98 protein-coding genes and 2 pseudogenes (1 of these 100 running past the window's edge) are annotated in these 110217 nt (G+C 67.6%); 42 read left to right on the top strand and 58 right to left on the bottom strand.

The genetic code is table 11. The annotated features are described in order from the left end of the window. Positions 1-253 precede the first annotated feature (253 nt). The 4 genes from AC4ELH_RS21035 to car all read left to right on the top strand — a co-directional run bounded on the left by AC4ELH_RS21035 (position 254) and on the right by car (position 6623). Positions 254-2323, top strand: coding sequence for a PatA/PatG family cyanobactin maturation protease (locus AC4ELH_RS21035; protein ID WP_498886386.1), 2070 nt, complete (start codon positions 254-256; stop codon positions 2321-2323). Positions 2324-2604: 281 nt separating this feature from the next. Beyond that, the gene (locus AC4ELH_RS21030) at positions 2605-2769 is read left to right on the top strand and encodes a hypothetical protein (protein ID WP_498886384.1); all 165 of its coding nucleotides are present in this window, start codon (positions 2605-2607) and stop codon (positions 2767-2769) included. A gap of 81 nt (positions 2770-2850) precedes the next feature. Then, positions 2851-3237 carry a hypothetical protein gene (locus AC4ELH_RS21025; RefSeq protein ID WP_498886382.1) on the top strand — a complete coding sequence of 129 codons (387 nt, stop codon included), beginning with the start codon at positions 2851-2853 and terminating at the stop codon, positions 3235-3237. Next, positions 3189-6623 carry a carboxylic acid reductase gene (gene car / locus AC4ELH_RS21020; protein WP_498886380.1) on the top strand — a complete coding sequence of 1145 codons (3435 nt, stop codon included), beginning with the start codon at positions 3189-3191 and terminating at the stop codon, positions 6621-6623. The genes AC4ELH_RS21025 and car overlap by 49 nt, the downstream gene beginning before the upstream one ends. Before the next feature lie 20 nt (positions 6624-6643). Here car and AC4ELH_RS21015 read toward each other — a convergent pair whose 3' ends face one another. Beyond that, a complete protein-coding gene (locus AC4ELH_RS21015) occupies positions 6644-8062 on the bottom strand; it encodes an aminotransferase class III-fold pyridoxal phosphate-dependent enzyme (protein WP_498886378.1) in 1419 nt (472 codons plus the stop codon). Between the two features lie 9 nt (positions 8063-8071). Continuing rightward, entirely contained in the window at positions 8072-9298 is a 1227-nt protein-coding gene (locus AC4ELH_RS21010; RefSeq protein ID WP_498886377.1) for a hemopexin repeat-containing protein, read from the bottom strand. A 263-nt stretch (positions 9299-9561) separates the two neighbouring features. Here AC4ELH_RS21010 and AC4ELH_RS21005 point away from each other — a divergent pair, with 263 nt between their 5' ends. From AC4ELH_RS21005 to AC4ELH_RS20995, 3 genes are all read left to right on the top strand, one after another. Continuing rightward, a complete protein-coding gene (locus AC4ELH_RS21005; protein WP_498886376.1) occupies positions 9562-11424 on the top strand; it encodes a peroxidase family protein in 1863 nt (620 codons plus the stop codon). Between the two features lie 20 nt (positions 11425-11444). After that, entirely contained in the window at positions 11445-12560 is a 1116-nt protein-coding gene (locus AC4ELH_RS21000; protein ID WP_064960026.1) for a catalase family protein, read from the top strand. Positions 12561-12682: 122 nt separating this feature from the next. Beyond that, on the top strand, positions 12683-15283 hold the full coding sequence (locus AC4ELH_RS20995; protein ID WP_448443151.1) for a LuxR C-terminal-related transcriptional regulator: 2601 nt from the start codon (positions 12683-12685) through the stop codon (positions 15281-15283). A gap of 20 nt (positions 15284-15303) precedes the next feature. Here AC4ELH_RS20995 and AC4ELH_RS20990 read toward each other — a convergent pair whose 3' ends face one another. The 5 genes and pseudogenes from AC4ELH_RS20990 to AC4ELH_RS20970 form a co-directional block, all read right to left on the bottom strand. Beyond that, the gene (locus AC4ELH_RS20990) at positions 15304-19365 is read right to left on the bottom strand and encodes a bifunctional nitrate reductase/sulfite reductase flavoprotein subunit alpha (protein WP_448443153.1); all 4062 of its coding nucleotides are present in this window, start codon (positions 19363-19365) and stop codon (positions 15304-15306) included. Positions 19366-19555: 190 nt separating this feature from the next. After that, positions 19556-19942: a universal stress protein gene (locus AC4ELH_RS20985; RefSeq protein ID WP_064960016.1), complete on the bottom strand. Its 387-nt coding sequence runs from the start codon at positions 19940-19942 to the stop codon at positions 19556-19558. Then, a complete protein-coding gene (locus tag AC4ELH_RS20980) occupies positions 19939-21480 on the bottom strand; it encodes a tripartite tricarboxylate transporter permease (protein WP_064883054.1) in 1542 nt (513 codons plus the stop codon). Before AC4ELH_RS20980 ends, AC4ELH_RS20985 begins: the two co-directional genes overlap by 4 nt. After that, positions 21481-21966, bottom strand: coding sequence for a tripartite tricarboxylate transporter TctB family protein (locus AC4ELH_RS20975; protein ID WP_418022145.1), 486 nt, complete (start codon positions 21964-21966; stop codon positions 21481-21483). Next, a pseudogene (locus AC4ELH_RS20970) lies at positions 21963-22946 on the bottom strand (Bug family tripartite tricarboxylate transporter substrate binding protein). The gene AC4ELH_RS20975 and the pseudogene AC4ELH_RS20970 overlap by 4 nt, the downstream one beginning before the upstream one ends. Before the next feature lie 67 nt (positions 22947-23013). On the opposite strand from AC4ELH_RS20970, the gene AC4ELH_RS20965 reads away from it, so the two are divergent. From AC4ELH_RS20965 to AC4ELH_RS20945, 5 genes are all read left to right on the top strand, one after another. Next, positions 23014-24636, top strand: coding sequence for a sensor histidine kinase (locus tag AC4ELH_RS20965; RefSeq protein WP_498886373.1), 1623 nt, complete (start codon positions 23014-23016; stop codon positions 24634-24636). Continuing rightward, positions 24629-25279, top strand: coding sequence for a response regulator (locus AC4ELH_RS20960; RefSeq protein ID WP_064883063.1), 651 nt, complete (start codon positions 24629-24631; stop codon positions 25277-25279). Before AC4ELH_RS20965 ends, AC4ELH_RS20960 begins: the two co-directional genes overlap by 8 nt. Before the next feature lie 84 nt (positions 25280-25363). Continuing rightward, on the top strand, positions 25364-26572 hold the full coding sequence (locus AC4ELH_RS20955) for a cytochrome P450 (RefSeq protein WP_448443162.1): 1209 nt from the start codon (positions 25364-25366) through the stop codon (positions 26570-26572). Positions 26573-26621: 49 nt separating this feature from the next. Then, positions 26622-27344: a type 1 glutamine amidotransferase gene (locus tag AC4ELH_RS20950; RefSeq protein WP_110777329.1), complete on the top strand. Its 723-nt coding sequence runs from the start codon at positions 26622-26624 to the stop codon at positions 27342-27344. A gap of 48 nt (positions 27345-27392) precedes the next feature. Then, positions 27393-28061 (top strand): phosphoribosyltransferase, encoded by a 669-nt coding sequence (locus AC4ELH_RS20945; protein ID WP_498886370.1) that lies wholly within the window; start codon positions 27393-27395, stop codon positions 28059-28061. Here AC4ELH_RS20945 and AC4ELH_RS20940 read toward each other — a convergent pair. The 20 genes from AC4ELH_RS20940 to AC4ELH_RS20845 form a co-directional block, all read right to left on the bottom strand. Then, positions 28058-28429 carry a hypothetical protein gene (locus AC4ELH_RS20940; RefSeq protein WP_064883070.1) on the bottom strand — a complete coding sequence of 124 codons (372 nt, stop codon included), beginning with the start codon at positions 28427-28429 and terminating at the stop codon, positions 28058-28060. The two genes, AC4ELH_RS20945 and AC4ELH_RS20940, sit on opposite strands and share 4 nt — an antisense overlap. Before the next feature lie 71 nt (positions 28430-28500). Then, complete coding sequence (gene wag31, locus AC4ELH_RS20935; RefSeq protein WP_055115009.1) at positions 28501-29325, bottom strand: DivIVA-like cell division protein Wag31; 825 nt, start codon at positions 29323-29325, stop codon at positions 28501-28503. A 207-nt stretch (positions 29326-29532) separates the two neighbouring features. After that, positions 29533-29823 (bottom strand): YggT family protein, encoded by a 291-nt coding sequence (locus AC4ELH_RS20930; RefSeq protein ID WP_055115011.1) that lies wholly within the window; start codon positions 29821-29823, stop codon positions 29533-29535. A gap of 178 nt (positions 29824-30001) precedes the next feature. Then, complete coding sequence (locus AC4ELH_RS20925) at positions 30002-30640, bottom strand: cell division protein SepF (RefSeq protein WP_064883072.1); 639 nt, start codon at positions 30638-30640, stop codon at positions 30002-30004. Beyond that, complete coding sequence (locus AC4ELH_RS20920) at positions 30637-31470, bottom strand: YggS family pyridoxal phosphate-dependent enzyme (RefSeq protein ID WP_448443167.1); 834 nt, start codon at positions 31468-31470, stop codon at positions 30637-30639. Before AC4ELH_RS20920 ends, AC4ELH_RS20925 begins: the two co-directional genes overlap by 4 nt. A 33-nt stretch (positions 31471-31503) precedes the next feature. Beyond that, positions 31504-32214, bottom strand: coding sequence for a peptidoglycan editing factor PgeF (gene pgeF, locus AC4ELH_RS20915; protein ID WP_064960009.1), 711 nt, complete (start codon positions 32212-32214; stop codon positions 31504-31506). Positions 32215-32248: 34 nt separating this feature from the next. Beyond that, positions 32249-33409, bottom strand: coding sequence for a cell division protein FtsZ (ftsZ, locus tag AC4ELH_RS20910; protein WP_055115017.1), 1161 nt, complete (start codon positions 33407-33409; stop codon positions 32249-32251). Positions 33410-33596: 187 nt separating this feature from the next. Further along, entirely contained in the window at positions 33597-34460 is an 864-nt protein-coding gene (locus tag AC4ELH_RS20905) for a cell division protein FtsQ/DivIB (RefSeq protein ID WP_448443520.1), read from the bottom strand. A 164-nt stretch (positions 34461-34624) separates the two neighbouring features. Next, a complete protein-coding gene (murC, locus tag AC4ELH_RS20900) occupies positions 34625-36043 on the bottom strand; it encodes a UDP-N-acetylmuramate--L-alanine ligase (protein ID WP_498886400.1) in 1419 nt (472 codons plus the stop codon). A gap of 38 nt (positions 36044-36081) precedes the next feature. Then, positions 36082-37245: an undecaprenyldiphospho-muramoylpentapeptide beta-N-acetylglucosaminyltransferase gene (gene murG, locus AC4ELH_RS20895; protein ID WP_498886399.1), complete on the bottom strand. Its 1164-nt coding sequence runs from the start codon at positions 37243-37245 to the stop codon at positions 36082-36084. A gap of 23 nt (positions 37246-37268) precedes the next feature. Then, entirely contained in the window at positions 37269-38936 is a 1668-nt protein-coding gene (ftsW, locus tag AC4ELH_RS20890; protein WP_448443173.1) for a putative lipid II flippase FtsW, read from the bottom strand. Between the two features lie 5 nt (positions 38937-38941). Next, positions 38942-40432, bottom strand: coding sequence for a UDP-N-acetylmuramoyl-L-alanine--D-glutamate ligase (gene murD, locus AC4ELH_RS20885; RefSeq protein ID WP_448443175.1), 1491 nt, complete (start codon positions 40430-40432; stop codon positions 38942-38944). Position 40433: 1 nt separating this feature from the next. Next, positions 40434-41513 (bottom strand): phospho-N-acetylmuramoyl-pentapeptide-transferase, encoded by a 1080-nt coding sequence (gene mraY / locus AC4ELH_RS20880; protein WP_448443177.1) that lies wholly within the window; start codon positions 41511-41513, stop codon positions 40434-40436. Next, entirely contained in the window at positions 41510-43051 is a 1542-nt protein-coding gene (locus AC4ELH_RS20875) for a UDP-N-acetylmuramoyl-tripeptide--D-alanyl-D-alanine ligase (RefSeq protein ID WP_448443179.1), read from the bottom strand. Before AC4ELH_RS20875 ends, mraY begins: the two co-directional genes overlap by 4 nt. Beyond that, a complete protein-coding gene (locus AC4ELH_RS20870) occupies positions 43048-44589 on the bottom strand; it encodes a UDP-N-acetylmuramoyl-L-alanyl-D-glutamate--2,6-diaminopimelate ligase (protein ID WP_064883090.1) in 1542 nt (513 codons plus the stop codon). The genes AC4ELH_RS20875 and AC4ELH_RS20870 overlap by 4 nt, the downstream gene beginning before the upstream one ends. A gap of 52 nt (positions 44590-44641) precedes the next feature. Further along, complete coding sequence (locus tag AC4ELH_RS20865) at positions 44642-46570, bottom strand: peptidoglycan D,D-transpeptidase FtsI family protein (protein WP_064883092.1); 1929 nt, start codon at positions 46568-46570, stop codon at positions 44642-44644. Beyond that, the gene (gene ftsL, locus AC4ELH_RS20860; protein WP_498886366.1) at positions 46567-47739 is read right to left on the bottom strand and encodes a cell division protein FtsL; all 1173 of its coding nucleotides are present in this window, start codon (positions 47737-47739) and stop codon (positions 46567-46569) included. Before ftsL ends, AC4ELH_RS20865 begins: the two co-directional genes overlap by 4 nt. Then, positions 47736-48737: a 16S rRNA (cytosine(1402)-N(4))-methyltransferase RsmH gene (gene rsmH / locus AC4ELH_RS20855; protein ID WP_448443183.1), complete on the bottom strand. Its 1002-nt coding sequence runs from the start codon at positions 48735-48737 to the stop codon at positions 47736-47738. The genes ftsL and rsmH overlap by 4 nt, the downstream gene beginning before the upstream one ends. A 163-nt stretch (positions 48738-48900) precedes the next feature. Beyond that, positions 48901-49329, bottom strand: a complete 429-nt coding sequence (mraZ, locus tag AC4ELH_RS20850; protein ID WP_055115035.1) for a division/cell wall cluster transcriptional repressor MraZ — start codon at positions 49327-49329, stop codon at positions 48901-48903. A 447-nt stretch (positions 49330-49776) separates the two neighbouring features. After that, a complete protein-coding gene (locus tag AC4ELH_RS20845; RefSeq protein ID WP_064883151.1) occupies positions 49777-50181 on the bottom strand; it encodes an SCO2097 family morphological protein in 405 nt (134 codons plus the stop codon). A 229-nt stretch (positions 50182-50410) separates the two neighbouring features. Here AC4ELH_RS20845 and AC4ELH_RS20840 point away from each other — a divergent pair, with 229 nt between their 5' ends. The 4 genes from AC4ELH_RS20840 to AC4ELH_RS20825 all read left to right on the top strand — a co-directional run bounded on the left by AC4ELH_RS20840 (position 50411) and on the right by AC4ELH_RS20825 (position 54512). Beyond that, positions 50411-51004, top strand: coding sequence for a GNAT family N-acetyltransferase (locus AC4ELH_RS20840; protein ID WP_448443185.1), 594 nt, complete (start codon positions 50411-50413; stop codon positions 51002-51004). Between the two features lie 11 nt (positions 51005-51015). After that, the gene (locus AC4ELH_RS20835) at positions 51016-51732 is read left to right on the top strand and encodes an LppM family (lipo)protein (RefSeq protein ID WP_064959999.1); all 717 of its coding nucleotides are present in this window, start codon (positions 51016-51018) and stop codon (positions 51730-51732) included. Positions 51733-51853: 121 nt separating this feature from the next. Then, positions 51854-52942: a bifunctional (2E,6E)-farnesyl/geranyl diphosphate synthase gene (gene idsA2 / locus AC4ELH_RS20830; RefSeq protein WP_064959998.1), complete on the top strand. Its 1089-nt coding sequence runs from the start codon at positions 51854-51856 to the stop codon at positions 52940-52942. Between the two features lie 31 nt (positions 52943-52973). Next, entirely contained in the window at positions 52974-54512 is a 1539-nt protein-coding gene (locus AC4ELH_RS20825) for an alpha-(1->6)-mannopyranosyltransferase A (RefSeq protein ID WP_448443188.1), read from the top strand. Here AC4ELH_RS20825 and AC4ELH_RS20820 read toward each other — a convergent pair. Then, entirely contained in the window at positions 54501-54905 is a 405-nt protein-coding gene (locus tag AC4ELH_RS20820) for an Rv2175c family DNA-binding protein (protein ID WP_448443190.1), read from the bottom strand. The genes AC4ELH_RS20825 and AC4ELH_RS20820 overlap by 12 nt on opposite strands. Positions 54906-54941: 36 nt before the next feature. Between AC4ELH_RS20820 and AC4ELH_RS20815 the strand changes: the two genes are divergently transcribed. After that, positions 54942-56219: a protein kinase domain-containing protein gene (locus AC4ELH_RS20815; protein ID WP_448443522.1), complete on the top strand. Its 1278-nt coding sequence runs from the start codon at positions 54942-54944 to the stop codon at positions 56217-56219. 21 nt (positions 56220-56240) lie between these two features. On the opposite strand, the gene AC4ELH_RS20810 is transcribed toward AC4ELH_RS20815, so the two are convergent. The 3 genes from AC4ELH_RS20810 to AC4ELH_RS20800 are packed head-to-tail and all read right to left on the bottom strand — an operon-like array spanning position 56241 to position 59076. Next, on the bottom strand, positions 56241-57638 hold the full coding sequence (locus tag AC4ELH_RS20810) for a class II 3-deoxy-7-phosphoheptulonate synthase (RefSeq protein ID WP_064883110.1): 1398 nt from the start codon (positions 57636-57638) through the stop codon (positions 56241-56243). Between the two features lie 44 nt (positions 57639-57682). Beyond that, positions 57683-58189 carry a polyadenylate-specific 3'-exoribonuclease AS gene (locus AC4ELH_RS20805; protein WP_055115050.1) on the bottom strand — a complete coding sequence of 169 codons (507 nt, stop codon included), beginning with the start codon at positions 58187-58189 and terminating at the stop codon, positions 57683-57685. Further along, positions 58189-59076, bottom strand: a complete 888-nt coding sequence (locus AC4ELH_RS20800) for a hypothetical protein (RefSeq protein WP_064883112.1) — start codon at positions 59074-59076, stop codon at positions 58189-58191. Before AC4ELH_RS20800 ends, AC4ELH_RS20805 begins: the two co-directional genes overlap by 1 nt. A gap of 83 nt (positions 59077-59159) precedes the next feature. On the opposite strand from AC4ELH_RS20800, the gene AC4ELH_RS20795 reads away from it, so the two are divergent. Continuing rightward, a complete protein-coding gene (locus AC4ELH_RS20795; RefSeq protein WP_448443192.1) occupies positions 59160-60473 on the top strand; it encodes a glycosyltransferase 87 family protein in 1314 nt (437 codons plus the stop codon). Here AC4ELH_RS20795 and AC4ELH_RS20790 read toward each other — a convergent pair. The 5 genes from AC4ELH_RS20790 to AC4ELH_RS20770 all read right to left on the bottom strand — a co-directional run bounded on the left by AC4ELH_RS20790 (position 60470) and on the right by AC4ELH_RS20770 (position 63959). After that, positions 60470-61213: a lysophospholipid acyltransferase family protein gene (locus AC4ELH_RS20790; protein WP_498886360.1), complete on the bottom strand. Its 744-nt coding sequence runs from the start codon at positions 61211-61213 to the stop codon at positions 60470-60472. The genes AC4ELH_RS20795 and AC4ELH_RS20790 overlap by 4 nt on opposite strands. A gap of 126 nt (positions 61214-61339) precedes the next feature. Beyond that, positions 61340-61744: a hypothetical protein gene (locus AC4ELH_RS20785; RefSeq protein ID WP_064960024.1), complete on the bottom strand. Its 405-nt coding sequence runs from the start codon at positions 61742-61744 to the stop codon at positions 61340-61342. Further along, entirely contained in the window at positions 61741-63015 is a 1275-nt protein-coding gene (locus tag AC4ELH_RS20780; RefSeq protein WP_498886358.1) for an ArsA family ATPase, read from the bottom strand. The genes AC4ELH_RS20785 and AC4ELH_RS20780 overlap by 4 nt, the downstream gene beginning before the upstream one ends. Next, the gene (locus AC4ELH_RS20775) at positions 63012-63449 is read right to left on the bottom strand and encodes an SRPBCC family protein (protein ID WP_064883117.1); all 438 of its coding nucleotides are present in this window, start codon (positions 63447-63449) and stop codon (positions 63012-63014) included. The genes AC4ELH_RS20780 and AC4ELH_RS20775 overlap by 4 nt, the downstream gene beginning before the upstream one ends. A gap of 120 nt (positions 63450-63569) precedes the next feature. Next, positions 63570-63959 carry a hypothetical protein gene (locus AC4ELH_RS20770; protein ID WP_064883120.1) on the bottom strand — a complete coding sequence of 130 codons (390 nt, stop codon included), beginning with the start codon at positions 63957-63959 and terminating at the stop codon, positions 63570-63572. A 107-nt stretch (positions 63960-64066) separates the two neighbouring features. Between AC4ELH_RS20770 and AC4ELH_RS20765 the strand changes: the two genes are divergently transcribed. Further along, positions 64067-65872, top strand: coding sequence for an AMP-dependent synthetase/ligase (locus AC4ELH_RS20765; RefSeq protein WP_498886396.1), 1806 nt, complete (start codon positions 64067-64069; stop codon positions 65870-65872). 23 nt (positions 65873-65895) lie between these two features. On the opposite strand, the gene pimB is transcribed toward AC4ELH_RS20765, so the two are convergent. The 4 genes from pimB to AC4ELH_RS20745 all read right to left on the bottom strand — a co-directional run bounded on the left by pimB (position 65896) and on the right by AC4ELH_RS20745 (position 69462). After that, positions 65896-67029: a GDP-mannose-dependent alpha-(1-6)-phosphatidylinositol monomannoside mannosyltransferase gene (gene pimB, locus AC4ELH_RS20760; RefSeq protein WP_448443201.1), complete on the bottom strand. Its 1134-nt coding sequence runs from the start codon at positions 67027-67029 to the stop codon at positions 65896-65898. Between the two features lie 39 nt (positions 67030-67068). Then, a complete protein-coding gene (locus tag AC4ELH_RS20755) occupies positions 67069-67938 on the bottom strand; it encodes a peptidase (protein ID WP_448443203.1) in 870 nt (289 codons plus the stop codon). Next, positions 67907-69043: a peptidoglycan hydrolase RipC gene (ripC, locus tag AC4ELH_RS20750; protein WP_064883128.1), complete on the bottom strand. Its 1137-nt coding sequence runs from the start codon at positions 69041-69043 to the stop codon at positions 67907-67909. Before ripC ends, AC4ELH_RS20755 begins: the two co-directional genes overlap by 32 nt. 152 nt (positions 69044-69195) lie before the next feature. After that, positions 69196-69462: a hypothetical protein gene (locus AC4ELH_RS20745; RefSeq protein ID WP_064883131.1), complete on the bottom strand. Its 267-nt coding sequence runs from the start codon at positions 69460-69462 to the stop codon at positions 69196-69198. Between the two features lie 131 nt (positions 69463-69593). Between AC4ELH_RS20745 and AC4ELH_RS20740 the strand changes: the two are divergent. Beyond that, positions 69594-71408, top strand: a pseudogene (locus AC4ELH_RS20740) (DEDD exonuclease domain-containing protein); the annotation flags it as partial. Here AC4ELH_RS20740 and trpD read toward each other — a convergent pair. Beyond that, positions 71346-72440, bottom strand: coding sequence for an anthranilate phosphoribosyltransferase (gene trpD, locus AC4ELH_RS20735; RefSeq protein WP_082941690.1), 1095 nt, complete (start codon positions 72438-72440; stop codon positions 71346-71348). The pseudogene AC4ELH_RS20740 and the gene trpD sit on opposite strands and share 63 nt — an antisense overlap. Positions 72441-72563: 123 nt before the next feature. Here trpD and ctaE point away from each other — a divergent pair, with 123 nt between their 5' ends. The 4 genes from ctaE to qcrB are packed head-to-tail and all read left to right on the top strand — an operon-like array spanning position 72564 to position 76817. Beyond that, positions 72564-73175: an aa3-type cytochrome oxidase subunit III gene (ctaE, locus tag AC4ELH_RS20730; protein ID WP_003885537.1), complete on the top strand. Its 612-nt coding sequence runs from the start codon at positions 72564-72566 to the stop codon at positions 73173-73175. An 11-nt stretch (positions 73176-73186) separates the two neighbouring features. Further along, on the top strand, positions 73187-74020 hold the full coding sequence (gene qcrC, locus AC4ELH_RS20725; protein ID WP_064883137.1) for a cytochrome bc1 complex diheme cytochrome c subunit: 834 nt from the start codon (positions 73187-73189) through the stop codon (positions 74018-74020). Then, the gene (gene qcrA, locus AC4ELH_RS20720) at positions 74017-75183 is read left to right on the top strand and encodes a cytochrome bc1 complex Rieske iron-sulfur subunit (RefSeq protein ID WP_064883139.1); all 1167 of its coding nucleotides are present in this window, start codon (positions 74017-74019) and stop codon (positions 75181-75183) included. Before qcrC ends, qcrA begins: the two co-directional genes overlap by 4 nt. Further along, the gene (qcrB, locus tag AC4ELH_RS20715; protein ID WP_044523629.1) at positions 75180-76817 is read left to right on the top strand and encodes a cytochrome bc1 complex cytochrome b subunit; all 1638 of its coding nucleotides are present in this window, start codon (positions 75180-75182) and stop codon (positions 76815-76817) included. Before qcrA ends, qcrB begins: the two co-directional genes overlap by 4 nt. Positions 76818-76935: 118 nt before the next feature. Here qcrB and AC4ELH_RS20710 read toward each other — a convergent pair whose 3' ends face one another. The 6 genes from AC4ELH_RS20710 to ctaC all read right to left on the bottom strand — a co-directional run bounded on the left by AC4ELH_RS20710 (position 76936) and on the right by ctaC (position 81179). Continuing rightward, on the bottom strand, positions 76936-77265 hold the full coding sequence (locus AC4ELH_RS20710; RefSeq protein ID WP_131812725.1) for a hypothetical protein: 330 nt from the start codon (positions 77263-77265) through the stop codon (positions 76936-76938). A 13-nt stretch (positions 77266-77278) separates the two neighbouring features. Next, positions 77279-77956, bottom strand: a complete 678-nt coding sequence (gene lpqN / locus AC4ELH_RS20705; RefSeq protein WP_064883141.1) for an envelope biogenesis lipoprotein LpqN — start codon at positions 77954-77956, stop codon at positions 77279-77281. Between the two features lie 113 nt (positions 77957-78069). Next, positions 78070-78648: a DUF2561 family protein gene (locus AC4ELH_RS20700; RefSeq protein WP_463791280.1), complete on the bottom strand. Its 579-nt coding sequence runs from the start codon at positions 78646-78648 to the stop codon at positions 78070-78072. Next, a complete protein-coding gene (locus AC4ELH_RS20695) occupies positions 78648-79526 on the bottom strand; it encodes an MmpS family transport accessory protein (protein WP_498886354.1) in 879 nt (292 codons plus the stop codon). The genes AC4ELH_RS20700 and AC4ELH_RS20695 overlap by 1 nt, the downstream gene beginning before the upstream one ends. 183 nt (positions 79527-79709) lie before the next feature. Further along, the gene (locus tag AC4ELH_RS20690; RefSeq protein WP_064884224.1) at positions 79710-80129 is read right to left on the bottom strand and encodes a cytochrome c oxidase subunit 4; all 420 of its coding nucleotides are present in this window, start codon (positions 80127-80129) and stop codon (positions 79710-79712) included. Between the two features lie 12 nt (positions 80130-80141). Further along, positions 80142-81179, bottom strand: coding sequence for an aa3-type cytochrome oxidase subunit II (ctaC, locus tag AC4ELH_RS20685; RefSeq protein WP_064884222.1), 1038 nt, complete (start codon positions 81177-81179; stop codon positions 80142-80144). Between the two features lie 190 nt (positions 81180-81369). Here ctaC and asnB point away from each other — a divergent pair, with 190 nt between their 5' ends. After that, positions 81370-83334, top strand: coding sequence for an asparagine synthase (glutamine-hydrolyzing) (gene asnB, locus AC4ELH_RS20680; RefSeq protein WP_064884219.1), 1965 nt, complete (start codon positions 81370-81372; stop codon positions 83332-83334). Between the two features lie 90 nt (positions 83335-83424). On the opposite strand, the gene AC4ELH_RS20675 is transcribed toward asnB, so the two are convergent. Next, positions 83425-84402, bottom strand: coding sequence for a carbohydrate kinase family protein (locus AC4ELH_RS20675; protein ID WP_055115086.1), 978 nt, complete (start codon positions 84400-84402; stop codon positions 83425-83427). Between the two features lie 173 nt (positions 84403-84575). On the opposite strand from AC4ELH_RS20675, the gene AC4ELH_RS20670 reads away from it, so the two are divergent. Further along, a complete protein-coding gene (locus AC4ELH_RS20670; protein WP_064959984.1) occupies positions 84576-85202 on the top strand; it encodes an Rv0361 family membrane protein in 627 nt (208 codons plus the stop codon). 20 nt (positions 85203-85222) lie between these two features. Here AC4ELH_RS20670 and AC4ELH_RS20665 read toward each other — a convergent pair whose 3' ends face one another. After that, complete coding sequence (locus AC4ELH_RS20665; protein WP_064884215.1) at positions 85223-85579, bottom strand: HesB/IscA family protein; 357 nt, start codon at positions 85577-85579, stop codon at positions 85223-85225. A gap of 154 nt (positions 85580-85733) precedes the next feature. Between AC4ELH_RS20665 and AC4ELH_RS20660 the strand changes: the two genes are divergently transcribed. Genes AC4ELH_RS20660 through AC4ELH_RS20645 form a run of 4 tightly spaced genes read left to right on the top strand, consistent with a single transcriptional unit; the run spans position 85734 to position 88781 of the window. Then, positions 85734-86426: a DUF3043 domain-containing protein gene (locus AC4ELH_RS20660; protein ID WP_498886350.1), complete on the top strand. Its 693-nt coding sequence runs from the start codon at positions 85734-85736 to the stop codon at positions 86424-86426. Between the two features lie 23 nt (positions 86427-86449). Continuing rightward, on the top strand, positions 86450-86992 hold the full coding sequence (locus AC4ELH_RS20655) for a bifunctional adenosylcobinamide kinase/adenosylcobinamide-phosphate guanylyltransferase (RefSeq protein WP_064959983.1): 543 nt from the start codon (positions 86450-86452) through the stop codon (positions 86990-86992). Beyond that, entirely contained in the window at positions 86989-88059 is a 1071-nt protein-coding gene (gene cobT, locus AC4ELH_RS20650; RefSeq protein WP_498886348.1) for a nicotinate-nucleotide--dimethylbenzimidazole phosphoribosyltransferase, read from the top strand. The genes AC4ELH_RS20655 and cobT overlap by 4 nt, the downstream gene beginning before the upstream one ends. Beyond that, the gene (locus tag AC4ELH_RS20645; RefSeq protein WP_064959981.1) at positions 88056-88781 is read left to right on the top strand and encodes an adenosylcobinamide-GDP ribazoletransferase; all 726 of its coding nucleotides are present in this window, start codon (positions 88056-88058) and stop codon (positions 88779-88781) included. The genes cobT and AC4ELH_RS20645 overlap by 4 nt, the downstream gene beginning before the upstream one ends. On the opposite strand, the gene AC4ELH_RS20640 is transcribed toward AC4ELH_RS20645, so the two are convergent. Together AC4ELH_RS20640 and gcvT are read right to left on the bottom strand one after the other, a co-directional pair. Continuing rightward, a complete protein-coding gene (locus AC4ELH_RS20640) occupies positions 88778-89884 on the bottom strand; it encodes a branched-chain amino acid aminotransferase (RefSeq protein WP_064959980.1) in 1107 nt (368 codons plus the stop codon). The genes AC4ELH_RS20645 and AC4ELH_RS20640 overlap by 4 nt on opposite strands. A gap of 52 nt (positions 89885-89936) precedes the next feature. Beyond that, entirely contained in the window at positions 89937-91034 is a 1098-nt protein-coding gene (gene gcvT, locus AC4ELH_RS20635) for a glycine cleavage system aminomethyltransferase GcvT (protein WP_498886346.1), read from the bottom strand. Between the two features lie 54 nt (positions 91035-91088). On the opposite strand from gcvT, the gene AC4ELH_RS20630 reads away from it, so the two are divergent. From AC4ELH_RS20630 to AC4ELH_RS20620, 3 genes are read left to right on the top strand one after another with little or no spacing between them, the layout of a single operon-like run. Then, positions 91089-92171 carry an adenylate/guanylate cyclase domain-containing protein gene (locus AC4ELH_RS20630; protein ID WP_498886345.1) on the top strand — a complete coding sequence of 361 codons (1083 nt, stop codon included), beginning with the start codon at positions 91089-91091 and terminating at the stop codon, positions 92169-92171. Positions 92172-92181: 10 nt separating this feature from the next. After that, positions 92182-93699: a leucyl aminopeptidase gene (locus AC4ELH_RS20625; protein ID WP_498886344.1), complete on the top strand. Its 1518-nt coding sequence runs from the start codon at positions 92182-92184 to the stop codon at positions 93697-93699. 26 nt (positions 93700-93725) lie between these two features. Next, positions 93726-94646 carry a lytic transglycosylase domain-containing protein gene (locus AC4ELH_RS20620; protein ID WP_448443228.1) on the top strand — a complete coding sequence of 307 codons (921 nt, stop codon included), beginning with the start codon at positions 93726-93728 and terminating at the stop codon, positions 94644-94646. A gap of 4 nt (positions 94647-94650) precedes the next feature. Here the strand turns inward: AC4ELH_RS20620 and AC4ELH_RS20615 are convergent, their stop codons facing one another. Then, complete coding sequence (locus AC4ELH_RS20615; protein WP_498886341.1) at positions 94651-96387, bottom strand: SDR family oxidoreductase; 1737 nt, start codon at positions 96385-96387, stop codon at positions 94651-94653. 67 nt (positions 96388-96454) lie between these two features. Continuing rightward, entirely contained in the window at positions 96455-96808 is a 354-nt protein-coding gene (locus AC4ELH_RS20610; RefSeq protein WP_064884200.1) for a hypothetical protein, read from the bottom strand. A 213-nt stretch (positions 96809-97021) separates the two neighbouring features. Between AC4ELH_RS20610 and sucB the strand changes: the two genes are divergently transcribed. Continuing rightward, the gene (sucB, locus tag AC4ELH_RS20605) at positions 97022-98791 is read left to right on the top strand and encodes a 2-oxoglutarate dehydrogenase, E2 component, dihydrolipoamide succinyltransferase (RefSeq protein WP_498886339.1); all 1770 of its coding nucleotides are present in this window, start codon (positions 97022-97024) and stop codon (positions 98789-98791) included. Between the two features lie 25 nt (positions 98792-98816). Beyond that, positions 98817-99725 (top strand): TIGR01777 family oxidoreductase, encoded by a 909-nt coding sequence (locus AC4ELH_RS20600; protein WP_498886338.1) that lies wholly within the window; start codon positions 98817-98819, stop codon positions 99723-99725. Here AC4ELH_RS20600 and AC4ELH_RS20595 read toward each other — a convergent pair. Further along, the gene (locus tag AC4ELH_RS20595) at positions 99722-100213 is read right to left on the bottom strand and encodes an STM3941 family protein (RefSeq protein ID WP_498886336.1); all 492 of its coding nucleotides are present in this window, start codon (positions 100211-100213) and stop codon (positions 99722-99724) included. The genes AC4ELH_RS20600 and AC4ELH_RS20595 overlap by 4 nt on opposite strands. A 69-nt stretch (positions 100214-100282) precedes the next feature. Between AC4ELH_RS20595 and lipB the strand changes: the two genes are divergently transcribed. From lipB to AC4ELH_RS20580, 3 genes are read left to right on the top strand one after another with little or no spacing between them, the layout of a single operon-like run. Next, entirely contained in the window at positions 100283-100960 is a 678-nt protein-coding gene (gene lipB / locus AC4ELH_RS20590) for a lipoyl(octanoyl) transferase LipB (RefSeq protein WP_498886334.1), read from the top strand. Between the two features lie 4 nt (positions 100961-100964). Then, positions 100965-101909, top strand: a complete 945-nt coding sequence (lipA, locus tag AC4ELH_RS20585) for a lipoyl synthase (protein ID WP_064884192.1) — start codon at positions 100965-100967, stop codon at positions 101907-101909. Between the two features lie 4 nt (positions 101910-101913). Beyond that, positions 101914-102666 carry a DUF4191 domain-containing protein gene (locus AC4ELH_RS20580; protein ID WP_064884190.1) on the top strand — a complete coding sequence of 251 codons (753 nt, stop codon included), beginning with the start codon at positions 101914-101916 and terminating at the stop codon, positions 102664-102666. A 3-nt stretch (positions 102667-102669) separates the two neighbouring features. On the opposite strand, the gene AC4ELH_RS20575 is transcribed toward AC4ELH_RS20580, so the two are convergent. Next, positions 102670-103146 (bottom strand): RDD family protein, encoded by a 477-nt coding sequence (locus AC4ELH_RS20575; protein WP_064884188.1) that lies wholly within the window; start codon positions 103144-103146, stop codon positions 102670-102672. Between the two features lie 156 nt (positions 103147-103302). On the opposite strand from AC4ELH_RS20575, the gene glnA reads away from it, so the two are divergent. The 4 genes from glnA (at position 103303) to AC4ELH_RS20555 (ending at position 106219) form a co-directional block, all read left to right on the top strand. Continuing rightward, positions 103303-104739 carry a type I glutamate--ammonia ligase gene (glnA, locus tag AC4ELH_RS20570; RefSeq protein WP_498886331.1) on the top strand — a complete coding sequence of 479 codons (1437 nt, stop codon included), beginning with the start codon at positions 103303-103305 and terminating at the stop codon, positions 104737-104739. Positions 104740-104964: 225 nt separating this feature from the next. Next, positions 104965-105291: a darcynin family protein gene (locus AC4ELH_RS20565; RefSeq protein WP_064884186.1), complete on the top strand. Its 327-nt coding sequence runs from the start codon at positions 104965-104967 to the stop codon at positions 105289-105291. A 45-nt stretch (positions 105292-105336) separates the two neighbouring features. Further along, the gene (gene dtd, locus AC4ELH_RS20560; protein ID WP_448443241.1) at positions 105337-105768 is read left to right on the top strand and encodes a D-aminoacyl-tRNA deacylase; all 432 of its coding nucleotides are present in this window, start codon (positions 105337-105339) and stop codon (positions 105766-105768) included. 31 nt (positions 105769-105799) lie between these two features. After that, positions 105800-106219 (top strand): DoxX family protein, encoded by a 420-nt coding sequence (locus AC4ELH_RS20555; RefSeq protein WP_064959830.1) that lies wholly within the window; start codon positions 105800-105802, stop codon positions 106217-106219. On the opposite strand, the gene AC4ELH_RS20550 is transcribed toward AC4ELH_RS20555, so the two are convergent. The 3 genes from AC4ELH_RS20550 to AC4ELH_RS20540 all read right to left on the bottom strand — a co-directional run. Continuing rightward, the gene (locus tag AC4ELH_RS20550; RefSeq protein ID WP_498886328.1) at positions 106216-107073 is read right to left on the bottom strand and encodes a TIGR03619 family F420-dependent LLM class oxidoreductase; all 858 of its coding nucleotides are present in this window, start codon (positions 107071-107073) and stop codon (positions 106216-106218) included. The two genes, AC4ELH_RS20555 and AC4ELH_RS20550, sit on opposite strands and share 4 nt — an antisense overlap. Next, entirely contained in the window at positions 107070-107699 is a 630-nt protein-coding gene (locus AC4ELH_RS20545) for a PaaI family thioesterase (protein ID WP_448443245.1), read from the bottom strand. Before AC4ELH_RS20545 ends, AC4ELH_RS20550 begins: the two co-directional genes overlap by 4 nt. An 84-nt stretch (positions 107700-107783) precedes the next feature. After that, positions 107784-110217, bottom strand: partial view of a bifunctional [glutamine synthetase] adenylyltransferase/[glutamine synthetase]-adenylyl-L-tyrosine phosphorylase gene (locus AC4ELH_RS20540; RefSeq protein ID WP_498886326.1) — the 3' portion only. Its footprint extends 572 nt past the window's final position; 2434 of the gene's 3006 nt are visible here — the last part of the coding sequence; the start codon falls outside the window, past its right edge; its stop codon occupies positions 107784-107786.

The raw sequence follows: 110217 nt of genomic DNA, 5'->3' as shown, positions 1-110217 counted from the left end.
CCTACAGTGGGCCACGACCCACCAACCCCAAGTCGCATAGCGACTGGACCACCAAACGGGTCCCCCTCATTGATGCCATGTCTTTCGTGTTACTGCCGCGCCGTCGGCAATGTCAATGCCGACGATGGGAAATCGACCGAAAGATATAGGCCGAGTTCGCCGCTCGGTACATCCGCCACCCCCACAGGGGGCACGGGCAAGATCCATCCGAAGGCCAATTGTGGGACGCCCTGCTGCCGCGCACGATTGCGCTATGAACCAGGTGCAGGCTACCGAGCCACCGCAGACCGTGCGGGCGGCCGACACCGACTACATCCTCGGTGAGCTGAAGTCACTGCGGGACAGCATAATTCCCGACCCCGAGGTGTGCATCGCGATTCTGGACGGGCCGGTCGATCTTGCCCACCCGTGCTTTGCCGACGCCCGGATCACCCGTACGGATTCGCTCGTCCTCGACGAGGCCGGCCCCGGCGCGATGTCGGGCCACGGCACCCACGTGGCCAGCATCATTTTCGGGCAACCGGCCACCGGAGCACTGGGCCTGGCCGCCGGATGTCGCGGCGTGGTGGTCCCGATCTTCACCGACACCAGTGGACACCTCTCACAACTCGACCTCGCCCGGGCCATCGAACGCGCCATGATGAGCGGGGCAGATGTGATCAATATCAGCGGTGGCGAACTCGTCGAGCTCGGAGAAGCGGATCCCCTGCTCGCCCGCACCGTCGAGGCGTGCGAGCGCAACGGCGTGCTCATCGTTGCCGCAGCCGGCAATGACGGGTGTGATTGCCTGCACGTTCCTGCCGCTCTGCCCAACGTGCTGGCCGTCGGCGCACTGGGACGAAACGGAGTTGCGTTGCCGTCGAGCAACTTTGGTGACCGGTATGCACGGGGCGGCGTGCTGGCGCCGGGCGAGGCGATTCCCGGCGCCATACCGGGCGGCACGATCGCCGAACTCACCGGTTCAAGTTTCGCCACCCCGATCGTGAGCGCCCTGGCCGCGCTGCTCCTCTCCGCTCAGCGGCGGCGAGACGGCAGCACCGACGTTGCCGAGGTGCGACGGGCAGTGATCGCCAGCGCGCTGGCCTGTGCCCGAGATTCAGACCCCCGCTGCCTGGCGGGAATTCTCAACGTTCACGGCGCACACGCGCTGATCACACAAGGAGACAAAGTGACCGACATGGCAACCACACCGATCCCCCACGTCGCGAGTTCAGGAATCGACGCGACACCAACCGATTCCGGGCTGATGAATCCCGGGCCGCCGCCGATACCACCCGATGCCGTTCCGGTCCCGACCGGAGTCGCGCCGTCGTGCGGTGGAGCCCCTTGCTCATGCGGATCCACGGCATCCCAGGAGGCCACGACCGCATCGGCCGCGCACGAGGCGCCCACCCCGCCGCAGTCAGCCCACCCGATACCGGTGTCAAACGTGTTCGCACTGGGCAATATCGGGTTCGACTTCGGTACCGAAGCCCGTCGCGACGGTTTCCGCCAACTCATGCCGATGGCAGAGAGCTCCGACGAGACACCGATCGTGACCGAACCAAACCCGTACGACGCGGTCCAGCTCGCCAACTACCTCGACAAGCACCCGTGGGAATCGACCAAGCTCATCTGGACGATGAACCTGAACCTCACCCCGATCTATGCGATCGAGGCCGAGGTCACCTACCACGAAGCCGTCTACGAGATGCTGCGCTATGCGTTGCGTTGTCAGGTGCTCCCGGCCGAGGACGACGACTTCGTCTCTCGGGTATCGCTTCCCGGTGTCCTCACCAACCGCACGGTGACAACGTTCGCCGGGCAACGCCTTCCGGTGATCGTCGTGCAGCGCCGAGGGCTGTACACCTGGAACGAGAACAACCTCGTCAAGGCGGTGCTGGGTGCGATCGACTTCGACAAGCTGACCAACCAGCTCGGCATCGACCGGTCCAAGGCCGAGTCCCGCACCGAACTCAAACTGCGGCAGATGCTCGACAAGGTGTACTACGAGCTTCGCAATCTCGGCTCGTCGTCGGCGGATCGCGCGATCAATTACACCGCCACCAACGCCTTCATCTTCTCGGACGTGATGGCCAAGGGACTGTTGGCCGGCGAGTTGGTCGACGGCGATGTCACCAGCCTGTACTCCCTAGAGAGCATCAGTGCGGTCAAGAGTCCGTTCGGTCGGCTCGACTGCGATTGCTGGGACGTCAAGATCACGTTCTTCTCGCCGGAGAACGAACGACGGGCCCGGGTGGTCTATCAGGCCACCGTCGACGTCAGCGACCCGTGGCCGGTGCAGCTGGCTCCCATCCATCAGTACCTGATATCAGGAGGTTAGCAAACATGAACAACACTACTCGTCGTACCGCTTCGGCCGCATTGCCCCCGCAGAGGCCCGGCATCGCGCGTCTGGACGACGATGCCCGCGGCGGCATCGGAACAGGCTCCGTAGGGGCCTCGGTCAGCTGCGGAGACCTTCCTGGACTGGCTCGTTCGATGTGCTACGCATCGAAAGGGATCAAGTACTGAACGCGTTCACCCCCGAAAGGAGCGAATCGAGAATCAATCAGCAGATCAGGTTTTCAGTCAGATCAACACACAACAAACAAGGAGAAATCCATGAGTACATCAAATGAAATGCTGCCGCCCCAGGCTTCGCCGATCGATCGCACGCCGGCAGGGGCCGCAGCGTTCACCAACCAGGCGGGCGTCGGAGCCTCATTCGACTTCCCGTGGGAGCAAGTCGCCACCACCGGAATCGGAATCCTGGGCGGCCTGCTCTGAACCTGTTGCGGCGCATCGGCTGACGCGATGTCACCGATGCGCCGCACTCCCGTTTACCACCTCTGACAGACGGAGTCACCCATGTCCGAATCCCCCAGCATCCGAGCGTTCTCGCTTCGCATGCAGCAGGCACCGATCGTCCGGGACAGACCCACCGCGTTGATCACACCGACCACCGAGCAGCTGCCGCCCCGGGTGATCCGGTACGTTCAGCGACCGCCGGGGCGGCCCTTCCTCCCGGTGCAGGGAGCGGTGGACCGGCGAAACCTGCACGAGTTGCGGATGACACCGGGCCCGGACCAGAAATTCGACGATGACGGTGTCACGAAGATCGCCCGGTTCTCACGGTTCGGGTTGTTCGGCCCCGATCCGGCCGACCCTGCGCCTTTCGTCCTGTCGGCGCCGTTCGGCGTTGCGATATGCCCGACCCTCGCACCGTACGCGGCCGCGCGCTGCGCACGGGCCTGACGGCGGAATTGGCCGGGCGCGCTGCGGAACTGTACGCCGCCGACCGGCAGTTCCGCAGTTGCGTTCCGCTTCCCGAGGTGTCCGCCGCAGTCCGTGAGGACGGTCTCGGACTGGCCGGCATCATCGCGGCGGTCATGACCGGCTATGCAGACCGGCCGGCACTCGGCCGGTGCGCGGGGTCCGCGCCGCACACGATCAGCTACCGGGAGCTCTGGCAGCGGATCAACGCGATCGCCACGGATTGGCTTGCCCACCAAACATTCCCGATCTCATCAGGCGAGTTCGTCTGCACATTGGGGTTCGCGAGCGCCGACTACATCACCGTGGACCTGGCCTGCGCCCTGACCGGTGCCGTGACGGTCCCGGTCCAGTACGGTGCGCAAACCGGGCAGCTGACCAGAGTGCTGGCGGAAACCCGGGCGTCGGCCCTCGCCGTCAGCTCGGATCAACTGCCTACTGCGGTCGAAGCCGCACTCAGCGCTCCGGGACTGCGCCGCCTCATCGTCTTCGACCATCGAGCCGACATCGACGATTTTGGTGACACTTTCGAGCAGGCCCAACTGCGGTTGACGAAGTCCCGGCACCCGATTCTGTTCGAAACACTCGACGAGGTCATCCGGCGCGGCCTCCGACGGCCACCCGCAGCATCGCCACGCCCACCACTACCGCCTGCCGACCCGGACCGGCTCGTCGGCCTGTCCTACACGTCGGGCAGCACCGGGACCCCCAAGGCCGCGATGTACACCGAACGCATGGTCGCCGGAACCTGGCGCAATTCCGTTGCCATACCGGTGATTTCCTACAACTACATGCCGATGAGTCACTACGGCGGGAAGGCGCTGGTGCTCACCACGCTGGTTAGTGGCGGCACGGCCTATTTCGCTGCCGCACCGGACATGTCGAGTTTGTTCGACGACATCGCCGCGGTGCGTCCCACGGTGCTTCCACTGATCCCCCGGGTGTGCGAGATGATCTACAGCAGGTACCAGAGCGAATGCAGCCAGCGTTCGGCGCCGACTTCGGACCCTGCAACCGTACGCGCGCAGGTGATGACCCACCTGCGCGAGAACGTGCTCGGCGGGCGCATACTCCTGGCGGCGTCCGGAAGCGCACCGCTGTCGGCGGAGCTCACCACGTTCATCGAAACGTGCCTGGGTATCCACCTCGCAATCGGTTACGGCACTACCGAAACCGGCAATGTGCTCAACGACGGCCGGGTGGTTCGTCCCCCGGTGATCGACTACAAGCTGGTCGACATTCCCGAGCTGGGGTACTTCGGCACCGACCGGCCGTATCCCCGCGGCGAACTACTCGTGAAATCCGAGGTCCTCACCCCCGGGTACTACCACCGTCCGGACGCCACGGACACGGCCTTCGACGACGAGGGCTACTACCGTACGGGTGACGTCATGGCCGAGATCGGGCCAGATCACCTGGCATTCGTGGATCGCCGCAGCAACGTGGTCAAGCTGTCCCAAGGCGAGTTCGTCGCGCTCTCCCACCTGGAGTCGGTGTTCGTCACCAGTCCGTACATCCGGCAGATCTTCGTGTACGGCAGCAGTCGTCGCGCGTTCGTCCTGGCAGTGGTCGTGCCTGAGACGCCACCGGGTCTCCCCGCCGCCACCAGGGCGACCATCCTCGAATCGCTGCGGACGATTGCCCGCGACAACGCTCTGCGCCCCTATGAGGTGCCCCGCGACATCCTGATCGATCCCCGGCCGTTCAGCGTCGACAACGGACTGCTCACCGCCACCGCCAAGCCGGCCCGACCGGCGCTGAACATTCACTACCGTGAGCAGCTCGAACAGACCTACGCCGACATCGCCGATCGCCAGGCGGTCGAACTCGCCACACTTCGGCAGGGCGCCGCCGACAGGCCGGTGCTGGAGACCGTGCGCCTGGCCGCCGCTGCCACCCTGGGGATCACCACCATCGGTGCCGACACGGTCCTGAGTGACATCGGCATCGATTCCCTGACCGCACTGACATTGGCAACGCTGCTGACCGAGATCTTCGGTGCCCGGGTGCCTGCCACCGCCGTCATCGATCCCACCCGCAACCTGAGCGGGATCGCCTCGCTGATCGAAGCACAGCGTCGCGCCATCCCCCGCCGGGCCTGCTCGGGTGTTCACGGCCAGTGCACCGACCGCGTGTACGCCCGCGATCTGACCCTGGACCGGTTCATCGAGGCGCGCACGATCGACCGGGACCGGCCCGTGGCCCCGAACCCCGGCCCGCCCCGGACGGTCCTGCTGACGGGCGCCAACGGCTTTCTCGGACAACTACTCTGCGCAGAGTGGCTACGCCGGCTGGCACCCATCTGTGGCACGGTGATCTGCCTGGTCCGGGGCGCCGACAACGCCGATGCCCACCGCCGGTTGAAAGCCGCGTTCGGCCCGCCCGCGGAATCCCGGCTGGAGGTCCTCGCGGGCGATCTCACCGACGAGCACCTCGGACTGGATGGTGCCACGTGGTCGCGGCTGGCAGCCACGGTCGACCTGATCGGGCATTCGGGCGCCCTGGTCAATCACCTGTTGCCCTACCCGGAACTGTTCGGTCCCAACGTCGTTGGTACCGCGGGCCTGATCCGCCTGGCGATCACCGGCAAATCGAAGCGATTCGCCTTCGTGTCCACCGCGGCGGCAGGCACCACCGATGACGGCCGGCCGCTTCCCGAGGACGCCGATGTCCGGGTCGGTTGCCCGGCCCGCACCCGCAACACAGCACCCGCGAACGGTTATGTGATCAGCAAGTGGGCCGCAGAGGTACTGCTGCGCCGGGCCCACGACGCCCACGGGCTGTCTGTGACGGTGTTTCGCCCGGGAATGATCCTGGCGCACAGCCGATTCACTGATCACCTCAATGTGGGCGACGTGTTCACCCGGCTGGTGTTGAGCCTTGCCGCGACCGGGATCGCGCCGCCCTCGTTCTACCGGCAGCCGGCCAACCGCCCGCATTACGACGGCCTGCCGGTCGACTTCGTCGCCGCAGCCATCGTGGAAATGGCAGCCGGGCCAGGACCCTTCGGCGGATTCGCGACCTACAACGTGGTCAACGACCACGACGATGCCATCTCGCTCGACGAGATCGTGGACTGGCTGGTCGAGGCCGGGCATCCGATCACTCGGCTCCAATCCCACCGGGAGTGGGCAGCCCGGTTCGAGACGGCCATGCGCGCGCTACCGGTGCGGCAACGTCGGCACTGCCTGCTCCCGCTCATGGCTGCGTTCGCCGAGCCCGCCGAAGCCGTTGCGGGATCGGCCTTTCCCACACAGCGATTCCGCGAGAGCCTCCGGTCGAGTGGCGCGCCGCGCCCGGTCCCCCATCTGACACCGGATCTCATCCACGGCTATCTCACCGCACTGCGTCACCGCGGCCTGCTGTGAGCAACAGGGGGCTCGCCGGTTCAAAACAGCCCGTCGCGCCGTAGACCCTCGACGGATTGCGTGATCGCCCCGCAAACCGCATCCATCACCTCGGTGTCGTGCGCGGCGGTGAACAGCGGGTACAGGAACTCGGGAAGGTGCACCCCGGCCGCGCGCAGATAGTACGTCCACATGTATTCGGCGACCGCATGGCGCTGTGGGTGCACCAGGTCGACGAACTCCTCGGTCCCCATGGTGCCGAACAGTGGACGGACGAGCGTCTCGTAACGCCGGATCACAATCGGAAGGCCTGTTTCATCGCGGAGGCGCTGCAGGTGCCCGGCGAATCGATCGGCCGCTGCCCGGGTGGTCGCGTACACGGCATCGCCGTGGTCTCGCAGATAGGCGAGCTGGGCCAGGCCTGCCGTGCAGGACAGGACGTTGCCGCAGAAGGTTCCGAGAACCCGGGTCCGGGTCTGCATGTCGCGAAGGTGTTCCCCTGTGGTGACACCCATCTCGATGATGTCGGCGCGCCCCACGGTGGCTCCGATGGGCAGGCCGCCGCCGATGATCTTGCCAAAACTCGCCAGGTCGGGTGTGGGGCCGACGTCGAGCGCGCTTCCGAACCGGAACCGGAAGCCGCTCAGCACCTCATCGAACACGAGCAGGACACCGTTTCGTGATGTCACCTCACGCAACCCGGACAGGAATTCGCGGTCCAACTGCGGCCAGCCGGAGCGGATCGGCTCGACGATCACACAGGCGAGTTCGGCGGCGCGCGCCTCGATCACCGCGAATGCACTGCGGTCATAGGGCAGCACGATCGTCGACGATGCCACCGACGGTGGGACGCCGGGCATCGACGGCGTCACCGTCCCGTCGGGCAACCGTGCGGCCAGAACGTCGGTGTGGTGGCCGTGATAGCACTGGTCGAACATCGCGATCAGCGGGCGCCGGGTGTAGGCACGGGCCAGCCTGAGCGCGTGCATCGTCGCTTCGGTGCCGGAACTGCTGAAGAATCCGCCGTCGGCCCATCCGACGGCGGCCAGCAGCAGACTCATCAGGGCGGTCTCCGTCTCGTGTCCCGCCGCAAACGACAGGCCGTCGCCGAGGGCGCACCGCAGCGCGTCGGTCACGACCGGGGCCGCATGGCCGAGGATGTTGGCCCCACGCCCGTTGTCGAGGTCGATGAACTCGTTGCCGTCGAGGTCGGCCACGTGCGCGCCGCGCGCCCATGCCACGATCATCGGCAGGACCCGGGGGATACCGTCGACGTAGTGGTTGTGAACACCGGTGCGCGCGCGGCGGGCCACGGCACCAATGGTTTTCGGTTGCCGACGGGTGAGTTCGCCGATACATTCGAGTTCGCTCAATCGCCGGTTCAGCCCGGCCGGATCGAGCATGAGCGTCCGGGTGGTGAAGGGCACCTGCGGGTTCACGGTGCCCGTCGTCGGGTTCATCCGGCACCGCTAGTCCGGTCGGCCGACCCCGTCGGCCCACAACCCCGGCCAGTTGCCGGCCACTTGCTTCGGATAGCCGTTGTCCACCCGCGAGGTTGCGATGTCGTAGCGGATGTACTGCGATCCCTTGAAGAAATAGGCCTTGCTGTTGGGCCACACCACTACCGCGTCGAAGCCATCCGGCCACACCCCCGGCCAACTCGCCGAGATGTCCATCGGATAGCCGGGATCCACCTTGTCGGTCGGCAGATCGAAGCGGATGTATCGACTGCCCTTGAAGAAATAGGTCTTGCCGTTCGTCCACAGGACGTCCGCGTCGATGCCATCGGCGAAGTCGGCCGGGAACCCGGTCCAGAATCCGGCGATCGGCAGCGGATAGCCGGGGTCGGTCTTGCCTTTCGCGTCGTCGAACCGCGCGTACTGCGACCCGTTGAAGAAGTACAACTTGCCGTTGGGCCACACCGAGCTCGGGGAAACCGGGCCCGGGTACAGGCTGGCCGCGAACTGGGCGTCCAGGTTGTCGATGTCGGTTCCGCCCGGCACGGCGATCCCATCGGTCATGATCGACCGGGGCAGGTCGTAGCACATGATCGAGTTCTCGTCGGTCTCGTTGGTCGCGGTCAACGCCGAGACGTCGAACGGAGTCAGTACCTGCTCGATCACCTCCTCACGCGACCACCCCTGGGTCGCCATGAACAGGGTGATGGCCTTCTCGCGGTCGATGCGGTCGACGATCGCCTTGCGCCGGTGCTCATGTGGGAAGCCGAGGGTGTGGCCCGTCTCGTGCCGCACCACCCGGTGGAACTCCGACTCGGGCGTGTTCATCGTGAAGCCCTCGAGGTTCATGGTCTGCTCGTTCGCCGCGGCAAGCAGGATGTCGGTACCGAGGTACGACCAGTAGCCGTCGTCGGCAACGCGCGCGATCCGCACCTGAGGGTCCACGGCGGACGCCACGAACCTGACGTTGGCCCAGGCTCCCCACGCATTCATATGGGCCAGAATTCGGCGCTGCAAGTCGGCCGGCGGGGAGTCGAGAAAACCGACCGTGAGGCGGACACCACCGGCGCTCCAGCGCTTGTTGGTCATGACCGCCAGATGCTCCCGCGACGGTAGGTCGTCCGCGGACAGCCCGGTGATGTTGGGCGCGTTCGCCGGATTGACCTCGACGGCCGCCTCCGCGGAGGCGACCACTTTCTCGGCCGGCAACCCCTTGATCGTGCACGGTATGAATGTCATCGTCGTCCCTCCTTCGGTTCCGGACGTGATCGGTGTGCCAACGCCGAACCTAGGACGGACCAGCGCGCGACCACACGAGTGGAGCGCTACCTGTGTTCGGGGCCTCTCGAACCGGGACGCACCCCGTGACCTGCCGGTGACTGCGCGCGGGCCGCCTCGTGCGCCGCACGGGTTCGAGTAGCCGACTACTCATGTCATTTCTGCTTCCGTGAACAACAATCGAGGCCGACAGGCTCGATATTTCAGCCGGAGGGAAACGACGGATGGTGACCACGGCGAGACAGACATCAGCGTTCGTCGCCGCTGTCTGGTCCCGGTCGCGATCGCTGACGGCCACCCTCGCGGCCCGGGTCGCCCAGTACATCGATCAGACGGTGGGCTGGCCCCGCCTACCCAAGGCGATCGGGCTGGCCGTCCTGATCGGACTGCGCCATCAGCTGCGAACGTCGAATCTGTATGCCGCCGAACCGGGCCCGATCCCGCCGGGCAGTCCCGCCGAGGCCGGCAACTATCTGGGCGCCCGCACTCGCGACGGGTCCTACAACGACCTCAAAGACCCGGGCATGGGCTCCGTAGGTTGCCGGTTCGGCCGCAACGTCCCGCCCGAACACTCCTATCCGGAATCCGACCAGCGGCTGCTCGACCCCAATCCCCGGCTGATCAGCCGCACCCTGCTGACCCGCGACAGTTTTCAGCCCGCGACCACGCTGAACCTGCTGGCCGCCGCGTGGATTCAGTTCGAGGTGCACGACTGGTTCGCCCACGGCTCGGTCGCCACTCGACCCTGGGTGGTGCCGCTACGCGACGACGACCCATGGCCACAGCGGCCGATGCGCGTCGAACGCACACCGCCGGACCCTCATCCCGGTCCGGCCGGCCCGCCCGCCTTCGTCACCCAGGAGTCGCACTGGTGGGACGCCTCCCAGATCTACGGGACCACACCGGCATTCGCCGGCGCCCTGCGTGCACCCGACGGCGGCAAACTTCGCATCGACGAGTCCGGCCTGCCGCCCGTCGAGGTCGAGGCCACCGCCGATCTCACCGGCACCGCGGGGAACTTCTGGGTGGGCCTGGCCCTGCTCCACTCGCTGTTCATGCGTGAGCACAACGCCATCTGCGACCACCTGGCGCAGAAGTACCCGTACCTCACCGGCCAACAGCTCTACGACAAGGCGCGGCTCGTCAATTCCGCATTGATGGCGAAGATCCACACCGTGGACTGGACGCCTGCCATCATCGCGCACCCGACAACGGTGACGGCCATGCGGGTCAACTGGTTCGGACTGCTGGGCGAGAAGCTGGGCCCCCGGTTCAGGCGAAGCTTCGGGCGCGTCAGCAGCAGTCCCCTGCTGCACGGCATCCCCGGCTCGCCCACCACCCATCACGGGGTGCCGTACTCGTTGACCGAGGAATTCGTGGCGGTGTATCGGATGCACCCGTTGATCCCCGACGAGTTCACGTTCCGCGCGCTGGCCGACGACCATGTCACCGGCCGGCACGAGCTACCCGAGCTGTCGGTGCTCAATGTGCGTGCCCGACTGACCGAAACCCCGATGTCCGACCTCTTCTATTCCTTCGGCCGAGCACATCCGGGCGCACTGTCGCTGCACAACTTCCCCAGGCATCTGCAGCACATGCACCGGGTGGACGGCACCCTGATCGACCTTGCCACGATCGATCTGATCCGCTGCCGGGAACGAGGCGTGCCGCGGTACAACGAGTTCCGGAAGCTGTTCCGACTCAAGCCGGTGACCACGTTCGAGGAGCTGACCGGTGACACCGCGCTGGCGGCCGAACTACGCGAGATCTACGACGACGACGTGGACCTCGTGGACCTGGTGATCGGCCTGTACGCCGAGCCCAAGCCACCCGGATTCGGCTTCAGCGACACCGCATTTCGGGTCTTCATCCTGATGGCCACCCGCCGGCTGGAAAGCGACCGCTTCTTCACCACCGACTTCCGTGACGAGACCTACACCGTCGCCGGCATGAAGTGGGTGCGGGACAACAACATGCGCTCGGTGTTGTTGCGCCACTTTCCCGAACTTGCCCCCGCCCTGGCCGGTGTGGCCAACCCGTTCGCTCCCTGGACCTGTGTCTCACCCATCAGAAAGGCGTCCGCATGACCTCATCGACGACCCCAGCCATGACCGCCGCCGACGTACGTCGGATCGTCGAAAGCCTGAGCCCGGTTCCCTACCGCGAGAATCTCGAGCAGCCCAGGGCGGACGAGGCCGAGGACATCGAGAAGATCATCGGGTCTTTGCACAAGAACAACGAGCGGGCCTACAAGAAGTTCAAGCACGGGCTTCGTGACGCACATGCCAAGAGCCACGCCATCCTGCGCGGCGAACTCATCGTCAACCCGGATCTGCCGGACATGCTCGCCCAGGGCATGTTCGCCGAAGCACGCAGCTACCCGGTGATCGCCCGTATCTCGACCACCTCCGGGGTGCTGCGCAGCGACCGCAACCGCGGGGTGCGCGGACTCGGTATCAAGGCCATCGGGGTGCAAGGCGAGCGCGCCATGAAAGACCCGCAGGACGAATCGAATGTCACGCAGGACTTCGTGCTCGTCACCCACGAAGAATTCCTGTTCGCCGATGCGCACGCCTACCGCAAACTGGGGATGCTGAGCGCGACCCTGCTCGCCCGGTTGTCCGACGGCGCGCTGTGGGCAGGCAGCGAACTGCTCAGCGCGCTCAAGAAGATCGGCCTGCCGATACCGCCGAATCTGGCGGTGTTCATCGCCCCGAACCGTCCCATCCTGGGCGAGACGTTCTACTCCTCCGCCCCGATCCGGTACGGCGACTACGTGGCACGTTTCAAGTACGAGCCGACCTCACCGGAGGTGAAAGCGCTTGCCGACCAGACCCTTCCGCGCAATCCAGGACAGGACGAGCACCGCGATCTGATCATGGCGTTCTTCGAAAAGCACCCCGCCGAGTACACGTTCAGCGTGCAACTGTGTCTGGACGAGAAACAGATGCCGATCGAGGACGCCACGAAACCCTGGAAATCCCCATATCTTCCGGTGGCCAAGGTGGTGTTTCCCCAGCAGAACCCGTACAGCGCGCTGCGCCGCGCCTACGGCGACGACGTGCTCTCGTTCAACTCGTGGCGCGGCCTTGAGGCACATCGCCCACTGGGATCCATCAATCGGCTGAAGCGCAAGGTATATGAGGCATCGAGCGACTTCCGGCACAAGATGAATCGCATCGACCGGCACGAGCCCTTCGACATCGCCGAACTGCCGGACTGACCCCCAGCGAACGGGAAATACTTGCAATGGGAAGAACATTCGCCCCTACGACCGACATCCGAAGCCCCGTCGACCCTCTGTTCGGCAGCGATCCGGGCCCGGTGGCCCTAGACTCAGGATTCATGCCTGGTCAGTGGCAGCTTTTGGACCGGCCCGCCGAGCACGAGGCCATTCGGGCCGCCCTCAGCGGGACGGACAGCTGCGGAGTCGTGCTTGTCGGAGCCGCAGGAGTCGGCAAGACCACCTTGGCGCGCACCGTCACCGCATCGTTGAGCCGGAAGGTGCACTGGACCGCGTGCACCGAATCGTCGCGCAGCATCCCCCTCGGCGCGTTCGCCCACTGGGTGTCGTCGTCGGGGTCACGCGACCCCATCGCCCTCATCGGGTCGGCACGCGAATCGCTTGTGGCCGACGGCGACACCATCGTGGGAATCGACGACGCGCATCTGCTGGACCAGTTGTCGGCGACACTGTTGCATCAGATCGCCGTGGAGCGGTCGGGCCACGTCGTGGCCACCGTGCGCAGCGGTGAGCCGGTACCCGATGCGGTCACCTCACTGTGGAAGGACGGCTACCTCCAGCGCTTCGAACTCAACCCGTTCACCAAGCAGCAGAGCATCGCCCTCATCGAAACCGTCCTCGGCGGCACGCTGGAGGGGCTCAGCGCCGACGTGATGTGGGAGACCTCGGGTGGCAACCCACTGTTCCTGCGCAACATGGTCGAGGGTGCGGTCGACGCCGGCACCCTGACCAAGGTCAACGGGGTGTGGCAGTTCCGCGGCCCCACCGTCATTCCCTCCGGGCTCGTCGAACTGCTCGACGAACGCCTGGCGCACGCCGGCGAGGATGTGCTGCACGCGCTGAAGTTGCTGTCGCTGTGCGAGCCACTGGATATCGATGCGCTGGCAGAACTGGCCGGCGAGGACGCGGTGGACACGGCCGAGATGCGCGGCCTGATCCGGATCGTCGCCGACGACGGCCAGATCAACGTTCGCTTCAGCCACCCGCTGTTCGGTGAGGCGGTGCGCCGCCGGGTCGGCACTGCGTCGGCCCGGAAGTTGCGGGGTCGCATCGCCAAGATCCTGCACGAACGCAACCTCGACTCCCCTGCGAGCCGAATCAAGTTGGCAGAGTTGGCCATCGAGAGCGACCAGGGCACCGACATCGAACTGCTCATCACCGCCGCCAAGGACGCGGTCTTCCTGTCCAACCTCCCGCTCGGGGAGAAACTGGCCCGAGCCGCCTTCGACCACGGCGGCGGACTCGGCGCGGCCGCACTGCTGTCCCGCGCGTTGTTGTGGCAGGGTCAGCCGGCACAGGCCGACAGCATCCTCGAGCAGTTCTCGCCCGCAGACCTCAACGAGATGGAACTTGTGCAGTGGGGCATTCCACGGGTGTCCAACCTGTTCTGGTCCCAGGGCGACGTGACGCGGGCCGCTCAGGTGCAGGCCCTCCTGCAGGACCGGGTCACCCATCCGACCCTGCGACTGATCGTCGACGCCACCGGCGCCGGTATGGCCGTACACCAGAACAAGATTCCCGAAGGCCTCGAGATCGCCGAACGGGTCCTGGCGAACCCCGAGGCACCCCGGCAGGCCGTGGATTTCGCGGCGTTCGCCGCAGGCCTGTCGATGCCGCTGGTGGGCCGGGGCAACGATTTCCTGCCCATCGCGTCGCGGTGCCGCGCTCAGCGCAAGACCACCGATGGCATGGTCCGGATCATGGTGTTCTACGGCGAGGTGCTGGCCCTGGCCTACACCGGTCAGCTCGAACTGGCCCAGCAACGCGCCACGGAATACACCGAGTTCTCCTCGGCCGGCCAGTTCGCCGGCTGGGCGATCGCCAAGATCATGGACGGCGTGGCCGCGACCCACAGCGGCCGATTCCGCGATGCGATCCGGGCCATCGAGCAGGCCCTGGCCGCGCTCAACGCCGAGAGCTCCCTGCCCTGGCAACTGCCCGGCCGGCTACTGCTGGCCCGCGCCTACGCCGGGGTGGGCAACCCCGCCGACGCGGAACGGGTACTCGAGGACGCCGAGGAACACTCGGGCGAGTTCATGGCGCTGCACGAGCCGCTCCGGATGGTCGCCAAGGCCTGGCTGGCCGCCGCCAAGGGCGGGCACCGCTCGGCGATCGACCTCGCGCGGACAGCCGCCGATGCGGCGCATTCCTCCGGCCAGTTCGCGGTCGAGGCCGAGGCATTGCACAGCGCGGCACGCTTCGGTGACCGCAGTGTGACCCGTCGCCTGCAGGACCTGGTGGACCGGGTCGACGGCCCGCTGCCGGCCCTCTACGCGCGGCATGCCGCCGCGGTGGCCGCCGCCGACGCCGCCGAGCTGGACAAGGTGGCCGCCGCGTTCGAGGAGGCCGGCCTGCTGCTGTCGGCGGCCGACGCCGCGGCCCAGGCGGTACCGCTGCACGACAAGGCCGGTCACCGCCGAAACAGCACCGAATCTGCCGCGCACGCACTGCAATTGGCGTCCAAGTGCGGCGGTGCGGCCACCCCGGCGATTCGATCGGCCGCCCGGCCCCTACCGGTGACCGGACGCGAACGCGAGGTGGCCGGTCTGGTCGCCCAGGGAATGTCGAATCGCGACATCGCCGAACGACTGACCGTCTCGGTCCGCACCGTGGAGGGCCATATCTACCGCGCCTGCATCAAGCTCGGGGTTGCCGACCGCGACGAACTCGCCAAGATCGTGTGGAACGACCTGGCTCAATGAAGCGAGCCCGATAGCCCGCCTCAATAGACGTCGCGGACATACCGCTTCTGGGCAACCAGTTCCCGCTTGTAGTCGCGCGCGGCATCTTCGGTCATCCCGCCGTGAGTGCGCAGGATCGTCGTCAGCGTGGCGTCGACATCCTTGGCCATCCGGGCGGCGTCACCGCAGACGTAGAAGTGGGCGCCGTCGTCCAGCCACCGCCACACCTCGGCCCCGCGGTCCAGCATCTTGTGCTGCACATACACCCGGTCGGCCTGATCGCGGGAGAACGCCAGGTCCAGCCGGCTCAAGAAGCCGTCATCGACCATGTCCTCCAGGTCATCCCGATAGTAGAAGTTCTCCCGGCGGTGCTGATCGCCGAAGAACAACCAGTTGCGACCACCGTGACCCAGCGCCCGGCGCTCCTGCAAGAAGCCCCGGAACGGCGCCACACCGGTACCCGGGCCGACCATGATCATGGGCGTGTCCGCGTCCTCGGGCGGACGGAAATGCGGCGAGCGCTGGAGGAACACCGGCGCCGCGGCTGCCCGGTCGGCGAGAAAAGTGGAACACACCCCGCCCCGAGCAGCGCCGCCCGGCCCGCGGTAGCGCACCATCGACACGGTCAATTGCACCTCGTGCGGGCTCACCAGCGGACTCGACGAGATCGAGTAGCTGCGTGGGGTCAGCCGGACCAGAACCTCCTGCCACTGCTCGGGTTCGGCGTGCACCGCGAACTCGGTCACGAGGTCGAGACCGTTGCGGTTACGCAACCAGTTACTGCGCCGCTCACCGGAATTGCGCAGAATCTTGGCCGCGGAGCGGTCCGGGCTGGAATCGGCGACGAACCGCAACAAGTCCGGGGTCACGCGGCAGATGTCATACGACGAGATGAGGGCATCCCGCAGTGACTGCTCGACACCGTCGACCTCGATCTCCGAGTGCGGATTCAGCGCGGTGGCCGCCAGCCAGGAGTCGACCACGGCCGGATCGTTACTGGCGTAGACGCCCAGGGAGTCACCGACTGAATAGCTCACGTCGTACTCGGAGATGTCGAAGCCGAACTGGCGCACCTCTTTCGCCGCGCTCGGCGTCGTCAGCAGCTGGTTGCGCGCCAGGGCAGCCAGAATCGGTTTGGCCCTGGTGAATTCGTCGGGCTCGGTGGGGATGACAGTTCGGATACCGCCGCCGACGACCGCCGGGGCGGGCGTCGCGCCGGTGAGCGCTGTCGTGACCGAATCGGCCCAGCGCCGCATCGGCTCGTCATCGTAGGACTCGCAGTCGGCGCGCTCGAGCAGCTTGGTGGCACCCAGATCGGCGAGCCGCCGGTCGAGCGATTTGGCGTGTCCGCAGAAGTTGTCGTACGCCTTGTCGCCGAGGCCGAGCACCGCATAGCGAACCCCGTGCAACTGAGGCGCATCCGGGGCCTGTAGCCGGCTCCAGAAGTCGGCACCGTTGTCCGGTGGGCCACCGTCACCGAACGTACTGGTGACCACCAGGATGTCGCGAGCGGCGGCCAGGTCGGCCAGTGCGAGGTCGTCCATGTTGACCAACGACGCCCCGTCGATGCGGCCCGCCAACCCGGCTGCGAATTCCTCGGCGGTGCCCGTCTGCGAGGCCCACAACACCAGCGGCCCACCGGGTGCCGGCCGGTCGCTCGGCACACCGTCTCCGGCCCGTGAGTAGCGACCGGCCAGCACTCCGTCCACCCACAGCCGCACCCTGGCGCTCAGCGGCGCCGCCGCCGGAAGCACCGGAACGCCCATGGGAGCGTCCGGCAGCCCGGTGAAAAACCCTGCCAGGTAGATCTTTTCATCCTGGCTCAAGGCCGGCTTGTGCACCGCACCCAGACCCATCTCCGCGGCGAGCGGATGCACCGCCGGGGTGCCGTCGACCGACCGGACCGGACGCAGGCTGACCGCGCACACCTTGAACTCCGGCTGCAGCGAGTCCGGGTCGACGGCGTCGTTGGTCACGGCGTTCACCGTCAGGTACTCGCCGTGTTCGTCGTTCCAGTGAAACGGTGCGAAGCAGTTGCCCGGCCGCACCCGGTCCGACAGCACTGCGGGGAGCACCGCGCGGCCACGCCGGGACGTCAATTCGACCGGCTGCCCCTCCACGATGTCGAGTTCCAAGGCGTCCAGCGGGTGGATTTCGACGAACGGCGCGGGATTGAGCTTGTTGAGCTTGTCCACCTTGCCGGTCTTGGTCATGGTGTGCCATTGGTGTTGCAGCCGGCCGGTGTTGAGCACCATCGGATAGTCGTCATCGGGTAGTTCCGCGGCATCCATGTGCGGACGGGGGTGAAAGACGGCCCGCCGCGACGGCGTCGCGAAGGCCAGCCGAGGGCGGTGACCGTCGGCGTCGACGAACAGGTCCTGGCTCACGCCGTCGTTGAGGTAGCGGATCGGGTGCCGGTCCTCCGCACCGCCGGGCCCGTCGACCGGAGGAACCGGCCACTGCAGCGGGGTCTCGCGCAACCTCTCGTAGCCCGCGCCACGCAGGTCGTATCCGGTCTTTGGGTTCGCGAACCCGCGGATCTCGGCGAAGATCTCTTCGGCCGACTGGTAATCGAAGTGTTCGGCGAAGCCAAGGTGCGCAGCCACCTGGCAGATCAGCTGCCAGTCCGGCCGGGCCTGCCCCAGCGGGGCGACCGACGGGGACAGCAGGGTGAGGTTGCGTTCCGAGTTGACCATGACGCCTTCAGATTCCGCCCACAACGCCGCGGGCAGCAGGATGTCGGCGTAGTGATTGGTGGCGGTGGACCGGTAGGCGTCCTGGACGACGACCAGCTCGGCGGCCTCCAAGCCGTTGATCACGGTCTTCCGGTTGGCCACGCTGGCAACGGGATTGGTACAGATGATCCAGCAGGCCTTGATCTCGCCCTGCTCCATCTGCTCGAACATGCCGATGGTGCCCGGGCCCACCTCGGAACGGATGGTGCCAGGGTCGACGCCCCACTGCGTCTCGACAAACGTCCGGTCATCGACCGCGAGTACCGAGCGCTGCCCGGGCAGACCCGGTCCCATATAGCCCATCTCCCGGCCGCCCATGGCATTGGGCTGACCGGTCAGTGACATCGGGCCACTGCCCGGGCGGCAGATCGCGCCGGTAGCCAGGTGCAGGTTGCAGATGGCGTTGGTGTTCCACGTTCCGTGCGTGCTCTGGTTGAGGCCCATGGTCCAGCAGCTCATCCACTCCCCGGCCTCGGCGATCATCGCTGCAGCGGTGCGGATGTCGGCTTCGGGGATACCGGTGATCTCGGCGACCCGGGCCGGTGGGTAGTCGGCCAGAAATTCCGGCATCGCCTCCCACCCCGTGGTGTGTTCGGCGATGAAGTCGTGGTCGATGGCACCGTCTGCTACCAGCAGGTGCAACAGGCCGTTCAGCAGGGCCAGATCGGTTCCCGGCTTGATCTGCAAGAACAGATCGGCGCGTTCGGCGGTCGCGGTCCGCCGTGGGTCCACGACGATGAGCTTGGCGCCGGCCTTGAGCCGATCAGACATGCGCAGGAACAGAATCGGATGGCAATCGGCCATGTTCGCGCCGGTGACGAAGAACAGGTCGGCCCGGTCGAAGTCGGTGTAGGAACCCGGCGGCCCATCTGCGCCCAGCGATTGCTTGAACCCGGTGCCCGCGCTGGCCATGCACAACCGGGAATTCGATTCGATGTGCACGGTACGCAGGAAGCCCTTGGCGAGCTTGGTGGCCAGGTACTGCGCCTCCAGCGTCATCTGGCCGGACACATAGAGGGCGACGGCGTCGGGACCGTGCTCGGCGACGATGGCCCGCAGTCGGCGTCCCGCCTCGGCTACCGCGTCGTCCACCGGCGTCGGCAGCAGTTCATCCGAACGGGAGGGCCGCAGCAAAGCAGACGTGAGCCGGTCTTCGTCGGCGGCCATCAGCTCGGCGTGCATCGCCCCCTTGGTGCACAGCCGGCCGAAATTCGTGGGATGCAGCTTGTCGCCACTGACTCGGGCGATCACAGTCCGGCCGTCATCGACCCTGGTGGTGACCTCGATACCGCAGCCGACGCCACAGTACGAACACGCAGTCCGCTGTTGCTTGCCCGGGATCGAACCCGGTCCCGCGTCGTCCGCCATGCCCCCATCGTGCGGTGAAGGTGTTGTCGGATCTTTCCGGCGACGTTATCCCCACGAAAACTGATCCTCACCACGCACAGATGCCCGCGGTGAGGACCATTCCCCCAGTTCAAACCCCTCGCGAGCAGACGCGGAGGTACCCAATTCCGCGCCGATCGGGGTGCGTTCGCGTCTGCTCGGCCGGGATTGATTACTCAGGTTTGACCGCGAGAACCGGTTTGGGGCATTCCAGCAGCAGTTGTTGCGACACGCTGCCCAGCAACAACTTGCCCACCGGACTGCGGTGCCGGATACCGATCACCAGCAACTCGGCGTCGTCAGCGTCCATCGCATCGAGCAGTTCAGTGGCCGCGTCGACCCCCACCGGCTGGCGTAACTCGAACCGCACGCCGCTCTCCCGCAGGCGTTCCTCGACGTCGTGGACCTGACCCGAACGGGCGAACCGGGAATCCACATAGGCCTCACCCGAGGTCGCGTTGATCACCAGCACGCTGGTGCCGCGTAACTGGGCTTCGGCGATGCCGTGCTCGACAGCGGCAATGCCGAAGGCGTCCGCGGTGTAGCCGATGACAATCATTGTTGAGCCGCCTTCTGCTGCTGATCCGCGTCGTCCTCGACGATCAACAACGTCTCCTCACTGCGGTGCATCAGCTTGAGCACCAACGGCATCAACAGCAGGACCGCCATGAGTACGTAGGTGACGATCGCGACCGGCTCGGTGAACAGACTGGTCCAGTCCCCGCCGCCGAGTTGCAGGCTCTGGCGCAGTTGTCGTTCGATGCGTGGACCCAGGATCACCCCGATGATCAACGGCAGCACCGGCAATCCGAACCTGCGCATCATCAACCCCAGCAGCCCGAAGACGAGCAGCAGCGCCAGGTCCAGCGGTTGCACGTTGACCGCGAGCGCTCCCAGCGTGGCGAAGAACAGGATGCCGGCGTACAGGTAGGGCCGCGGGGTGCGCAGCAGCTTGGCCCACAGCGGCGCCAGCGGCAGGTTGAGCACGAGTAGTAGGAAGTTGCCGATGAACAGGCTGGCGATCAGTGTCCAGATCAGCAGCGGTTCCTTCTCGAAAAGCGTTGGCCCGGGCTGAATCCCGTAGGACACGAACGCGGTCAGCATCACCGCGGCGGTGGCATTGGTAGGCAGGCCCAACGACAGCATCGGCACCAGGGTGCCCGCGGCCGAGGCGTTGTTGGCCGCCTCCGGACCGGCGACGCCCTCGATGGCACCCTTGCCGAACTCCTCGGGGTGCCTGGAGAGGCGCTTTTCGGTGATGTAGGACAGGAACGTCGGCAACTCGGCGCCGCCGGCGGGCAGCGCGCCGAACGGGAATCCGTAGGCGGTACCGCGCAGCCACGGTTTCCACGACCGCGCGAAGTCCTGGCGGCTCATCCACGGCCGCCCCACCGGAATCACGTCCGCCGGCCGGCGGCGCAGGTGCGCCGCCACCCAGAGTGCCTCGCCGAGAGCGAAGATCGCCACCGCGATCACCACGATGTCGATGCCGTCGGACAGCTGCGGCAGGCCGAAGGTCGCACGGGGCTGGCCGGTCAGGAAGTCGATGCCGACGACGCCGATCGCCAGGCCGAGGAACAGCGAGATCGCACCGCGCAGCTTGGACGAACCCAGCACCGCGGTGACCGCGACCAGTGCGAACAGCATGATCGCCAGGTACGAGGGGGCGCCGAGGGTCACCGCGAACCGCGAGATGGGCGGCGCGAACGCGGCCAACAGCGCGGTGCCGATGGCGCCGGCGACGAACGAGCCGATGGCGGCGGTGGCCAGGGCCTGGGCGGCCCGGCCGGCCTTGGCCATCTTGTTGCCCTCGATCGCCGTGATCACCGACGAGGATTCACCGGGGGTGTTCAGCAGGATCGAGGTGGTCGATCCGCCGTACATCCCGCCGTAGAAGATTCCGGCGAACATGATGAACGCCGCGCTCGGGCTGACGTTGTAGGTCACCGGCAGCAGGAGGGCCACCGTCATGGCCGGGCCGATGCCCGGGAGCACCCCCACGGCGGTGCCCAGCAGCACCCCGATCACGGCGTACAGCAGGTTCATCGGGGTCGCCGCCTCGGCGAATCCCTGAAGCAACCATTCGAAGTTGTTCATCTACAGAATCCCGTCCAGAATGCCTGCGGGCAGCGGGATTCCGAGCCCGGAGTAGAACGCGTAGAAGCTCGCCACCGACAGCACCGTGCCGATCGCAAGATTGCGGACGTAATGACGATTGCCGAGAATCGTTGCCGCCCCGGCGAACAACAGGGCACCGGTGATGGCCCAGCCCAGCGGTTTGACCAGGAGGATCACCAACACGAACAGTCCGACCAGCAGCCCCACCGTGCGCCAGTCCCCCGGCATGTTCGGGTCGACGTCCTCGCCCGCGTCGGCCTCACCGACCGAGCCACGCGGGATCGCAACCGCCAGAACCAGGGCGAGCGCGATCAGGATGATCCCGATCCCCAGCGGAAAGGCACGCGGCCCAACGGGATCGACCTTGGCGAATCCCCCGGTCAGCGTCAGCGCGTCGTAGATCAGGAATGCGCCCACCGCCACCAGGACCAGGCAGACCAGATACTGCGCCTTGTCGACCTTCACAACAGCCCCAATTCACTCAGCGTCGTCGAGACGCGGTTGTCTTGATCACGCAGGAACTGTTCGAAGTCGGCTCCCGTGCTGAAGGCGTCACTCCAGCCGTTCTTGACCAGCGCGTCGCGCCACTGCTCGGTGCCGTGGAGGTCGGTCAGCGCCCGCACCATCGCATCCTTGGCCTCACCCGAAATGCCTGGCGGCGCCAGTATTCCGCGCCAGTTGGTGAACGTCAGATCGATGCCCGCCTCGGTCAGGGTCGGCGCGTCGATCCCCTCGACCCGCTTGGCACCCGAGACCGCCAGCACCCGGACCTGCCCCGCCTCGATCTGGTCGACGAACTCGCCGAGGCCGGTGGTACCCGCCGCGATCTTCTTGCCCAGCAGGGCCGTCAGCAGATCACCGCCGCCGTCGTAGGTGATGTAGTTGACCTTGCGCGGGTCGACTCCGACCGCTCGTGCGGTCTCCATCGGGAACAGGTGGTCGGGCCCGCCCGGTGAGGATCCGCCGCCGATCGTGACCTTGGCCGGATTGGCCTTCCACGCCGCCACGAGATCACCGATGGTGCGGAACGGCGAATCCCCCGGCACCAGAATGCCTTCCTGTTCCTCGACCATCTTGGCCAGCGCGGTGGCGTCCGACGCGCGAGCAGAGGAACCGTTGGGTTAGACGGCACCCACCACGCCGAGCCCCATCATCATCATGAGGTCGTCGTTGCCCTTCTCGTTCATCAGCCGCGCCATCGCCACGGTGCCGCCGGCGCCGATGACGTTGAACACCTCGATACGGCCGGTGATGTCGGTGTCCTCCATGATCTTCACCGCGGTACGGGCAGTCAGGTCGTAACCACCTCCTGGGCTGTTCGGCACCATCATGCGCAGCCGATGCAAGCCCCTGGATTCGTCGCCGCGGGTAACTCCGCAGGCTGTGACCAGCATCAGCGCGACCACGGCCACCATCAGACCGGCACCTAGTCGTCGAAAGCTCATGGTCAGCAATACTGGACCCATGACGTGACGCAGGTCACCTATTCGGACGCAAAGGAAGTTTTGTTCGTTGAGTTCACCAGCCCCGCGGACACCGCGCGCACGCACCCGGTTCTTGCCCAATGGCAGCCTGGCCGCACGCTTTCTGGTGTTTCAGCTTCTGGTGGTCGCGGTCGTGCTGGTCGCGGTGGCCGCGGTGTCGGTGGCGCAATCCACGCGGGAGTTCCGTGATGTCCGCGGGCAGCGGATGATCGCGGTCGCCGAGAACGTAGCGTCAACACCCGTCGTCCGGGATCGCTACGACGACCCGTTCGCCGCTTCGGTGCTGGCGCCCGAGGTCGAGCGTGCGGTGGCCCTGTCGGGCGCCGAGCGGGCCGAGATCACCGATCCCGCCGGGACGGTGCGGGTGTCGTCGGATCCGGACCGCATCGGCGGACGGCTCGACCTGAGCAGCAGCCGGGCCGACGAGGGCCGAGCCTGGTCCGGCGACAGCGATGCCGACGGCTCGCACCGCCTGGTGGGACAGGTCCCCGTCCTGGCTGCCGACGGCGCGGTGCTGGCGATCGTGTCGGTCAGCGAGCGCTACCCGTCGCTGTGGGAGTTGTTGGGCGGGGCCGGTGAACGTCTGCTGATCTATCTCGGACTGGGTGCGTCGCTCGGGATGCTGGCCTCGTGGTTCTTGTCGCGGCGAATCAACCGTCACACCCGTGGCCTGGACATCGCGGAGATCGCCACCCTGGCCGATCACCGGGAAGCGCTGCTGCACAGCATCCGTGAGGGTGTGGTGGCGGTGAGCAACGACGGGGTCATCACACTGATCAACGACAGCGCGTCCGAACTGCTGCGAATTGGTGCCGACGCGGTGGGCCGCCGCGTCGATGCGGTCGGTCTGGAACCGGCAGTGGAGGCATTCCTGTTGTCCGGCGAGGGAACTCACGCCGAAGAATCCGACGTGGTGATCACCACGCAGACCCGGGTGTTGGCACTCAACCGCCGCGCCGCCCGCAGTCAGGGCAGGAGGATCGGTACCGTGACCACCATGCGCGACAGCACCGAGCTCGCCGCACTGCAGGCTCAGCTGTCCTCACACCGCAGTGTGACCGACACACTGCGGGCCCAGACCCACGAGTTCTCGAATCAGCTGCACACCATCTCCGGTTTGACCCAATTGGGCGAGTTCGACGCGGTCCGCACTCTGGTCGGCACCCTGACCCGACGCCGGGCCGAAATCAACGAGGCTGTCACCCAACATGTTTCAGATCCAGCGGTGGCCGCGCTCCTGATCGCCAAGACATCACTGGCCGCCGAGAGCGGGGTCACCCTCGGCCTGACCGACGACAGCCACCTGGACGCACTCGACCCGGCTCTGGCCACCGACGTGATCACGTTGCTGGGCAATCTGATCGACAATGCCGTCGACGTGTCGGTGGGCTCGGCGGCCGCACGGGTGGACGTGCGCATCGACGATGCGGCCGGCCTGGTGCTGGCGGTCTCGGACTCCGGACCGGGGGTGCCCGAACACCTTCGGGAGTCCATCTTCTCCCGCGGCGTCACCTCCAAGGCCGAGGTGCCCGGCGGGAGGGGGATCGGCCTGGCCCTGGTTCGGTTGGTGACGGCCCAGCACGGGGGTGCCGTCGAGGTCACCGACGCGCCGGGTGGCGGCGCCCTGTTCGTGGTGAGACTGCATGCGTGACGTCCTGGTGGTCGACGACGACTTCATGGTGGCCGAGATCCACCGCCGCTTCGTCGAACGCGTCGACGGGTTCCGCCCGGTCGGCGTGGCGCGCACCGGGGCCGACGCGCTGGCGTCGGCAGCCGAGCTGCGTCCCGATCTGATCCTGCTCGACGTCTATCTGCCCGACATGACCGGGCTCGAGGTGCTCCAGCGGTTGCGCGCCGAGGGCAACCGGGTCGGCGTCATCATGGTCACCGCGGCCCGCGAACTCGACACGGTCCGGGGCGCGTTGGACGGCGGCGCCGCCGATTATCTGGTCAAACCGTTCGACTTCGATCAGTTGCAGACGAAGTTGGCGGCGTTCGCCACCCGCGCCGAGGCACTCGCGGGCGCCGGAGGTGCCGATCAGTCGACCATCGACGCGCTGTTCGGCGGCTCGGCGGTGGTGCTGCCCAAGGGGCTCGGCGCCGAAACCGGTCGCCTCGTCATGGCCGCAGTACGCACCGCCGGTGAGGTATCAGCCATGGAATGTGCTCAGCTGGTGGGGATTTCGCGTGTCAGCGCCCGACGCTATCTGGAGCACTACCTGAGCACGGGGGCTTTGGAACTGCGATTGCAGTACGGAACCGGTAGGCCCGAACGGCGTTACCGGGCGAAGTGAGGTAGCCCGCTACTCACGACTCGCGGCGTCGGGAAGACCAGCATCACCATCAGCAGGTTCTTGCCCGATCACGCGGAGGCTGTCATGACGCTGGTAACCGATGCCGACCTTCCCCCGCTCGACTACGAGCACGAGACCGATCCCGAGGCTGTACACCGGCTGATCGCACAGGCCCGCGCCCACTCCCCGATCGCGATGGGGCCCCACGGTCCGGAGCTGTTGAGCTACGACCTGGTCCGCACGACCCTGCGCGATGCGCGCTTCGAGATTCCCAAAGGCGTGTTCCTGGCCGCGCAGGGCATCACGTCCGGCCCGCTGTGGGACCGCGCGAACAGCAGCCTGCTGGGTGTCGATACCGAATCGCACACCCGGTTGCGCCGACTCGTCGCCAAGGCGTTCGCACCCCGCAGCGCCGACCGGCTCCGCGAAACCTGCGTCGACATCGTCACCGAACTCACGGACCCCTACCTGCCCGAGGGGCACTGCGACGTGGTTGCCGACATCGCCGTGCAGTATCCGATCCCGGTGATCTGCGCGCTGCTGGGCGCCCCGCGCCAGGACTGGCATCTGTTCTCCCAGTGGGCCGATGACATCTTCAAGATGTTCAGCTGGAACCTCGGCGCCCATGCCGACACGGTCGAGGCGGCCTGGCTACAGCTCGACGAATACGTCGATGCCATGGTGGAGCGACGGAACTCCAGCCTCTCCGATGATCTGCTCTCCGATCTGGTCCGGGCGGAGGTCGACGGTGACCGCCTCACGCATTCCGAGCTGCTGATGCTGGCCGGCGGCGTCATACTGGCGGGCACCGATACCACCCGCAATCAACTCGCGGCGGCCGTCCAGGTGCTGTGCGACTATCCTGAACAGTGGCTAATGCTGGCCGAAAACCCTGATATGGCACCGCTTTTCGTCGATGAACTACTGCGCCACACGCCGATCGCACTGAGCAGTGTGCGGATCGCACGCGAGGATACCGAACTGGGCGGCCTCACGTTCCCGGCCGGAACCCAGGTGGTGGTGAACTTCGCTGCGGCCAACCGGGATCCACAGGTGTACGACGAGCCCGAGCGATTCGACGTCAACCGCATCGGACCCCCGGCCATGATGACGTTCGGCGGCGGTTTGCACTACTGTCTGGGGGTCCATCTGGCCAGGGTCGAGCTCACCGAGGCATTGCGCGTACTCACCCGGAAGCTGCGCAACCCCCGGTGCGAGGGACGTGCGCCCTGGAAGCCGATGACGGGTATCACCGGTCCCGCGTCACTGCCGCTGAACTTCGAGGCAGCCTGAAGGTCTAATAATTGGACCTGAAATTCGGCACGCATCGCATAATGGCGGCGTGACATCGAAGGTTCTGTTCCTGCGAAACGACCACACAGCCACCGAGGCCATGCTGGCCGATGTCTTCGCCGAATACGGCTTTGACATCGACACGTTCCAGGTCGTTGCGCCCGAGCAAGAGGACGCGCCCGCGGGTGAGGTGACCTTCCCCGATCCGACGGACTATGACGTGATCGTTCCGCTGGGCGCCCGCTGGGCGGTCTACGACGAATCCCTGCTCGACAGCTGGGTCGGAGCCGAGATGGCCATGGTGCGCGCGGCGGTGGAGGCCGGGGTCGGTGTACTCGGGGTGTGCTTCGGCGGACAGCTCGTCGCCCAGGCCCTCGGCGGATCGGTCAACAGGTCGCCGGCACCCGAAGTGGGCTGGTACGACGTGGTCACCGACGACGAGCAGTTGGTTCCCGGCGGTCCATGGTTCCAGTGGCATTTCGACCGCTGGACACTGCCGCCCGGGGCCACCGAGATCGCCCGCACACCGGCCGCCTCGCAGGCCTTCGTGCTGGGCACGGCGCTGGCCTTGCAGTTCCACCCGGAGCTCGATTCCGGGCTGTTGGAAGTCTGGTTGGCCCACGACCGCGACGGCGAGGTGGCCGGAATCGGTGGCAGCCACGATGAATTACGCTTGCAAACAAGAGAATTCGTCGATGATGCGGCCGCCCGCTTACGCGCCCTGGTCCGGGCGTTCCTCAGCCGGGTGGTCCGGCACCGACCATCGACGTAGGCTGACATGAGCCGGCGGAATTCTCCTTCAGCGCCGGCCACAGTGCCGATGAACACTTGGAGTCTTCGAGCGAGCAGGGACCGCACCTACCAGGACCGCCACGAGGCGGGCCGGGTCCTGGCCGAGCAGCTGGTGTCCTATCGAGACCGACCCGAGGTACTAGTTCTCGGCCTGGCCCGGGGCGGAGTACCGATCGCCGCCGAGGTCGCCTCGTTCCTGCATGCTCCGCTGGATGTGTTCGTGGTCCGCAAGCTGGGCGTGCCGCAGTGGCAGGAACTCGCCATGGGTGCGGTGGCCTCGGGCGGCGGGCTGGTGCTCAACGACGAGCTGGTGAACCGCCTCGGCATCGACGACGACACCATCGCCGAGACGATCCGGCACGAGACCGCCGAGATCCAGCGTCGGGAGCAGGCCTATCGCGGGGGTGCGCCACCCCCCGACCTCACCGGCCGGACCGTGATCCTGGTGGACGACGGTATCGCCACCGGGGCCACGATGCTGGCCGCGGTCCGTGCCGTACGCGCGGCGCGACGGGTCGTGGTGGCGGTCCCGGTCGGACCACCGACGGTGAGCGGTCAACTCATGGAGGAGGCCGACGAGGTGGTGTGCGCCAGCACTCCATCCCAGTTCGAAGCGGTGGGCCAGGCCTTCGCAGACTTCCACCAGGTCAGCGACGACGAGGTACGCCGCTTACTGGCACAGCCCGGCGAGGGCTAGCTCTTGTTGTACTTCTCGGCGGAATCGTCGACCTCGACGTCCGCATCGGCGGCGTCGGGCTCCACCGCGACATCCGACTCCGGCTCGGCGACCAGCTCGTCGGGATAGTCCACCGGCGCGTCGACCGCTTCGAAGGTCTCGGTCGTCTCGGTGGCGTTGGCCTCGTCGGCCGCCGCGGTGTCAGCGTCTTCGGCAGCACCGGCCTTGGTTCCGCGCGAGCGTTCCCGCAATGCGTCGACGATCAGCAGCAGCACGCCGATCACGCTGGCGCCGATACAGACCCAGGCGATCAACTCATTGCTGGTTACCACCGCGGTCACCAGCGCGGCCAGGCCGATGACGGCAAGCACGAGCGCAATGATCAACATCGTTCAACCCTAAGTGTGGTGGCCCGTGATCGGGCCGGTTCACGACAGTGTGAGGAAGTCGGGCTTTCCGGTCAGTTGTTGCCGCGGTTGAACTGGCTGAAACCACCCGCCGAGTCGTTGTTGGCGCTGGAGTCCACCGGGGCGGCCGAACCGCGCTGACCCAGCTCTTCCAGCTGAGACTCCAGGTAGGTCTTCAGACGGGTCCGGTACTCACGCTCGAACGTGCGCAGCTGCTCCAGGCGGCCCTCCAGGACCGTGCGCTGCTGATTGATCGTGCCCATGATCTCGGAGTGCTTGCGCTCGGCGTCAGCCTGCAGCGCGTCGGCCTTCTCCTGAGCCTGGCGAAGCTGGGTCTCCGAGCGGGTCTGCGCATCGGCCAGCATCGCGTCGGCACGGGTACGGGCCTCCGAGACCGTGGTCTCGGCGGTCTTGCGGGCATCGCTGACCATGGCGTCGGCCTGGGCCCGCGCGTCCGAGAGCAGCTTCTCCGACTCGGCCTTGGCCGTGGAGGTCAGGCGATCTGCGGTGTCCTGCGCCAGGCTGAGCACCCGGGCGGCACGCACAGCGGTGTCCTCGCTCTGCGGAGCGGGAGGGGCGACCGGCGCCGCCGGGGCCTCGTAGACCGGCTGGGGCGGCGGGGTGGGCTCGGGCTCCGGCTCGTAGAGCGGGATGGACTGGGTGGACTGAGCGCCACCCGCTCCGGACCGCGCCGACGCCAGCTCAGAATCGAGCTCGGACACGCGCTGCCGAAGATCGGCGTTCTCCTCGATGAGCCGAGTCAGCTCGTTCTCAACCAGATCGAGAAAGGCATCGACCTCGTCCTCGTTGTAGCCACGTTTGCCGATGGGCGGCTTGCTGAACGCGACGTTATGGACGTCCGCTGGTGTGAGCGGCATTGTCTGCCCCCTTGAAGTCTTGGACCGTCAACCGATCTCAAAGTGTAAAGCCTTGCTTGATCGCAACTGGAGTCCATCCTGTCACACCAGACCCGGCGGTTGCAGTGGAGGCCTATTTTTAAGAACGAATTTCAATCTTCTTACGCATTTGTGGACCATTCGGCAAACGCCGAGAGCGGGTCTCCCCCACCCACTCGCGCCGACGTTCTACATCGACGCATTGAACGCCAATTGCATCCCGATGAACGCCGCGAGAAGCAGCACCATGATCGACAGGTCGAAGCGCACGGCGCCTATCGTGAGCTGGGGAATGAGCCGCCGCAGCAGTTTCACCGGCGGATCGGTCACGGTCATGATGAGCTCCAGGATCACGACGGTCAGCCCCTTGGGATGCCAGTCGCGACTGAAGGACCGGATGAACTCGACGACGACGCGCGCGATGAGCAGCAGCCAGAACACGAACAGCGCGAATCCGAGAATTTCGAAGAACAGCGACAACTGAGCCGACCTCACTACAGCAGGATGTGTGACATTGGATACAGGTCGCCGTAGGCCGGACACATCTCACACAGATGACGTGGTCAGCCGATAGTGCGACGCCGCCAGCCTACCCGGGGCCCTCTCGGACCTCAGGCATGCGCGGCGGCGCCACAGCGCCGCGACTCACGTCGCGGCTCTACTGATAGGCGTAGAAGCCGGCCTCGGCGATCCTGCGCCGCTGCTCGGCGCTGACGTCGACGTCGGCCGGCGACAGCAGGAACACCTTCGTCGCCACCTTGTCGAACGATCCGCGCAGTGCGAACGCAAGCCCTGCGGCGAAGTCGACCAGGCGCTTTGCGTCGGCGTTGTCCATCGACACCAGGTCCATGATCACCGGGGTGCCGTCCCGGAACCGCTCGCCGATCGTGCGTGCCTCGCTGTAGTCCTTGGGTCGCAGGGTGGTGATCTTCGCCAGCGGGCTGCCTGCTTCGAACAGCTCGGCCATCCGGCGGGGATCCATCGCCAGCGCTCCCCGGGTGGACCCGGACAGTGCGCCCAGACGCGGTGCCGCACGGTCGAATTCGCGGGGGGCGCGCATCCGGGCATCGAACCGCTGCTCGTCGGCGAAACCGCCGGGGTACCCACCCCGGTAAGCCGGGCCCTCGTCGTACTCGGGAGCCTCGTAGCCGTAGCTGTCCTCTTCGAACCGCTCGTCACGGGGTCGCCGGGCGTAGCTACGGGCCGCACCGCGATCGTCGTCCTCGTAGTACTCGTCGTCATAGTCCTCCATCGGCGCCATGCCGAAGTAGGCCTTGACCTTGTGCAGTGTGCTCATCTCGGCGACCCTTCTGCTGACGATGGGGGTGGTGGTGTCTGTGATGAAGATGTGACTGGTGTGACTACTTCCGGTGACGTTAGCGGGCGTTGCCCCATCAGCGCGGTTCCGACACGCACACACGTCGATCCGTGTTTGACGGCGCTTTCGAGATCTCCGGACATTCCCGCCGACAGCTCGAGCCGGTGCTGGTAGTCGCGCTGCACCCGGTCCCGCTCGGCGGCCAGCCGCGCAAAAGCGTCGTCGGGATCCCACGCCAGTGGCGGGATTCCCATCAGACCGACGAACTCCAACGCCTCGGCGGAGTTCGCTGACCCACAGATTTCGTCGACGAGATCGGGGGCGTCCACATCGACACCGCCCCGTTCGGTGTCCCCGTCGAGACTGATCTGGATGTACACGCGCAGCGGTTCGGTCCGCGCGCCCGCGGCCAAGGCCTCGCCCACGGCCCGGTCCAGTGCGGTCAGCAGACGGATGCTGTCGACGGAGTGCGCAGTGTGTGCCCAGCCCGCGACAGCCCGCGCCTTCTTCCGCTGGATGCGCCCCACCATGTGCCAGCGAATCGGAACATCCGTTAATTCCGCGCGAACAGTTTCGACTTTTTCGGCCGCCTCTTGTTCGCGGGATTCACCAAATGCGAGGCACCCTAATTGATTGAGAATAATGACATCGGTGGCCGGGAAGTATTTCGTGATCGGAAGTAATTCGATTTCATTTACATTTCGCCCGACCGATTCCGCGGCGCGTGCCAAACGGGCCCGCGCGGCACCGAGCGCGGCGGTCAACTCGGCCGTCCGATCGGCGTCACGCCCGCGCTGCACGGTGCTCATCTCAGGCTCACTCCAGGCTCGTCAGGGGGTCGTTCAACGGGGCTGCTCCATCCACACCACGCTCGCCAGGCGTCCGGTCGGTGCGTCGCGGCGATGGCTGAACAGCGCGCGGTCGGCGACCGTGCACCGCGGGTCCACGTCGATCGCGGTGACGCCCAAAGCCGTTAGTTGCCGGGCTATTCCGGCCCGGAGATCCAAGCCGGGGGTGCCACGGGAGGTGGTGGTGCGCGAGCCGGGCAGGTCCGCCTCCACCTCGGCGGCCATCTGCTCGGGTACCTCGTAATTGGCGCCGCTGACCGCAGGGCCCAGCAGTACCGAGATATCCCCGAGATGTGCGCCGACGGCCAGCATGGCCTCGAGAGTCCTGGGCACGATGCCCTTTTGTGCGCCGACCCGTCCGGCATGGACGGCGGCGATCACCCCGGCGCGGGCATCGCCCATTAATACCGGGACGCAATCGGCGGTCACCACAACCAATGCCAAACGCGGGGTCGTCGTCACCAATGCGTCGGCATTATCGACCGCAGTGTCGCGCGGCCCGTCCACCGTGACGACGTGATCACTGTGCACCTGATTCATCCAGACCAGCGCGTCGGCCCCGACAGCGGCCGCCAGGCGACGCCGGTTCTGGGCCACCGCGGCCGGATTGTCGCCGACATGATCGCCGAGGTTGAACGAATCGAAGGGCGGTGCCGAGACGCCGCCGGCGCGGGTTGTCGTGACCCGCCGAATACGAACACTCACGATCCCAGTATCCGAACCCGCTGCCGGGCCCCGCTCAGTGCCGCATGAACGGTGGGACGTCGACATCGTCGTCGGCGATCCCGCCGTCTCCGTCGCCACCGACACTCACGGTGGCGCCATTGGTGTGTGCCGGGACGCTGACCGCATCCGTCGGTTCGAACAGTGAGGTGGTCACCTTGCCGGAACGCGCCGAGGCGATCGGCTGGGTCGGCGCCGAGCTCGGGCTGACCACGGGCTTGCGACTGGGCCCGGCCATATCGAAGCCGGCCGCGATGACCGTGACCCGCACCTCGTCACCGAGCGAGTCGTCGATCACCGTGCCGAAGATGATGTTGGCCTCGGGATGGGCGGCATCCTGCACGAGCGAGGCGGCCTCGTTGATCTCGAACAGGCCCAGATCACTGCCGCCGGCCACCGACAGCAGCACGCCTTGCGCGCCTTCCATCGAGGCTTCCAGCAGCGGGGAGTTGATCGCGATCTCGGCGGCCTTGAGCGCCCTGCCGTCGCCGCGCGCCGAGCCGATGCCCATCAACGCCGTGCCCGCACCGCTCATCACGCCCTTGACGTCGGCGAAGTCGACGTTGATCAGACCGGGCGTGGTGATCAGGTCGGTGATGCCCTGGACGCCGTTGAGCAGCACCTCGTCTGCGCTGCGGAACGCGTCCATCAGCGACACCGCGGCGTCGCCCATCTGCAGCAGCCTGTCGTTGGGGATGACGATCAGGGTGTCGCAGCTCTCGCGCAGCGTCTGAATGCCGTTCTCGGCCTGGTTGCTTCGGCGCTTGCCCTCGAACGAGAACGGCCGGGTGACGACGCCGACGGTGAGCGCGCCGAGCTTGCGCGCGATCGACGCGACGACGGGTGCGCCACCGGTTCCGGTGCCGCCGCCCTCACCGGCGGTGACGAACACCATGTCGGCGCCGCGCAGCAGCTCCTCGATGTCGTCCTTGGCGTCCTCGGCAGCCTTGCGGCCCACTTCGGGGTCCGCGCCTGCGCCGAGCCCACGGGTCGAGTCTCGGCCGACGTCGAGCTTGACGTCGGCGTCGCTCATCAGCAGTGCCTGTGCGTCGGTGTTGATGGCGATGAACTCGACGCCCTTGAGGCCCTGTTCGATCATCCGGTTGACGGCGTTGACACCGCCGCCGCCGATACCAACCACCTTGATTACCGCTAGGTAGTTATGCGGGGGGGTCATGGATCGTCTTCCTCCCAGGTTGGGTGTTCACAGTGCTTCTGACGCCGAATCCTCCTGGGCAAACTCTCAACCTCAACCATAGGCTTAGAGTTATGTCAAGTAGTTCCGCGCAAACAGAACGGTAGGGGGCCAACGCCGGTGATCGCGGCAGGCGCGCCGACGCGCCGCGCGGCAATTTTGCCTCGAACTACTTGACAGTCGGCAGATCTGGGCTGGAGACGTCGTAGGTATGGCCCGGCTGGGTCAGCAGTGCCGCCAGCTTCAATGCCTTCTCGTCGGTCCGATCGTTGGTCCCCCACACCACAACCCGCCCGTCGGCCAGCGTCAGCGCGATCGAGGCCACCGACGGGGCGGCGATCCGGCCCACCTGTGCGACCACATCCGGTGGCAGCGCCAGCATCACTTCGAGCGCAGCCTTGGTGGCCGGATCCGCTGGACCCGGATTGTCGGTGTCCAGATACGGCAATGTCGGCGGTGGCGGTTCGGTGGCGAAATCGACTCCGTCGCGGTCGAACAGATGGGGACCGTCGGGATAGTCCTTGACCACCACCGGCACCCGCTCGACCACCGTGATCCGCAGGGTCGACGGATACTCGCGCTGCACCCGTGCGGTGGCGACCCGACGGATCGTGGCCACCCGTTCGGCGACCGCATCCGTGTTGATCTGCAGCAGCGGCGTACCGGGCGCCACCGCAGCGGCGGCCAGCACCTGCTCCTGCGGGATTGCCGCCACACCGTTGACCACCACATTGCGCGCCGCCATTGCCGGCGTGAAGTAGAGAACCAGGCCCAACGCCACCGCGATTACGCTGACCAACGCCGACCAGAGCAGGACCTTCAGACCACGAATAGTGCTGCGGGCCACCGTGTTCAGGCTGTCCGAAGGCTGCCCGTTCACCTTGCGCTTGGCCTCGCGGCGAGCATGCTCGATCGCCACCGCCCGGTCGCGCGCGGCCCGGCGCTCCTCGCGTTCGCGGCGGGCGCGGCGGCGGGGTCCCTCGTAGTCGGGTTCTGCCGCGGGCGGCACATCGGGCCCGGCCGCGGGCGGCACATCAGATCCTGCCGAAGGCTCGGCGGACTCAGCCGCGGGATCGGCGGACTCGCCCGTGGGTGAGTCGCCGGGCTCGCCGGGGCCGGATTCCTCTTGAACCGGGCCGGATTCCACCGCAGCGGTTTCCTCGGTCGCCTCGTCGGGACCGCCGGGACCCGTTTCGGTCACGGCGATTCCGTCGAGGATCGGCCCGGCGCGCTGCGATTTGCCTTGATCCCGAGCTCGGTCACGATTTCCTTGCCCAGCATGGTCACGTCACCGGCCCCCATGGTGAGCACCACGTCACCCGCCTGGGCTGCGGCGGCGACCGCCGCGGCGACCGCCGAGAAGTCGGGAACATAGGTGACCGGCGCGCTGACATGCTCGGCGACCGTGGCGCCGCTGATACCGGGCAGCGGCTGCTCCCGCGCGCCGTACACGTCGAGCACGAAGACCTCGTCGGCAGCGCTGAGGGCCGACCCGAACTGGGTCGCGAAAGTCGCTGTGCGTGAGTACAAGTGCGGTTGGAACGCGACGATGACCCGGCCACCGGTCTGATCCACGACCGTGCGGGCGGCCTCGAGAGTGGCCCGGACCTCGGTGGGATGGTGCGCATAGTCGTCGAAGACCCGGACACCACCCAGTGACCCGACCAGCTCGAAACGCCGTCGCACCCCCTCGAATCCGGCCAGTCCGTCGAGCACGGCCTCGGCCGGCGCACCCACCTCGATGGCAGCCAGCAGCGCAGCGAGTGCGTTGAGCGCCATGTGCCGGCCGGGCACCGCGAGCCGGATCGCGCGCGGATGCGGCTCACCGGCGAGTTGGATGTGGGCGACCGCCCCGGTCCCCTGCTGTTCCCAGCTCAGCAGGGTGCCGGCCAGATCACCGGCGGGCGTGCTGCCGTACCGCAGCACCCGGATGCCCAGCGAGTCGGTGTGTTCGGCGAGCGCAGCCGCCCCCGGGTCATCGGTGCACACCACGAGCGCGCCACCCGGCGCGATGCGGTCGACGAATGCGGAGAACACCGCGGTGTAGGCCTGCTCGCTACCGAAGAAATCCAGGTGGTCGGCTTCGATGTTGGTGACCACCGCGACATTCGGGGTGTACTCGAGCAGTGAGCCGTCACTCTCGTCGGCCTCGGCGACAAAGCACTTCCCGCTGCCGTGATGGGCGTTGGTGCCCGCCTCGCCCAGTTCCCCGCCCACCGCGAACGACGGGTCGAAACCGCTGTGCTGCAACGCCACGATGAGCATCGAGGTGGTGGTGGTCTTGCCGTGGGTGCCCGTCACCATGAGCGTGGTGTAGCCGGCCATCAGCTTGGCCAGCACCACCGGACGCAGGATGACCGGGATTCCGCGGCGCCTGGCCTCGACCAGTTCCGGATTGGTCTTGGGGATCGCGGCGTGGGTGGTCACCACCGCGGTCGGCCCACCGGGCAACAGGTCCAGCGACGACGCGTCGTGACCGATCCTGACCTCGGCGCCGCGGGCCCGCAGGGCCACGACACCGCGTGACTCCTTGGCGTCCGATCCGGACACCTGGCCACCGCGGTCCAGCAGAATCCGGGCCACGCCCGACATCCCGGCGCCCCCGATCCCGACCATGTGCACTCGCTGCAGTTCAGCCGGAAGTGAATTAGCGTTCACTGCAGCCTCTTTCGTCGGTCGCGGGCGACATCGAGGGCGACCTGCGCCACCCGCCGCGCGGCGTCGGGGTGGCCCGACAACGAGGCGGCGGCCGTCATGGAGGCCAACCGGGCGTCGTCGGTCATCAGGCCGGCGACCGTATCCGCCACGAATCCCCCGTCGAGCTGGGCATCGTCGACGACGATGCCGCCACCGGCCGAAACCACCGGCAGGGCATTGAGCCGCTGCTCGCCGTTACCGATCGGCAACGGGACGTACACCGCGGGCAGGCCCACTGCGGTCACCTCGGCAACCGTCATCGCCCCCGACCGGCAGATCGCCAGATCGGCTGCGGCATAGGCCAGGTCCATCCGGTCCAGATAAGGCACCGCGACGTACGGTGGTGCCCCCGCCGCAGCCGGCGGCAGCTCGAGGGTGTTCTTCGGCCCATGCGCATGCAGTACCGAAACACCGGCAGCACCAAGAGCTTCGGCAGCCGCGGACACCGCGCGGTTGAGCGACTGCGCGCCCTGCGAACCACCGAACACCAACAGCACCTTGGCATCCGGCGCGAAACCGAAGAACGCCCTGGCCTCGGCGCGTAGCGCGGCGCGGTCCAGTGACGTGATCGACGCGCGCACCGGCACGCCCACCACCTCGACCTTGCGCAGCCCAGGTTCCGGCACCGCCGAGAGCACCCGGCGGGCCGACACTGCGCCGACCCGGTTGGCCAGGCCGGCACTGGCATTGGCCTCGTGGACCACCACCGGAACCGCGCGCCGACGCCCGTGCACACCGAAGCCACCGCGAGCCGCGAGGTAGGCCGGCAGCGCGACATAGCCACCGAACCCGATCACCACATCGGCCTCCACGCCGGCCAATACCGAACGGGTCTGACGGATCGCGGTCCGCACGCGCAGCGGCAACCGCACCAGATCTCCTGACGGCTTGCGCGGCAGCGGCACCGGGGTGATCAGCTCGAGGTCGTAGCCGCGCTGCGGCACCAGCCGGGTTTCCAGACCGCGGGCGGTTCCGAGGGCCGTGATCCGGACCTGCGGATCGAGTTCCCGCAGCGCATCCGCCACCGCCATCGCCGGTTCGACGTGACCTGCCGTGCCACCACCGGCCAGAACGACAGATATCCCCCGGTCGCTTCGCTCGTGGCCCCCAGGACCAGATATCCGCCGGCCCGTCTTACCCTCACTCACCCGTAACGCTGACCTTCCAAAGTCCGGGCCCGATGACCCTGTTTCCGCTGGCCTGCAGGATATCGGACCGAGGACTTACCGCCCCCCGCCGGCTGCTGACCAGCAGCGCGCCCGGAACGGCGCACCGGCCGGTCCCCGCTGCGCGGCGTGCGACGTGGCACCGCTTGTCTGGCGTCCGCTTGTCGGGCCCGGGTCTGCTTGCCCGCCTGCTTGCCGGCAGTCTTGGCACCCGCCTTACCTGCGGGCTTGGCGCCGGCCTTGCCTGCCGGCTTGCCCGCACCGCGTGAGGGCGACTTCCGACGATCGTGCAGCCGGTTGCGGGCGACCTCAAGGCGGGTGGGGATATAGGGCTCGGGCAACGGCAGCCGCAACAGCCGGGTCACCCGGTCATCGCGGCCGGCCCGCAGCGCGGCCACGGCCTCCGGCTCGTGCCGGGCCGCATTGGTGACCAGACCCATCATCAGAAGTGTTGTGGCTTGCGATGATCCACCGGCCGATATCAGTGGCAGCTGCAGCCCGGTGACCGGCAGCAGGCCCACCACATAGCCGACGTTGATGAACATCTGACCGACCACCCACAGCGTGGTGGTGGCCGTCAGCAGGCGCAGGAACGGATCGGCCGAACGGCGGGCGATGCGCATCCCGGTGTAGGCGAACAGACCGAACAGGGCCAGCAGACCCAGCGCGCCGACGAATCCCAACTCCTCGCCGATGATGGCGAAGATGAAGTCGTTGTGGGCGTTGGGCAGGTAGTTCCACTTCGCCGTGCCTTGGCCGAGGCCGTCACCGAAGATGCCTCCGTTGGCCAGGGCGAACCGGGCCTGGCGGGACTGATAACCGATGCCCTGACCGTCGGCTGCCGGGTCGAGCCAGGACTGCACCCGGTCGGACCGGTAACCCGCGGAGACTGCCAGCACCGCGGCGGCCACGACCGCGGCAAGCAGCGAGGACAGGAACACCCGCAGCGGCAGACCGGCGTACCACAGCAGACCGAGCAGGATGATGCTCAGCGAGACGGTCTGCCCGAGGTCGGGCTGGGCGACGATCAGTGCCAGCGCGATCACCGCGGCAGGCACCAGCGGGATCAGCATCTCGCGCAGCGAGGCCCGCTCCATGCGCCGCGCCGCCAGCAGGTGCGCGCCCCAGATGGCGAAGGCGATCTTGGCCAGCTCCGACGGCTGCATCGAGAACCCGGCGACCACGAACCAGCCGCGAGAACCGTTGGCCACCTTGCCGATTCCTGGGATGAGCACGAGGATCAGCAGCAGGATCGTGAAGGCGAAACCGGGGAAAGCTATCCGGCGCAGGGTGCGGACCGGCATCCGCAGGGCGATGTAGAACGCGATCAGCCCGACGCCCGTCCACATGACCTGGCGGCCGAACACCGCCCAGGGCGACCCGTCGAAGTCATAGGAATACACGCCCGACGCCGAGAGCACCATGATCAGGCCGAGCGTCGTGAGCAGAGCGGTGACCGCGATGATCAGATGGAACGAGGTCATCGGACGGCCCAGCCAGGCGCCGAAGCGGGTCCGCGGGGCCGCCGACGATCCGGCCGCGGCGTTCGAGCTGGGTGCAGCCTCGGAAGTTCCGGCGGCTGAATCGGCGGTTTCGCCGGCTGCGGCACCGTCACGGCGGCGCAGCCGGGCCAGGATGCCGGCCACCGCGCCTACCCGATCGCGGCGCGGACGGCGCCGGCGAATGCATCGCCACGCTGGCCGTAGCCGCTGAACTGATCGAAGGACGCGCCTGCCGGGGCCAGCAACACGGTGTCACCCGCGCCGGCCAACCCGCGGGCGGCATCCACGACCGCCGCCATGACCGCATCGGAGACCGGACGGTCCCCGACGTCGATCACACGAGTCACATGATCACCAATAGACTCATTTGTCTCAAGCACCCCAGAATCCTCCCCCGCCACAACCTCGACGACGGGGACATCCGGGGCGTGTCGCGATAACGCATCGGCAACCATTTGCCGATCCCGCCCGATCAGCACCACAGCAACCAGGCGATTCGCCACGTGACGCACCAAATCGTCGACCGAAGCGCCCTTCAGCAAGCCCCCGGCGATCCACACCACCCGATCGAACGCGGTGATCGAGGCCTGCGCGGCATGTGGGTTGGTGGCCTTGGAATCGTCGACGTAGCGCACCCCGTCGGCCTCCCCGACCAGCTCGGCACGATGCCTGCCAACCTGGAACGACGCCAACGCGGTGGCAATCGAAGCCGGCGCCACCTCGACGGCACGCGCCAGGGCCGCGGCGGCCAGCGCATCGAGCACACCGACCGGACCCGCCACCCTGATCGTCGCGGCATCAGCCAACTCGACGTCGTCGCCGAACGCACGGTCGACGAGCTTGCCGTCCCGGACCCCGAGCTCACCGGCGGCCGGTTCGCCCAGCCGGAACCCGACCCGAACGGGCGCCCCGGCGGACGGCAGCAGACCGGCGGCCACCGGATCGTCGAGACCCACCACGGCCACCCGCCCGGCCAGTGCCCTGGCCTTGTCGGCGGCATAGCCGGCCATCGAACCGTGCCAGTCCAGGTGATCCTCGGCCACGTTGAGCACCACACCGGCGTCCGGGCGCAGCGAGGGTGCCCAGTGCAACTGAAAACTGGACAGCTCGACCGCCAGCAACTCCGCCGGCTGGTCCAGCACAGCCAGGACCGGGTCACCGATGTTGCCGCACAACAGGCTTCGGCGCCCATCGGCAAGCAGCATCTCGTGCAGCATCGAGGTCGTGGTGGTCTTGCCATTGGTACCGGTGACCACCAACCAACGCCGCGGCGGACCGTAGTGCCCCGCAGCGTCCAACCGCCAGGCCAGCTCCACGTCGCCCCAGATCGGTACCCCGGCCTCGGCGGCAGCAGCCGGCACGGGAGCCGTGGGCGGGAATCCCGGGCTGGTCACCACCAGCGCGTAGTCGGAGATGGACGCGATGGCCCCGGCCGGATCGATCACGGCGGTGCCCTGCTCCGCGAGAACACGCAGCGCCTCGGCGTTGTCGTCACACAGCGTCGCGGCCACGTTCAGCGGCGCCAACGCCGCCAGGACGGCACGTCCGGTCACCCCCGCACCGGTCACCAGCACCGGGGCACCCGGGGTCAGCAGCGACAGATCGTCGTCACCGCCGCGCCCGCCGGATGGGCCGGCCACGTCAGGCCCCGACAGCGGTGAGCCACTCGCTGTAGAACAGGGCCACACCCAGACCACAGGCGATCGCCGTCAGCAGCCAGAACCGGATGATGACCGTGGTCTCCGCCCAGCCCACCAACTCGAAATGGTGGTGGAACGGTGCCATCCGGAACACGCGGCGGCCCGTCGTGCGGAACGCCAAGATCTGCACCACCACCGAGGTCACCTCGGCCACGAACAGCGCACCCAGCACGACCGCGAGGATCTCGGTGCGGCTGGTCACCGACAGCCCGGCGATGATGCCGCCCAGTGCCAGCGAGCCGGTGTCGCCCATGAAGATCTTGGCCGGTGCGGCGTTCCACCACAGGAAGCCGATACAGGCGCCCGCGGTCGCCGCCGCGACGATCGCCAGGTCCAGCGGGTCGCGCACGTTGTAGCAGCCCAGACCGGGCGCCGTGGCGCAGGCATTGCGGTACTGCCAGAACGTGATCAGGACGTAGGCCGCGGTCACCATCGCCATCGCGCCTGCCGCCAACCCGTCCAGGCCGTCGGTGAAGTTCACCGCGTTGGACCAGGCGCTGACGATCACGACGCAGAACAACACGAACACCCAGCCCGCCAGCGTCACCGTGGCGATCTCGCGAACATAGGACAGCTCAGGGCTGCCCGGAGTCAGGCCGTCACCGTTGCGGAACTGCAGGGCCAGCACGCCGAACAGCACCGCGGCGGTCAGCTGGCCGACGGTCTTCGCGGTCTTGTTCAGGCCCAGGTTGCGCGAGCGCCGCAGCTTGATCAGGTCGTCGACGAAGCCGACGAGGCCGAGCATCGTGGCCAGCCCCAGCACCAACAGCCCCGAGGCCGACGGACCGTCACCGCCCAGGGCCACCCCGACCAGATGGGTGCCCAGGTAGCCCGCCCAGATGCCGGCCACGATCGCCACGCCGCCCATCGACGGCGTCCCGCGCTTCTTGGCGTGGCTGGCCGGGCCGTCCTCACGGATCTCATGTCCCAGCCCACGCTTGGTGAACAGCCGGATCAGTGCCGGGGTGAGCAGGATCGAAACCGTCAGGGCGATACCGACGGCGATCAGGATGAGCTTCATCGGTCGGCATTCCCCACTTCTGCCGCGACCAGCGCGTCGGCCAGCGCACCCAGCCCCACCGAGTTGGATGCCTTCACCAGCACCACATCCCCGGGCTGCAGCTCAGCCTGCAGCAAGGCCAGCGCAGCATCGGCGTCGTCGACCATCGTGGACTCAGATCCCCACGAACCCTCCATCACCGCGCCGTGGTGCATGGCGTTCATAGTCCTCCCGGTTCCGACGACGATTAACCGAGACACATCTAAGCGCACCGCGAACCGTCCGATGGCGTCGTGCTCGGTTATCGCGTCGTCACCGAGTTCGGCCATCTCACCGAGCACCGCCCAGCTGCGGCGCTTTCCGTGCAGGTCAGCCTCGGATTCACCCGCGTGGTCACCGGGGCCCTGCCGGGCCATCCAGGCCAGCGCCTTCAGGCCGGCGCGCATCGAATCCGGATTGGCGTTGTAGGCGTCGTTGATCACCGTCACACCGTCGGCGCGGGTACCGACCTGCATCCGGTTGCGCGAGACGGGGCCGGCGCCCGCCAGCGCCGTGGCCACCTGTTCCAGACCGGCCCCACACTGCAGCGCGACCGCGGCCGCGCACAACGCGTTGCCGACCTGGTGATCGCCGTGCACCGCGAGCGCCACCTCGACTTGCCCGCCGCCGGCGTGCAGCGTGAACCGCGGGCGCGCCAGACCATCGAGGGCGACCGGACCGGCCCACACGTCGACCTCGGAACCGGGCTCACGCGAGACCCGCACCACACGGGCCGCGGTCTTGCCGGCCATGGCCGCCACCGCGGTGTCGTCGACGTTGAGGATCACCACGCCCGAGGCCGGAACAGCTTGCGGCAACTCGGCTTTCGTGTTGGCGATGGCCTCGCGCGAACCGAACTCGCCGAGGTGGGCGGTGCCGACGTTGAGCACCACCGCGATCTGCGGCGGGGCGATCGCAGCCAGGGCGGCGATGTTGCCAGGATGCCGGGCCGACATCTCCAGGATCAGGTAATCGGTCTCGGGCGTGGCGCGCAACACCGTCCAGGGATGGCCCAGTTCGTTGTTGAACGAGCCCGGCGGCGCGATGACCTGCCCCAGCGGGTCCAACACCGCGGCCAGCAGATCCTTGGTCGAGGTCTTGCCCGAGGATCCTGTGACCCCGATGATCGTCAGCCCACCGGCGACGAGCTCGGCCGCCACCGCCGCCGCAAGTTTGGCCAGGGCGGCCAGCACCGCCGCGCCGGAGCCGTCGGTGTCGAATTCCAAAGCGCCAGACGCGGCGTCGGCTGCCCCAGGCTCGGGCTTGACGATGATGGCGGGCACCCCGACGGGGCGCGCGGCCAGCACCGCCACGGCCCCGGCCGCCACCGCCGTCGCCGCGAAGTCATGGCCGTCGGAGCGGGCACCGGGCAGGGCCAGGAACAAGCCGCCGGGAGCCATCGCGCGGGAGTCGAATTCGACGGTGCCGGTGACCGCGGTGGCGGCCGCCTCTTCGGCGGTGATGTCGGCCAACTCACCGCCGACGATCTCGGCGATCCTGGCGACAGTCATCTCGATCACGTGCCCGACTCCCCTTCCTTCAGTGCCTCCAACGCCGCCGCCAACTCGTCACGATCGTCGAACGGCCTGGTGTGGCCGCCTCCGGTCTGGCCGCTCTCGTGGCCCTTACCGGCGATCAGCACCGTGTCGCCGGGCCCGGCCCAGGCCACCGCACGCTCGATCGCCGCTCGCCGGTCGGCGACCTCCACGACCTCCGCATACGTCTGCGCCTCGGCGGCGCCGGCCATGATCGCAGCCCGGATCAGCGCGGGGTCCTCGTCGCGCGGATTGTCATCGGTGACGACGACGAGGTCGGCCAGTTCGGCCGCCACTCGTCCCATCGGCGCACGCTTGCCCGTATCCCGATTGCCGCCGGCCCCGAACACCACCCCGATGCGGCCCGGACCCGACGCCCGCAGCGTCTCCAGCACCGCCTGCAGCGCACCAGGCTTGTGCGCGTAGTCGACCAGCGCCAGGAACTCCTGTCCGCGGTCGATCGGCTGCAGCCGCCCCGGCACGGTCGCCGCACGCAGCCCCGGCTCCGCCTGCTCGGGTGTCACGCCGGCCCCGTCCAGCAGCGCGACCGCCAGAGCCGCATTGGCGATGTTGTAGGCACCGGTCAGCCCGATCCGCATCCGGTGGGCCACCCCGGCCGGGTCGACGAGGGTGAACTCCTGAGACCCGACGCCGACCGCCGAGACATCGCGCACCTGCCAGTCTGCAGCCGCGCCTGCGGCGCTCACCGTCGTCACCTTCTCGGCCCGACGGGCCATCGCCACACCCGCATCGTCGTCGACGCACACGACCGCCGCGCGGGCATGGTTGGGCGACTCGGGGTCGAACAGGCCGGCCTTGGCCTCGAAGTAGTCCTGCATCGTCGGATGGAAATCCAGGTGGTCGCGCGACAGATTGGTGAACCCGCCGAGCGCGAAGACGATTCCGTCGACGCGGCCCAGCGTCAGCGCATGGCTCGACACCTCCATCACCACGGTGTCGACACCGCTTTCGACCATCAGCGCCAGCAGCGCCTGCAGATCCGGCGCCTCGGGCGTGGTCAGCGCGCTCGGTAGATCGCGGCCGGCGATGCGCACCCCCACCGTGCCGATCAGCCCGGCCACCCGCCCGGCGGCCCGCAGACCGGCCTCGGCCAGATACGTCGTGGTGGTCTTGCCCGAGGTGCCGGTCACCCCGATGACGGTCAGCCGCTCCGACGGACGTCCGTACACCTCGGCGGCCACCTCGCCGAGCACCGAACGAGGGTCGGGATGCACCAGGATCGGGACCTCGAGCGCGTTCAGTTCGGCGGCCCCGGCGGCGTCGGTGAGCACCGCCACCGCGCCGGCGGCAACCGCGTCGGCCGCATAGCGCGCACCGTGCACCGCCGAGCCCGGCAGCGCCGCGAACAGGTCCCCGGGCCGGGCGTCCTGGCCGCGCAGGGTCACTCCCGTCACCCGAAGTTCGGGCAACGGATTTCCGGTGGCGGATGCCGCTTGGACCTGTTCGGCGAGCGGCACGAGGTATTGGCCGGCGGGACGGCTGGGACGCAGCTTCATGGCCATGCCACAGTACCCATCTGCGGTCCGCCGACCGCACCACCCACGACTATCGCGGTCAGGTCGCCTGCAGCGTCAACCGCGGCCCCGGATCGGCCGACAACGGGACGTTGTGACGCTGCAGCAGCCACGAGGCGATGTTGTGGAACAGCGGCGCCGCCGAGGATCCCGGTGAGCCGTCCGCGGCGCGGTGCGGGGCGTCCATCATGATGCCGACGACGTAGCGAGGATCGTCCGCGGGCGCCATGCCGGCGAAGGTGATCCAGTAGACGTCGTCGTAGTAGCAGCCGCACGCCGGGTTGATCTGCTGCGCCGTACCGGTCTTGCCCGCGATCTGGTAGCCCTCGACCGCGGCCTGCGGGCCGGTGCCCTGCTGGTAGCCCATCGGATCGCGCTGCACGATGGCACGGAACATGTTGCGCACCGTACGGGCGGTCTCCGGTGTCACCACCCGAACCCCTTCGGGCCGTGGCTCATCGGTCCGGGTGCCGTCCGGCGCGATCGTGGACTTGATGATCCGCGGCGGGATGCGCACCCCGTCGTTGGCGATGGTCTGATACATCCCCGCCATCTGCAGCAGCGTCATCGAAAGACCCTGCCCGATGGGCAGGTTGGAGAACGAACTGCCCGACCACTGATCGATGGGCGGCACCAGCCCCGAGCTCTCACCCGGCAGGCCGACGCCGGTGCGCTGCCCGAGCCCGAACCGGCGCACCATGTCGTAGAACCGATCCGGGCCGACGCGCTGGGCCAGCATCAGGGTGCCGACGTTCGACGACTTCCCGAACACGCCGGTCATCGTGTACGGCATCACGCCGTGGTTCCACGCGTCGCGGACCGTGACCCCACCCATGTCGATCGAGCCGGGCACCTGCAGCACCTCGTCCGGGTTGGCCAGACCGTACTCGATCGCCGCCGAGGCGGTGATGATCTTGTTCACCGAACCCGGCTCGAACGGCGAGGAGACCGGCAGGTTACCCATCTGCCGGCTGTCCTGCCGCCCCAGATCCTGGCTCGGGTCGAAAGTGTTGTCGTTCGACATCGCCAGTACCTCACCGGACTTCGCGTCGAGCACGACAGCCGAGACATTCTTGGCACCCGAGGCGTCCTTGGCCTGCTGCACCTGCTGCTGGACGTAGTACTGGATGTCGTCGTCGAGGGTCAGCTGCACCGTGGACCCGTTCACCGCGTCGTGCCGGTTGCGGTAGCTGCCCGGGATCACCACGCCGTCCGAGCCGCGGTCGTAGGTGACCGAACCGTCGGAACCTGCCAACACCGCGTCGAGCGAATCCTCAAGTCCCAGTAGGCCGTGGCCGTCCCAGTCGATGCCGCCGACGATGTTGGCCGCCAGCGATCCACCCGGGTACTGGCGCAGGTCCTGGCGCTCGGCACCGACCTCGGGGAACTTGTCCATGATCGCGCTCGCGATCGCGGGGTCCACCGCGCGGGCCAGGTAGACGAAAGTCTCGTTGCTCCGCAGCTTCTTGAGCACGGTCTTGAAATCGGGCCGGTTGTCGAGCCGGGCGGCGATCTCCTTGGCGATGTCGACGAGCCGGCGATCCGGATCCGGCGCCTCACTGGATTTGGCCTTGGCCTCGGCGAGCTGCTTGCGGACCCGGACCGGCTGGAACGTCAGCGCCTTGGCCTCGATGGTGAAAGCCAGCTTGTCGTCGTTGCGGTCGACGATGCTGCCCCGCATCGCCGGGTTCACATCGGTGACCTTGAGCTGACTGGCCGCCTCGGCACGCAGACCAGCCGCCCTGGGCACCTGGAGCGTGAACAACTGCACCGCCGCGATCACCAGCACCGCCAGCATGACCAGGTTGCCTGCGCGATGCCGGAACACGAAAGACGAGCTGCGCAAACCTGTTTCGGGAGCGGCAACCCTGGTGCGGCGAGCTCCCGCCTCGTGCCCGGGTCCAGGCGAGGCCTTCTTGGCCCGCTGCTGCTTGGGCGTCTGGCCGCCGCGGCCCGGGCCGCGGCTCATGCGGCCGGTGCCTGAGCGTTCACGGCAGCAGCCGGGATGTGCGCCGCCGGCGCCACCGGCGGGCTGAACTGCTCCACCGGGGTGACCGGGCCCGGAGCTGCCAGCGCCTGCGCGACAGGCGCAGGCACGACAGGCGTAGGCGCGACAGGTGCGGGCGCGGCCAGTGCAGGCGCGGCCGGTCCGGGTGCGGTCGGCACACCCGGCACGTGCGTCGGCTCGGGGACCGGTTGCGGTGCGAGCTGTGCGGGGTCAACCGGCGCGGGCGCGGCCAACGGGGCAGGCGCCGGAGCGGCCAGCACCTCCGGTGCCGGTCCCGGCAGGACCGGCCCGGGCACCGGAGGAACGGCACCCGGCGCCCCATGGGGCGCATCGACCTGAGGGACCGGAATGCCCGGTACGCCAAGAGCACCCGGACGCGGCGCCCGCACCGTCAGCTCGCGCGGATCGACGACCCGCGGGGCCGGGGGCGCGGGCGGAGCCGGCGGGGCCTCCTCGGGCAGCGGCGTGTTCAACGGGGGCGGCGGCACGCCTTCGGCAGGCTTGGGAGTGCCGACGACGGTCCAGTTGCCTGCGGCATCCTGCACCAGGTGTGCGGTATCGCGCGATGGGATCATGCCCAGATTGCGGGCGGATTCGGCCAGCGCCGGAGCCGCCTGCGCTTCGAGCACATCGCGCTCCAGCGCCTCTTTCTGTTGCATCAGACCCTCATTGACCTGGCGGGCGTGACCCAACTGGTAGGACCGCTCAGCCGAACCGGTCGACAGCCACAGCGTGACCGCGAGCCCCAGACCCAGCGCCGCGATCACCAGCACGACGAACGGGACCCGGGAGATCAGGACACGTGGATTCAGCTCGATCGAGGCCAGCCGGACCAGCAGACGCTCCCGCAGGCGGACCCGCAGTGGCGGACGGACAACCTTGGGAGCCTTCGCCTTACGAGCCTTCGCCCGGGCCTTTGCCTGGCTGGCGCTCTTGGGGCGGGCCGGACGCGTACCCGGCCGTTGAATCGGGCCGGCACTCGACGCCGGACGCGCGGGCCGCTGTTCGGAACCCGGCCGACGCTTGCGCGGCGGGGCCTGCTCGGTGCGCCGCCCGCCACCTCGCGCGGGTTGACGCACCGGACGCCTGCGGTCTGCCTCGCGCAGCTGCTCGGGTCGCTTGACCTTCATGAGTTGCCCCCTTCCCCAACCTTCTCCAGTGCCCGCAGCCGCACCGGAGCGCTACGCGGATTGCGATCGATCTCGACTTGGCGGGCCTTCTCGGCGCCGCGGGTCAGCGTGACGAATTCGGGTTCATGGCCGGGTAATTCGATGGGCAGGCCAGGAGGGGTCCGCGAGGCGGTGGCCGCGGCAAACGCCTGCTTGACGATCCGGTCCTCGAGCGACTGATAGGACATGACCACGATCCGTCCGCCGTCGGTCAGCGCGGCAAGCGCAGCAGGCAGGGCGGCGCGCAGCGAATCCAATTCGCCGTTGACCGCCACCCGCAGCGCCTGGAATGTCCGCTTTCCCGGATGCCCCCCGGTACGACGAGCCGGCGCCGGGATCGCCTCGTAGAGCAGCTCGACCAGTTCACCGGTTGTCGAAAACGGTTGCTGCGCCCGGCGTTTGACGACCTTGTCGGCTATCCGGCCGGCGAAGCGCTCTTCGCCGAAGTCCCGCAGAATGCGTGCGATCGACTTGGCGTCGTAGGTGTTGAGGATGTCCGCGGCCGTCAACGGGGCGTCGGGATCCATTCGCATGTCCAGCGGCGCATCGGCCGAGTAGGAGAAGCCGCGTTCGGTCTGATCGAGCTGCATGGAGGACACACCGAGGTCGAACAGCACGCCGTCGATCTGGGTGAATCCGGAATCCGCGATCGCCCCGGCGATTCCGTCATAGCGGGTCCGCACGGGCCGCATCCGGTCACCGAACGGAGCCAGTCGGGCACCGGCTATGCCGAGCGCGTTGGGGTCACGGTCCAGGCCGATCACCTGCAGACCCGGGAAGTCGGTGAGAAAGCGCTCGGAGTGGCCGCCCGCGCCGAGCGTGGCGTCCACCAGCACAGCGCCCGTGCCGTCGTCGTGGTGACGGGTGAGCGCGGGGGCCAGCAGCTCGACGCAGCGGTCGAGCAGAACCGGAATGTGACCGTGGCCCTCGGAGTCGGACTGATCTGGGGAATCTGGCACCGCTGAAACACCTCCGCTCGGAATGGCCCCTGCACCGGGGTCTCTGTCCGAATTCACGGACCTGGCGTTGGGGAAGTACGCCAGGGCCAATTCGGGCAGAGGCCTCGTTGCACGGGCTAAGTCCAGACCGGCCGCCGGTTGACCGGCTGTGTCAGCGGCACCATCACAGAACGTCGCGAGTGTCATCAGTGGCCGCGGAGAAGTTTTCTTCGTGGGTCTGCTGGTACTCCTGCCACGCGTCGGCGTCCCAGATCTCCAGGTAGTCGACCGACCCGATCACCACGCATTCCTTGGACAGGTTTGCGTAGCGACGGTGATCCGCCGACAGGGTGATCCGACCCTGGCCGTCCGGACGCTGCTCGTCCGCGGCCGCGGCGAAAACCCGCAACTGCGCACGACGCTCCGGATGCGCCTTGGCCTCTTCGACCGCTTTGCGTGCACGTTCCTCGAACTCGTCCCGCGGGTACACGGCCAGGCTGTGATCTTGACTCTTCGTGACCATCAACCCTCCTGCCAGTACGTCGCGGAACTTGGCGGGCAGTGTGAGCCGCCCCTTGTCGTCGAGCTTGGGCGTGTAGGTACCCAGAAACATCTGGACACCTCCCGCCACCCGGTTCGGATCCCGAGGCGCTTGTGAGATCCAGGCCAGGCCTTCTGCCCTCCGAACGGGGTTCCGTTTCCCCGTTGGCCGCCACTTTACCCCACGATCCCCCACTTTGCTCCATTTAGTTGGGCAAGTTTGGGCGGTCCCCCCACCTGATCCCCCCAGAACTGCCCCCTGAGCGCAGCTCGGCGCCCCACCGAAGCCCACAGAAACAGAGAAACCGCAGGTGAAGAACCGCGGCGCGAAGGTGGGGGGTTGTGGGGCGGAATTCCCTGAGAATCTGCCGATCTCCCCCACACCGCCCCACCACCGGGAGCGGGGCACCTACTCCGGCGTGTCGCTGGGCCGCCGTCTGCACCCGACGCGGAGGCAGGAAAGCACACAAAAAAAGGGGGCAACCCCTTTACGGGCTGCCCCCTGACTCAGTCAGACGGTTCAGTCGTCGAACCGGCGCCGGAACCGGTCTTCCATCCGAGTGGTGAACGAGCCGCCGCCGCGCTGACGACGCTGCCGCGGCGCACTGCCGGAACCCTGGGCCGCACGCCCGGGACCGCCGGTCACGCGCGGGCCGGTGACGGCGAACACGACGCCGGCGAACATCGCGACGAAGCCGAACACCGACAACACCGGGAAACCACCGAGCCACAGCGATTTCACCGCGACACCGACTACCAACAACGCCAGGCCGAGGACGAACAACAACGCGCCCTGAAGCCTGCGCCGAGCCGATGGCGCGCGCAAGGTCCCACCACGAACGCTCGAGGCGAACTTGGGATCCTCGGCATACAGCGCGCTCTCGATCTGATCGAGCATGCGCTGCTCATGATCGGAGAGTGGCATTCGTCCCTCCTTGCCGACGCCGCCGTCGCTCTTCAAGATTTCACGTGCCCGCAATCACGGGCACCTAACCCTAATGATACGAGGTCGATCCGAGCCGTACCACCTTGTTCGTCGTCGATTGTAGGTCGTCGCGAGATAGCTCGGGTCGACGGGACCGACCGTCTGTCAACCGGATAATGCTGAAGATAATGAGTTAGGCAGGACACCGGACGGGCGAAAGGCGAAAGCATTGGCGACGTATCTCATCGATCTGTCGCCGGACGATATGAAGCGCCGGCTTCCCGAGGCTCTGCGCGTGTACGTCGACGCCATGCGCTACCCGCGCGGAACCGAGGAACAGCGCGCCGCCCTGTGGCTCGAACACACGCGGCGCGCAGGCTGGAAATGCGTGGCTGCCGTCGAGGCCCCCGAATCCACCAGGCCCGACAGCGCGGAACTGCTCGACGCTCCCCTGCTGGGAATCGCATACGGCTACAGCGGCGCGCCGGATCAGTGGTGGCAGCAACAAGTCATCTCCGGTCTGCAGCGGATGGGCACCAAGCCGGTGCACATCGCCGACCTGATGGCCAGCTACTTCGAACTCACCGAGCTGCACATCGAACCGCGCACCCAGGGGCAGGGCCTCGGCGAGGCTCTGACCAGGCGACTGTTGGCCGGGCGGGATGAATCTCACGTGCTGTTGTCCACCCCTGAGATCAACGGCGAGGCCAATCGGGCGTGGCGGTTGTACCGGCGGCTGGGATTCACCGACGTGATTCGCGGTTACCACTTCGCCGGCGACCCCCGGCCGTTCGCCATCCTCGGTCGCCCACTGCCGTTGTGAGATCTGGCACGATGACCAGCGTGCACGTCCGACCACCCAGCCGCCTGCCCAGACGTAGCCGACGAACCCGTCTGCTGACCCTGGTGATGTTGTTGCTGATCCTTCCCATGGCGGTGGGCTGCGTCCGGGTCCGCACGTCGATCACGGTCTCCCCCGACGACAGGGTGTCCGGTCAGATCATCGCCGCGGCCAAGCCGCGCGACTCCGACGACAAGGGCCCGCAGCTGCTGAACAACCTTCCGTTCGCCCCGAAGGTCGCCGTCTCGGAGTACAGCCGCGACGACTACGTCGGTTCCCAGGCCGTCTTCTCCGACCTCACGTTCGCCGAACTGCCCCAACTGGCCGGCATGAGCCGGGATGCCGCCGGCGTCGACATCTCCCTGCGCCGCGCGGGTGACCTGGTGATCCTGGAAGGCCGGGTGGACCTCACCTCTCTCAACGATCCGCAGGCCGACGTCCTGCTGACAGTGTCGTTCCCCGGCGAAGTGACATCCACCAACGGTGATCAGGTGAGTTCCTCGATCGTGGAATGGAAACTGCGACCGGGAATCGTCAGCACCATGAGCGCCCAGGCCCGCTACACCGATCCCAGTGCCCGGTCCTTCACCACCGCGACCATCTGGCTCATCGTCGGCGCGTTCCTGGTGGCCGGCGTGATCGGGAGCCTGGCCTGGATGAGCCGGGACACCTCCCCGAAACCGGGTGACCCGGTCACCGGCGGCGACTGACCGCCGTCCTCGCCCAGCAATCACCAGGCGGGCCTCACTTGGTACAAAACGCGTGACACGCTCTACGCTGAGTGCACTCTCCGGACACACCGTTGAACACAGAAAGGGGCGGGCGCTGAGCGTGCAAACATCGGCTCCGTCAACCGTCGAGCTGGCCGCAGCCGTCACCGACCAACTGCGCGACTATCTCCGTGAGCGCCGCCGCGACTGCGAGTACATCGGAACCGACTACGCCGAGCTGACCGAGGCCCTCGAAGAATTCGTGCTGCGCGGCGGCAAACGGATGCGCCCGGCCTTCGCCTACTGGGGCTGGCGCGCGGTGATCGACCCGGCCGACCGCCCCGCTGATCCCTATGTGCTGAGGTTGTTCGCCGCACTGGAACTGCTGCAGGCCTGCGCCCTGGTGCACGACGACGTCATCGACGATTCGGCCACCCGCCGTGGCCTGCCGACCGTGCACCGGGTGTTCGCCGACCGGCACCGCGAGCGCAATTGGCACGGCTCGTCGCGACAGTTCGGTTTGTCGGCGGCCATCCTGGCCGGCGACCTGGCGCTGTCCTGGGCCGACGACATCGTCGCGGCGGCCCCGATCCCCGCCGACGCACAGCAGCGCGTCCAGCAGGTCTGGCGTCACATCCGCACCGAAGTCCTCGGCGGTCAGTACCTCGACATCGTCGCGGAGGCCAGCCGCGCCGAATCGGTGGCCTCGGCGATGAACGTCAACACCTACAAGACCGCGTCCTACACCGTGGCCCGTCCGCTGCAGCTGGGTGCCGCCGCGGCCGCCGACCGGCCCGACGTGCAGCAGATCTTCCACCAGGTCGGCAACGATCTGGGGGTCGCCTTCCAGCTCCGCGACGACGTGCTCGGGGTGTTCGGCGACCCGGCGGTAACCGGAAAGCCCTCCGGTGACGACCTGCGATCCGGCAAGCGCACGGTGCTATTGGCCGAGGCACTCGAGCTCGCCGACAAGTCCGACCCCGCAGCCGCAGAGCTGCTGCGCACCTCGGTGGGCACCGAGCTGTCCGACGCCCAGGTGGGCGAACTGTGCCGGGCCATCGAATCAGTGGGCGCCCTCACCGCCGTCGAGGCGCACATCGAGCTGCTGACCAACCGCGCGCTGGACACCCTGGCCGCCGCCCCCATCCATCCCCAGGCAAAGACCGGCCTGGCCGAGATCGCCCGATTCTCGGCGAGCCGGTCGGCGTAGGAGCACGTCACAACGACATGACGACTCCCTCATGACAACTATGCCGACCGAGACCCCGAGAACCGGGGTTGCGCAACACATCTCACGCCTGGCTGCATTCGCGGTGTCCGCCGATGCCCGCCCGGCCCGGCTGGGTTTCCTGGGCGCGGCCGTACTGACCATCGGCGGCCTGGGCTCGGGCAGCACCCGGATACACGACCCGCTCCTTGAGTCGCTGCATCTGTCCTGGCTGCGATTCGGGCACGGCCTCGTGCTGTCCTCGATCCTGCTGTGGGTCGGCGTCGCCATGATGCTGATCGCCTGGCTCTGGCTGGGCCGGCGCGTGATCGACCGCACCGCCACCGTCTACACCATGGTGGCCACGACGGGTTTCTGGCTCGCGCCATTGCTGCTGAGTGTGCCGCTGTTCAGCCGTGACACCTACTCATACCTCGCCCAGGGCGCACTGTTGCGCGACGGCTTCGACCCGTACGTGGTGGGGCCGGTGGAGAATCCGAACGTCCTGCTGGACAACGTGAGCCCGATCTGGACAACGACCACCGCACCCTACGGACCGGCCTTCATCCTGGTCGCCAAGTTCGTCACGATGCTGGTCCGCGACGACGTCGTGGCCGGCACCATGTTGCTGCGGCTGTGCATGCTGCCCGGTCTGGTGTTGCTGATCTGGGCGACCCAGCGCGTCGCGCGGCACATCGGCGCGAGCCCCGCCGCTGCACTGTGGGTTTGCGTGCTCAACCCGCTGGTGATCATCCACCTGATGGGCGGCGTGCACAACGAGATGCTGATGGTCGGGCTCATGATGGCCGGCATCGCACTGACGTTCCGACAACACCCGGTCTGGGGTGTCGGCCTGATCGCCATGGCCGTCGCAGTCAAAGCAACCGCGGGACTTGCACTTCCGTTCATCGTTTGGGTGTGGGCACGGCAACTGCGCGACCGCCACGACCACTCACCGGTGCGGGCATTCGTCCTGGCCACCGCCGCCTCCATGGCGATCCTCGCCGCGGTGTTCGCGGTGATGTCGTGGCTCGCCGGTGTCGGCCTCGGCTGGCTCTCGGCCCTTGCTGCCGGCAACGTCAAGATCATCAACTGGCTCACGGTCCCCACGGCCGCCGCCAACCTGATCAACGCCGTCGGCGGCCTGATCTTCCCGGTCAACTTCTACGCCGTGCTCGAGGTCACCCGCATCATCGGCATCCTGACGATCGTGATCGCGCTGCCGCTGTTGTGGTGGCGCTACCGGCACACCGACCGTGAAGCCCTCACCGGAACCGCCCTGGCCATGGCTGTGGTCGTGTTGTTCGTCCCCGCTGCACTGCCCTGGTACTACACGTGGCCGCTGGCCGTGGCGGCCGCCCTGATCCAGACCCGACCGGCCATCGCGGTGGTTGCCGGGCTGTCCACCTGGATCATGGTGATGTGGAAACCCGATGGGGCCCACGGCATGTACTCGTGGGCACACGTCCTGCTGACCACGGCATGCGCAGTCGTGGCGTGGTATTCGCTGTACCGCGCACCCGAGCGGCCCACGGCTGAGCCGGCGGCCGAAAAAGAACCGTCAGTAACCTAACGCCTGCGCGCGACGCAGCACCTCGCGTGCCTGGTGGGAATGCAGGGCGTCGACCGGGCGGGCATTGGACACCTGCTCGGTGCGTCCGTCGGCGGTGATCGTCAGCGACTCGTCCGGGGTGAACAACCAGCGCACGATCTCGGTGTCGCGGTAACCACCGTCGCGCAGCACCACCAGAAGGCCGGGCAGATGCTTGACCACGTGGCCCTTGTCATCGAAGAAGATCTGCGGCACCACCATGACGCGGTCACGGCGCACGGCGATCAACTGGCCGTCGCGCAATTGTTGATGCACCTTGGTGACCGGGATGCCGAGCAAACCCGACACCGTCGGTAGGTCGTAGACGGGCTCGTCAGGGTCCAAGACATCATCGGCGACCGGAATGCTGCTCACCGCACTGATTCTAGGACCATGGCCGCAACTCGTAACATGTGTCCGGTGGAGCAGCAATCGGATCCACTCGTCGGCACCATGCTCGACGGGCGCTATCGCGTGGAGACCACCATCGCCACCGGTGGTATGTCCACGGTCTATCGCGGCCTCGACGTCCGCCTGGACCGCCCCGTGGCGCTGAAGGTGATGGACTCCCGCTACAGCGGCGACAGCCACTTCCTGACCAGGTTCGGGCGCGAGGCCAAGGCCGTGGCCCGGTTGAAGGATCCTGGGCTGGTCGCGGTCTACGACCAGGGCGGCGGAGGCTCCGGAACGTCCCACCAACCACCTTTCCTCGTCATGGAACTCATCGAGGGCGGCACGCTGCGCGAGCTGCTGGCCGAACGTGGCCCGATGCCCCCGCACGCGGTCGCCGCGGTGCTGGCTCCGGTGCTCGGCGGGCTCGCAGTCGCACACCGCGCCGGCCTCGTGCACCGCGACATCAAGCCCGAGAACGTCCTGATCTCCGACGACGGCGAGGTCAAGATCGCCGATTTCGGTCTGGTGCGCGCCGTCGCCGAGGCCAAGATCACCTCGACCAGCGTGATCCTGGGCACTGCGGCCTACCTGTCCCCCGAGCAGGTCAGTACCGGCGACGCCGATCCGCGCAGCGACGTGTACGCCGTCGGCATCCTCACCTACGAACTGCTCACGGGAGTCACCCCGTTCACTGGAGACTCGGCGCTCACCGTGGCCTACCAGCGCATGGACAACGATGTACCGGCGCCGAGCGGGGTGATCGCAGGGGTACCAACGCAATTCGACCAGTTCGTGCGCCGCGCCACGGCACGCGATCCGGGGCAGCGCTTCGCCGACGCCGACGAGATGCGGGCGGAATTGACCGAGATCGTCGATGACCTCGGGCTGCCGGCATTCCGGGTGCCCGCACCGCAACATTCGGCGCAGCACCTGGCCGCCACCCGCGTGCATGATCTCGGTGACGCCCACGCCGGTCGGGCGGAGAGCGCCACCGTCGTGACGGCCGCACCGCCGCCCCCGCCGCTGGCCCCACCGGTCGCCCCTGCACCGCGCCAGCCCACCCGGGAGATCACCCGCGACCAGCACGACTGGGCACCGATCCCGGCCGGCCCCGAAGACGCCGAATACTCTTTCGAAGCAGGGCAGTTCGCCGGCATCGAGATGAGCGAGTTCCAGTGGGCCCGGCAGCGCGCCAAACGGGCCCTGGCGTTCTGGGTGATCGCGGTCCTCACCCTGACGGGACTCGTGGCCGCCGCAGCATGGACGCTGGGCAGCCACGTCGGCGTCTTGTTATAGCCGGTCGACAGCCCGTATTCGCTAGCCGCGCAGCATCTCCGCGACCAGGAACGCCAACTCCAGACTCTGCTGGGTGTTGAGTCTCGGATCGCACGCGGTCTCGTAGCGGCCGGCCAGATCCGAATCGGAGATGTCCTGCGCCCCACCGAGGCACTCGGTGACGTTCTCACCGGTGATCTCGACGTGGATGCCTCCGGGGTGGGTGCCCAGGGTGTGGTGCACCTCGAAGAACCCCTGCACCTCGTCGACGATGCGGTCGAAGTGGCGGGTCTTGTACCCGGTCGACGACTCGTGGGTGTTGCCGTGCATCGGGTCGCACTGCCAAATGACCTGATGGCCCGTGGCCTGGACCTTCTCGATGATCGGCGGCAGCAGATCGCGCACCTTGTTGTTGCCCATGCGCGTCACCAGGGTCAGTCGGCCTGCCTCGTTGTTCGGATCCAGGCGCTCGACGTACTCGACAGCCATCTCCGGCGTGGTCGTCGGCCCCAGCTTGATCCCGATCGGGTTGGCGATCACCTCGGCCAGTGCCACATGGGCCCCGTCGAGCTGACGCGTGCGCTCACCGATCCAGAGGTAGTGCGCGGACTGGTTGTACAGCTTGCGCGGCCCGTCCGGGTTCTCCGCAGGATCGGCCAGCCGCAGCATCGCGCGCTCATAGTCGATCACCAGCGCCTCGTGGCTGGCGAAGATGTCGGCAGTCTGCAGGTTACGGTCGGCCACCCCGCAGGCAGACATGAACTTCAGGCCCCGGTCGATCTCCCCGGCCAACGCCTCGTACCGGGCGCCGGCGGGCGAGGTCCGGACGAACTCGCGGTTCCAGTTGTGCACCAGGTCCAACGACGCCAGCCCGGACGAGGTCAGCGCGCGCACCAGGTTCATCGCGGCGCTCGCATTGGCGTAGGCCCGCACCAACCGCGACGGATCATGCTCGCGCACCGCGGCATCCGGCGCGAAGCCGTTGATCATGTCACCTCGGTAGGACCTCAGGCCGAGCGCGTCCAGATCCGCCGACCGCGGCTTGGCGTACTGGCCGGCGATACGGGCCACCTTGACCACCGGCATGCTGGCGCCGTAGGTCAGCACCACCGCCATCTGCAGCAGGGTGCGGATGTTGGCCCGGATGTGAGGCTCGGTGTTGTCGACGAACGTCTCGGCGCAGTCGCCGCCCTGCAGCAGGAAGGCCTCGCCGCGGGCGACGTCGGCCAACAGGCCCTTGAGCTTCTCGATCTCCGAGGGCACGGTGACCGGAGGCACGCTCTCCAGCACGGTACGCATGGCCTTGGCCGCGTCCGGGTCCCAGCTGGGCTGCTGCACGGCCGGCTTGGCCAGCGCCGCATCGAGCCGTTGACGCAGCTCGTCGGTCAGCGGAGGCAGTGGTGGCAGCTGGTCGATGGGGATGTCGACGGTCCAGTTCACCCGTTCATGGTAGCCGCCGGTGAACGGCCGTTTTCAGGGCTTTGTCAGCCGGGTTGCCGCGCCGGCCTGAGCCCCTCACCCGTCATCAGCTGGAAACGGTGCAGATTGTGCCGTGCGTCGACGAGCGCGTCATGCGCATCGGTCGGTCGCGCCGGCATCCGCGGTGACCCACGCTCCTCCCAGAACTGCCGCAGCTCACGGGTGAACCGCGGCATCGCCGGAGGCAGGTCGGTCATCGGCCCCCACAGCTGACACAGCACCACGTGGTCATAGGCGCCCACCCAGGCCCACAGCTCGATCGGTTCATCACCGTCGATGTCGAAGAAATCCTCCAGCTCCGACCGGATCTGCCGCCGTGACCGCCACAGCTTCGACGACGGCGACGGCAGCTTGGGCAATACGTGTTTGCGCACCCACCGACCGGCCCGGTCCGGATTGAATTCCGTCGAGATCGCGTAGTACTCACGGCCGTCCTCGGCTGCCACGCCGATCGAGATCAGGTCGATGGTGTGACCGTCGTCGATGAACTCGGTGTCGTAGAAGTAGCGCATCAACCAATCCGTCCTGCCCGCTCGTCCGTCTTCGCCGCCGCGGTCGACACCGGTGCGGGGGCCGCGTGGATCTCGCGATCCAGTTGCGCATCGACGGTGGCATCGTCGGGGAACTTCGGCATCCCGGTGATCGCGTCCTGCAACCACAGCTTTGCCTGCACCACTGGCCGGCGCAGCCAGCGCTCCCGCTCCAGTGCACGGTGCATCTTGCGCGGATGTCCGGTGTAGCGCCAGCGCGCCCACGGTGCATGCGGCCGCGACAGCCGAACCGCCCCCACGAACAACAACGGGGTAATGAACATGCCCACCAATCCAGTCCACACCTTGCCTTTGAGCAGAACCACCACCGCCAGCAGCAGGGTCAGCACCGCCACCCCGACCACGAGCACGCGCATGGCCGCCGACTGGTCCTCGCGCCAGATACCGATATCAAAGAATGACAGCGGATTGAAACCTAGGATCAACAACCCGGCCACCGCGACCGCGGCGAACACCGCATCCACCGACGTGCGGCCGTCCTCGGCCCAGTACACGTCAGACAGATGCAGGATCAGTGCGAACTCGTCGAGTACCAGGGCCGCCCCGATTCCGAAGAACACCGCAGCCACCGTGAACTCGGGTACACCGCCGTTGACCGCGAGCGTCACCATCGTCACGCCCGACACCAGCACCAGCACGACGCCGATCACCATGTGGTGGATGTGTACCGAACCGTGTCCCATGTTGCGGGGCTGCCACCACCTGGGCGGCCGTTCGCTGCCGGCATTGCGGCGGATGTAACGCACCACGATGCGGGTCACGAAGAACGTCAGAATGAACGCCACCAGGCAGCACAGCAGCGGCAGGCGATCGCGCGTGAGGAATTCGAGGTGAACGGTCGCGTGCACGGACAGAGAACTTACGCCGACCTGCGCGCGTCGCGAGTGCGGATGCGCCCTCTTCGGGTTGCCCCCGATAGTCTGTTGAGGACATGAGTAAGCGGCAGTCGCCCGGCGGGGCTGGTTGGGCACCGACGATCGGGTGGCGGCTTTTTCAGTTGCTCACAGCAGCCGGGTTGATCCTGGTCGGCTGGAAGCTTCTGGGGCACGTGCCCTATCGCATCGACATCGACGTATATCGGATGGGCGGGCGGGCGTGGCTGGACAACCAGCCGCTGTACGCCGACGGCGCCATTTTCCACACGCAGGGCGGCCTCGACCTGCCGTTCACCTATCCCCCGCTCGCGGCGATCATGTTCGCCCCGTTCGCCTGGCTCTCGTTACCGGCGGCGAGCGTGGCGATCACAGCCACCACACTGGTGCTGCTGATCGTCTCGATGGTGATCGTGCTGACCCGGCTGAACGTCTGGCCCGACACGGCCATCACCTCCGAGCCAGCCTGGCTGCGGCGCTGCTGGCTGGCCGCCGCGCTCGTGGCGCCCGCGGTCATCTGGCTGGAGCCGATCCGGTCGAACTTCGAGTTCGGGCAGATCAACGTGGTGCTGATGACGCTCGTCGTCGCCGACTGCGTTCCGCGCCGCACGCCGTGGCCCCGCGGTGTGCTGCTGGGCTTGGCGATCGCGCTCAAACTCACCCCCGCGGTGTTCCTGCTGTACTTCCTGTTGCGCCGCGACGTCCACACGCTGCTGCGGACCGCCGCGGCTGCGGTGGTGGCGACGCTGGCCGGGTTTGTCCTGGCCTGGACGGACTCGATCGAGTACTGGACCGAGACGGTGCGCAACACCGACCGGATCGGTACGGCCACGCTCAACACCAACCAGAACATCGCAGGCACGCTGGCCCGGCTCGGCCTGTCCGAGGGTCCGCGGTTCGCCCTGTGGGTCGCGGCCTGCTTCGCGGTGTTGGCGCTGACGGTGTGGGCGGCCCGACGGGTCCTGCGCTCGGGCGCCGATGAGGCCCCGGTGGTCGCACTGATCTGCGTCGCCATGTTCGGGCTGGTGGTGTCGCCGGTGTCGTGGTCGCATCACTGGGTCTGGACCCTGCCGACCCTGTTGGTGACCGGTGTGCTCGCCTTCCGGATGCGCAAGATCCCCCTGGCCGCGCTGTCGCTGGCCCTGGTGACCCTGATCGGCCTCGCCCTGATGGTGTGGACGCCCATCGCATTGTTGACGCCCCACCACGAGACCGCCGCGTCGTTGATTCGGCAGCTGGCCGGTGACGCCTACCTGTGGTGGGCACTCGCGGTCATCGCGGTCATCGGCTTGGCCTGCACCGCCCGGGCGGGTCAGACCAGCGCCGAGCCCGCCGCCCCGCTGGTCCGGTTGACCGGGGGCGAAGCGGCCTAACCCGCTGCGGCGTGCGGAAGTCGCGACGCCGGCTTGGTGGTGTCGACCGGCTGACCGTTGGTCTGCTGAGCGCGCTCCTTGATGGCGGCGGCGTAGATGTCGACATACTCCTGACCGGAGAGGTCCATCAGGTCGTACATGACCTCGTCGATCACGGCGCGCTCGATGAAGCGGTTGCCTGCCAGGCCGTCGAACCGGCTGAAGTCCATGGGCTTGCCGAACCTGACCTCGACCCGGCCGAACCGCAGCCCTTTCGATCCCGGCGGGTTCACCACGTCGGTACCGACCATGGCCACCGGGATCACCGGCACGCCGGTCTCGAGGGCCAGCCGGGCCAGTCCGGTCTTGCCCTTGTACAGGCGGCCGTCGGGTGAGCGGGTGCCCTCGGGATACATGCCGAGCAGCTTGCCCTCGCCGAGGATCCGCGCGCCGGTGTTCAGTGCGGCCTGCGCCGAATCCGCGTCGGTGCGGTCGATCGGCACCTGGCCGACGACGGTGTAGAACCAGGCCAGGAACCGGCCCTTGATCCCGGTGCCGGTGAAGTACTCCTGCTTGGCCAGGAACGTGATGCGGCGGCTGACCACGAGCGGCAGGTAGAAGCTGTCCATCACCGCCAGGTGGTTACTGGCCAGGATGGCCGGACCGTCGGTCGGAACATGTTCCAGCCCAGCGATTTTCGGCCGGCCGAGGAGGGCCAGCAAGGGGCCCAACAGGATGTACTTGAACAGCCAATACCACATGGACCCTCCACCTTGTGCGCACCGCGCAATGCTCTGCGACAACTGTACCCAGGCCATGTTGTGGCTACCACATCAAGCCCTGAACGCCGGCTGAGTCTCAGCGGTACAGCAAACTGCTCAGTTTGCTCAATCTTCTACGGTGACCGGGATGTGCTGGTAGCGGCCCGGAGGCGGCGGGGGCGGGTTATCGTCGGGCGGCGGCGCGTCCGGCCCTCCGTCGGGTGACGGGCTACCTCCCTCGGCACCCCTATCTCCGTCGTCGTCGCGTTCATCATCGAGGACCGCCCGGATCACCGTCAGCAGCGCCACGCTGTGCTCGGCGATGACCGTCAGCAGCGGATGCTGCTCGCCGTTGACGACCGCAGCGAGCGCACACACCGGGCACCACACCTGCTGGCACTTGCCCGGGGCGCTGTCGGCCGACGCCGCGAAGTTGGCCGCTGCCAACCGCACCGCCGGATCCAGCCGGTCGAGGATTTCCTGCGCCAATTGCCGCAGCTCCGAACCCAGCTCGGGATGAGACCCCGTCATGCCGGCCACACCTCCGGGTTCGGACGAAAACGTACGGTCAGCTCGCCACCGCGCAGTTGGGCATCCGTCACGATGCACCGACGCAGGACGGAGGCCAACCGCACGCGGCGGCGCATGCCTGCGACGCCGATGATCAAGTCGTCATCGACGCGGCCCAGCGTGAGGCCGGCCGAATCGATCTGCGGCAACTCTAGCCGCAATCGGTACACCGCTTCGAGTCCAGACCCCGACTCCCGATCAACTATGGGCCGCAGCGGTCCCGGCGGCGGTGATCCGTCGCGCCGTCGCGCGCTGTCGATCAGCTCCCCCAGCGCCTTGGGACCGATCGGTTCGCCCGGCACGTGCGGTACGAGCACCAGTTGCACGTCGCCGATCGTGGCGTCGAGTTCGTCGAGCACGGTCTGCTGCTCGGCGATCCGCTCGCTGTACCAGTCGAAGGCGGGGTGTGCCGGAAGGTTCTGGTACTCGAACGAATCATCTTGTACCAAAATCTGATTGACGATGATCTCGCCCACCTCGACGCCCATCAGGGCAAGCGACCCCAGGGTCCGGGAGGCTTCGGCGGCCACCACCCGCTCCGGGGTGAGCACCAGATGCGCGCTCACCCGTGAACCGTCGGTGAGCAAGGTGCCGAGCCGGCGGATACCGGCATCCACCTGTTCGATCATGGCCACGACGGCCGCACTGACCGCGTCCGGTGAACCGGACAGCCTGCGGTGCCGCGGCCAGGCCCGCTCCAGATATAGGCCGAACGTCTCGGGCAGCGTCAGCATCCGCAGTGCATCAGCGGTCGAGGCGCAGTCCACGACCACATGATCCCAACGACCGGATTCGGCGAGCTCACCCACCTCGTGCAACCCGAGCACTTCCTGGATTCCCGGTAGCGCCGAAAGTTCCTCTGGGGCAACATCTCCCAGGTCCGACTCGGGGAACCGGGCCGCCAACGGACCGGCCGTAGAGGCCCAGCGCGCACCCAGCAGGGCCAGCGTGTCCAACGCGAGGGCGTCCAGTACACCGCCCACGCCGGTCAGTCCCGTGTCCAGATCACTGAGCACCCGGGTGGGCGCGCGCTCCCCGGTGGGAGCCAGCGCGATCCCGAGGACATCGCCGGTCGAATGCGCCTGGTCGGTGGACACGATCAGTACCCGCCGGCCGGCAGCGGCGTCGCGAACCGCGGTGGCTGTTGCCAGCGTCGACTTACCTACGCCGCCCTTGCCGACGAACAGGCTGATCCTCGCAGGAGAAGGTGTGCTCCCATCCGGCGAATTCACTCAGCCTCGGCTCGTTTCTTGAGGTCCTTGAGCGCCGTGTCGGTGAGCCTGCGCTCAGCCTTGCGCTTGAGCAACCCGATCATCGGGATGATGAGGTCGACCGACAACTCGTAGGTGACCTCCGTGCCGGATCCCTTGGGCGCCAAGCGGTATGCCCCCTCGAGCGACCGCAGTAACGAACTGGACACCAAGGACCAGGTCACCGAGGTGCGATCAGCGGGCCACACGTAGGCCAGCACCATCGTGTCCTTGAGCACCGCAGCGTCGAGCACCAATCTGGCGGTCTTGGGATTGCCCTGCGCGTCGGTCTCCAGGACCTCGGCTTCCTTGTACTCGGCGACCCATTGCGGATACGAGCCGATATCGGCGATGACGTCCATCACCGTCACCGGATCGGCGTCGATGTAGATGGTCTGTGTCGTCTTGTCGGCCACCGCATCGCCCTATCTCCCCGCACGCGGGGTTCCCCTACTTCCCCCGCCCCGCGGGGGTGCTCTGGCTCTCGCCGAGAAATCTACCCTCCCGCAGATAGACCCGGTCAAACACGCCAGACGTCAGGCCAGTCGGGACACCCCGACCGGGCGCGCCGACTCCAGCCGCTGCTTGATCCCGAAGGCCATCGCCTTGCCCGCCACGCGGCGCTGGTGGTTCATCTTTGCCAGATCCATATCGGCCAACTGCTTTGCCGTGGCGCCGGACGGTTCGGCGTGCAAGAAGTAATGCAGCACCACACCGTCCATCACCTCCTCCAGCCAGACCTCCATGGTGCCGGTCAACGCACCGGTCACATTCCAGCGGTGGCCCTTCTCGGCGCGGTCCTCGACGACCTTGAGCACCAGGTCGGGCCACCACCGCCGCCAGCTGGCGGGGTCGGCGACCGCGGCGCCCACGGCGACCGGATCGGCGCAGACGAATGTCTCGTCGGCGATCTGAATGCTGTTCATCGCGGACAAGCTTCACACATGCGTGATCGTCTGCCTACCGCGGCCGACTAGGCTGACGCGCAAAGCCGGTACCACAAGCCTGGAGGGCAAAGATCGTGCGTGAGTCAATGCGGGAGTACAGCGTGCCCGCGTCTTTCACCGTCGCCGAGCACGACAGCATCGTCGCTTCGGTATCCGCGCACGCGGCTGAGAGCCCTGACCACGTCATCTTCCGGCGCCTGGTCGACGGCGAGTGGACCGACGTGACCTGCGCCGAAGCAGCCGAACAGATCCGCTCGGTCGCCTTGGGCCTGATCGCCGAGGGTATCCAGGCCGGCGATCGCGTGGCGATCATCTCGGCCACCCGCTACGAGTGGCCGATCATCGACTTCGCGATCCTGTCGGTCGGTGCGGTCACCGTGCCGATCTACGAGACCTCCTCGGCCGAGCAGGTGCGGTTCGTCCTCGACAATTCCGCGGCCAAGATCATCTTCGCCGAGACCGATGCACACGCCGAGACCGTCGAACAGCTCCACGGCCAGCTGCCCGAGCTGCGCAAGGTGCTGCGGATCGACGGCACCGGGACCCCCGCGCTGGAGGCCATGGCCGAGGCCGGTAAGTCGGCTGACGCCGCCGAGCTCGACAAGCGACTGGCCGGCATCCGCTCGGCCGATCCGGCCACCCTGATCTACACCTCGGGCACCACCGGCCAGCCCAAGGGCTGCCAGCTGACCCACTCGAACCTGCTCTACGAGATCCGGGGCGCCAAGGCGTGCTTCCCCACCGAGCTGGCCCCGGGTGAGCGGATGCTCGTGTTCCTGCCGCTGGCACACGTGCTGGCCCGGGCCATCACCATCGCGGCCTTCACCAACAAGGTCACCCTCGGCTTCACCAGTGACATCAAGAACCTGGTCCCGACCTTCGGCGTGTTCAAGCCGACGCTCGTCGTCTCGGTGCCCCGCGTGTTCGAGAAGGTCTACAACACTGCCGAGCAGAACGCCCGCAACGACGGCAAGGGCAAGATCTTCGCGATTGCCGCCGACACCGCGATCGAGTGGAGCAAGGCCCAGGACGAAAAGGGCACAGCTGGTGCGTCCTTGTTCCTCCGCGCCAAGCATGCCCTGTTCGACAAGCTGGTCTACGGCAAGCTGCGGGCGGCCCTCGGCGGTGAATGCCGGGCGGCGATCTCCGGCGGCGCACCGCTGGGCGCTCGGCTGGGTCACTTCTATCGCGGTGTGGGGCTGAGCATCTACGAGGGCTACGGCCTCACCGAGACCAGCGCGGCCATCACCGTGAACCGGGTCAACGAACTCAAGGTCGGCTCGGTCGGCAAGCTGATGCCCGGCAACAGCATGCGTATCGCCGAGGACGGTGAGCTCCTGGTCAAGGGCGGCGTGGTGTTCAGCGGCTACTGGGGCAACGAAACCGAGACCAACGCCGTTTTTACCGACGGCTGGTTCCACACCGGCGACCTCGGCGCCATCGACGACGACGGCTTCCTGACCATCGTCGGGCGCAAGAAGGAAATCATCGTCACCGCCGGCGGCAAGAACGTCGCTCCCGCGCTGCTCGAGGACCGTCTGCGGGCCCATCCGTTGATCAGCCAGGCCATGGCCGTCGGCGATCAACAGCCGTTCATCGCCGCGCTCATCACCATCGACCCGGAGGCGTTCCCGGGTTGGAAGCAGCGCAACGGCAAGGACGCCGGCGCCTCGGTCGGCGATCTCGCCGACGATCCGGACCTGCTGGCCGAGATCGACCTGGCGGTCAAGGACGCCAATCAGGCGGTGTCGCATGCCGAGTCGATCCGCAAGTTCCGGATCTTGCCCGTCGACTTCACCGAGGACACCGGTGAGCTGACGCCGACGCTGAAGGTCAAGCGCAAGGTGGTGGCCGAGAAGTTCGCCACCGACATCGCGGCGCTGTACGGCTGAGGCGGGCTAAGGCTGAACCCGGTTCAGCCCGACAGCAGCCCGGTCAGCCGGGCGCCCTGCGAGCGCCACTGCCAGTTGTCGACGGCCCAGTGCCGCCCCGCCACACCCATCGCGGCGGCGCGGCCCGGGTCGGCCAGTAGGTCGGAAACGGCGGACGCCACGGCTCCAACATCATTGCCGTCCACGACGGTGCCCGTCTGGCCGTCCAGCACGGTTTCCGGTGCCCCGCCGGAGGTTCCGGCGACCACCGGCACGCCGCACGCCGAGGCCTCCAGGTAGACGATGCCCAGCCCCTCGACGTCCAGTCCCGCTCCGCGAGTACGGCACGGCATGGCGAAGACGTCGGCCATCGCATGGTGCGCGGGCAGTTCCGCACCCGGCACGGCACCGGTGAAGAGGACGTCGGCGGCCACATCGTGCGTGTGCACGAGTTGTCTGAGGGTCGGCAGATACGGTCCCCCGCCGACGATGACCAGGGCGGCGTCGGGGATGCGACGCCGGATCGCGGGCCAGGCGCGGATGAGCATGTCCTGGCCCTTCCGTGGCACCAGGCGGGACAGGCAGACCACCACCGGTCGTTGGCCCAGCCCGTACCGCGCGCGCAGCTCGGCCCGGGCCACCGGGTCGGGTACGAAGCGGTCGGTGTCGACTCCGGGCGACAGACGTTCCAACGCTGCGTGGGGACCGAACGCCGAGGCGAACCTGCTGCGGGTGTAGCGGCTGATGAACGTCACGACGTCGGCGTCATCTCCGATGCGGCGCAGGGCGCTCCGCGCCACCGGCAGCATCGACCAGCCGACCTCGTGGCCGTGGGTGCTTGCGACCACTCTGGTGGCTCCGGCGCGCCGGGCCAGCGGGCCCAGCAGCGCCAAGGGGGCGGCCGCCCCGAACCACACCGTCTCGATATCGTGCTCGGCGATCAACCGCTGCATGCGCGTCGCCACCATCGGCTCGGGAATCATCAGGGTGGTCGGGTGCCGCACCACCCGGTACCCGGCGGCCGCGTCGTAATCTGCGCAGCCCTTCCACTTCGGCGCATACACCGTCAGCTGGTGCGAACCGTCGCGGATCAACTCCCCGACGAAAGCCTCCAGGTATGACTGGATCCCGCCGCGTCGCGGTGGAAAGTCGTTGGTGACCAGCAAAACCCGCGTCATCGCGCTATCCCCGCCCGTTTGCCGTCCATCGGCGACAGGCTATCCGGTCAGCCAACGGTGCCAACCGGCAACTACGGCATCGAGGTCGGCGCCAAGGGTTTCCCGGAGCGCAGTGGCCACATCCGGGTGGCCGGGTTCGCAGGCACGCAGGTACAGCTCACGCAGCTTGCCGATGCCGTAGGCGTCCGCGACATAACGGCTGAACCACCATGCCCGGTCGTAGGCCAGACTGCGGGCAGCGCCGGGTGTGTCGAGATCGGCATCGGTGGGCAGCTGGGCAAGCTCGCCGGCTCGGGATGGACCGGGTACCGGCGCGGGTGGCCTTCCGACGTAGTCGGCCACTCCCTCGGTGAGCCAGCGAGGCGCGTCGGCCGCGGTCCGCGAGCGCGCCGCGTAATGGAACAGCTCATGGCGCAACACGATTCGTAACGCAGCCGGGCTCATGCCGGCAGCCCCGGGGGCGAACATGATCCGCTGCCTGGTGGTGGTCGCGGCGATGTCGGCGGCTCCGTCGGCCAGCACCCGGAACTGTTCATCGGAGCCTGCGACTGCGATCTCGATGTCGCGCGGCCAGTCCGGGCCCCAGAACGCCGTCACCGCATCAGCGGCCGCACCGAGTTCGGGGCCGAGACGGTCCAGCAGGGCCGAAGATTGCGGCCCCCCGAGGGCCAGCAGCAGAGCGGTGCGCCCGTCGGGCAGCACCATCGAGGTGACGGGCTCCGGCGGTACCGAGGCAGCAGGAGGCGGCGCAGCCGGCAGCGGCGGCGAGGGTGACGCGGACTGCCAGAGCAGCGCGGTCGCCAAAGCCAGCTCCACCAGCAGGACCGCTACCAGCAGACGCCTGCGGGCGTTCAGGGTGAAACCGCTGTCGGAATTCTCAGTACCGACGGACGTTGTAGATCGGCGCATTGTTGACCGGGGCGACCCTGACCGGGGTGCCATAGGTCGACGCGTGCACCATCATTCCGTCGCCGATGTAGATGCCCACGTGGGAGGCGTCGGAGTAGTAGGTCACCACATCACCCGGCTGCATCGAATCTGACGAGACGGGCTGACCGCCGCGGGCCATGGCCTGGCTCGAATGCGGCAGGGAAATGCCGGCGTGCTGGAACGCCCACATCACCAGACCAGAGCAGTCGAAGGAGCTGGGTCCGGCCGCGCCCCAGGAGTACGGCGAGCCGATGCGGCTCAGTGCCGCCTGGATGACAGTGCCGGAATGTCCGTCGCCGCCACCCGGGAGTGCGCCTTCCGGCGGGGCCACGTCACCGGGCGGAATGCCGTTCGGCGGATCGGCCAACACGGCGGGATCCTGCGCCGGCGGCAACGCCTCGGGGGCGGGCACCGGCGGGGCCGGCGGCAGGGCGTTCATCGCTTCCCGCTGGGCCGGGCTCAGGGCCTGGTACTGCGACTTCACGATCGCGATCTGTACCTGCAGCTGGCTTTGCTTGGATTGCAGGTCGGCGCGCACAGCGGCAGCCTGCTCGGCGGCGGTCTTGGCGTCGGCGGCCGATTTCGCCGATTCACGCTCGGCCACCGCGGCCTTCTCGCCCACCGAACGGAAGTTCTTCATCTGCGCCGACATCTCGGTCGCCATCACCCGCTGCACGGCGAGCTGCTCGATCAGCTGCTGCGGCGAGCCCGCCGTCAGGATCGCGTCGACGCCGGAGGTGCGGCCGCCCATGTACTGAGCCGCAGCTACTTTGTTGACCGAAGTCTGAAAGGTTGCCAGCTGCGACTTGGCCTCGTCGACGGTCGCGGCGTCTTCGGCGTGCTTGCGCTCCGCAGTCTCTTGCGCGGCAACCTTGTTGTTCAGGTCAAGCTGCGCCGAGTGCATGGCCTCGGTGGTCTGCTCCGCCTGACGGGACAACTCGTTGAGCTTTGCCATCGCATCGTCGGCGGGATCGGCCTGCGAACTCGCGGCCATCAATCCGGATATCAAGGCCAAGCTCGCTATGACACCTACAACGGGTCGCTTGAAACGACTTGTGGGCCGGTGCGCGCGCTCGTGCCTCAAGTTTTTGTCCTCACAACTGGCGATGGCGAGCCGCCTCGAACTGCTCTTAGGTCTCAGATAGGTTACGAAACGGCATCGGCCTTGTCCAACAGAAGCTGCAAATTTAACAGCCCACCCGGAATATTTTCCTGTGCACGAAGCGCTGCGTGTCGTCAGGCGACTCCAGATCTGCCGTTCCGGTGAATGGGCACGAGCCGCAGCCGCGGCGCAAGGCCCACGTCAGCGAGCACTTCCAGCGCCTGACGCTCGTCATCCAGCAAAGTTTCGGGAACCCCGAGCAGAACACTGACGACGCAGTCCTGGCAGCCGGGCCCGCGTACCGCGCAATCGTCGCAGTCGATGGTCACACTGCCGATGTCGGGCTCATGGGGGTAGGGCTCGTCGGCGTAGAACCAGTTGTCCTGGCGCACTCCGCTCATCTTGACCGTCCTCTCGATCGGTGTTGGGCGCACGCTATCGGGACGGACCGACAAGTAGCGGCGCGCCGATACGGGGCGACACGCGGACAGCCGGCCTCAGATTGTCGGGGGCAGTGCCTACCGTCATCGACATGGGCCAGCGCAAGATCGCCGATGCCGAGCAGCTGGCCTTCGGCTTCGGCTCTGACGGCGCCATGGACGCTCTCTCCCTCGCCGACACCACCTTCGTGGTGGTGGACCTGGAGACCACCGGGGGCCGGGCCACCGCGAAGACACCGGGCGCCGGCTACGACGCCATCACCGAGATCGGCGCGGTCAAGATCCGCGGCGGCGAGGTGCTCGGCGAGTTGGCGACGCTCGTCGATCCCGGCCGCGCCATCCCACCGCAGATCGTCGAGCTCACCGGGATCACCACGGCGATGGTGCGCGACGCACCGAAGATCGACAGCGTCCTCCCCATGTTTCTGGAGTTCTCCCGAGGTGCGGTGCTGGTCGCCCACAACGCCGGCTTCGACGTCGGTTTCCTGCGGGCGGCCGCCCAACGGGCGGAGCTCGGCTGGCCGCGGCCTCCGGTGCTGTGCACGGTCAAACTCGCCCGCCGCGTACTCACCCGGGACGAGGCGCCCAGCGTGAAACTGTCGGCCCTGGCCCGCCTGTTCGGGGCGTCCACGACACCCACCCACCGCGCCCTCGACGACGCCCGTGCCACCGTCGACGTCTTGCACGGGCTGATCGAGCGGGTCGGCAACCAGGGCATCCACACCTTCGCCGACCTGAAGAACTATCTGCCCGACGTCACACCGGCCCAGCGGCGCAATCGCTCACTGGCCGACCGGCTGCCCAACCGTCCCGGCGTGTACCTGTTCCGCGGGCCCTCCGACGAGGTGCTCTATGTGGGCACCGCAGTCGATCTGCGACGCCGGGTCCGCCAGTACTTCACCGGTGCTGACCCGCGGACCCGAATGAAGGAGATGGCCTCGCTGGCGCGCGCCGTCGACCATGTCGAATGCGCCCACGATCTGGAGGCCGGGGTCCGCGAGCTCCGATTGCTCGCGGCGCACGCACCGCCGTACAACCGGCGCTCCAAGTACCCACAGCGGTGGTGGTGGGTGGCCCTCACCGACGAGGCTTTCCCACGACTGTCGGCGGTGCGAAACCCTGGGCACCGCACCGCTTTCGGACCGTTCTCGGCCCGGTCCGACGCCATCCAGTCAGCGGCACTGCTGGCCCGGTTCACCGGGGTGCGGACCTGCACGGCCCGCTTCGGCGCGGCAGCCACGCACCGTTGTCCCGAGGTCGAACTCTCCCCGTGCCCGGCACCGCAGGACGCCGGCGCCGCGCAGTACGCGGCGGCGGTGCAACGTGCCACCGACCTGATCGACGGCACCGACCACAGCGCGCTGGCGGCCACGCTCACCCATATCGGCGAGGTCGCGACAGCCCGCCGGTACGAGACCGCGGCCCGGTTGCGCGATCACGCAGCGGTCGCCATCGAGGCACTGTGGCGGGGGCAGCGGTTGCGCGCCCTGGCCGATCTCCCCGAACTCGTTGCCGCCCGCGCCGACGGCAACGGTGGCTGGAATTTCGCGGTGATCCGCCATGGGCAACTGGCCGGGGCGGGCACAGCCGTGCGCGGGGTTCCACCGATGCCGGTGGTCGACGCGATCTGTGCTGCCGCGCAGGTGATCCTGCCCACCGCAACACCTTTGGGTGGCGCGCTCGTGGAGGAGACGGCGCTCATCGCCCGCTGGCTGGCCGCACCCGGGGTCCGCATCGTGCGTGCCGACACCGGCTACGCCACGCCGATCGGGGCGGCGGGTCGCTACGCACCGTGGGCCGCCACCGCCCGCTCGGCCCGACTCGCCGCAGCCCAGCAGCAGAACTCAGAACTGCAGGCTGAACCGCACCCAACGCGCGAGCAGTTGTTCGGCCGCGCCCGAGTCGATCGCCGCGACGGCCCGCTCCAGACCGGCCTCCCACGCCGGCACCCACTTGGCGTCGCTGGCTAGCCCGGCATGGGCGACCATGGCGCCGGCCGCATTGAGCACCACCGCGTCACGCACCGGTCCCTTGGCGCCGCCCAGCACGGCCCGCGCCTCGGCGGCGTTGGCCGTGGCGTCACCGCCCACCAACTCCCTGATGTCCGCGCGCTTGAAGCCGAAGGCCGCCGGGTCGAACTTCAGCCGGTCCACCGTCCCGGCCTGGACGCGCCAGATGGTGCTGGTGGTCGTCGTGGTGAGCTCGTCGAGACCGTCGTCGCCGTGCACCACCAGCACGCTGGAACCTCGGGCGGCGTAGACCCCGGCCATCACCTCGGCCAGGTCATCGAATGCGCAGCCGATCAGCCCGGCGCGCGGCCCGGCCGGATTGGTGAGCGGCCCAAGCAGATTGAAGACCGTGGGAACCCCGATCTCCCGGCGCACCACCGAGGCGTGGCGATATGACGGGTGGAACTGCGGCGCGAAGGCGAACCCGATGCCCACCTCGGCGACACTTCGCGCCACCTCGTCGGGGCCCAGGTCGATCCGCACCCCGAGCGCCTCCAGGGTGTCCGCGCCACCCGACAGTGACGACGCCGCCCGGTTGCCGTGCTTGATCACCGGCACGCCGCAGGCCGCCACCACGATGGCCGCCATGGTCGACAGGTTCACCGTGTTGGCCCCGTCGCCGCCGGTCCCCACGATGTCGACGGTCTCGTGACCGATCTGATCGGTGGGCACCCGACGCGCGTGCGACAGCATGATGTCGGCCAACTCCCCGACCTCCGCCGAGGTAGGCCGCTTCATCTTCATCGCCACCGCGAACCCGGCGATCTGAGCCGGGGTCGCGACCCCGGTCATGATCTGGTCCATGGCCCAACCCGCATAACCGTTCGGCAGGCTCTGCTCGGTGGTCAGGCGCCCGAGAATGAGCGGCCACGACGGTGCCGCCACAGAGCCGGACGACGATGCGGATAGCGGTGAAGATGCAGGAGCCACCGCCGAATGCTATCGCTGGGCGGGACTCGTCTCCGGGGCGAGGGGAACCCAACGCGACACGAATCCGACCAATTGCTCGACCCGGGTGGAGTTCGACAACTACAAAGCGTCATACTTGCGGATGTGACGAGCGCTGTAGGTACCTCGGGAACGGCAATAACGTCGCGCGTTCATTCGCTGAACAGACCGAACATGGTCAGTGTCGGCACCATCGTGTGGCTTTCCAGTGAACTCATGTTCTTTGCTGGACTCTTCGCGATGTATTTCACCGCGCGCGCCCAAGCCGGTGGCGACTGGCCGCCCGAGCCGACCGAACTCAATTTGGCCCTTGCTGTTCCGGTGACGCTGGTTCTGATCGCGTCATCCTTCACCTGCCAGATGGGCGTGTTCGCCGCCGAGCGCGGCGACGTGTTCGGGCTGCGCCGGTGGTATGTGATCACGTTCCTGATGGGCCTGTTCTTCGTACTGGGCCAGGGATACGAGTACATCCACCTGGTCGAGCACGGCACCACCATCCCGGGCAGCGCCTACGGATCGGTCTTCTATCTCGCGACCGGTTTCCACGGCCTGCACGTCATCGGCGGACTTGTTGCGTTCATCTTGCTGCTGGCCCGCACCAAGATGAGTAAATTCACGCCCGCGCAGGCCACCGCGGCGATCGTCGTCTCGTACTACTGGCACTTCGTCGACATCGTCTGGATTGCGCTGTTCGCCACCATCTACTTCGTCCGCTGATCGGCCGGCCGATGTTCGATTCGATGAGAAGGGGTTCGATGACCAGCAAGTCGCGCCGACGACTGCGCCGACGACTGTCAGCAGGTCTCCTGCTGTTGGTCGGCCTGTCAGTCGCAGGTGGTGTTGCGGCCACGCTGACACCCACACCGCAGGTCGCAGTCGCCGACGAATCTCAGTCGGCTCTGCTGCGCACCGGTAAGCAACTGTTCGACACGTCGTGCGTTTCGTGCCACGGCGCCAACCTGCAGGGTGTGCCCGACCGTGGGCCCAGCCTGATCGGCACCGGCGAGGCCGCGGTGTACTTCCAGGTGTCGACCGGTCGTATGCCCGCGATGCGCGGTGAGGCCCAGGCACCGTCCAAGCCCGAGCACTTCGACGAGAACCAGATCGACGCTCTCGGCGCCTTCGTTCAGGCCAACGGCGGCGGCCCGACCGTGATCCGCGACGAGCACGGCGGCGTGGCCCAGGAATCGCTGATCGGGTCCGACGTGGCCCGCGGCGGCGACCTGTTCCGGCTGAACTGCGCGTCCTGCCACAACTTCACCGGCAAGGGTGGCGCGCTGTCTTCCGGTAAGTACGCGCCGGACCTCGGTGAGACCGAGCCGGCACAGATCTACACCGCGATGCAGACCGGGCCGCAGAACATGCCCAAGTTCTCCGACCGGCAGCTGTCGCCGGAGGAGAAGCGCGACATCGTCGCCTACGTCCGTGAGTCGGCTCAGACGCCCAGCTACGGCGGATACGGGCTCGGCGGCTTCGGCCCCGCCCCCGAGGGCATGGCGATGTGGATTATCGGAATGGTCGCCGCTATCGGCGTGGCAATGTGGATCGGGGCACGAGCATGACCGACAACACCCCGAAGATTCCGTCCGACGCCGAACTGGCCGAGATGTCGCGTGAGGAGCTCGTCGAGCTCGGCGGCAAGATCGACGGTGTCGAGACCATCTTCAAGGAGCCCCGGTGGCCGGTCCCCGGCACCAAGGCCGAGAAGCGCACCGAGCGGCTGGTCGCGTACTGGCTTCTGCTCGGCGGCATTTCGGGCCTGGCACTGCTGCTGATCTTCCTGTTCTGGCCGTGGGAGTACCAGCCCTTCGGTTCGGAGGGCGAGTTCCTCTACTCACTGGCCACCCCGCTGTACGGTCTGACCTTCGGCCTGTCGATCCTGGCGATCGGCATCGGCGCGGTGCTGTTCCAGAAGAAGTTCATCCCCGAGGAGATCTCGGTCCAGGACCGCCACGACGGGCGTTCCCCCGAGCTCGCCCGCAAGACCATCGCGGCCAACCTGACCGACGCCCTGGAGGGCTCGACCGTCAAGCGCCGCAAGCTCATCGGCTTGTCGCTGGGCATCGGCCTCGGCGCATTCGGGGCCGGCACCCTGGTGGCCTTCATCGGCGGTTTGATCAAGAACCCGTGGAAGCCCGTGGTGCCCACCGCGGAAGGCAAGAAGGCCGTGTTGTGGACCTCGGGGTGGACGCCCCGATTCCACGGCGAGACCATCTACCTGGCTCGCGCGACCGGACGTCCCGGTTCGTCGCCGTTCGTCAAGATGCGACCGGAGGATCTCGACGCCGGTGGCATGGAGACGGTCTTCCCCTGGCGCGAGTCTGACGGCGACGGCACCACCGTCGAGTCCGAGCACCACCTCACCGAGATCTCGATGGGTGTGCGTAACCCGGTCATGTTGATCCGCATCAAGCCGGCCGACATGCCCCGCGTGGTCAAGCGAAAAGGCCAGGAGAGCTTCAACTTTGGTGAGCTGTTCGCCTACACCAAGGTCTGCTCGCACCTGGGCTGCCCCTCGTCGCTGTACGAGCAGCAGACCTACCGCATCCTGTGCCCGTGCCACCAGTCGCAGTTCGACGCGTTGCACTTCGCCAAGCCCATATTCGGTCCGGCTGCGCGCGCGTTGGCGCAGCTGCCCATCACCATCGACAAAGACGGCTACCTGGTCGCCAACGGCGACTTCGTCGAACCCGTCGGACCGGCATTCTGGGAGCGCAAATCATGAGCCCTGACCTTGCCAAGATCGCTGCCGCACAGGGCGATGCGATCGATTCCCGTTACCACCCCTCGGCGGCGGTGCGCCGGCAGCTGAACAAGGTGTTCCCCACCCACTGGTCCTTCCTGCTGGGTGAGATCGCGCTGTACAGCTTCATCGTGCTGCTGATCACCGGTGTCTGGCTGACGCTGTTCTTCGATCCGTCGATGGCACACGTCACCTACGACGGTGTGTACCAACCGCTTCGGGGCGTTCAGATGTCGCGGGCCTACGAGTCCGCACTCGACATCAGCTTCGAGGTGCGCGGCGGTCTGTTCGTCCGTCAGATCCACCACTGGGCCGCACTGATGTTCGCCGCGTCGATCATGGTGCACATGGCGCGCATCTTCTTCACCGGTGCGTTCCGCCGCCCGCGTGAGGCCAACTGGGTGATCGGCTCGCTGCTGCTGATCCTGGCGATGTTCGAGGGCTACTTCGGTTACTCGCTGCCCGACGATCTGCTGTCCGGTATCGGTCTGCGCGCCGCGCTGTCGTCGATCACCCTGGGCATGCCGATCATCGGAACCTGGCTGCACTGGGCGCTGTTCGGCGGGGACTTCCCCGGCGAGATCCTGATCCCGCGCCTGTACGCACTGCACATCCTGCTGATCCCGGGCATCATCCTGGCCCTGATCGGCGCGCACATGGCGCTGGTCTGGTTCCAGAAGCACACCCAGTTCCCCGGCCCCGGCCGCACCGAGCACAACGTGGTCGGCGTGCGCGTCATGCCGGTGTTCGCGGTGAAGTCGGGTGCGTTCTTCGCGATGATCACCGGCGTGCTCGGCCTCATGGGCGGTCTGCTGACGATCAACCCGATCTGGAATCTTGGGCCCTACAAGCCGTCTCAGATCTCGGCGGGTAGCCAGCCCGACTTCTACATGATGTGGACCGAAGGCCTGGCGCGTATCTGGCCGGCCTGGGAGTTCTACCCGTTCGGTCACACCATCCCCGCGGTGGTCTGGGTCGCATTGATCATGGGCGGTGTGTTCGGTCTGTTGATCGCCTACCCGTTCATCGAGCGGAAGGTCACCGGCGACGACGCCCACCACAACCTGCTGCAGCGTCCGCGTGACGTGCCGGTGCGTACCGCGATCGGCGCCATGGCGATCGCGTTCTACATGGTGCTGACCCTGGCCGCGATGAACGACATCATCGCGCTCAAGTTCCACATCTCGCTGAACGCGACCACGTGGATCGGCCGTATCGGCATGGTGGTGCTGCCGGGCATCGTGTACTTCATCGCCTACCGGTGGGCCATCTCGTTGCAGCGCAGCGACCGTGCGGTGCTGGAGCACGGCATCGAGACCGGCATCATCAAGCGCCTGCCGCACGGTGCCTACGTCGAGCTGCACCAGCCGCTGGGACCGGTGGACGACCACGGCCACCCGATTCCGCTGGAGTACCAGGGCGCTGCCCTGCCGAAGCGGATGAACAAGCTCGGTTCGGCCGGCTCACCCGGCACCGGCAGTTTCCTGTTCGCCGATCCGGCGGTCGAGCACGATGCGCTCACCGAGGCTGCGCATGCCTCCGAGCACAAGGCCCTGACCGCTCTGCGCGAACAGCAGGAGCGAAATGGCAACGGGGAGACCAACGGTCACCACTGACCACTCCCCTAGCCTGACTGACGGCCCGCCGTCGCACCCGAACAATCGCCGCAGCCTCTCGAAAGAGGTTGCGGCGATTGTTTTGTGTGCGGAGGTACGGAGCAGGCGACGACGAGCGCTACGGCCAGGTGCCCTTGGGTCCTGACCTGGGCGCCGGCCCGGCGGCCGGGTGTGTCGTCTGCAATGCCGCTCCTGGGACCGGGGTGTTCTGCAGCGCACCGAGGCACAGGCCCAGACGCCCAGGGAGACAAGGGATGTTGCCCGAGCCGCCCAAGCTGTTGCTCGGGCTGTTCTCCGACCAACAGATCCCGGTGGTCGGGTCCAGAGTGCTGCCTCCCGGACAGGGCGCCGACGTCGCCGACGGAGCCGCCGCCAGAACCGCGGAGGCCAGCATCGTGCTGCACAGCGTCGCCAACAGGAGCTCGGGTGCCCTGGTTCTGATCAACATGTCATGGTCTCCGCTACGGGGTGATCTTGGTCTGCTCGTCGATGACCTTGGCTGCGTCGATCACCACATCCTTCTGCCCCTCGGGGGCCTCGGCGTTGAGTTGCAGCACGAACAGGGCGTCGTTGCCGGGGATGACCACGGTCTTCTGGGCGATCACGCGCGCTTCGCCGTTGTGCGTGTAGGTGCCGGCTGACCGGACCGCCTCGAAGCCGCCCAGCGTGGCCTTCTCGGGGTCCATGACCGACTTGTAGTCCGGCAGGTTCTGCGACATCCCTGGCGCGTACTCAAGGACCTCAGCTGCATCCACGTCGCCGGTCAGCTTCGATGCGATGGCGATGATGGCCGGTGGATCGGCGGGATCCACCGGCTTGTCGTAGACGATGGCGCCGTAGGCCCAGTCGGGCGTCTTGTCCCCCGCGCTGCTCCAGTCCGGAGGGAACGGGAAGTCGAAATCCGGTGTGCCGGGCTCGTCGGGTTTGAACGGCGTCTCGGCGATCTTGTTCTCGGTGATGTAGTCGTTGATCGTCTTGTTCGGACCGGTGATGTTGGGCCGCTCCGCCGCGGCACTCGTGGTCGTCGCCGCCGAGGTGGCACCGGAGGAGGTTGTGGGCTCGGTCTTGGTGTCGGTCCCACAACCGACAAGCGAAATGCCCACGCCGACCGCCACCAAGCCCGCCAAGAGCTTTCTCATGCGCGGCCTCGCCTTCCGTGTCGTTGGCCCCTGTCCGCACCTGGACACCGAGGCTACGCACCGGCCGGCATGTTTCGCAGCAAAACCCGAGATGCTCTGGGCCTCGGGTGAGTTCAGGAGGGCAACGCGTCGAACTGGCGCACCGCCACGATCGGCAGCGCGACGATGCCGACGATGACCACACCGGCCAGGCCATAGAGGCACCACGCCGCCACCTCGCTGCCCGTCGCCATCAGATAGGTGGCCAGCCCGATGGCCGCTGCTCCCAGCCCGATGGCGCAGACGAGCGCGAGGATGCATCGCAGCCACAGCGCCTCGGCCGCCGCGGCGGCGCCGTTGCCCGCGGTGTAGCGGCTCATCTCGACCGGCGCAGCCCGGTAGCTGCCCCCGATCGGGCGTGGTGAGCGGGCCGGCGGCTGGGGCCGGCGTCCGGGCTGGCGGTTGTCGGCCTGAGCTCGGGCCCGCAACAGTAGCGGCACGGCCCCGGCGATCACCAGCACCGACAGACCGATCACGGTGTACAGCACCCAGGGGACGTCAGCATTCTCGGAGCCCTGTGGATGGCTGCGGCCCAGGTCCACCAGGGCGACCACGGCCGCCACTCCGGCACCCAGCGCCGCGAGCCACACCGCGGCGCAGGCGCCCAGCAAAACCCGGTCGGTGGTCTCGAGTTCGCTGATGGGCCCGGACATCAGCAGGCAGTCTGAGCGGAGTTGTTGGCGTTGGACGAGAGCACCGTGCCGTCGCTCGCCGTGATCGAGCAGTTCAGTCTGCTGACCAGGAACAGGCTGGAGGCCTCGACCGAGCCGACGTCCGAGTTGGAGATGGGGGTCATCGTGAAGGTCCACGGGATGTAGACGTTGCGCAGGGTGCGCCGGTTTCCGTTCCCGTCGACGTAGGTGATCGTGATGATGTCACCCGGCGCCTTGGTCCCCGTCACCGAATAGGTCACCTGACGCGGTCCGGCATGCGTGGTGGTGGTGGTGGTCGGCGGGGCCGACGATGTACCCGGGGCCGGCGGAGGTGCCTCGGTGGGCGCAGGCGCCGGCGGGGGTGGCTCCGTCACCGTCACGGTCTCCGGAGGCGGCGGGGGCGGCAGTTCCTCGGACGTGGGAGGTGGCGGGGGTGGCGGAGGCGGAGTCGTCGTGGTGATCTCGTCCTGCACCGGCGGCGCCGACGTGGTGGTGCTCGGCTTCGGGGTGGCCAGGTTGGCGGTGTCCTCATCCCGGGTGACCAGGACGGCTACCGAGGCCACCAGGGCGACCGCGGCGATGATGGCGGTGACACCGACCACCCACGGCCAGCGCGGTGGCGGGGCCGTGTCGACCAGTTCGGTCGCCGGGTCGTAGTCGTCGTAGTCGTAGAGCGCCACATCGGCGGGCACGTAAGGCCCACTGGTGAACTGCTCCGACTCGGGCGCGGAGTATGCCTGCGAGTAGAACTCGGTCTCGCCGCCATCCGCGTCAGCGCCCGACACCGGAGTCCGATCCTCGGGTGCGGAGTGTTTTCCGGGTTGATCCGGCAAATCAGAACCGGAGGCACCCGGTTCCGGGGGATTCGGCCCGCTCATCTACGCCTATCCTTCTCGACAACTTCACTGCCACCTGGATCGACCGAAACCGTTCGCAAGTGACAGTGCCCCGGCAACATTACCGAACGACGTGAAGCCGGCGAGTCCGGCGCTGCCGGTGGCGGATGAAGTGACGGCCCGATTGTGACCTTGGCCAGGCCACAACCGGCACGTCCGGACGGGTCAGTGCTTCTCAGGACCCCAGTAGTACTCGAAGACCAGGCCGCTGACTGCCATCAGCACGAAGCAGATGCCGGCCACAATCAGCCAGGGAAGCCAGAGGGCGGCACCCACGGCGGCGACCGAGAAGGACAGCGCGATCAGGATCGGCCACCAGCTGTGCGGCGAGTAAAAGCCAAGTTCGCCTGCGCCGTCGCTGATCTCGGCATCTTCGTAGTCCTCGGGGCGGGTGTCGAGACGCCGCGCCACGAAGCGGAAAAAGGTGCCGGTGATCAAGGTCAGGCCGGTGGTGAGCACCAGCGCTGTGGTGCCGGCCCACTCGACGCCGCCGGTGGCGAACATCGCGGTCAGCACGCCGTAGACCACCGCCGACAGCGCGAAGAACGCCGTGAGGATCTCGAACAGTCGAGCTTCAATATGCATTGCGTGTAGCCCCTACTTGCTCGCCTGCGGTGCCTGCTCACCGCGTCGGGTATCGAACGGGTGCGTGGTGGTGGCCAGCGGCGGCTGATTGATGGCCGCCAACGCCTGGGCATTGGTCTTGCCCGCGTTGCGCTGGTCGATGTAGGCCTTGAAGTCATTGGGTTCGACGACCCGGACCTCGAAGTTCATCATCGAGTGGTAGGTGCCGCACATCTCGGTGCAACGCCCGACGAAGGCGCCGGTCTGCTCGATCTTGCTGACCTGGAAGATGTGGTCCGAGTGGTTGGCCACCGGCTCGGGCATCACGTCGCGCTTGAAGAGGAATTCCGGCACCCAGAAACCGTGGATCACATCCGCGGAGTTGAGCTGGAACTCGATGCGCTTACCCACCGGGAGCACCAGCACCGGGATCTCGGTGGAGGTACCCAGGGTCTCGATCTTGTCGAAGTTCAGGTAGGTGCGGTCCTCCGGGTTGAGGCCCCGGATCGCGCCGACCCGCTCTTCACCGTGGGCGTCCTTGCCCTCGGGCTTGGACGTCATCGCGCCCTTGCGCTCAGCGTCGACACCGTCGTAATCGAACGTGCCGTCGGCGTAGTCGATCTTCTGGTAGCCGAACTTCCAGTTCCACTGGAAGGCGGTCACGTCGATGACGACCTCGGGGTTCGGGTCCTTGTGCAGCATGCGCTCCTGGACCACCACGGTGAAGTAGAAGAGCACCGAGATGATGAGGAACGGGACGACCGTCAGCACCAGCTCCAGCGGCATGTTGTAGCCGAACTGGCGCGGCAGCTCGGTGTCGCCCTTCTTCTTCCGGTGGAATGCACTCGACCAGAAGATCAGAGCCCACACGATGGCGCCCACCACGAAGGACGCAATCACGGAGCCGATCCACAGCTCTCGGTTGAGTTTGCCCTCCGGAGTGATTCCGGTCGGCCAACCGAGCGCGAGTGCGTCCTGCCAGCTGCAGCCGCTCAGCAAGAGCGCTGAGCCACCCAGGACAATGGTCAACAACGCCGCTCGGGCCACCTTCTTAAGCCCGCGAGGTGTCACGTTGGCGCCTCCTAGATCGGTATTTCGCGACCGCGACCGGTCGTTGTTTTGCGAATACTACGCAGCGTAGACCACGCCGGTCCACGGGAGCGAAGCGACTCGGGAATGGGATCGCAACGCGAGCTGAGCAGCCGACGCAGCCGCGCGGGTGGTGGTCTCGGGGAGCCGCCGGATCAGACATACTGACGCGGTGTGTGGACTGCTCGCCTTGGTAACTGACCCAGCCCAATCCACCCAGGGTGACGCCTCCCCCGACGCCGGATCGCAGCTGGTCGACGCGGTGGCCGGCGCCTCCCACCTGATGCGTCACCGCGGGCCCGACGAGCCCGGTACGTGGGCCGACACCAGCGGCGACGCCACTGTGGTGCTCGGTTTCAACCGGCTGTCGATCATCGACATCGCGCACAGTCACCAGCCGTTGCGCTGGGGACCCGCCGACGAGCCGGACCGCTACGCACTCGTCTTCAACGGTGAGATCTACAACTACCTGGAGCTGCGTGAAGAGCTGCGCGGCGCCGGTGCCGTATTTCACACGGACGGCGACGGCGAGGCCATCGTCGCCGCGTACCACCACTGGGGCGCAGACGCGCTGAATCGGCTGCGCGGCATGTTCGCATTCGCCGTGTGGGACACCGTCGAGCGTGAGTTGTTCTGTGCCAGGGACCCGTTCGGCATCAAACCGCTGTTCATGGCCACCGGTCCGGGCGGCACCGCGGTGGGCAGCGAGAAGAAGTGCCTGCTCGGCCTGGCCGACATTCTCGGGCTGGACCTGAGCATCGACGAGCGGGCGGTGCAGCACTACACCGTGCTGCAGTACGTACCCGAACCCGAGACGCTGCACCGCGGCATCCGCCGGCTGGAGTCGGGCAGCTACGCGCGCCTGAAGCCCGGCGGCCGTCCCGAGGTGACGCGCTACTTCTACCCGAAATTCAATGCGGTGCCGTTCGTCAAGGGCGCCGAGCAGTCCCGCTACGACGAGATCACCGCCGCCCTGGAGGATTCCGTCGCCAAGCACATGCGTGCCGATGTGACGGTCGGCGCGTTCCTGTCGGGCGGCATCGATTCGACGGCCACCGCGGCGCTGGCGATGCGCCACAACCCCCGGCTGATCACCTTCACGACCGGATTCGAGCGGGAGGGCTTCTCCGAGGTGGACGTGGCCGTCGCGTCCGCCGAGGCCATCGGCGCCCGGCATGTCACCAAGGTGGTCAGCCAGGCAGAGTTCGTCGAGGCGCTGCCCGAGATCGTCTGGTACCTGGACGAACCGGTGGCCGACCCGGCCCTGGTACCGCTGTTCTTCATTGCCCGCGAGGCCCGCAAGCACGTGAAGGTGGTGTTGTCCGGCGAGGGTGCCGACGAGTTGTTCGGTGGCTACACGATCTACCGGGAGCCGTTGTCGCTGCGGCCTTTCGACTATCTGCCGCGTCCGGTGCGCAAATCGCTGGGCAAGGCGTCCAAACCACTGCCCGAGGGCATGCGCGGCAAGAGCCTGCTGCACCGCGGTTCGCTGACGCTCGAGGAGCGCTATTACGGCAATGCCCGCAGCTTCTCCGATGAGCAGCTGCGGGCGGTGCTTCCGGGCTTCCGGCCGGAATGGACGCACACCGACGTCACTGCCCCGATATACGCCGAATCGCGGGGCTGGGATCCGGTGGCCCGCATGCAGCACATCGATCTGTTCACCTGGCTGCGCGGCGACATCCTGGTCAAGGCGGACAAGATCACCATGGCCAACTCACTGGAACTGCGGGTGCCCTTCCTGGACCCCGAGGTGTTCGCGGTCGCGTCCCGGCTGCCCGTCGATCAGAAGATCACCCGCTCGACCACCAAATACGCGCTGCGCCGGGCACTGGAACCGATCATTCCGGCCCATGTGCTCAATCGGCCCAAGCTGGGCTTCCCGGTGCCGATCCGGCACTGGCTGCGCGCCGGAGAGCTGATGGACTGGGCCTACGCGATGACGGCGTCGTCGCAGGCCGGGGCGTATGTCGACCTCGCTGCCGTGCGCACCATGCTCGACGAGCATCGCAGCGGCGTCAGCGATCACAGCCGCCGGTTGTGGACCGTGCTGATCTTCATGCTGTGGCACGCCATCTTCGTCGAGCACAGTGTCACCCCGCAGATCAAGGAACCGCACTACCCGGTACAGCTCTAGGCGCGATCAGTCCCCCGCAAGCGGGCGGTGCCCCCAGCAAAACTGCCCCGAAACCGATGGTTTCGGGGCAGTTTGCGTCGGTTCGGCAGGCTAGTTGCCGAGCGCCTTGCCGATCTCGGCACCGGCCTCGGCACCGTAGGCATCGGTCAGGCGCTGCACTGCTTCGGCCGCATCCCAGGTCCACTCCTGGGGCCCGGTCGCTTCGAGCACCAACACCGCGACCAGGGAGGCCAACTGCGCGGAGCGCTCCAGGCTCAATCCGGCGCTGCGCCCGGTCAGGAAGCCGGCCCGGAAGGCGTCGCCGATACCGGTCGGGTCGGCCTGATGCTTCTCCGGCACGACGCCGACGTGCACGAACGTGCCGTCAGAGCTGACCAGATCGACGCCCTTGGCACCGAGGGTGGTGACGCGCATGCCGATCTGGCTCATCACCTGCGCCTCGCTCCAGCCCGATTTCTGGAGCAGCAGGTCCCACTCGTAGTCGTTGGTGAACAGATAGGTGGCGCCGTTGATCAGCTTGCGGATCTCGTCACCGGAGAGCCGGGCCAGCTGCTGGGACGGGTCGGCGGCGAAGGCCAGGCCGAGCTTGCGGCACTCCTCGGTGTGCAGGAACATCGCCTCGGGGTCGTTGGCACCGACGATCACCAGCTCGGGCTTGCCGACGCGGTCCACCAGATCGGCCAGGGAGATGTTGCGCGCCTCGGACATCGCACCCGGGTAGAACGAGGCGATCTGGGCCATGTCCTCGTCGGTGGTGCAGACGAAGCGGGCGGTGTAGGCGCTGTCGGAGATCAGCACGTTTCCGCAGTCGACGTTGGCGCCTTCCAGCCAGGTCCGGTACTCGGCGAAATCCTGGCCTGCGGCGCCCACCAGCGCGACATCGCCGCCGAGGGCGCCGATCGCGAAGGCCATGTTGCCCGCGACTCCCCCACGGTGGATCACCAGATCGTCGACCAGGAAGCTCAGCGACACCTTCTGCAGGTGGTCGGCCAGCAGTTGCTCGGAGAATTTGCCCGGGAACCGCATCAGGTGGTCGGTCGCGATGGATCCGGTAACTGCGATGGTCACGTAGTGTCACCCCTCATTTCGTTAAGTCGGCTACATAACAGTACCCGCGTGGGCCTTCCGGCGATCTGCGCGCACAGTCGCACCTCGTGGGTTGCGCTAACCTGCGTATAACCGTATTCCCGGTCACCGTAGACGGCTGACCCACCTCCAGATCACGCGGGGAGCGTCATTTGATGACTGGTTCTTACCAGTACCCCGAGCACATTCCGCCCCAGCCCTATCCCGAGCCGGTGCCGACCGAACCGTCGGCATATCCCGGGACGCTCCCGCCGCCGGTGCCCTACCCCACACGGCGGCGCTGGCCCAAGATTCTGGCGGCGCTGCTGGTGGTGGCGGCAGTGGGAGGGGTGCTGACGGCGGTGCTGGTCGCGGGCCGGCGTGGACCCGCGGCACCGGTGGTGGTCTCCGACGCGCGGGCACAGGCCGCGATCCAGGAGTACCTCGACGCGCTGCTCGACGGGGATGACGAAACCATTGCGCGGCACACCCTGTGCGGGCTGTACGACGGGGTCAAAGATCGCAAGGCAGACCTCGCAGTGGCCGGCCTGGCCAGTGACGCATTTCAGAAGCAGTTCAGCCACGTCGAGGTGACGGGCATCGACGCGAATGTGCCGTGGTCCACCACGCAGGCCCAGGTGCTGTTCACCATGCGGGTCGCACCGGCCAGCGGGTCGACCCGAGGCCAAAGCTCCAGCGGCCAGGAACAGCAGGGCGTAGCACAGCTACTGGTGCAGAAAGACGGGAAGAACGAGCACGTTCTGGTGTGCTCGTATGTACTGCGCACCAGCGGTCAGTACTGACCGCTGGGCGTCAGCTCACGTCAGTTGAAGGAGTCGCCGCAGGCGCAGGAGCCGGTGGCGTTCGGGTTGTCGATCGTGAAGCCCTGCTTCTCGATGGAGTCGACGAAGTCGATGGTGGCGCCCTGGACGTACGGCGCGCTCATCCGGTCGACGACCAACCTCACGCCGCCGAACTCGGCATTGAGGTCGCCGTCGAGGGTGCGGTCATCGAAGAACAGGTTGTAGCGCAGGCCGGCGCAGCCGCCCGGCTGAACCGCGATACGCAGCGCGAGGTCGTCGCGGCCTTCCTGGTCCAGCAGCGCCTTCGCCTTCGTCGCCGCAGCGTCGGACAGGGTCACACCGTGGGTTTCGGTGGAGGTGGCGTCCTGAACAGTCATAGCTCTCCCTAAACATCCCTGGGCATCAAGGAAACGCGAGGACGTACCGCGCGTCTACTACCTCAACGGTACCTTGTTCCGACGCTATTCCCGACTTATCCACAGGCCGGGGCATGTGGCCGGGTCACCTGCGGCGGGCAGTAACCTGGCAGTCGTGAAGCTGCTGGGCCGCAAGAAGGACAACGAAGGCGAATCCTCCGGAACCGACCAGGTCGTCAACGGGTCGGCCGCACCGACCGCCGAATCAACGGCCGGTGCTGCGACCTCAGGCACCGCCCCCAAGGGCAGGCCGACACCCAAACGCAACGAGGCGAGCAAGCGGCGCGGCCCGGTCGCACCGGCACCGCTGACCTCCGCCGAGGCGCGGCAGCGCCGCAAGGAGCTGCGCGGGCCCAAGCTGTCCAAGGAAGAACGCAAGATCGAGCGGCTCACCCGCCGGGCCGACATGTCCGATCGCCGCGAGAAGATGATGGCCGGCGAGGAGTCCTACCTGCTGCCCCGCGACAAGGGCCCGGTTCGCCGTTATGTCCGCAACATCGTCGACTCCCGCCGCAACGTGCTGGGCCTGTTCATGCCCGCCGCCCTGGCGATGATCTTCTTCATGCTTGCGCTGCCGTCGCTGAAGTTCCAGCAGATTCTGTCCTACGCGATGCTGATCCTGGTCGTCATCATGCTCATCGACGGGTTCATCGTCGGCCGCAAGGTGAATCACATGGTGGACGAGAAGTTCCCCGACAACACCGAAAGTGGTTGGAAGCTCGGGCTTTACGCAGCCAGCCGGGCGTCGCAGCTGCGCCGCATGCGCGCGCCGCGGCCGGCGGTCGAACGCGGCGACAAGATCTCTTGATGCCATTCCAGGCGGCCTGAGGAGTGCGCACCCTGGTGCTCGGCGGTATCCGCTCGGGTAAATCGCAGTGGGCCGAGGCGGCGATCGCCCGTACTGCCGGGGAGGCACCGGTGTGCTACCTGGCCACCGGGCCCGGCGGCGACGGTGATCCGGCCTGGGCCGACCGCGTGAGCGCACACCAGGTGCGTCGGCCCGCGCACTGGCACACCGTGGAGACCTCTGATCTGTCCGGGGCTCTGAACTCCGGCGCGGGCGAGATTCCGGGCACCGCAACACTCGTCGACGACATCGGTGGCTGGCTGACCGCGACCATGGACCGCCTCGGCGCCTGGACCGGATCACCCGTGGACCGCGAAGTCGACGTCCTTGTGCAGGCGGTGGACGCGTTCACCGCTCCCCTGGTCCTGGTCAGCCCCGAGGTCGGGCTCACGGTGGTGCCTGCCACCGAGGCGGGACGCCGGTTCGCCGATGAACTGGGCACGGTCAACCAGCGTCTGGCCGCGGTGTGCGACCGCGTGGTGCTGGTGGTGGCCGGCCAACCGCTCACGGTGAAGGAGCCGTCATGACGCAATTGGACGAGGCCTTCGCCGCGGTCTCTGCACCAGATGCCGAGGCGGCCGCGGCGGCACGAGCCCGCCAGGCCCGGCTCACCAAACCGCCCGGCTCCCTCGGTCGGCTGGAAGACCTCGCGGTCTGGGCGGCCTCGTGTCAGGGCGTGTGCCCGCCGCGGGCGCTCACCCGGGCCCGCGTGGTGGTGTTCGCGGCCGACCACGGGGTCACCGCCGCAGGCGTTTCGGCTTTTCCGGCCGCGGTGACCGGACAGATGGTGGCCAACTTCGACGCGGGCGGCGCCGCGATCAACGTACTGGCCGAGGTGGCCGGGGCCACGGTCCGTGTCGCCGACATGGCCGTCGACTGTGACGAGCCGCTGTCCCCCGCGGTCGGCGCCCACAAGATCCGCCGCGGCTCGGGCAACATCGCGGTCGAGGATGCCCTCACCGAAGAGGAAGCGGTCGCGGCAATCTCGGCAGGGCGCCAAATCGCCGACGAAGAGATCGACGCCGGGGCCGATCTGCTGATCGCCGGCGATATGGGAATCGGAAACACCACGGCAGCAACAACTTTGGTGGCAGCACTGACTGGAACCGAACCTGTCGTGGTCGTCGGCCGAGGCACCGGTATCGATGACCAAGGCTGGATGCGCAAGACCGGCGCGGTACGCGACGCGCTGTACCGGGCCCGATCGGTGACCAGCGATCCGGTGGGTCTGTTGCGGGTGTGCGGCGGTGCCGACCTGGCCGCGATGGCCGGGTTCCTGGCCCAGGCCGCGGTGCGACGCACCCCGGTGCTGCTGGACGGCATGGTGGTGACGGCCGCGGCCCTTGTGGCCGAGAAGCTGGCACCGGGTGCGCAGGCGTGGTGGCAGGCGGGCCATCGGTCGACCGAACCGGCCCACAGCCTGGCGCTGTCACAGCTGGGACTGGAGCCGATCGTCGACCTCGGCATGCGTCTGGGCGAAGGTACCGGCGCCGCGGTGGCGCTGCCGATCGTGCGGGCTGCGATCGCCACCCTGGCCTCGATGGCCACCTTCGACGAGGCCGCAGTGGCCGGATCGCTCGAATCAACATCATGATTTCCGCGCTCGGCGGGGCGTTCGCATTCGGCACGGTGCTACCGGTGCGAACTTCGGCCGGCATCGGTCGAGGCGCCCTCACCGCGCTGCCCGTGGCCGGCCTCATGCTGGGCGCACTCGCGGCCGCGGTGGTGGCCGGCGGCCAGTGGGCCTTCGGCACCGGTGGTGCACTGCCCGGCCTCCTGGCGGTGGCGGTGCTCCTGCTGGCCACCCGCGGGCTGCACATCGACGGGTTCTGCGACACCGTCGACGGTCTTGGGTGCTACGGCCCCCCGGAACGGGCACTGGCGGTCATGCGTGACGGTTCGGCGGGGCCGTTCGGGGTCGCCGCGGTCATCGTGGTGATCGGTTGTCAGGCAATGGCATTCGCTCAACTCAGCGCGGTCGCCGTCGTCGTCTCCGTCACTGCCGGACGCGTCGCGGCGGTCGTCGCCTGCCGCCGTTCGGTGCCCGCCGCGGCGGGCAGCTCACTGGGTGGCGCGGTGGCCGGCACCCAGCCGGTGGCCGTCGTGGCGGCCTGGGTGGGCGCCGTTGCTGTCCTGGCCGCATGGGCGGGTCCCCGGATGTGGCAGGGCCCGGCCGTGGTGCTGGTGGCCGTGGGCTGTTCGGCGCTGCTGGTCGCCCACTGTGTGCGACGGTTTGGTGGCATCACCGGCGACGTGCTGGGCGCCGCCGTCGAGGTGACGACGACGCTGACCGCGCTCGGGCTGGCGATCGGCTAGTTCAGCCGCGCCATCCAGCCGTGCGTATCGGCGAAGGTGCCGCGCTGGATCCCGGTCAGGGTGTCACGCAGGGCCATGGTGATCTCGCCCGGTTGTCCGTCGGCGATGGTGAACTCGCCGTCGGCGTGTTTCACGTGGGAAACCGGGGTGATCACCGCGGCCGTACCGCAGGCGAACACCTCGGTGATCTCACCCGCGGCGGCCTTCTTCTGCCACTCGTCGACATCGATCTTGCGTTCCTCGACCGCGAATCCGGCATCGGTTGCCAACTGCAGCAACGAGTCTCGCGTGATACCCGGCAGCAACGAGCCGGACAGCTCCGGGGTGACGAGCCGGGCCGAACCACCACTGCCGAAGACGAAGAACAGGTTCATCCCGCCCATCTCTTCGACGTAACGGCGCTCGATCGCGTCCAACCACACCACCTGGTCGCACCCGTTGTCGGCGGCCTGCGCCTGCGCGAGCAGCGAGGCCGCGTAGTTGCCGCCGAACTTGGCCGCACCGGTGCCACCGGGTGACGCGCGCACGTACTCGTGCGACAGCCACACGCTGACCGGCTTGATGCCGCCCTTGAAGTACGCCCCGGCCGGCGAGCCGATCACCAGGTAGCGGTACTCGTTGGCCGGGCGCACGCCCAGGCCCGGCTCGGTGGCGATCACGAACGGCCGCAGGTACAGCGACTCCTCACCGCCGGCCGCGGGCACCCACGCCTCGTCGACCGCGATGAGCCGGCGCAGCGACTCGATGAACACGTCCTCGGGAAGTTCCGGGATGGCCAGCCGCCGCGAAGACGCCTGCAGCCGCGCGGCGTTGGACTCCGGCCGGAAGGACACGATCGAGCCGTCCGCCCAGCGGTAGGCCTTGAGCCCTTCGAACACTTCCTGCGCGTAGTGCAGCACGATGGCCGAGGGGTCGAGCTCGATCGGCCCGTACGGGACCACCCGCGGGTCGTGCCAGCCCTGTCCGGCGGTGTAGTCGATGGCCACCATGTGGTCGGTGTGGTACTTGCCGAAGCCTGGGTTGGCCAGGATGGAGTCGCGTACCGCATCGGTCGCCGGATTCGCGTTGGCTGAAACCGTGAACTCGAGATGGCCGCTAGTCATGCAGCGATTGTATCGCCCGGTCGCTAGCGCATTTCCCCGCGGGAGCAGGAGCTCAGCGGGTGTGCGGGGCCACGAACGGCGGCTTGACCACTTCGCATTCGACGGCGCGGCCACGCACGTCCACACTCACCCGCTGCCCGTCGGCGATGTCGTTGGCGGTGTCGATGAGCGCCAGCGCGATACCGACTTTCAGTGACGGCGAGAACGTTCCCGATGTCGTGGTCCCGATCCGGGTGTCCCCGTCGAGCACCGCGAGATCGGCGCGCAGCACTCCGCGGCCGACGGCCTTGAGGCCGCGCAGCACACGAGCCGGCCCGGCCTCCTTCTCGGCCAGCAGCGCGTCGCGGCCCCAGAACGCGTCCTTCTTCCACCCGATCGCCCAGCCGCAGCGGGCCTGCAGCGGCGAGATGTCCAGCGACAGTTCGTGTCCGTGCAGCGGGTAGCCCATCTCGGTGCGCAGGGTGTCGCGGGCGCCCAGGCCCGCCGGCTCGCCACCGGCTGCGCGCACGGCCGCCACCAGTGCGTCGAACACCACGCCGGCGCGGTCCCAGGCCGGCAGCAGTTCGTAGCCGTGCTCGCCGGTGTAGCCGGTGCGGCACACCCGGACGAACACACCGTCGTATTCGGCATCGGCGTAGCCCATGTAGTCCATGTCGGTGGGCAGCCCCAGCGCGTCGAGCACCTCGGCGGACTTCGGCCCCTGCACGGCCAGCACGGCGTAGGAGCGGTGCTCGTCGGTGATGGTCAGCCCGTCGGGGGCGTTCTTGCGCAGTTCGGCGACGACAGCCGCGGTGTTCGCGGCATTGGGCACGAGGAAGATCTCGTCGTCGGAGACGTAGTAGGCGATCAGGTCGTCAATCACGCCGCCCGACTCGGTGCAGCACAGGGTGTACTGCGCCTTGCCCGGTCCGATCCGGTTCAGGTCGTTGGTGAGGGCCGCGTTGACGTAGGCCGCCGCACCCGGCCCCTTGACCAGTGCCTTGCCGAGGTGGCTGACGTCGAACAGGCCGACGGACTCACGCGTGGCGTTGTGCTCGGAGACGGTCCCGGCGTAGGACACCGGCATCAGCCATCCGCCGAACTCGGCGAAACTGGCCCCCAGTTCGCGGTGGCGGTCTTCCAACGGTCCGTGCAGCAGGTCGTCACTCACGAGTTCACCCTAAACCGCACGCCTGATCCCTCCACCAAACTGCACACTTACCTGGTGGTCGATTTCGATGCGCTGGAATCCGGCGGGATCGCCGACGCCCGCAGGCGCGCCCCGCTCATCGAGTATCTGGACGGTCTCGGGTTCACCGCCGAGGAGATGATCGAGGCCGAATCCCGCGGCCGGCTGTTCGGCCTGGCCGGCGATGTCCTGCAGTGGTCGGGGCCGCCGGAGTACTGCCTGGCCGATGTGGCCGCGATGATCGAGGTTCCGCTGGCCGACGTGGAACGCGCGTGGGCAGCGCTCGGCCTGACCGTCGCCGGATGCGACGTAAAGACTCTGAGCACGGCCGACGTGGAGGCGCTGCGCACCTGGGCCGAGATGCGCGTGCTGGTGGGAGACGTCGAGGCCACAGGGTTGCTTCGAGTGGTGGGTTCGGGCATGGCGAGGTTGTCCGAGGCCATCTCGTCGATGAGCCGGGCCGGCACCCCCGACATCCAGCTCGAGCATTCCCATGACGAGCTCACCACCGCCAAGGCCTACCGGGCCGCGGCCCGGTTCATTCCCCGCATCGGCTCGATGATCGACGCCGTGCACCGTCACCATCTGATGAGCACACGGCGTTACTTCGAGCACGTCCTGCAGGAGGGATCCTCAGGCGTGTTGTGTGGCATCGGTTTTGCCGATCTTTCCGGTTTCACCGCACTCACCCAGATGCTGACCACCACCGAACTGTCGGCCCTGCTCAACGAGTTCAGCTCGACGAGTTCCGACATCGTCCACGCCCGCGACTGCCGGGTGGTGAAGTTCATCGGCGACGCCGTGATGTGGGTGGGTTACGAACCCGAACAGCTGGCCCAGGTGGCCGTCGACCTGGTCACGCACCCGCGGGTACGTGAGACGGGCCTGCACGTGCGGGCAGGAGTGGACTTCGGTCCCGCGCTAGCCATCGGCGGCGACTACTTCGGCAACACCGTCAATCGCGCGGCGCGGCTGGTGGGCATCGCGCCACCCAGCCAGATCCTGGTGTCGGAGTCCCTGCACGATCTCCTGCCGCGCCGACAGTTCGCCGCGGCGCAGGCGCTGACCCTGAAAGGGTTCGACGCACCGGTCACGGCGTATCCGCTCGCCGGACTCTAGGGTGAACGGGGTGAGCAGCGCACCCGGCTACCAGGCCCCCACCGTCACTGTCAGCTCGTCGTTGCCCCGCAAGGGGGTCGCCGAGGCCGTCCTTGTCATCGGCGTCGTCAGCGACGACGCCGGGCCCAAGGTCCTGGCCGTGGGGCCCTACCTCGATGACGACGCGGTCGCCGCCGTGGAATCCAGCCTGCAGGCGCTGGGAGCCACCGGCGGCGAGGGCCAGACGCACCGCCTGGTGGTCGCGTCGCTTCCGGTTGCCAGCGTGCTGACCGTCGGCCTGGGTAAGCCGCGCGACGAGTGGTCGGCCGACACGATCCGCCGGGCCGCCGGCACCGCAGCACGCGCGTTGGACAAGGTCGCCACGGTGGTGACGTCGCTGTCGGCGATCGACCTGGAGGCGGCCGTCGAGGGATTGATCCTGGGCGCCTACCGATTCAGTGACTTCCGCAGCGCCAAGACCGCACCCACCGATGCCGGGTTGACCGCGATCACCGCGCTGGCCGCCGACACCAAGGCCGCCACCAAGGCGGAAGCGCAGCGCGCGGTGGACATCGCTTCGGCGGTCGCGACGGCCCGGGATTTCGTCAACACCCCGCCGAGCCACCTTTTTCCGGACGAATTCGCCAAGCGCGCAAGAGCTTTGGGTGAGGACGCCGGGCTTGAGGTCGAGGTGCTGGACGACAAGGCTCTGGCCAAGGCCGGCTACGGCGGCATCGTGGGTGTCGGCAAGGGATCGTCGCGCCCGCCGCGCCTGGTGCGGTTGACCCACCGGGGCGCAAAGGGCAAGAAGGCCAAGCGCGTCGCGCTCGTCGGTAAGGGCATCACGTTCGACACCGGCGGCATCTCGATCAAGCCGGCCGCCAACATGCATCACATGACCTCGGACATGGGTGGCGCCGCCGCGGTCATCGCGACCGTGGTGCTGGCCGCCAGGCAGAACCTGCCGATCGAGGTGATCGCTACCGTGCCGATGGCCGAGAACATGCCGTCGTCGACCGCGCAACGCCCGGGCGATGTGCTGACCCAGTACGGCGGGATCACCGTCGAGGTGCTCAACACCGACGCCGAAGGTCGTCTGATCCTGGCCGACGCGATCGTGCGTGCGTGCGAGGACGAGCCGGATTACCTGATCGAGACGTCCACCCTGACGGGCGCGCAGACCGTGGCCCTTGGTTCCCGCACGCCGGGTGTGATGGGTAGCGACGAATTCCGCGACCGGGTGGCGACGCTGTCGCAGTCCGTCGGCGAGAACGGCTGGGCCATGCCGTTGCCCGAGGAACTCAAGGACGACCTCAAGTCCTCGGTGGCGGACCTGGCCAATGTCAGCGGGTCCCGCTACGCCGGGATGCTGGTGGCGGGCACGTATCTCCGCGAGTTCGTCGCCGACGGGGTCCAGTGGTCGCACATCGACATCGCCGCCCCGGCTTACAACACCGGCGGCCCTTGGGGTTACACACCCAAGGGCGGCACCGGCGTGCCGACGCGGACGATGTTCGCGGTCCTGGAGGATATCGCCGACAACGGCTGATCATGTTCCCGCCCAACGTGAACAAGATGGCGAGATTTCTTCGGAGCCTCGCGATCTTCTTCACGTTGGGCGCAGCTCTCGCCGGCTGTTCGGGAACGTCGAACCCGCCGCCGGGGGCCTCCACGAGTGCGGCCGCACCGTCGACGCACCCGGCCGCGCCGGCGACCCCCGCCGGAGCGCAGCCCCGCCTGGCGCCGGATCCGGCCCGGCTGGCGCAGGATCTCATCGCCGACGAGCGTGCCCTCCGTGCTCCGTCGACACCGGAGACGACGCTGACACAGGCGGCCCGGCGTCAGCAGGTCGCCTACCGCGCGATCGGCCGCCACCCCGAATGGGACGCGATCATCCGGCCCCGCATCCCCGCGGAACTGGTCGCGTTCTACGACCACAACGTCGATGCGCGTCGGCAACTCGCCACGCTGGCCGAACCCAAGGACACGCTGCCTGCGTGGCGCATCAACCCGCCGGCTCCGGCTGAGCTGCTCCTGGACGCGTACCGCGAGGCCGAGGCGGCCTCCGGCGTGGGCTGGAATTACCTCGCGGCGATCAACCTGATCGAGACACACTTCGGCAGCGTCACCGGCGACAGCTCGGCCGGCGCGCAGGGGCCGATGCAGTTCATGCCCTCCACGTTCGCCGCGTACGGCCTGGGCGGCGACATCCACTCACCCCGGGACAGCATCATGGCCGCCGGAAATTACTTGGCCGCCAACGGTTTTTCCCACGACCCCGACCACGCCCTGTTCCGGTACAACAACGCCGACGAGTACGTGCGAGCGGTCACCGACTACGCCGCCGCGATGGCCGCCGATCCGGCGGCTTTCGGCGCGTTCTACCGCTGGGATGTGTACTACGTCTCCACCGCAGGGGACGTGCTGCTGCCCATCGGGTACGCCGCGGAGTCGCGGATATCCGTCGGCGAGTATCTGACGGCCCACCCGCAGTAGCGATTTACAGCGACCCCGACCGCGCCACCCGGCGCAGCGCCGAGGGCACCAGCCGTGCCACGCCGTAGGCGGCATAGGCCTCCGGGGTGACGGGGCGGATCGCCTTGTCCTTGCGGACCGCGGCGACGATGGCCTTGGCCACCTTGTCCGGCCCGTAGCGCCGCGCGGCGAAGGCCTTCTTGGTCGCCGCGCGCAACTGCTCCACCTGGTCCTGCTTTTCGGCAGGGACGTCGAAGCGGGTGGTGTCGATGATGTTGGTGTCGATCATGCCCGGGCAGATCGTCGTCAAACCGACTCCCGCCGCGTCCAATTCGGCGCGCAGGCAGTCGGAGAACATGAACACCGCGGCCTTGCTGGTCGAGTAGGCGTTCATCGAAGCCGACGGCGAATAGGCGGCCATCGAGGCCACGTTGACGATGTGGCCACCGGTACCCCGGTCGACGAGGCGTCGGGCGAATGACCTGCAGCAGTTGACGACTCCCCCGAGGTTCACATCGAGCACCCGGTCGAACTGCTCGGCCGGGGTGTCGAGGAACTTGCCGCCGTGGCCGATTCCGGCGTTGTTGACCACCACGTCGGGCACGCCGTGGGTGCTGCAGACCTGCTCGACGAAGCTTTCCACGGCCTCGGCGTCGGACACGTCGAGTCCGTAGGCGTGGGCCACGCCGCCGCGCGCGGCGATCTCGTTGGCGGTGGCCTTGGCCGAAGCCTCGTCGATATCGCTGACCACCAGTTCGGCGCCCTGTGCGGCAAAGGCCAGGGCGGTGGCACGGCCGATGCCGCTGCCCGCACCGGTCACCGAAACCAGTGTGTCGCTGAAGGGATCACGCGAGCGGCCGACCTGAGCACGCCGCAAGGCGCGGGAGGCCGGGGCACCCTCGATGTGATCGATCAGATCGGCTGTCGCGTTGGCGATGGCCCGCCAGTGTGAGAACGGCGCCCAGTGGCCGGCTTTCAGGTCCCGGCGCCACAGCAGCGGCACCCACTTGGACGCCTCGTCGTAGCCGTGTCCACGCACCACGGGATCGTGGTCGTTGCAGATCAACTGCACGGGCACCGTCACATAGTGATCGCTCCGCAGAGTCGTGAACGAGCGAATCGCATTGGCGCGGTAGATCTTCAGGCCGTTCGCCGCATCGGTGTCAAGCGCCTCGGACTGGAATTTGGGGCCCGCGGTGTCGATGGCCTGCAGTCGACGCGCGGCACCGCGCCGCATCAGGACCGGCGCGACGACGGGGACCGAGAACGGGATCCAGTAGCTGAACCGCGAGGCCAGGTTTACCGCCTTGGCGAACCGGATGGGCCGGTACGGGCGGGCGAGCCGGCCGCGCACGAACGACCCGTAGTGGTCGGTACTGGGTCCCGACACCGACGTGAAGGACGCCACCTTCTCGGAGGCCTCGGGTCGGCTCAGGTACTCCCATACGCCGACCGAACCCCAGTCGTGGGCCAGCACGTGCACGGGGCGGCCGGGGCTCACCGCGTCGATCACCGCAGACAGGTCGTCGGCGAATCGGTCCATCCGGTAGGCCCTGACCGCCTTGGGGACATCCGAGGCCCCGGCGCCGCGGTTGTCGTACCGCACGATATGGAAGCGGTCCTCGAGTTCGCCCGTGACGCCGTTCCACAGCACATGCGAGTCCGGCCAGCCATGGGCCATCACCAGCGTGGGGCGCTGCCGGTCCCCTTGCTCGTAAACCGCGATACGGGTTCCGTCCGAACTGTCGACGAAGCGCTGCATAGTCCATCCTCCACGAGGTACCTGTGACGAACAGTATCCAATACCGGAGGTACCGGTTGCCTTGACTCTAACGGTCGTCGAGTTCGCGGTACATGGCGCGCTGCCGTTCGATGCGTCGACGCGCGTCGTAGTCCCGCATCCGTTGCGGATATCCGACCTTCTGCACGTCGTACACGGGGATCTGCAAACGCTCGCTGAGCCTCCGCGCACCCGCCTCGCCACCCGTGCGGCGCCGCGTCCATTCTCCGTCCGCAGCAACGAGCACGACCGTCACCTCCGTGACGGTGGTGCGGGGTTCGACGAATGCCTCGACCCCGACATGCTCGGCCACCCAACGTTGCAGATACTGCAGGTCCCCGGCCTGGTCGCTGCCGGATCCGCGCGCCGACCGGTTTCGGCGAAACGTATCGAACAGGCCCAACGGACGGATCTCCTCAGCTCTGGGGAAGTTCGACGAACCGCCCTGCAAACCCTCACTCGATAGTGCCAGAGGATCGGCAACCCTGAGTGAGTGCGAATGTTGCTGCAGTGACAGGATGGTTCCGACAATCCACCTAGGTGCCGTACCCAGTGCACCTAGCTGTGGTAAGCCAGAGTTCGAGTCGTCACAAGTGACCGTCCGAGGAGTCAATACATGGCCATCTCCGTCCAGATGCCCGCGCTAGGTGAGAGCGTCACCGAGGGGACCGTCACCCGCTGGCTGAAACAAGAGGGCGACACCGTCGAACTCGACGAGCCACTGCTGGAGGTGTCCACGGACAAGGTCGACACCGAGATCCCGTCGCCCGCCGCGGGTGTGCTGACGAAGATCGTCGCCCAGGAGGACGACACCGTCGAGATCGGTGGCGAGCTCGCGGTCATCGGCGAGGCCGGCGAACAAGCCTCGGCAGCACCCGCCTCCGAGCCGGAAGCCAAGCCGGAACCCGAGCCGCAGCCCCAGGCCACCGAGCCGTCGGCCGCCCCTGCCGAGACTGCGGCCCCGGAGCCCGCGGCCCCGGCACAGCCGGCCCCGTCCGCTCCGGCGCCCGCCGCCTCCGGGTCGGCCACCACCGTCGTGATGCCCGAGTTGGGTGAGTCGGTCACCGAGGGCACCGTCACCCGCTGGCTCAAGAAGATCGGCGACTCGGTCGGCGTCGACGAGCCGCTCGTCGAGGTGTCCACGGACAAGGTCGACACCGAGATCCCGTCCCCGGTGGCCGGCACCCTGCTGGAGATCACCGCCGAAGAGGACGACACAGTGGCCGTCGGCGGCGAGCTGGCGAAGATCGGTGACGCCTCCGCGGCGCCGGCCGCTGCTCCTGCTCCCGAAGCGCCTGCTCCCGAAGCGAAGCCTGAACCGAAACCGGAGCCCAAGCCCGAACCGAAACCAGAGCCGAAGCCCGAGCCCAAGGCCGAGCCAGCCCCTGCCGCGCAGGCTCCCGCGGCTCCGGCGCCCGCGGCCCCGGCGGCAGCCGGAGACGGCTCGCCGTACGTCACCCCGCTGGTGCGAAAGTTGGCCGCGGAGAACGGTGTCGACCTGGCATCGGTGAAGGGCACCGGTGTCGGCGGACGCGTCCGCAAGCAGGATGTGCTCGCCGCGGCCGAGGCCAAAAAGGCTCCCCCGGCTCCGGCCGCACCGGCGGCCCCTGCCGCGGCCGCACCCGCCGCCGCGTCGGCGGCCCCGTCCCCGGCGTTGGCGCACCTGCGCGGAACGACGCAGAAGGCCAACCGGATTCGCCAGATCACCGCGAAGAAGACGCGGGAATCGTTGCAGGCGACTGCGCAGTTGACCCAGACCCACGAGGTCGACATGACCAAGATCGTGGCGTTGCGGGCCCGGGCGAAGGCAGATTTCGCCGAGCGCGAGGGTGTCAACCTCACCTATCTGCCGTTCATCGCCCGCGCCGTCATCGATGCGTTGAAGATCCACCCGAACATCAACGCGAGCTACAACGAGGACACCAAGGAGATCACCTACTACGACGCCGAGCACCTCGGCTTCGCGGTCGATACCGATCAGGGTCTGCTCTCTCCGGTGATCCACAACGCTGGTGATCTGTCGCTGGGCGGGTTGGCGCGTGCCATCTCCGACATCGCGGCTCGGGCCCGGTCGGGCAACCTCAAGCCAGACGAGTTGTCCGGTGGCACGTTCACCATCACCAACATCGGCAGCCAGGGCGCGCTGTTCGACACCCCGATCCTGGTGCCGCCGCAGGCGGCGATGCTGGGCACCGGGGCGATCGTCAAGCGTCCGCGGGTGATCTCCGACGAGTACGGCAATGAGTCGATCGGTGTGCGCTCGGTGTGCTACCTGCCGCTGACCTACGACCACCGGCTGATCGACGGCGCAGATGCCGGCCGGTTCGTGACCACCATCAAGCGCAGGCTCGAAGAAGGTGCTTTCGAGGCCGACCTCGGGCTGTAAACGCCGTTAGGAGGGGCTCCCCACTGTGGCGGACGCCGTCATCGCGATAGCGGGATCATCCGGTCTGATCGGTTCGGCGCTGGTGTCAGCGCTGCGCGCTGCCGATCGCCGGGTGCTCCGGATCGTACGCAGGGCACCATCGAACGGCGACGAGCTGTTCTGGAATCCCGACACCGGCGAGTTCGACGCCGGCGCGCTGAATGGCGTGGACGCGGTGGTGAACCTCTGCGGCGTCGGCGTCGGCGACAAACGGTGGTCGGGCGCCTTCAAGCAGAGCCTGCGCGACAGCCGGATCGGCCCCACCGAGGTGCTGGCCGGGGCGGTGGCCGATGCCGGGGTGCCGGTGCTGATCAATGCCAGCGCGGTCGGCTACTACGGCGACACCCGGGACCGGGTGACCGACGAGTCCGCGCCCGAAGGGCGCGGTTTCCTTGCCGGGCTGTGCGCAGACTGGGAAGCGGCGACCGCGCCGGCCGTCGCCGCCGGCTGTCGGGTGGTGCTGCTGCGTACCGGGCTGGTCATGTCCCCGTCGGGCGGCATGGTGAACCGGCTCAAGCCGCTGTTCTCTCTCGGCCTGGGCGCCAGGCTGGGCAACGGCAGGCAGTACATCCCGTGGATCAGCCTTGAGGACGAGGTCCGCGCGGTGCTGTTCGCGATGACGACCGAAAGCCTGTCCGGACCGGTCAATCTCACCGGTCCGGCCCCGGTGACCAATGCCGAGTTCACCGCCGCACTGGGCCGGGCGCTCAACCGGCCCACCCCGGTGATGGTCCCGGGATTCGCGCTGCGCACGCTGCTCGGCGAGATTGCCGACGAGGGACTGCTCATCGGCCAGCGCGCGATCCCCGCCGCCCTGGAGCGGGCCGGCTTCAGCTTCCACCACAACACCGTCGGCGAGGCATTGACATATGCCACCGCCGCACCCGAGGATTAGCGAGCCGACGTAGCCCGGTAGTCCTCGATCACCGTCATCGCCTCGTCGAAGCCGCGGTTCATATGAGTCAGCGATATCGCGATGTCGCCTCCGGTCAGCCGCCGGTTGGCCCGGGCGACCCTGCCCAGCAGTGTGGTCGACGGGAATCGGCGGGGGTCGACCAGATGCAGGATGATCGCCCGCTGCCGCCGGTACTTCCACACCGTCACGCCGACGATCTCGTCCCACGGGATGACCGCCTCGGACCACTGCTTGTAGTAGATGCCGTCGGGCGACACCGAAAGCTGCTCACGGCGGTCGAACAACCGGACCGCGGTGATGACCGCCGCGCCCAGGAAGAACAGGGTGCCGCAGGCACCGACAGCTTTGTGCAGCAGGGAAGCCTCGGCCGAGCTCGCCACCCAGGCCGACATTGCGCCCATCAGTACGCCGAGCACCGTCAACATCAACAATCGCCACGGCGAATATCGGGCAGAGAATTCCGGCACCATCCGACCTTACTCGGCGTCAACCCCTGCGCCGGGCAGCAATTTTGCGCGCGAGTAGCGTGGACGATCATGGCAGCATCCATCCGCTCGGCGACTGCTCCGGTGGCGGTGCGGCAGCTGGGGACGATCGATTACGAAGCCGCCTGGGAACTACAGCGCGAGATCGCCGATGCCAGGGTGGCCGGCGGGCCCGACACTCTGCTGCTGCTGCAACACCCGGCTGTCTACACCGCCGGTAAGCGCACCGAGCCGCACGAACGCCCGCTGGACGGCACTCCCGTCGTCGACACGGACCGCGGAGGCAAGATCACCTGGCACGGCCCCGGACAGTTGGTGGGCTACCCCATCATCGGGCTGACCGAGCCGCTCGACGTGGTGAATTTCGTTCGGCGCCTTGAGGAAGCACTCATCACCGTGTGCGCGGATCTCGATCTGCAGACGGGCCGGGTCGAGGGACGGTCGGGCGTGTGGGTCGCCGGTGACGGGCTGCGCCCGGCCCGCAAGGTCGGCGCGATCGGCATCCGGGTGTCCCGGGCGACGACGCTGCACGGGTTCGCGCTGAACTGTGACTGCGACCTGTCGGCGTTCTCGTCGATCGTGCCGTGCGGAATCGCGGATGCCGGTGTGACATCGCTGACGGCAGAACTCGGCCGTCGCATCACCGTCGAGGACGTCACCGACCGGGTCGCCGCTGCTGTGTCCGACGCGCTCGACGGACGCCTGGAAGTAGCGCTGAACGTAGGATGAACCAGTGACTGTGGTGCCTGAAGGTCGGAAGCTGCTGCGTCTGGAAGTGCGGAACGCGCAGACGCCCATCGAACGCAAGCCACCGTGGATCAAGACCAGGGCCAAGATGGGTCCGGAGTACACCGAACTCAAGGGTCTGGTTCGCCGCGAAGGTCTGCACACGGTGTGCGAGGAGGCGGGTTGCCCCAACATCTTCGAATGCTGGGAGGACCGGGAAGCCACGTTCCTGATCGGCGGCGAGCAGTGCACGCGCCGCTGCGACTTCTGCCAGATTGACACCGGCAAGCCGGCCGATCTGGACCGCGACGAGCCGCGCCGGGTCGCCGAGAGCGTGCAGGCGATGGGGCTGAAATACTCGACCGTGACCGGGGTGGCCCGTGATGATCTGCCCGACGGCGGGGCGTGGCTGTACGCGGAGACGGTCCGTCAGATCCATGCCCTGAACCCGAACACCGGCGTGGAGTTGTTGGCCCCGGACTTCAACGGAGAGCCCGCACAGCTTGAAGAGGTTTTCGAGTCGCGCCCAGAAGTGTTCGCGCACAACGTCGAAACCGTGCCGCGCATCTTCAAGCGCATTCGTCCGGCGTTCCGCTACGACCGCAGCCTTGCGGTCATCACCTCTGCCCGCGACTTCGGTCTGGTCACCAAATCGAACCTGATCCTCGGGATGGGCGAGACGATCGACGAGGTGCACACCGCACTGCGCGACCTGCACGACGCGGGCTGCGACATCGTCACCATCACCCAGTACCTGCGGCCCTCCCCCCGCCACCACCCGGTCGAACGCTGGGTCCACCCCGACGAGTTCGTCGAGCTGTCGAGCTATGCCGAGGGCCTGGGATTCGCCGGTGTACTGGCCGGACCACTGGTCCGTTCGTCCTACCGCGCGGGCCGGCTCTATGCCCAGGCCGCGCGGGTTCGGTTCGCGGATCAACCCCCCGTATCCTGAAGTAATGGCGAAAACCCGCAATGCCGCAGAAACCAAGGCGGCAAAGGCCGAGGCGAAGGCTGCCCGCAAGGCGGCCTCGAAACAGCGGCGCAGTCAGCTGTGGCAGGCATTCCAGATCCAGCGCAAAGAGGACAAGCGCCTGCTGCCGTACATGATCGGCGCGTTCGTGCTGATCGTCGCTGCCGCTGTGGTCGCCGGCCTGCTCATCGGCGGGTTCACCATGTACACGATGGTCCCGCTCGGTGTGGTGCTCGGCGCGCTCGTCGCGTTCATCATCTTCGGCCGCCGGGCCCAGAAGTCGGTGTACAAGAAGGCCGAGGGCCAGACGGGTGCCGCGGCCTGGGCACTGGACAACCTGCGTGGCAAGTGGCGGGTCACCCCCGGCGTCGCCGCGACGGGTCATTTCGACGCAGTGCACCGGGTGATCGGTCGTCCCGGTGTGATCTTCGTCGGTGAGGGTTCGGCCACCCGCGTCAAGCCACTGCTGGCGCAGGAGAAGAAGCGCACCGCTCGCCTGGTCGGCGAGATCCCGATCTACGACATCGTCGTCGGCAACGGCGAGGGCGAGGTGCCGCTGTCGAAGCTGGAGCGCCACCTGAACAAGCTGCCGGCCAACATCACCGTCAAGCAGATGGACTCGATCGAGTCCCGGCTCGCCGCACTGGGCACCAAGTCCGGTCCGGCCGGGATGCCCAAGGGTCCGATGCCCGCCGGCGCGAAGATGCGTGGCGTGCAGCGCACGGTGCGTCGGCGCTAGGTTCTAGCGCCGCACCACCGCGGTCTTCGATGCCAGGTCATGGAGACCTCGGTGGTCCTCGTCGGTGAACAGCGCCGGGATGACCAGCACGATCAACAGGTTGCGGGTGAGCGCCCGGCCCAACCCGACATGGTCGCGGCCGTCGAGCGGGATCACCGCCAGACCCAGCAGGTACTGGCCGGGGGTGAAGCCGAACAAGCGCACCGCGGCGACCCCGATGACCAACCACACCAGCAGCGCGATGTTCCGGAAGTCCAGCGAGTACAGCAGTTGGTCGCGACTCATGAGCCCGAACGACACCGCCAGCACCGCCGTCAGGCCCAGCGAGATCAGCCAGTCGGCCAGGATGGCACCGACGCGTCGGCCGAATCGGGCGATCGACCCGGGCCCCTGCTGGGGAAGTCCGAGCCGCTCTCCCGGATATCCACTGGCGGGTTCGGAGGAAGGTCCGGACAGCCAAGTTCCCATCGTGCGCGCCATAGGGCCAGAATAGGCGTGGCCGGTTTGGTTGCGGCGAGTAGCTCATGTCACAGAGAACGGTCATCGCGTAACTTGCGCGCAACATATGGTTGACGACTGCGCAACATCGTGTCCTTAGCGTCAACCCGCGGGTTACCAGTAAAGGAGAACACTGAAGTGGCAGAAAAGACGTCCGACGACATCTTCAAGCTGATCAAGGACGAGAACGTCGAGTATGTCGACATTCGCTTCTGCGATCTGCCAGGCGTCGTCCAGCACTTCTCGATCCCGGCGTCGGCGTTCGACACGAGCGTGTTCGAGGACGGTCTCGCATTCGACGGCTCGTCGGTCCGCGGGTTCCAGTCGATCCACGAATCCGACATGATGCTGCTGCCGGACCCCGACACCGCCCGCATCGACCCGTTCCGCGCCGCCAAGACGCTGAACCTGAACTTCTTCGTGCACGACCCGTTCACCCGCGAGGCCTACTCCCGTGACCCGCGCAACGTGGCCCGCAAGGCGGAGAACTACCTGGCCAGCACCGGTATCGCCGATACCTGTTTCTTCGGTGCCGAGGCCGAGTTCTACATCTTCGACTCCGTGAGCTTCGACTCCCGGATGAACGGCACCTTCTACGAGGTGGACTCCGAGTCCGCGTGGTGGAACACCGGCGAGCCCTCCGAGGCCGACGGCCGCCCCAACCTCGGTTACAAGGTCCGCCCCAAGGGTGGCTACTTCCCCGTGGCGCCGTACGACCACTACGTCGACCTGCGCGACGAGATGTCGACCAACCTGATCAACGCCGGGTTCACCCTGGAGCGCGGCCACCACGAGGTGGGCACCGCCGGTCAGGCCGAGATCAACTACAAGTTCAACACGCTGCTGCACGCGGCCGACGACGTGCTGCTGTTCAAGTACATCATCAAGAACACCGCGTGGCAGAACGGCAAGACCGTCACCTTCATGCCCAAGCCGCTGTTCGGTGACAACGGTTCCGGTATGCACGCCCACCAGTCGCTGTGGAAGGACGGCAAGCCGCTGTTCCACGACGAGTCCGGCTACGCGGGCCTGTCCGACATCGCCCGCCACTACATCGGCGGCATCCTGCACCACGCCCCGTCGCTGCTGGCGTTCACCAACCCGACGGTGAACTCCTACAAGCGTCTGGTGCCGGGCTACGAGGCCCCGATCAACCTGGTCTACAGCCAGCGCAACCGCTCGGCCTGCGTCCGTATCCCGATCACCGGCAACAACCCGAAGGCCAAGCGCCTCGAGTTCCGCTGCCCGGACAGCTCGGGTAACCCGTACCTGGCGTTCGCGGCCATGCTGATGGCCGGCATCGACGGCATCAAGAAGAAGATCGAGCCGCTCGCCCCGGTCGACAAGGACCTCTACGAGCTGCCGCCGGACGAGGCCGCCAACATCCCGCAGGCCCCGACCTCGCTGGCCGCGGTGATCGACAAGCTCGAAGAGGATCACGAGTACCTCACCGAGGGCGGCGTGTTCACCGAGGACCTGATCGAGACCTGGATCTCCTACAAGCGGGAGAACGAGATCATGCCGATCCAGATCCGGCCTCACCCGTACGAGTTCAGCCTGTACTACGACGTGTAAGTCGGCACCGCCGACGCGACGTTTAAGTCGGCACCGCCGACGCGACGTCCAAGTCGCTCAGACTGTGGCCCCCGGTTCTTGCCGGGGGCCACAGTTTTAGGCTAACCTAACCAACGCGAGCGCAATCAGCTTGCGGTGCTGACAACCTCACAGGTCAACGGAGAGATTCGTTGGCCTTTTCGTTTCTCTCCGGTCGTATTCACAGATGAGAGAACGAGGTTCACAATGTTCACGGTTTTCATGTTGGTCAAGACCAATCCGGAATGGCTCGGATTCCCGGTGGCCAAACGCTTCGATGAACTGGCCCGGCACCTGCAACCGATACTCGATCGACACCCCGCAGTGAATTTCCGTTGGTACGACACGGAGTTCTACACCGCCAGGGTCACCGACCTCCTGCTGTGGGAGACCACCGATCCGCACGAGTACGAGCTCGCGGTCGAGGAACTTCGCGAAACACCACTGTGGGACCGCTATTTCACCATCGTCGAGATCCTGCCTGGCGTGGCGAACGCGTACGCGGACAACTACGGCAGATCCGCCCTCGGGTAGGCACCCGACCGGCGGCCGGCTCAGCGCCGAAAGCACAATGGACCGATGCGGGTTCTGGTGCAGCGGGTGACATCGGCCAATGTTGCGGTCGACGGCGAAATCGTCGGCGCGATCGAGCCGACCCCGCAGGGGCTGGTCGCCCTGGTCGGGGCGACCCATGACGATGACGTCGCCAAGGCCCGGCGGATGGCCGAAAAGCTCTGGCAGTTGCGGATTCTCGACGGTGAGAAGTCCGCGGCGGACGTTGGCGCACCCATCCTGGTGATCAGCCAGTTCACGCTGTACGCCAACACCGAGAAGGGCAGGCGCCCGTCGTGGAACGCGGCCGCACCCAGTGCCGTTGCTGAACCTCTGGTGGCGGAGTTCGCGGACGCGCTCAAGGAATTGGGTGCGGTTGTGCAAACAGGAGTTTTCGGGGCGCACATGAAGGTGGAACTAGTCAATGACGGGCCGGTAACGGTGTTGCTGGAGCTGTGAGTTTTCTGCGGACGGCGAGTATTGTCGGCACATGACGACCAACTTGGACAGCCGACTGAGCTCAATTTCTCCTGCTGTCATCAGCTTGTTCCGCGTCGTGTTCGGTCTGCTGTTCGCCATCCACGGTGCATCCAAACTCTTTGCCTGGCCCGTCGATTCGGGGAGCGGCGCTGTCCCGGTGGGCACCTGGCCGTATTGGTACGCCGGTGTACTCGAGTTGGTCCTCGGCCTGCTGATCGCAGTCGGGCTGTTCACCCGGATCGCCGCGTTCATCGCCGCGGGCCAGATGGCCTTTGCCTACTTCACCGAGCACCAGCCCAAGGGCCTGTGGCCGATCGAGAACGGCGGCGAACTCGCCGTGCTGTACTGCTTCGGCTTCCTGCTGCTCGCCGCAATCGGTGGTGGCGCTTACGCGTTGGACGCCACGCGCCGCAAGCGGCTTGCCGCCTAGTCCAGCGCGAGGTCTTTGCGGAAGCGCTTCAGTCCGTCGATCTTCTCGGCCAGGGTCGCCGAGGGCCCGGAGTAGAACATCCACGGCATGGTGATGATGCCCTGAATCCCACCGGCCTCCGCACGCGCGTAGTGCTCGGGAGTCAAGGCGTCGGTCAGCGGTGTGATGATGGTGAAATCATCCATCGTCAAACCCTTTTCGGCACGTAGCTCGCGCAACCGATCGACTCGCTGCAGGGCGTCATCGGTGGAGATCAGATCGCCGATCCAGCCGTCGTGGCGCGCCGCGCGCCGCAGCGCGATGTCGCACAGACCGCCGACGTAGATCGGGATCCGCGGCGGGGTGGGCTCCATCTCGAGCCGGGGCGTGGAATAGAACTCGCCGGAGAACTCGGTCCAGCCGGGCTCCCACAGCCTCTTCATCAGCTCGAGCATCTCGTCGGTGCGCTTGCCGCGTCGCGCGAACTGCTGGCCCAGCAGGTCGAACTCTTCCTCGCACCAGCCGACGCCGATGCCGAGTTCCAGCCGCCCGTCGGCCAGATAGGCCGCGGTGCCGATGGCTTTCGCGGCGGAGTACGGGTCACGCATCGCGGGCAGGTAGACAGTCGTGACGAACTTGCACCTGGTGGTGACGAGCGCCAGGGCGCCGATCATCACCCATGGGTCCGGCCAGTCGGTGAATGCCTCCCAGCGCCGCTTGCCGTCCTTGGTGTACGGATACGGTGTCGACAGCGTCTCCAGGTTCACCACGTGATCCGGGATGCCCATCCCGTCGTACCCGAGATCGTCTGCGGCCCTGGCCACTTCGACGGCCTCCCGGGTGTCCATGAAGGCCATGCTCACGTAGAACTTCATCCGGCGTCCCGCGCCCACGCCGGGGTGATGAAGACGCCTTCCGCCTCGACGGTGATCCCGTCGCCGTCGCTGATGTGGCCCCGCGCAAAGGTTTTGACACCTTCGGTCCGATCGATGTAGGCCTCGGCGCGCAGCGGCCCCAATGGAGTGCCGCGGTTGTACCGGCACGTGATGGTCCCCGTGTAGCGCGGCTCGTTCAGTCCCCCACTGGCCACCTCGCCGAGAATATGGTCGAGCACCAGCGCACAGATGCCGCCGTGCACCCAGCCCAGCGGCCCCTCGTAGGCGGCGCCCAGCACGAATTCACTCCAGCAGCTGCCGTCCTCGGCATGCTCGATCACCAGCGGCGGGGCCAGAGCGTTGCGCAGTCCGACGACCGGGTTGGCCCACACCACCGGGCGGTTGGTCTCGGCATGAAGCAAGGCGTGTGGCCCGTCGCGCTGTTCGCGGCGCAGCGAGGCGGTGACGGCCTCGACGGCCGCGGTTGCCTCGGCGATGGACTGCGGGTCCACCTGGGTTCGCACGCCGGCGTCGACGAGTTCGCGCATCGCCCGGGCAAAGGGTTCGTAGAGCGCCTCGAGCCGTTCGTGCTCGGCTGCGCTGATGACGTCGAACGTGTGCTGCATCCGGACTCCCAGTGAATTGGTTATATGCCCTTATTAACACCAGCCACTGGGACGTCCTGCACGCGGGGCCCAATTCGGCCTCGGCTACTCCCCGCCGAAAATTTTCCGGACCACACCCTTCGCCCGCCGCGTCACCCTCAGGTAGTTGTCCAGGAACTCCCCGCCGTCGTCGCTGCCCCACCCGGCCGCCAACGCGACCGCGTTGAGCTGGCGGCCCGGCCCGGGCAGCTGATCGGTGGGTTTGCCGCGCACCAGGACCAGTGCGTTGCGCGCCCGCGTGGCCGTCAGCCAGGCCTCGCGCAACAATTCGACGTCACTCTCGGCGACCAGCTCGGCCGCACCGATCGCGTCGAGGGTCTGCAAGGTCGAAGTGTTGTGCAGCGCAGGCAGATTGTGCGCGTAACGCAGCTGGAGCAGCTGTACGGTCCACTCGACGTCGGCCAGTCCGCCACGGCCCAGCTTGGTGTGGGTGTTGGGGTCCGCGCCGCGGGGCAGCCGTTCGGCGTCCACACGTGCCTTGATCCGGCGGATCTCCTGGACCGCTTCGGCCGACACCCCACCGGCGGGGTAACGCGTCTTGTCGGCGATGAGCAGAAATCGTTCGCCGAGCTCGAGATCACCGGCCACCCGGTGAGCGCGCAGCAGGGCCTGGATCTCCCACGCCTGCGCCCACTGCTCGTAATAGGTCGCATATGACGCCAGCGTGCGCACCAGGGGCCCGTTACGGCCCTCCGGGCGCAGTCCGGTGTCGACCTCCAACGGCGGGTCCGCACTGGGTGTCCCCAGCAGGGCCCTGACCTGTTCGGCGATACTCACCGACCAGCGCACGGCCGCCGATTCCTCGACACCCGAGTTGGGTTCGCACACGAACATCACGTCGGCGTCGGAGCCGTAGCCGAGTTCGCCGCCACCGAGGCGACCCATACCGATCACGGCGATGCGTGCGGGCGCGCCGGATTCGGGGGTGTTGGCCCGGATCACCGCGTCGAGTGCGGCCTGCAACACGGCAACCCATACCGAGGTCAGTGCCTTGCACACGTCGGTCACGTCGAGCAGGCCCAGTACGTCCGCGGAGGCGATGCGGGCCAGTTCGCGACGGCGCAGGGTGCGGGCGGCGGCGATGCCGCGCACCGGGTCAGGGTGACGGCCGGCCGAGGCAACCAGGGCACGGGCCAGGCTGTCGGGATCGCCGTCGAGCAGTTTGGGGCCGTTGGGCCCGTCGGCGTACAGCTGGATCACCTCAGGAGCCCGCATGAGCAGTTCGGGGATGTAGGCCGAGGTGCCCAGCACCCGCATCAGCCGCTTGGCCACTGCGCCCTCGTCGCGCAGGGTCGACAGGTACCAGCGCTGCTCGGACAGTTCCTCGCTGATCCGGCGGTAGGCCAGTAGGCCCGCGTCCGGGTCGGGGGTGTCCGACAGCCAGTCCAACAGGGTCGGCAGCAACACCTGCTGCACCGTGCCCCGACGCCCACTCTGGCCCGTGAGCGCGGCCAGGTGGGTCAATGCACTCTGGGGCCCCTCGTAACCCAGTGCGGCAAGCTGACGTTCGGCCGCCTCGGTGCTCATGCCTGCGCCGATACCCAGCGCCGGCTGGCCCACCGTTTCGAGCAGCGGCTGGTAGAAGAGCTTGGCGTGCAGTCGCGACACCCGCATGCTCTGCCGCTTGAGTTCTTCGCGCAGCACGCCCTGGGCGTCGTGCCGGCCGTCGGGTCGCACGTGCGCCGCCCGGGCCAGCCATCGGTACGCCTCGACGTCGGTGTCGTCGGGCAGCATGTGGGTGCGTTTGAGCCGCTGCAGCTGCAGCCGGTGCTCGAGCAGTCGCAGAAATTCGTAGGATGCCGTCATGTTGGCGGTGTCGTCGCGGCCGATGTAACCGCCCTCGCCGAGGGCCGCCAACGCGTCAACGGTGGACGCCACATGCAGTGAGTCGTCGTTGCGTCCGTGCACCAATTGCAGGAGCTGGACCGCGAATTCGACGTCGCGCAGGCCGCCGGTGCCCAGCTTGAGCTCGCGGGCCCGTACTCCGGCCGGGACGAGTTCCTCGACGCGGCGGCGCATGGCCTGAACCTCGGGAACGAAATCCTCACGCTCGCACGCGGTCCACACCATCGGCATCAGAGCCTCGATGTAGGCCTTGCCCAGTTCGGCGTCGCCTGCGGCGGGACGCGCCTTGAGCAGGGCCTGGAATTCCCAGGTTTTCGCCCAGCGCTGGTAGTAGGCGACGTGGGATTCCAGTGTCCGGACCAGTTGTCCGCGTTTACCTTCGGGGCGCAACGCGGCGTCGACCTCGAAGAACGCATCGGCGGCGAACTGCATCATCTCGCCGGCCACCCGGGTCGCGGTGGCCAGGTTGTCGTCGCCGTCGCCGTCCGGGACCGATTCCCCGACGAAGATGACGTCGACGTCGCTGACGTAATTCAGTTCGCGCGCACCGCATTTACCCATGGCGATGACTGCCAGCCGGGGCTGCACACCGTCGTCGCACACGACGCGGGTGGCCACCGTCAGCGCGGCGCCC

The sequence above is a fragment of the Mycobacterium shunyiense genome (assembly GCF_058270075.1).
This window is presented reverse-complemented; position numbering and strand designations above follow the sequence as displayed.

Coding starts and splice junctions, on each gene's coding strand:
- AC4ELH_RS20925 (WP_064883072.1), bottom strand. CDS start 30,640: ATGAGCACACTGCACAAGGTCAAGGCCTACTTCGGCATGGCGCCGATG.
- AC4ELH_RS20710 (WP_131812725.1), bottom strand. CDS start 77,265: ATGTTGATCAGAACCAGGGCACCCGAGCTCCTGTTGGCGACGCTGTGC.
- AC4ELH_RS21015 (WP_498886378.1), bottom strand. CDS start 8,062: ATGAACCCGACGACGGGCACCGTGAACCCGCAGGTGCCCTTCACCACC.
- AC4ELH_RS20700 (WP_463791280.1), bottom strand. CDS start 78,648: ATGTCCGGGCCCATCAGCGAACTCGAGACCACCGACCGGGTTTTGCTG.
- AC4ELH_RS20990 (WP_448443153.1), bottom strand. CDS start 19,365: ATGGCGGACGACGCGGGACCGGGTTCGATCCCGGGCAAGCAACAGCGG.
- pimB (WP_448443201.1), bottom strand. CDS start 67,029: ATGACGCGGGTTTTGCTGGTCACCAACGACTTTCCACCGCGACGCGGC.
- AC4ELH_RS20665 (WP_064884215.1), bottom strand. CDS start 85,579: ATGACTGTTCAGGACGCCACCTCCACCGAAACCCACGGTGTGACCCTG.
- AC4ELH_RS21035 (WP_498886386.1), top strand. CDS start 254: ATGAACCAGGTGCAGGCTACCGAGCCACCGCAGACCGTGCGGGCGGCC.
- car (WP_498886380.1), top strand. CDS start 3,189: ATGCCCGACCCTCGCACCGTACGCGGCCGCGCGCTGCGCACGGGCCTG.
- ftsZ (WP_055115017.1), bottom strand. CDS start 33,409: ATGACCCCCCCGCATAACTACCTAGCGGTAATCAAGGTGGTTGGTATC.
- AC4ELH_RS21025 (WP_498886382.1), top strand. CDS start 2,851: ATGTCCGAATCCCCCAGCATCCGAGCGTTCTCGCTTCGCATGCAGCAG.
- AC4ELH_RS20555 (WP_064959830.1), top strand. CDS start 105,800: ATGACGACCAACTTGGACAGCCGACTGAGCTCAATTTCTCCTGCTGTC.
- mraZ (WP_055115035.1), bottom strand. CDS start 49,329: ATGTTTCTGGGTACCTACACGCCCAAGCTCGACGACAAGGGGCGGCTC.
- AC4ELH_RS20805 (WP_055115050.1), bottom strand. CDS start 58,189: ATGCGCTACTTCTACGACACCGAGTTCATCGACGACGGTCACACCATC.
- AC4ELH_RS20770 (WP_064883120.1), bottom strand. CDS start 63,959: ATGAACAGCATTCAGATCGCCGACGAGACATTCGTCTGCGCCGATCCG.
- AC4ELH_RS20615 (WP_498886341.1), bottom strand. CDS start 96,387: ATGCAGCGCTTCGTCGACAGTTCGGACGGAACCCGTATCGCGGTTTAC.
- lipB (WP_498886334.1), top strand. CDS start 100,283: ATGGCAGCATCCATCCGCTCGGCGACTGCTCCGGTGGCGGTGCGGCAG.
- AC4ELH_RS20865 (WP_064883092.1), bottom strand. CDS start 46,570: ATGAGCCGCGGCCCGGGCCGCGGCGGCCAGACGCCCAAGCAGCAGCGG.
- AC4ELH_RS20575 (WP_064884188.1), bottom strand. CDS start 103,146: ATGGCGCGCACGATGGGAACTTGGCTGTCCGGACCTTCCTCCGAACCC.
- cobT (WP_498886348.1), top strand. CDS start 86,989: ATGACGCAATTGGACGAGGCCTTCGCCGCGGTCTCTGCACCAGATGCC.
- AC4ELH_RS20955 (WP_448443162.1), top strand. CDS start 25,364: ATGACGCTGGTAACCGATGCCGACCTTCCCCCGCTCGACTACGAGCAC.
- AC4ELH_RS21030 (WP_498886384.1), top strand. CDS start 2,605: ATGAGTACATCAAATGAAATGCTGCCGCCCCAGGCTTCGCCGATCGAT.
- AC4ELH_RS20980 (WP_064883054.1), bottom strand. CDS start 21,480: ATGAACAACTTCGAATGGTTGCTTCAGGGATTCGCCGAGGCGGCGACC.
- AC4ELH_RS20995 (WP_448443151.1), top strand. CDS start 12,683: ATGCCTGGTCAGTGGCAGCTTTTGGACCGGCCCGCCGAGCACGAGGCC.
- lpqN (WP_064883141.1), bottom strand. CDS start 77,956: ATGAGAAAGCTCTTGGCGGGCTTGGTGGCGGTCGGCGTGGGCATTTCG.
- qcrB (WP_044523629.1), top strand. CDS start 75,180: ATGAGCCCTGACCTTGCCAAGATCGCTGCCGCACAGGGCGATGCGATC.
- AC4ELH_RS20845 (WP_064883151.1), bottom strand. CDS start 50,181: ATGCCACTCTCCGATCATGAGCAGCGCATGCTCGATCAGATCGAGAGC.
- AC4ELH_RS20565 (WP_064884186.1), top strand. CDS start 104,965: ATGTTCACGGTTTTCATGTTGGTCAAGACCAATCCGGAATGGCTCGGA.
- AC4ELH_RS20645 (WP_064959981.1), top strand. CDS start 88,056: ATGATTTCCGCGCTCGGCGGGGCGTTCGCATTCGGCACGGTGCTACCG.
- AC4ELH_RS20795 (WP_448443192.1), top strand. CDS start 59,160: ATGAGTAAGCGGCAGTCGCCCGGCGGGGCTGGTTGGGCACCGACGATC.
- AC4ELH_RS20945 (WP_498886370.1), top strand. CDS start 27,393: ATGAACACTTGGAGTCTTCGAGCGAGCAGGGACCGCACCTACCAGGAC.
- ftsL (WP_498886366.1), bottom strand. CDS start 47,739: ATGAAGGTCAAGCGACCCGAGCAGCTGCGCGAGGCAGACCGCAGGCGT.
- AC4ELH_RS20695 (WP_498886354.1), bottom strand. CDS start 79,526: ATGAGCGGGCCGAATCCCCCGGAACCGGGTGCCTCCGGTTCTGATTTG.
- AC4ELH_RS20640 (WP_064959980.1), bottom strand. CDS start 89,884: ATGACTAGCGGCCATCTCGAGTTCACGGTTTCAGCCAACGCGAATCCG.
- AC4ELH_RS20985 (WP_064960016.1), bottom strand. CDS start 19,942: ATGATTGTCATCGGCTACACCGCGGACGCCTTCGGCATTGCCGCTGTC.
- AC4ELH_RS20580 (WP_064884190.1), top strand. CDS start 101,914: ATGGCGAAAACCCGCAATGCCGCAGAAACCAAGGCGGCAAAGGCCGAG.
- AC4ELH_RS21000 (WP_064960026.1), top strand. CDS start 11,445: ATGACCGCCGCCGACGTACGTCGGATCGTCGAAAGCCTGAGCCCGGTT.
- AC4ELH_RS20835 (WP_064959999.1), top strand. CDS start 51,016: ATGACCAGCGTGCACGTCCGACCACCCAGCCGCCTGCCCAGACGTAGC.
- AC4ELH_RS20790 (WP_498886360.1), bottom strand. CDS start 61,213: ATGTGGTATTGGCTGTTCAAGTACATCCTGTTGGGCCCCTTGCTGGCC.
- sucB (WP_498886339.1), top strand. CDS start 97,022: ATGGCCATCTCCGTCCAGATGCCCGCGCTAGGTGAGAGCGTCACCGAG.
- AC4ELH_RS20870 (WP_064883090.1), bottom strand. CDS start 44,589: ATGGCCATGAAGCTGCGTCCCAGCCGTCCCGCCGGCCAATACCTCGTG.
- wag31 (WP_055115009.1), bottom strand. CDS start 29,325: ATGCCGCTCACACCAGCGGACGTCCATAACGTCGCGTTCAGCAAGCCG.
- AC4ELH_RS20940 (WP_064883070.1), bottom strand. CDS start 28,429: ATGTTGATCATTGCGCTCGTGCTTGCCGTCATCGGCCTGGCCGCGCTG.
- murC (WP_498886400.1), bottom strand. CDS start 36,043: ATGGTCGGGATCGGGGGCGCCGGGATGTCGGGCGTGGCCCGGATTCTG.
- AC4ELH_RS20670 (WP_064959984.1), top strand. CDS start 84,576: ATGACTGGTTCTTACCAGTACCCCGAGCACATTCCGCCCCAGCCCTAT.
- AC4ELH_RS20690 (WP_064884224.1), bottom strand. CDS start 80,129: ATGCATATTGAAGCTCGACTGTTCGAGATCCTCACGGCGTTCTTCGCG.
- qcrC (WP_064883137.1), top strand. CDS start 73,187: ATGTTCGATTCGATGAGAAGGGGTTCGATGACCAGCAAGTCGCGCCGA.
- AC4ELH_RS20920 (WP_448443167.1), bottom strand. CDS start 31,470: ATGAGCACCGTGCAGCGCGGGCGTGACGCCGATCGGACGGCCGAGTTG.
- AC4ELH_RS20745 (WP_064883131.1), bottom strand. CDS start 69,462: ATGAGCGGAGTGCGCCAGGACAACTGGTTCTACGCCGACGAGCCCTAC.
- AC4ELH_RS20825 (WP_448443188.1), top strand. CDS start 52,974: ATGACAACTATGCCGACCGAGACCCCGAGAACCGGGGTTGCGCAACAC.
- AC4ELH_RS20545 (WP_448443245.1), bottom strand. CDS start 107,699: ATGCAGCACACGTTCGACGTCATCAGCGCAGCCGAGCACGAACGGCTC.
- dtd (WP_448443241.1), top strand. CDS start 105,337: ATGCGGGTTCTGGTGCAGCGGGTGACATCGGCCAATGTTGCGGTCGAC.
- AC4ELH_RS20765 (WP_498886396.1), top strand. CDS start 64,067: ATGCGGGAGTACAGCGTGCCCGCGTCTTTCACCGTCGCCGAGCACGAC.
- mraY (WP_448443177.1), bottom strand. CDS start 41,513: ATGAAGCTCATCCTGATCGCCGTCGGTATCGCCCTGACGGTTTCGATC.
- AC4ELH_RS20960 (WP_064883063.1), top strand. CDS start 24,629: ATGCGTGACGTCCTGGTGGTCGACGACGACTTCATGGTGGCCGAGATC.
- AC4ELH_RS21010 (WP_498886377.1), bottom strand. CDS start 9,298: ATGACATTCATACCGTGCACGATCAAGGGGTTGCCGGCCGAGAAAGTG.
- qcrA (WP_064883139.1), top strand. CDS start 74,017: ATGACCGACAACACCCCGAAGATTCCGTCCGACGCCGAACTGGCCGAG.
- AC4ELH_RS20815 (WP_448443522.1), top strand. CDS start 54,942: ATGTGTCCGGTGGAGCAGCAATCGGATCCACTCGTCGGCACCATGCTC.
- AC4ELH_RS20785 (WP_064960024.1), bottom strand. CDS start 61,744: ATGACGGGGTCTCATCCCGAGCTGGGTTCGGAGCTGCGGCAATTGGCG.
- AC4ELH_RS20550 (WP_498886328.1), bottom strand. CDS start 107,073: ATGAAGTTCTACGTGAGCATGGCCTTCATGGACACCCGGGAGGCCGTC.
- AC4ELH_RS20755 (WP_448443203.1), bottom strand. CDS start 67,938: ATGCGCCGATCTACAACGTCCGTCGGTACTGAGAATTCCGACAGCGGT.
- AC4ELH_RS20620 (WP_448443228.1), top strand. CDS start 93,726: ATGGCGAGATTTCTTCGGAGCCTCGCGATCTTCTTCACGTTGGGCGCA.
- AC4ELH_RS21005 (WP_498886376.1), top strand. CDS start 9,562: ATGGTGACCACGGCGAGACAGACATCAGCGTTCGTCGCCGCTGTCTGG.